102 protein-coding genes and 1 tRNA gene (2 of these 103 only partly in view) are annotated in these 115343 nt (G+C 60.5%); 55 read left to right on the forward strand and 48 right to left on the reverse strand.

Annotated elements, in window-relative coordinates:
• Window positions 1-1010: the end of a TonB-dependent receptor domain-containing protein gene (locus tag AC0Z42_RS10825; protein ID WP_485468228.1), read on the forward strand. The gene continues 1054 nt to the left of window position 1, outside the view; the window shows 1010 of its 2064 coding nt (coding positions 1055-2064); its start codon lies off the left edge, out of view; its stop codon occupies window positions 1008-1010.
• Window positions 1011-1038: 28 nt separating this feature from the next.
• Here AC0Z42_RS10825 and ugpQ read toward each other — a convergent pair whose 3' ends face one another.
• Window positions 1039-1845 carry a glycerophosphodiester phosphodiesterase gene (ugpQ, locus tag AC0Z42_RS10830; RefSeq protein WP_485468229.1) on the reverse strand — a complete coding sequence of 269 codons (807 nt, stop codon included), beginning with the start codon at window positions 1843-1845 and terminating at the stop codon, window positions 1039-1041.
• 169 nt (window positions 1846-2014) lie between these two features.
• On the opposite strand from ugpQ, the gene AC0Z42_RS10835 reads away from it, so the two are divergent.
• Together AC0Z42_RS10835 and AC0Z42_RS10840 are read left to right on the forward strand one after the other, a co-directional pair.
• A complete protein-coding gene (locus tag AC0Z42_RS10835) occupies window positions 2015-3136 on the forward strand; it encodes a sensor histidine kinase (protein WP_485468230.1) in 1122 nt (373 codons plus the stop codon).
• A complete protein-coding gene (locus tag AC0Z42_RS10840; RefSeq protein ID WP_485468231.1) occupies window positions 3133-3981 on the forward strand; it encodes a LytR/AlgR family response regulator transcription factor in 849 nt (282 codons plus the stop codon). The genes AC0Z42_RS10835 and AC0Z42_RS10840 overlap by 4 nt, the downstream gene beginning before the upstream one ends.
• Before the next feature lie 3 nt (window positions 3982-3984).
• On the opposite strand, the gene AC0Z42_RS10845 is transcribed toward AC0Z42_RS10840, so the two are convergent.
• Window positions 3985-4311 carry a hypothetical protein gene (locus AC0Z42_RS10845; protein WP_485468232.1) on the reverse strand — a complete coding sequence of 109 codons (327 nt, stop codon included), beginning with the start codon at window positions 4309-4311 and terminating at the stop codon, window positions 3985-3987.
• Between the two features lie 65 nt (window positions 4312-4376).
• Window positions 4377-5657, reverse strand: coding sequence for an MFS transporter (locus AC0Z42_RS10850; RefSeq protein WP_485468233.1), 1281 nt, complete (start codon window positions 5655-5657; stop codon window positions 4377-4379).
• A 106-nt stretch (window positions 5658-5763) separates the two neighbouring features.
• Here AC0Z42_RS10850 and AC0Z42_RS10855 point away from each other — a divergent pair, with 106 nt between their 5' ends.
• Window positions 5764-6666 (forward strand): LysR substrate-binding domain-containing protein, encoded by a 903-nt coding sequence (locus tag AC0Z42_RS10855; RefSeq protein WP_485468234.1) that lies wholly within the window; start codon window positions 5764-5766, stop codon window positions 6664-6666.
• On the opposite strand, the gene AC0Z42_RS10860 is transcribed toward AC0Z42_RS10855, so the two are convergent.
• On the reverse strand, window positions 6663-7562 hold the full coding sequence (locus tag AC0Z42_RS10860; RefSeq protein ID WP_485468235.1) for a LysR family transcriptional regulator: 900 nt from the start codon (window positions 7560-7562) through the stop codon (window positions 6663-6665). The two genes, AC0Z42_RS10855 and AC0Z42_RS10860, sit on opposite strands and share 4 nt — an antisense overlap.
• Before the next feature lie 121 nt (window positions 7563-7683).
• On the opposite strand from AC0Z42_RS10860, the gene AC0Z42_RS10865 reads away from it, so the two are divergent.
• The 3 genes from AC0Z42_RS10865 to AC0Z42_RS10875 are packed head-to-tail and all read left to right on the forward strand — an operon-like array spanning window position 7684 to window position 10663.
• Window positions 7684-8982 (forward strand): CitMHS family transporter, encoded by a 1299-nt coding sequence (locus AC0Z42_RS10865; RefSeq protein WP_485468236.1) that lies wholly within the window; start codon window positions 7684-7686, stop codon window positions 8980-8982.
• 25 nt (window positions 8983-9007) lie between these two features.
• On the forward strand, window positions 9008-10345 hold the full coding sequence (locus AC0Z42_RS10870; RefSeq protein ID WP_485468237.1) for an acyclic terpene utilization AtuA family protein: 1338 nt from the start codon (window positions 9008-9010) through the stop codon (window positions 10343-10345).
• 9 nt (window positions 10346-10354) lie between these two features.
• Window positions 10355-10663, forward strand: coding sequence for an AtuA-related protein (locus AC0Z42_RS10875; protein WP_485468465.1), 309 nt, complete (start codon window positions 10355-10357; stop codon window positions 10661-10663).
• A gap of 54 nt (window positions 10664-10717) precedes the next feature.
• On the opposite strand, the gene AC0Z42_RS10880 is transcribed toward AC0Z42_RS10875, so the two are convergent.
• From AC0Z42_RS10880 to AC0Z42_RS10895, 4 genes are read right to left on the reverse strand one after another with little or no spacing between them, the layout of a single operon-like run.
• Complete coding sequence (locus AC0Z42_RS10880) at window positions 10718-12127, reverse strand: ABC transporter ATP-binding protein (protein WP_485468238.1); 1410 nt, start codon at window positions 12125-12127, stop codon at window positions 10718-10720.
• Window positions 12120-12887 carry an ABC transporter permease gene (locus AC0Z42_RS10885; protein WP_485468239.1) on the reverse strand — a complete coding sequence of 256 codons (768 nt, stop codon included), beginning with the start codon at window positions 12885-12887 and terminating at the stop codon, window positions 12120-12122. Before AC0Z42_RS10885 ends, AC0Z42_RS10880 begins: the two co-directional genes overlap by 8 nt.
• On the reverse strand, window positions 12884-13816 hold the full coding sequence (locus tag AC0Z42_RS10890; protein ID WP_485468240.1) for an ABC transporter permease: 933 nt from the start codon (window positions 13814-13816) through the stop codon (window positions 12884-12886). The genes AC0Z42_RS10885 and AC0Z42_RS10890 overlap by 4 nt, the downstream gene beginning before the upstream one ends.
• Window positions 13813-15411 (reverse strand): ABC transporter substrate-binding protein, encoded by a 1599-nt coding sequence (locus AC0Z42_RS10895; RefSeq protein ID WP_485468241.1) that lies wholly within the window; start codon window positions 15409-15411, stop codon window positions 13813-13815. Before AC0Z42_RS10895 ends, AC0Z42_RS10890 begins: the two co-directional genes overlap by 4 nt.
• 42 nt (window positions 15412-15453) lie before the next feature.
• Here AC0Z42_RS10895 and AC0Z42_RS10900 point away from each other — a divergent pair, with 42 nt between their 5' ends.
• Entirely contained in the window at window positions 15454-15753 is a 300-nt protein-coding gene (locus AC0Z42_RS10900; RefSeq protein WP_485468242.1) for a YciI family protein, read from the forward strand.
• A gap of 116 nt (window positions 15754-15869) precedes the next feature.
• Here AC0Z42_RS10900 and AC0Z42_RS10905 read toward each other — a convergent pair whose 3' ends face one another.
• From AC0Z42_RS10905 to AC0Z42_RS10920, 4 genes are all read right to left on the reverse strand, one after another.
• Complete coding sequence (locus tag AC0Z42_RS10905; protein WP_485468243.1) at window positions 15870-16742, reverse strand: hypothetical protein; 873 nt, start codon at window positions 16740-16742, stop codon at window positions 15870-15872.
• 19 nt (window positions 16743-16761) lie between these two features.
• The gene (locus AC0Z42_RS10910) at window positions 16762-17538 is read right to left on the reverse strand and encodes a hypothetical protein (protein ID WP_485468466.1); all 777 of its coding nucleotides are present in this window, start codon (window positions 17536-17538) and stop codon (window positions 16762-16764) included.
• A 1-nt stretch (window position 17539) separates the two neighbouring features.
• A complete protein-coding gene (locus tag AC0Z42_RS10915) occupies window positions 17540-18052 on the reverse strand; it encodes a hypothetical protein (protein WP_436546851.1) in 513 nt (170 codons plus the stop codon).
• A gap of 89 nt (window positions 18053-18141) precedes the next feature.
• Window positions 18142-18435: a DnaJ domain-containing protein gene (locus AC0Z42_RS10920; RefSeq protein WP_094445626.1), complete on the reverse strand. Its 294-nt coding sequence runs from the start codon at window positions 18433-18435 to the stop codon at window positions 18142-18144.
• A gap of 161 nt (window positions 18436-18596) precedes the next feature.
• Here AC0Z42_RS10920 and AC0Z42_RS10925 point away from each other — a divergent pair, with 161 nt between their 5' ends.
• The 3 genes from AC0Z42_RS10925 (at window position 18597) to AC0Z42_RS10935 (ending at window position 23268) form a co-directional block, all read left to right on the forward strand.
• Window positions 18597-20363 carry a glutamine--tRNA ligase/YqeY domain fusion protein gene (locus AC0Z42_RS10925; RefSeq protein ID WP_485468244.1) on the forward strand — a complete coding sequence of 589 codons (1767 nt, stop codon included), beginning with the start codon at window positions 18597-18599 and terminating at the stop codon, window positions 20361-20363.
• Window positions 20364-20559: 196 nt separating this feature from the next.
• Window positions 20560-22389, forward strand: coding sequence for a sensor histidine kinase (locus AC0Z42_RS10930; RefSeq protein WP_485468245.1), 1830 nt, complete (start codon window positions 20560-20562; stop codon window positions 22387-22389).
• 189 nt (window positions 22390-22578) lie between these two features.
• Complete coding sequence (locus tag AC0Z42_RS10935; RefSeq protein ID WP_485468246.1) at window positions 22579-23268, forward strand: glycine-rich domain-containing protein; 690 nt, start codon at window positions 22579-22581, stop codon at window positions 23266-23268.
• Window positions 23269-23363: 95 nt separating this feature from the next.
• On the opposite strand, the gene AC0Z42_RS10940 is transcribed toward AC0Z42_RS10935, so the two are convergent.
• From AC0Z42_RS10940 to AC0Z42_RS10950, 3 genes are all read right to left on the reverse strand, one after another.
• Window positions 23364-23603 carry a hypothetical protein gene (locus AC0Z42_RS10940; RefSeq protein ID WP_029496207.1) on the reverse strand — a complete coding sequence of 80 codons (240 nt, stop codon included), beginning with the start codon at window positions 23601-23603 and terminating at the stop codon, window positions 23364-23366.
• 314 nt (window positions 23604-23917) lie between these two features.
• Window positions 23918-24178, reverse strand: a complete 261-nt coding sequence (locus AC0Z42_RS10945) for a hypothetical protein (RefSeq protein WP_485468247.1) — start codon at window positions 24176-24178, stop codon at window positions 23918-23920.
• An 84-nt stretch (window positions 24179-24262) separates the two neighbouring features.
• On the reverse strand, window positions 24263-25183 hold the full coding sequence (locus AC0Z42_RS10950; RefSeq protein ID WP_485468248.1) for an SDR family oxidoreductase: 921 nt from the start codon (window positions 25181-25183) through the stop codon (window positions 24263-24265).
• Between the two features lie 12 nt (window positions 25184-25195).
• Between AC0Z42_RS10950 and AC0Z42_RS10955 the strand changes: the two genes are divergently transcribed.
• The 5 genes from AC0Z42_RS10955 (at window position 25196) to AC0Z42_RS10975 (ending at window position 29970) form a co-directional block, all read left to right on the forward strand.
• Window positions 25196-26221, forward strand: a complete 1026-nt coding sequence (locus tag AC0Z42_RS10955) for a CDP-6-deoxy-delta-3,4-glucoseen reductase (protein ID WP_485468249.1) — start codon at window positions 25196-25198, stop codon at window positions 26219-26221.
• A 65-nt stretch (window positions 26222-26286) separates the two neighbouring features.
• Window positions 26287-27558 (forward strand): MFS transporter, encoded by a 1272-nt coding sequence (locus AC0Z42_RS10960; RefSeq protein WP_485468250.1) that lies wholly within the window; start codon window positions 26287-26289, stop codon window positions 27556-27558.
• Window positions 27559-27597: 39 nt separating this feature from the next.
• Window positions 27598-28263 carry a DUF1345 domain-containing protein gene (locus AC0Z42_RS10965; RefSeq protein ID WP_485468251.1) on the forward strand — a complete coding sequence of 222 codons (666 nt, stop codon included), beginning with the start codon at window positions 27598-27600 and terminating at the stop codon, window positions 28261-28263.
• Between the two features lie 176 nt (window positions 28264-28439).
• The gene (locus AC0Z42_RS10970; RefSeq protein WP_485468252.1) at window positions 28440-28817 is read left to right on the forward strand and encodes an HPF/RaiA family ribosome-associated protein; all 378 of its coding nucleotides are present in this window, start codon (window positions 28440-28442) and stop codon (window positions 28815-28817) included.
• A 187-nt stretch (window positions 28818-29004) separates the two neighbouring features.
• Window positions 29005-29970, forward strand: a complete 966-nt coding sequence (locus AC0Z42_RS10975) for a GGDEF domain-containing protein (protein WP_485468253.1) — start codon at window positions 29005-29007, stop codon at window positions 29968-29970.
• A 2-nt stretch (window positions 29971-29972) separates the two neighbouring features.
• Here the strand turns inward: AC0Z42_RS10975 and AC0Z42_RS10980 are convergent, their stop codons facing one another.
• Window positions 29973-30575, reverse strand: coding sequence for a DUF5610 domain-containing protein (locus AC0Z42_RS10980; protein WP_485468254.1), 603 nt, complete (start codon window positions 30573-30575; stop codon window positions 29973-29975).
• Between the two features lie 140 nt (window positions 30576-30715).
• Here AC0Z42_RS10980 and sbcB point away from each other — a divergent pair, with 140 nt between their 5' ends.
• Window positions 30716-32161 carry an exodeoxyribonuclease I gene (sbcB, locus tag AC0Z42_RS10985; RefSeq protein ID WP_485468255.1) on the forward strand — a complete coding sequence of 482 codons (1446 nt, stop codon included), beginning with the start codon at window positions 30716-30718 and terminating at the stop codon, window positions 32159-32161.
• Between the two features lie 42 nt (window positions 32162-32203).
• Here the strand turns inward: sbcB and pyrF are convergent, their stop codons facing one another.
• The gene (pyrF, locus tag AC0Z42_RS10990) at window positions 32204-33028 is read right to left on the reverse strand and encodes an orotidine-5'-phosphate decarboxylase (RefSeq protein ID WP_485468256.1); all 825 of its coding nucleotides are present in this window, start codon (window positions 33026-33028) and stop codon (window positions 32204-32206) included.
• A 168-nt stretch (window positions 33029-33196) separates the two neighbouring features.
• Here pyrF and AC0Z42_RS10995 point away from each other — a divergent pair, with 168 nt between their 5' ends.
• From AC0Z42_RS10995 to AC0Z42_RS11015, 5 genes are all read left to right on the forward strand, one after another.
• Window positions 33197-33811 carry a LemA family protein gene (locus AC0Z42_RS10995; RefSeq protein ID WP_485468257.1) on the forward strand — a complete coding sequence of 205 codons (615 nt, stop codon included), beginning with the start codon at window positions 33197-33199 and terminating at the stop codon, window positions 33809-33811.
• Window positions 33812-33813: 2 nt separating this feature from the next.
• Window positions 33814-34638 (forward strand): TPM domain-containing protein, encoded by an 825-nt coding sequence (locus tag AC0Z42_RS11000; RefSeq protein ID WP_485468258.1) that lies wholly within the window; start codon window positions 33814-33816, stop codon window positions 34636-34638.
• Window positions 34638-35159 (forward strand): TPM domain-containing protein, encoded by a 522-nt coding sequence (locus AC0Z42_RS11005; RefSeq protein WP_485468259.1) that lies wholly within the window; start codon window positions 34638-34640, stop codon window positions 35157-35159. The genes AC0Z42_RS11000 and AC0Z42_RS11005 overlap by 1 nt, the downstream gene beginning before the upstream one ends.
• Window positions 35160-35169: 10 nt before the next feature.
• A complete protein-coding gene (locus AC0Z42_RS11010; protein ID WP_485468260.1) occupies window positions 35170-35934 on the forward strand; it encodes an SDR family NAD(P)-dependent oxidoreductase in 765 nt (254 codons plus the stop codon).
• A 472-nt stretch (window positions 35935-36406) separates the two neighbouring features.
• On the forward strand, window positions 36407-36820 hold the full coding sequence (locus tag AC0Z42_RS11015) for a VanZ family protein (RefSeq protein ID WP_485468261.1): 414 nt from the start codon (window positions 36407-36409) through the stop codon (window positions 36818-36820).
• 6 nt (window positions 36821-36826) lie between these two features.
• Here the strand turns inward: AC0Z42_RS11015 and AC0Z42_RS11020 are convergent, their stop codons facing one another.
• Window positions 36827-37138, reverse strand: coding sequence for a hypothetical protein (locus AC0Z42_RS11020; protein WP_485468262.1), 312 nt, complete (start codon window positions 37136-37138; stop codon window positions 36827-36829).
• Between the two features lie 323 nt (window positions 37139-37461).
• On the opposite strand from AC0Z42_RS11020, the gene AC0Z42_RS11025 reads away from it, so the two are divergent.
• Complete coding sequence (locus AC0Z42_RS11025; protein WP_485468263.1) at window positions 37462-37965, forward strand: hypothetical protein; 504 nt, start codon at window positions 37462-37464, stop codon at window positions 37963-37965.
• Between the two features lie 165 nt (window positions 37966-38130).
• Here the strand turns inward: AC0Z42_RS11025 and AC0Z42_RS11030 are convergent, their stop codons facing one another.
• The gene (locus AC0Z42_RS11030; protein ID WP_485468264.1) at window positions 38131-40776 is read right to left on the reverse strand and encodes an NAD(P)-binding protein; all 2646 of its coding nucleotides are present in this window, start codon (window positions 40774-40776) and stop codon (window positions 38131-38133) included.
• Window positions 40777-41274: 498 nt separating this feature from the next.
• On the reverse strand, window positions 41275-43119 hold the full coding sequence (locus tag AC0Z42_RS11035; RefSeq protein WP_485468265.1) for a glycoside hydrolase family 2 protein: 1845 nt from the start codon (window positions 43117-43119) through the stop codon (window positions 41275-41277).
• 232 nt (window positions 43120-43351) lie between these two features.
• Between AC0Z42_RS11035 and AC0Z42_RS11040 the strand changes: the two genes are divergently transcribed.
• Complete coding sequence (locus tag AC0Z42_RS11040) at window positions 43352-44350, forward strand: LLM class flavin-dependent oxidoreductase (protein WP_485468266.1); 999 nt, start codon at window positions 43352-43354, stop codon at window positions 44348-44350.
• Between the two features lie 142 nt (window positions 44351-44492).
• A complete protein-coding gene (locus AC0Z42_RS11045) occupies window positions 44493-45704 on the forward strand; it encodes an MFS transporter (RefSeq protein ID WP_485468267.1) in 1212 nt (403 codons plus the stop codon).
• A 1-nt stretch (window position 45705) separates the two neighbouring features.
• Here the strand turns inward: AC0Z42_RS11045 and AC0Z42_RS11050 are convergent, their stop codons facing one another.
• From AC0Z42_RS11050 to AC0Z42_RS11075, 6 genes are all read right to left on the reverse strand, one after another.
• Window positions 45706-47340 (reverse strand): M28 family peptidase, encoded by a 1635-nt coding sequence (locus AC0Z42_RS11050; protein WP_485468268.1) that lies wholly within the window; start codon window positions 47338-47340, stop codon window positions 45706-45708.
• 96 nt (window positions 47341-47436) lie between these two features.
• Entirely contained in the window at window positions 47437-48273 is an 837-nt protein-coding gene (locus AC0Z42_RS11055) for an HDOD domain-containing protein (RefSeq protein ID WP_485468269.1), read from the reverse strand.
• Window positions 48274-48343: 70 nt separating this feature from the next.
• Window positions 48344-49432 (reverse strand): BMP family ABC transporter substrate-binding protein, encoded by a 1089-nt coding sequence (locus tag AC0Z42_RS11060; protein ID WP_485468467.1) that lies wholly within the window; start codon window positions 49430-49432, stop codon window positions 48344-48346.
• A 30-nt stretch (window positions 49433-49462) separates the two neighbouring features.
• A complete protein-coding gene (locus AC0Z42_RS11065) occupies window positions 49463-50392 on the reverse strand; it encodes an ABC transporter permease (RefSeq protein ID WP_485468270.1) in 930 nt (309 codons plus the stop codon).
• Complete coding sequence (locus AC0Z42_RS11070) at window positions 50392-51468, reverse strand: ABC transporter permease (protein ID WP_485468271.1); 1077 nt, start codon at window positions 51466-51468, stop codon at window positions 50392-50394. The genes AC0Z42_RS11065 and AC0Z42_RS11070 overlap by 1 nt, the downstream gene beginning before the upstream one ends.
• Window positions 51461-52981 carry an ABC transporter ATP-binding protein gene (locus AC0Z42_RS11075; RefSeq protein WP_485468272.1) on the reverse strand — a complete coding sequence of 507 codons (1521 nt, stop codon included), beginning with the start codon at window positions 52979-52981 and terminating at the stop codon, window positions 51461-51463. The genes AC0Z42_RS11070 and AC0Z42_RS11075 overlap by 8 nt, the downstream gene beginning before the upstream one ends.
• A gap of 418 nt (window positions 52982-53399) precedes the next feature.
• On the opposite strand from AC0Z42_RS11075, the gene AC0Z42_RS11080 reads away from it, so the two are divergent.
• From AC0Z42_RS11080 to gluQRS, 15 genes are all read left to right on the forward strand, one after another.
• On the forward strand, window positions 53400-54269 hold the full coding sequence (locus AC0Z42_RS11080) for an outer envelope protein (RefSeq protein WP_485468273.1): 870 nt from the start codon (window positions 53400-53402) through the stop codon (window positions 54267-54269).
• A 78-nt stretch (window positions 54270-54347) separates the two neighbouring features.
• On the forward strand, window positions 54348-56171 hold the full coding sequence (gene tssF, locus AC0Z42_RS11085) for a type VI secretion system baseplate subunit TssF (protein ID WP_485468274.1): 1824 nt from the start codon (window positions 54348-54350) through the stop codon (window positions 56169-56171).
• Window positions 56135-57169 (forward strand): type VI secretion system baseplate subunit TssG, encoded by a 1035-nt coding sequence (tssG, locus tag AC0Z42_RS11090; RefSeq protein ID WP_485468275.1) that lies wholly within the window; start codon window positions 56135-56137, stop codon window positions 57167-57169. Before tssF ends, tssG begins: the two co-directional genes overlap by 37 nt.
• 84 nt (window positions 57170-57253) lie before the next feature.
• Entirely contained in the window at window positions 57254-59404 is a 2151-nt protein-coding gene (locus AC0Z42_RS11095; protein ID WP_485468276.1) for a type VI secretion system Vgr family protein, read from the forward strand.
• Between the two features lie 13 nt (window positions 59405-59417).
• On the forward strand, window positions 59418-60785 hold the full coding sequence (locus AC0Z42_RS11100; RefSeq protein WP_485468277.1) for a DUF2169 family type VI secretion system accessory protein: 1368 nt from the start codon (window positions 59418-59420) through the stop codon (window positions 60783-60785).
• Between the two features lie 14 nt (window positions 60786-60799).
• Complete coding sequence (locus AC0Z42_RS11105; protein ID WP_485468278.1) at window positions 60800-61153, forward strand: DUF4150 domain-containing protein; 354 nt, start codon at window positions 60800-60802, stop codon at window positions 61151-61153.
• Window positions 61154-61259: 106 nt separating this feature from the next.
• Window positions 61260-62360, forward strand: coding sequence for a polymorphic toxin type 15 domain-containing protein (locus AC0Z42_RS11110; protein ID WP_485468279.1), 1101 nt, complete (start codon window positions 61260-61262; stop codon window positions 62358-62360).
• Complete coding sequence (locus tag AC0Z42_RS11115) at window positions 62357-63022, forward strand: GAD-like domain-containing protein (RefSeq protein WP_485468280.1); 666 nt, start codon at window positions 62357-62359, stop codon at window positions 63020-63022. Before AC0Z42_RS11110 ends, AC0Z42_RS11115 begins: the two co-directional genes overlap by 4 nt.
• Window positions 63023-63596: 574 nt before the next feature.
• Window positions 63597-64088, forward strand: a complete 492-nt coding sequence (locus tag AC0Z42_RS11120) for a hypothetical protein (RefSeq protein ID WP_485468281.1) — start codon at window positions 63597-63599, stop codon at window positions 64086-64088.
• 268 nt (window positions 64089-64356) lie between these two features.
• Window positions 64357-64788: a hypothetical protein gene (locus tag AC0Z42_RS11125; protein WP_485468282.1), complete on the forward strand. Its 432-nt coding sequence runs from the start codon at window positions 64357-64359 to the stop codon at window positions 64786-64788.
• Window positions 64789-65280: 492 nt separating this feature from the next.
• Window positions 65281-65703 carry a hypothetical protein gene (locus AC0Z42_RS11130; RefSeq protein WP_485468283.1) on the forward strand — a complete coding sequence of 141 codons (423 nt, stop codon included), beginning with the start codon at window positions 65281-65283 and terminating at the stop codon, window positions 65701-65703.
• 21 nt (window positions 65704-65724) lie between these two features.
• Window positions 65725-65988: a hypothetical protein gene (locus tag AC0Z42_RS11135; RefSeq protein ID WP_485468284.1), complete on the forward strand. Its 264-nt coding sequence runs from the start codon at window positions 65725-65727 to the stop codon at window positions 65986-65988.
• A gap of 63 nt (window positions 65989-66051) precedes the next feature.
• A complete protein-coding gene (locus tag AC0Z42_RS11140; RefSeq protein ID WP_485468285.1) occupies window positions 66052-66411 on the forward strand; it encodes a VOC family protein in 360 nt (119 codons plus the stop codon).
• 52 nt (window positions 66412-66463) lie between these two features.
• On the forward strand, window positions 66464-66952 hold the full coding sequence (locus tag AC0Z42_RS11145) for a hypothetical protein (protein ID WP_485468286.1): 489 nt from the start codon (window positions 66464-66466) through the stop codon (window positions 66950-66952).
• Between the two features lie 476 nt (window positions 66953-67428).
• Complete coding sequence (gene gluQRS / locus AC0Z42_RS11150) at window positions 67429-68346, forward strand: tRNA glutamyl-Q(34) synthetase GluQRS (protein ID WP_485468287.1); 918 nt, start codon at window positions 67429-67431, stop codon at window positions 68344-68346.
• 77 nt (window positions 68347-68423) lie between these two features.
• Here gluQRS and AC0Z42_RS11155 read toward each other — a convergent pair whose 3' ends face one another.
• Window positions 68424-70649, reverse strand: coding sequence for a TonB-dependent receptor (locus AC0Z42_RS11155; RefSeq protein ID WP_485468288.1), 2226 nt, complete (start codon window positions 70647-70649; stop codon window positions 68424-68426).
• 229 nt (window positions 70650-70878) lie between these two features.
• On the reverse strand, window positions 70879-71157 hold the full coding sequence (locus AC0Z42_RS11160; RefSeq protein WP_485468289.1) for a hypothetical protein: 279 nt from the start codon (window positions 71155-71157) through the stop codon (window positions 70879-70881).
• Between AC0Z42_RS11160 and AC0Z42_RS11165 the strand changes: the two genes are divergently transcribed.
• Both AC0Z42_RS11165 and bla read left to right on the forward strand, forming a co-directional pair.
• Window positions 71156-74170 carry a hybrid sensor histidine kinase/response regulator gene (locus tag AC0Z42_RS11165; RefSeq protein WP_485468290.1) on the forward strand — a complete coding sequence of 1005 codons (3015 nt, stop codon included), beginning with the start codon at window positions 71156-71158 and terminating at the stop codon, window positions 74168-74170. The two genes, AC0Z42_RS11160 and AC0Z42_RS11165, sit on opposite strands and share 2 nt — an antisense overlap.
• Complete coding sequence (bla, locus tag AC0Z42_RS11170) at window positions 74163-75065, forward strand: class A beta-lactamase (protein WP_485468291.1); 903 nt, start codon at window positions 74163-74165, stop codon at window positions 75063-75065. Before AC0Z42_RS11165 ends, bla begins: the two co-directional genes overlap by 8 nt.
• On the opposite strand, the gene AC0Z42_RS11175 is transcribed toward bla, so the two are convergent.
• From AC0Z42_RS11175 to AC0Z42_RS11205, 7 genes are all read right to left on the reverse strand, one after another.
• Window positions 75066-75503 (reverse strand): DUF695 domain-containing protein, encoded by a 438-nt coding sequence (locus AC0Z42_RS11175; protein WP_485468292.1) that lies wholly within the window; start codon window positions 75501-75503, stop codon window positions 75066-75068.
• A gap of 36 nt (window positions 75504-75539) precedes the next feature.
• A complete protein-coding gene (locus AC0Z42_RS11180) occupies window positions 75540-76199 on the reverse strand; it encodes a hypothetical protein (protein ID WP_485468293.1) in 660 nt (219 codons plus the stop codon).
• Window positions 76200-76260: 61 nt separating this feature from the next.
• Complete coding sequence (locus AC0Z42_RS11185; protein WP_485468294.1) at window positions 76261-76527, reverse strand: PAAR domain-containing protein; 267 nt, start codon at window positions 76525-76527, stop codon at window positions 76261-76263.
• An 11-nt stretch (window positions 76528-76538) separates the two neighbouring features.
• Window positions 76539-78182, reverse strand: a complete 1644-nt coding sequence (locus AC0Z42_RS11190) for a type VI lipase adapter Tla3 domain-containing protein (protein ID WP_485468295.1) — start codon at window positions 78180-78182, stop codon at window positions 76539-76541.
• A gap of 33 nt (window positions 78183-78215) precedes the next feature.
• Window positions 78216-80465 (reverse strand): T6SS effector phospholipase Tle3 domain-containing protein, encoded by a 2250-nt coding sequence (locus AC0Z42_RS11195; RefSeq protein ID WP_485468296.1) that lies wholly within the window; start codon window positions 80463-80465, stop codon window positions 78216-78218.
• Between the two features lie 17 nt (window positions 80466-80482).
• The gene (locus tag AC0Z42_RS11200; RefSeq protein ID WP_485468297.1) at window positions 80483-83308 is read right to left on the reverse strand and encodes a type VI secretion system Vgr family protein; all 2826 of its coding nucleotides are present in this window, start codon (window positions 83306-83308) and stop codon (window positions 80483-80485) included.
• 92 nt (window positions 83309-83400) lie between these two features.
• Window positions 83401-84600 (reverse strand): GAF domain-containing sensor histidine kinase, encoded by a 1200-nt coding sequence (locus AC0Z42_RS11205; protein ID WP_485468298.1) that lies wholly within the window; start codon window positions 84598-84600, stop codon window positions 83401-83403.
• Window positions 84601-84748: 148 nt separating this feature from the next.
• On the opposite strand from AC0Z42_RS11205, the gene AC0Z42_RS11210 reads away from it, so the two are divergent.
• Window positions 84749-85738, forward strand: a complete 990-nt coding sequence (locus tag AC0Z42_RS11210) for a nucleoside hydrolase (protein WP_485468299.1) — start codon at window positions 84749-84751, stop codon at window positions 85736-85738.
• Between the two features lie 10 nt (window positions 85739-85748).
• Here the strand turns inward: AC0Z42_RS11210 and AC0Z42_RS11215 are convergent, their stop codons facing one another.
• From AC0Z42_RS11215 to AC0Z42_RS11240, 6 genes are all read right to left on the reverse strand, one after another.
• The gene (locus AC0Z42_RS11215; protein ID WP_485468468.1) at window positions 85749-86702 is read right to left on the reverse strand and encodes an extracellular catalytic domain type 1 short-chain-length polyhydroxyalkanoate depolymerase; all 954 of its coding nucleotides are present in this window, start codon (window positions 86700-86702) and stop codon (window positions 85749-85751) included.
• Window positions 86703-86764: 62 nt separating this feature from the next.
• Window positions 86765-88960, reverse strand: coding sequence for a TonB-dependent receptor (locus AC0Z42_RS11220; protein ID WP_485468300.1), 2196 nt, complete (start codon window positions 88958-88960; stop codon window positions 86765-86767).
• Window positions 88961-89103: 143 nt separating this feature from the next.
• Window positions 89104-89910, reverse strand: a complete 807-nt coding sequence (locus AC0Z42_RS11225) for an alpha/beta fold hydrolase (RefSeq protein WP_485468301.1) — start codon at window positions 89908-89910, stop codon at window positions 89104-89106.
• A gap of 105 nt (window positions 89911-90015) precedes the next feature.
• Window positions 90016-90657, reverse strand: a complete 642-nt coding sequence (locus AC0Z42_RS11230) for a TetR/AcrR family transcriptional regulator (protein ID WP_485468302.1) — start codon at window positions 90655-90657, stop codon at window positions 90016-90018.
• A 52-nt stretch (window positions 90658-90709) separates the two neighbouring features.
• On the reverse strand, window positions 90710-91168 hold the full coding sequence (locus AC0Z42_RS11235) for a hypothetical protein (RefSeq protein WP_485468303.1): 459 nt from the start codon (window positions 91166-91168) through the stop codon (window positions 90710-90712).
• Window positions 91165-91602 (reverse strand): hypothetical protein, encoded by a 438-nt coding sequence (locus AC0Z42_RS11240; RefSeq protein WP_485468304.1) that lies wholly within the window; start codon window positions 91600-91602, stop codon window positions 91165-91167. Before AC0Z42_RS11240 ends, AC0Z42_RS11235 begins: the two co-directional genes overlap by 4 nt.
• An 86-nt stretch (window positions 91603-91688) precedes the next feature.
• On the opposite strand from AC0Z42_RS11240, the gene AC0Z42_RS11245 reads away from it, so the two are divergent.
• The 8 genes from AC0Z42_RS11245 (at window position 91689) to AC0Z42_RS11280 (ending at window position 99717) form a co-directional block, all read left to right on the forward strand.
• Entirely contained in the window at window positions 91689-92207 is a 519-nt protein-coding gene (locus AC0Z42_RS11245) for a hypothetical protein (protein ID WP_485468305.1), read from the forward strand.
• 102 nt (window positions 92208-92309) lie between these two features.
• The gene (locus tag AC0Z42_RS11250) at window positions 92310-93599 is read left to right on the forward strand and encodes an MFS transporter (RefSeq protein ID WP_485468306.1); all 1290 of its coding nucleotides are present in this window, start codon (window positions 92310-92312) and stop codon (window positions 93597-93599) included.
• Between the two features lie 152 nt (window positions 93600-93751).
• Window positions 93752-95230, forward strand: a complete 1479-nt coding sequence (locus AC0Z42_RS11255) for a sensor domain-containing diguanylate cyclase (protein ID WP_485468307.1) — start codon at window positions 93752-93754, stop codon at window positions 95228-95230.
• 311 nt (window positions 95231-95541) lie between these two features.
• Window positions 95542-97122: an isocitrate lyase gene (locus AC0Z42_RS11260; protein WP_485468308.1), complete on the forward strand. Its 1581-nt coding sequence runs from the start codon at window positions 95542-95544 to the stop codon at window positions 97120-97122.
• Between the two features lie 270 nt (window positions 97123-97392).
• Window positions 97393-98136, forward strand: coding sequence for an SDR family NAD(P)-dependent oxidoreductase (locus AC0Z42_RS11265; protein ID WP_485468309.1), 744 nt, complete (start codon window positions 97393-97395; stop codon window positions 98134-98136).
• A gap of 3 nt (window positions 98137-98139) precedes the next feature.
• Window positions 98140-98535 (forward strand): nuclear transport factor 2 family protein, encoded by a 396-nt coding sequence (locus tag AC0Z42_RS11270; RefSeq protein WP_485468310.1) that lies wholly within the window; start codon window positions 98140-98142, stop codon window positions 98533-98535.
• The gene (locus AC0Z42_RS11275) at window positions 98523-98744 is read left to right on the forward strand and encodes a tautomerase family protein (RefSeq protein WP_485468311.1); all 222 of its coding nucleotides are present in this window, start codon (window positions 98523-98525) and stop codon (window positions 98742-98744) included. Before AC0Z42_RS11270 ends, AC0Z42_RS11275 begins: the two co-directional genes overlap by 13 nt.
• A 58-nt stretch (window positions 98745-98802) precedes the next feature.
• Complete coding sequence (locus AC0Z42_RS11280; RefSeq protein ID WP_485468312.1) at window positions 98803-99717, forward strand: LysR family transcriptional regulator; 915 nt, start codon at window positions 98803-98805, stop codon at window positions 99715-99717.
• A 95-nt stretch (window positions 99718-99812) separates the two neighbouring features.
• Here the strand turns inward: AC0Z42_RS11280 and AC0Z42_RS11285 are convergent, their stop codons facing one another.
• The 5 genes from AC0Z42_RS11285 to AC0Z42_RS11305 all read right to left on the reverse strand — a co-directional run bounded on the left by AC0Z42_RS11285 (window position 99813) and on the right by AC0Z42_RS11305 (window position 108470).
• The gene (locus tag AC0Z42_RS11285; RefSeq protein WP_485468313.1) at window positions 99813-100616 is read right to left on the reverse strand and encodes a DUF4198 domain-containing protein; all 804 of its coding nucleotides are present in this window, start codon (window positions 100614-100616) and stop codon (window positions 99813-99815) included.
• On the reverse strand, window positions 100613-101161 hold the full coding sequence (locus tag AC0Z42_RS11290) for an EF-hand domain-containing protein (RefSeq protein ID WP_485468314.1): 549 nt from the start codon (window positions 101159-101161) through the stop codon (window positions 100613-100615). Before AC0Z42_RS11290 ends, AC0Z42_RS11285 begins: the two co-directional genes overlap by 4 nt.
• Before the next feature lie 46 nt (window positions 101162-101207).
• The gene (locus AC0Z42_RS11295) at window positions 101208-103499 is read right to left on the reverse strand and encodes a TonB-dependent hemoglobin/transferrin/lactoferrin family receptor (protein WP_485468315.1); all 2292 of its coding nucleotides are present in this window, start codon (window positions 103497-103499) and stop codon (window positions 101208-101210) included.
• 622 nt (window positions 103500-104121) lie between these two features.
• Window positions 104122-106029, reverse strand: a complete 1908-nt coding sequence (locus AC0Z42_RS11300; RefSeq protein ID WP_485468316.1) for a UvrD-helicase domain-containing protein — start codon at window positions 106027-106029, stop codon at window positions 104122-104124.
• On the reverse strand, window positions 106026-108470 hold the full coding sequence (locus tag AC0Z42_RS11305) for an AAA family ATPase (protein ID WP_485468317.1): 2445 nt from the start codon (window positions 108468-108470) through the stop codon (window positions 106026-106028). Before AC0Z42_RS11305 ends, AC0Z42_RS11300 begins: the two co-directional genes overlap by 4 nt.
• 865 nt (window positions 108471-109335) lie before the next feature.
• On the opposite strand from AC0Z42_RS11305, the gene AC0Z42_RS11310 reads away from it, so the two are divergent.
• Complete coding sequence (locus tag AC0Z42_RS11310; protein WP_485468318.1) at window positions 109336-109731, forward strand: helix-turn-helix transcriptional regulator; 396 nt, start codon at window positions 109336-109338, stop codon at window positions 109729-109731.
• A 366-nt stretch (window positions 109732-110097) separates the two neighbouring features.
• On the opposite strand, the gene AC0Z42_RS11315 is transcribed toward AC0Z42_RS11310, so the two are convergent.
• Window positions 110098-110188: transfer RNA gene (locus AC0Z42_RS11315), tRNA-Ser, on the reverse strand.
• A 201-nt stretch (window positions 110189-110389) separates the two neighbouring features.
• Window positions 110390-112390: an acetate--CoA ligase gene (acs, locus tag AC0Z42_RS11320; RefSeq protein ID WP_485468319.1), complete on the reverse strand. Its 2001-nt coding sequence runs from the start codon at window positions 112388-112390 to the stop codon at window positions 110390-110392.
• Window positions 112391-112686: 296 nt separating this feature from the next.
• On the opposite strand from acs, the gene AC0Z42_RS11325 reads away from it, so the two are divergent.
• The 3 genes from AC0Z42_RS11325 to murI all read left to right on the forward strand — a co-directional run.
• Window positions 112687-113307, forward strand: a complete 621-nt coding sequence (locus AC0Z42_RS11325) for a YqhA family protein (RefSeq protein ID WP_485468320.1) — start codon at window positions 112687-112689, stop codon at window positions 113305-113307.
• A gap of 42 nt (window positions 113308-113349) precedes the next feature.
• A complete protein-coding gene (locus tag AC0Z42_RS11330; protein ID WP_485468321.1) occupies window positions 113350-114894 on the forward strand; it encodes a fumarate hydratase in 1545 nt (514 codons plus the stop codon).
• A 66-nt stretch (window positions 114895-114960) separates the two neighbouring features.
• Window positions 114961-115343, forward strand: partial view of a glutamate racemase gene (gene murI / locus AC0Z42_RS11335; RefSeq protein WP_485468322.1) — the start only. 451 nt of this gene lie beyond the right edge of the window; 383 of the gene's 834 nt are visible here — the first part of the coding sequence; its start codon is at window positions 114961-114963; its stop codon lies beyond the right edge, outside the window.

Consider the following 115343-nt stretch of genomic DNA (forward strand, 5'->3'; position numbering starts at 1 on the left):
TCAAGAACAAGGGCCATGACGCACGGCTGGAAATGGAACATGTGCCGCTCGGTGGCTGGCGTGGCGTGGTCGGCCTTCAAACCACGAAACGCGATTTCTCGGCGCTGGGCGAAGAAGCCTATGTGGCGCCGACCGTCACCAAGAAACACGCCGCCTTCCTGGTCGAGGAATACAACCTGGCGCAATGGCGCTTCGAAGCGGGCCTGCGCCACGAATGGCAGGATATTTCGGTCGACAGCGCCACCCTGAAAGATCACAGCGCCAGCGGTACCTCGGTCTCGCTGGGCGCCGTATGGAAATTCGCGCCGCAGTATTCGCTCGGCTCGACCATCTCGCGCACGCACCGCCTGCCGAGCGCCGAAGAGCTGTACGCCAACGGCGTGCACATGGCCACCGCCACCTATGAACTGGGCAATGAAAACCTGGGCAAGGAAACCTCGAACAATATCGACCTGACCCTGCGCAAATACGCGGGCGCCACCACCTTTTCGCTGAGCGCCTACCGCAACCAGATCGACAACTATATCTTTGGCTCCACCCTGGACAGCCACGAAGGCTTCCAGCTGATCGAATACGCCCAGCGCGACGCCACCTTCACCGGTATCGAAGGCCAGATCCGCCAGCAACTGAACCCGGTCTTCGGCGCCAGCGTGTTCGGTGATTATGTGCGGGCCAAACTGGCCGATGGCGGCGGCAACCTGCCGCGCATCCCGGCCCAGCGTTTGGGCGTGAAATTCGACGCCAACTGGCAGGCCTGGAACGGCGTGGCGGAGTTCTACCGGGTCGGCAAGCAGGACAAGGTGGCCGCTTTTGAAACGCAAACGCCTGGCTACAATATGCTGAACCTGTCCGCCAGCTACAACACCCGCATCGGCGGCACGCCGGCCCAGTTCTACCTGAAGGCGAATAATCTGACGAACGAACTGGCCTACAGCCACACCTCGTTTATCAAGAACGCGGCGCCTTTGACGGGGCGTAATCTGACGGCAGGGGTAAGGGTGACGTTTTAATTTTTGACCCAACAGCAAAGAGCTGGGGTCAGACCCGACGGGGGAATACGTCCCAGTGGGAAGTATTCCGATCGCGAAGCGACTGACCCCGGATTTCTGCTGCGTCTTCTATATATTCAATGGCATCAATCCTGTCCGTACAAAACCCATCCACGCCCCACCCCAGCAACTCGTCAGCCCTATCCTGCGTATTGACGGTATAGCAGAACACCCCATACCCCTGCGCCTTGATGGCCGCTACCTGTTCGCGGGTCAGCGGCGCGTGATCGCAATGGATCGCCACGACCTCCAGCGCGCGGGCCTGCGCCAACCAGTCCGGCGGCAACGCATCGACCAGCCAGCCGCGCGCCAGCTCGGGCGCCGCCTCGCGTGCCGCTTGCAGCGCCTCGATGCTGAACGATGACAGCAAGGGCAACCGTCCGCCGCCGGCAAAATGCTGGCGCGTGCGCTGCGCCACCACCGTCCCGGTTTCGACCTCGAAGCCCGGCGCCGGCTTGATCTCGATATTCATCCAGATGCCGTGCGCCTGGCAATATGCGACCACGGCATCAAAAGTGGGCACGCCTTCGTCCGCAAACTGCGGACCGAACCAGCTGCCCGCATCCATTGCCGCCAGTTGAAAGGCCGTGTAATCGGGAATGGCGCCGCTGCCGGCGACGGTACGACCCAGTTCCACGTCGTGCACCACCACCGGCACGCCGTCGTTTGCCAGCATGACGTCGAATTCGACCGCGCGATAGCCATGGGCCAGGCCGCAGCGCAGGGCGGCAATCGTGTTTTCAGGGGCCAGCGTGCCGCCGCCGCGGTGCGCCACAGTACGTGGATAGGGCCACATGGTTTGTCCTTGCTTGATTGGAATGACTGCCATCATCGCGTGCGGGCACGTTCATGTAAAGGACACACGGCCACGATTGGCGCCGCGCCAGAGCCGTTTCGTCGCAGCGGCGTTGCGCTGGCCGCGCGCAGCAGACACAATGGCTTATCGACTACACTACAAAACGACCATGTCCAGCCCGACCATTGCCCCCGCCACCCGGCCGCGTTCACGCTACCACCGCATGCTGCACGATATCCGCTACGCGCTGGCGATCAATGTCATCTGCGCGCTGGTAGTTACCTACCTGCTCAATCCGGGCAGCCACCTGGGGCAGAACCTGATCGCCTCCATGTGTATCGGCAGCATTGCCTTCGTGCTCATCGACGGCACGCGCCTGACCCTGTGGAGCCCGGGCCAGCGTCCCGGTGCGCTGCCGTTCATCGCCATCATCGTGGTATCCGTACCGGTGGCGCAGTGGCTGGGCATGCATTTGTTTGTCTGGCTGACCAATGTGCGGGTCAAGGCCATGACCACGCTGGAGCCGGCCGAAGTGGCTGCCAACCTGGTGTTTACCCTGATCGTCACGGGCGTGGCTGTACTGTTTTTTTCCAGCCGCGAACGCATTTCGCGCCTGCAAACGGCGGCGGCCGAAGAAAAGGCGCGCGCCGAATCGGTGGCGCGCCAGGCCATGCAGGCGCAGCTGCAAATGCTGCAGGCGCAGATCGAACCGCATATGCTGTTCAACACGCTGGCCAACCTGCAGGGACTGATCAGCTTTGACCCGGACCGCGCCCAGCTGCTGCTCGACCAGCTGATCCAGTACCTGCGCGCCACCCTCAGTTCCTCGCGCGCCGAATCGACTACCCTGGAGCAGGAATTCAAGCTGATGCAGGCCTACCTGGGCCTGATGGCCATCCGCATGGGTGCGCGCCTCACTTACACGCTCGACTTGCCCGACGACTTGCGCAGCGCCAGCCTGCCGCCCATGCTGCTGCAGCCGCTGGTGGAAAACGCCATCCAGCACGGCCTGGAGCCGAAGATCGAAGGCGGCCATGTCACCGTGCAGGCCAGCGCCGATGCCGGCATGCTGATACTCACTGTCAGCGACGATGGCCTGGGTCTCGACCATGCAGGCCAGACCAAGGGCACGCACAAGGGTACCCAGCTGGGCGTGACGAATATCCGCGAGCGGCTACAGGTCATGCATGGCGCATCGGCCAGCCTGTCGCTGTGCGCCAACGACACCAGCGGCGTGACCGCCCGCCTGACTTTTCCACTTCAACCTTCCATCACCACTACCACGCCATGACAGACCCAGCCAACGCCCCCATCCGCGCCCTGATCGCCGAAGACGAACCGATACTGGCGGCCGCCCTCGCCCACGCCCTGCGCCGACTGTGGCCGGCGCTCGAGATCGTCGCCACCTGCGCCAATGGCGTGGAAGCCTTGCGGCAAGGCCTCGCCCTGCGTCCCGATATTTTGTTCCTGGACATCAAGATGCCCGGCAAGACGGGCCTGGAAGCGGCCGAAGAGCTGGCCGAGCAATGGCAGGACGGACCGGAAGGGCAGGAAATCACGCCGTTCCCGCAGATCGTCTTCGTTACCGCCTATGACGACTACGCGCTGGCCGCGTTCGAACAGGCAGCCGCCGATTACGTACTGAAACCCGTCAACGATGCTCGGCTGGGCAAGACGGTCGAACGCCTGCAGCAGCGTCTGCAAGCAACATCGGCACCGCTCCCGCCAGCCCAGCGAGCTGAGCCGGCGCCTCTTGACGACAACCTGACCCGCTTGCTGACCCAGCTGCAAGCGATGACGCCAGCCGCGCCGCGCCTGCAGATGATACGGGCGGCCGTCGGCAACAGCGTGCGCATGATCCCGATGGCCGACGTGGTCTACTTCGAGGCGCTGGACAAATACATCAATGTGGTGTGCCGCGACGGCGAAGCGCTGATACGCACCAGCCTGAAGGAATTGCTGCCACAGCTGGACCCGCAGCAATTCTGGCAAATCCACCGCGGCACCATCGTCAACGCCAGCGCGATCGCCAGCGCCGTGCGTGACGAGGCGGGCAAGCTGTCGCTGACCTTGCGCCAGCATGCGGCGCAACTGCGCGTCAGCCCGCTTTACGGGCATTTATTCCGCCAAATGTGACAATCAATGCAGCTGGTGCTTCAGGTCCGACAAGGTATCGTGAACCTGCAGCACCGCGCTCTTCAGTTCAGGCGTCAGGTTGGGCGCCGCGCCGCAGGCCTGCTTGGCGCGGTCGCCGAGCGACTCCATATTGTCGACCGCCTGGCGGATGCGCGCGTCGTCCTGCGAGTCGATCGCCTGGCGCACCGACGATTTCTGCTGGTCCAGCTGGTTGAGGCAATCCTTCAGGTCCATCGGCAGTTCCTGTTCCTGGCCGCACAGTTTCGCCGCCTGGCCGATGGCTTGCTCGATTGAATTAAAGCGCTGTGCCACTTCGTTTGCTTGCAACATGGTGTCTCCTCCTGTGTTGATGACAGTTGGATCACGTATCGGTCACGAAGTTCCATGGCATGCGATCAGCCGGCCGCTTCGCGTGCACCCAGCGGCTGCAAATGGCGCAGCCTCAAGGCGATCAGCACGCCACTGCCCAGGCACAGGCCCAGCATGCACACCACGCCGGTCCAGCCATCGAAACCCCACATCATGCCCGAGGCGGAACCGATCAGGCTGGAACCGAGGTAATAGAACAGCAGGTAAAAAGCCGAGGCCAGCGCCTGCGGCGCGCGGGCGCGGCGGCTGACCCAGCTGCTGGCAATCGAGTGCGAGGCAAAAAAACCGAAGGTGGCCATCGCCATGCCCGCCACGATGGCCGGCAGATAGTCGAACAGGGTCAGCCCGATGCCGGCCAGCATGATCGACAGCATGATCCACAGCACGCCGCGGCGTCCCAGGCGATCCACCAGGCGGCCGGCCCAGACCGAGCTGAAGATGCCGATCAAATACAGGAACGCCAGCAGGCCAACCGTGCTCTGGCGCAAGCCGAACGGCGCGGCCAGCAGGCGGTAGCCGATATAGTTATACAGGCTGACAAAACAGCCCATCAGCACGAACGCCAGGCAAAACAGCCAGGGCAGGCCCCGGTCGGAAAAATGCTGCTTGATGGCATGCGGCAGCGCCTGCCAGCCGCGGGTCGAAGGCACGAAGTTTTTCGAAGCTGGCAGGCTGCGCCAGAATTCGGCTGCCGCCAACACACCGGCCACGCCGAGCACGCCCAAGGCCCAGCGCCACGATAAAAAGTCGCTCAGCATGGAGGCGATCAAACGCCCCGACATGCCGCCAAAGGCGCTGCCGGCAATATACAAGCCCATCGACAGGCCCAGCGACGGCCCTTCGATTTCCTCGCCCAGGTAGGCCATGGCGACGGCCGGCATGCCGCCAAGCGCGATGCCGAGCGCGGCGCGGATCGCCAGCAGCTGCGCATAGTCCTGCGCAAACGCGGACAATATCGTCAATATGGCGGCGGAAAACATCGAAGCCACCATCAAGGGCTTGCGCCCCACGCGGTCCGATACGGCGCTGAGGAGCACCAGTGAAATGGCCAGCAGGCCGCTCGATACCGACAGCGACCAGCTGCTTTGGGCCGGCGTCAGGTGGAACTGGTGCGACAGCAGCGGAAACAGCGGCTGTATGCAGTACAGCAGGCTGAAAGTGGAAAAGCCGCCAAAAAACAGCGCGCGGTTGCTTCGTTTGAATTCGACGCTGCCCTTGGCAATCGCGGTGCGGGGAACCGGCGCAGCCGGCGCAATGGCGGCGGAAGAGGCGGAAGAATTGGAAAAGGCCAGCGATGAATCAGACATGACGTTGTGCGGAGAAAGGCGAGATTTCATCATAGGATTGCCAACTCATATCGTCCAATATATATTTAAGCATCAACTCATACTTTAAAACGATTACTGGAACCCTATGGAACTGCGCCACCTGCGTTATTTTGTCGCCGTCGCCGAGGAGCTGCACTTCACACGTGCGGCCGAGCGCCTGCATATTGGCCAGCCGCCGCTGAGCCAGCAGATCCAGGCGCTGGAAGCGGATGTGGGCGCGCAGCTATTCGAGCGCAACAAGCGCTCGGTGCGGCTGACGGAGGCGGGCCGCTTGTTTCTGGACGATGCGCGCCGCATCCTGGCGTTGTCGGAACAGGCGGCGGTGACAGCGCGCCGGGCCCAGCGCGGCGAAGCGGGCGAGCTGCGCATCGGCTTTACCTTTTCCACGCCATTTACGCCGTATTTCGCCACCGTGATCAACCGCTACCGGCAGTCGTTCCCGCACGTGACCTTGACCTTGCACGAGATGGCGACCCTGCATCAGCTGGAAGCGATTTCCGCGCGCAGCCTGGACCTCGGTTTCGTGCGCCCGCCCGAGACCGCGTATCCGTCCGATATCCGCTTGACGCAGCTGCGCCAGGACCCGCTGTTCCTGGTGCTGCCGGTGGCGCACCGGCTGGCGGCAAAATCCTCGATTGCGATTGCCGACATGGCCGGCGAAGGTTTTGTGATGTACCCGAAGGATGCCGGCACCGGCATCTATCCGCAGATTTTCCGGCTCTGCAAGGCGGCCGGTTTCGTGCCAACTGTAACGCAGGAAGCGGGCGAAGCGTCGACCATTATCGGCCTGGTGGCGGCCGGCTGCGGCATCTCGGTATTGCCTGCGTCGTTTGACCGCATCCGCATGGACGGCGTGTGCTACAGGCCGATCGCCGACCCGCAGGCCACCACCAGCCTGCTGCTGGCGCAGCGCGAGGAAGAGACCTCGCCGATGGTGGCGGCATTCGTCAAGCTGGCCGAAGCGGCGGCGCTGGAAGGCGGCGCCTAAGCACCCGATCCGCTCCCCAGGCGCAGCTCGATCAGTTCCAGCATGCCCCGCGCCGCCACCGACAAGGTGCGCGGCATGGCCAGCAGGATCGGCCGCCCGGGCTGGCCGGGCGCCAGCGGCACGGCCACCAGGTCGAGTTTTTTGAACTGGAACAGGGTCAAAGCCGGCACCAGCGCCACGCCCAGGCCTTGCTCGATCAGGCCGGCCACGGTGGCCAGGTGCTCCACTTCCAGGCCGCTGTCGCGCACCGCCACGCCCTGCGTCAGCAATTCCACATGCTGGCGCACGCTGGTCGATTTCGCCAGATGGATCAATTCGCAGCCGGCCAGGTCGGCCAGCTGCACGCGGCGCTTGCGGGCCAGCGCATGGTCGCGCCGGCACACCAGGTAAAACGGATCGCTGCACAGCACGCGCGTATCGAATTCGGCCAGCCGGGCGCTGGGCGCCGTGATCGCCAGGTCGACTTTCCCCTGGCGCAGCAGGTGCAGACACTGGTCGGACAAGGCGTCGTGCAGCTGCACTTTGACGCCGGGATAGCTGGCGCGGTATTCGGCGATCACGGCCGGCAAGCCGTTGGCCGCCAGCGACGGCAAGGCCGCAATCGCCACCCTGCCCTTGCGCCGCGCCACATAGTCGCCCATGTTGCCAAACGCCGCCTCCATGTCGGCCAGCAGGCCGCGCGCCACCTCGACGAACATCTCGCCTTCCACCGTCAGCATCACATTGCGCGTGTCGCGCTCGACCAGCCGGGCGCCGAGCGCCGTTTCCAGCTTCTGGATCACGGCGCTGAAGGCCGATTGCGACAGGTGGCAGCGCTCGGCGGCGCGCGTGAAATGGCGGCAGTCGGCCAGCGCGACAAATGCTTGCAGCAGCTTGCTGGAGATATTCGGCAGCATCTTGATTCATTCAAAAAACAGGATAATCATCCTGAAAAATCGATTTTACAATATAAACCGCGCGCCGCAGAATGCATCAAACCCCGCATAGACGGGCACCAAAACCTCAGGAGACAAACCCATGCTGGCCCTGCTCGGACTGTGCACCATCGCCATTTTATTGGCCGCCATCCTTACCAAGAAAATGTCGCCGCTGGTGGCATTGATTACCATCCCGATCATCGCCGCCCTGATCGGCGGCTTCGGCATGGAAACCTCAAAATTCATCGTTTCCGGCATCACCAATATTGCGCCGGTGGCCGGCATGTTCGTGTTTGCCATCCTGTTCTTCGGCATCGTCACCGACGCCGGCATGCTCGATCCGGTCATCAGCGCCATCCTGCGCGTGGTGGGCAGCCGCCCCAGCCGCATCGTGCCCGGCACGGCGCTGCTGGCGCTGCTGATCCACCTCGACGGCTCGGGCGCCGTCACCTTCCTCGTTACCATCCCGGCCATGCTGCCGCTGTACACGCGGCTCGGCATCGACCGCCGCATCCTGGCGTGTGTGGCCTCGCTGGCAGCCGGCGTGAACTTTTTGCCGTGGACCGGGCCGATGATACGCGCCTCGGCCGCGCTGCATATTCCGGTCAGCGAGATTTTCATGCCCTTGATTCCGGTCCAGCTGATCGGCCTGGCATTCGTGTTCGGCGTGGCCTACTACCTGGGCCGCAAGGAGGAAGTCCGCCTGGGCCTCACCACCGGCGCACCGGCCGGCTTCGTGCAGATGCATGAGCTGACGGACGACGAACGCGCGATCCGCCGGCCGAAAAACTTCTGGATCAATATCGTGCTGACGGTGATCGTGCTGGGCGTGATGATCAGCGGCAAAGTCGATCCGGTGGTGATGTTCATGATCGGCGTGGTGCTGGCGCTGATGATCAACTACCCGAACGCCGACATGCAGCGCGCCCGTATCGACGCACACGCCAAGGCGGCGCTCTTGATGGCCAGCATATTGTTTGCCGCCGGGGTATTTACCGGCATCATGAACAAGTCCGGCATGCTGTCGGCCATGGCCAAGACGGCGGTCGGCTTCGTGCCGCCCGAAATGGCCTCGCATATCCCGGCCGTGCTGGGCGTGCTGTCGATGCCGCTGTCGATGCTGTTCGACCCCGATTCCTTCTACTTCGGCGTGCTGCCGGTGGTGGCCGAAGTAAGCAAGATGCTGGGCGTGGAACCGGTACAGGTAGCGCAGGCGGCGCTGCTGGGGCAGATGACGACCGGCTTTCCCGTCAGCCCGCTGACACCGGCCACCTTCCTGGTCGCCGGCCTGGCCGGCATCGACCTGGCCGACCACCAGAAATACACCTTCAAATACCTGTTTGCCGCGTCGATCGTGATGACCATCAGCTGCATCGTGCTGGGCATCTTTCCGCTGTAAGCAGCGCCAACTCAAAGGAGCAAGCATGAAAACCATCCGCATCGGCGCCGGCGCCGGCTATTCCGGCGACCGCATCGAGCCGGCCGTGGAACTGGCCGAGCGCGGCGAACTCGATTATCTGATCTTCGAATGCCTGGCCGAGCGCACCATCGCGCTGGCCCAGCAGGCGAAGATGAAGGACCCGCAACAAGGCTACGACCCGCTGCTGGTCGATCGCATGCGCGCCGTGCTGCGCCCGTGCAGCGAGAACAGCGTGCGCATCCTGACCAATATGGGCGCGGCCAATCCACTGGCGGCCGCCGAGACCATCCGCGCCATCGCCCGCGAACTGGGCCTGCCGCACTTGAAAGTGGCGGCGATTACCGGCGACGATGTGCTGGACCTGCTAACCGGCGGCGACTACCTCGACGACACCGGTGTGCCCGTCACCCAGTTGCAGGAGCGGCTGCTGTCGGCCAATGCGTATCTGGGCGCGCAGCCGCTGGTCGACGCGCTTGCGCAAGGCGCCCACGTGATCGTCACGGGCCGGGTGGCCGATCCGGCGCTGGTGCTGGCGCCATTGATCCACGAATTCGGCTGGGCCATGGACGACTGGCACAAGCTGGGCCAGGGCACCCTGGCCGGCCATCTGCTCGAATGCGCGGGCCAGGTCAGCGGCGGCTATTTTGCCGATCCCGGCTACAAGGATGTGGCCAACCTCGCGCGCCTCGGCTTTCCCATTGGCGAAGTAGCCGAGGATGGCAGCGTCGTCATCACCAAGGTAGCCGGTTCCGGCGGCTGCGTGACGGTGGCCACCTGCACCGAACAGCTGCTGTATGAAATCCACGACCCGGCCGCGTACCTGACGCCGGACGTGGTGGCCGATTTTTCAAACGTGGCGATGCAGCAGATTGGCCCCGACCGCGTGGCCATCACGGGCGCCACTGGCCAGCCGAAAAGCGGCTTGCTGAAAGTGACCCTGGGCTACCTGGACAGCCATATCGGCGAGGGCCAGATATCGTATGCCGGCCCCGGCGCCGTGGCGCGCGCGCAGTTGGCGCAAGCCATCGTTGCCGAACGCCTGCAACTGTGCGGCGTGCAGACGCAGGAACTGCGTTTTGACCTGATCGGCATGAACGCCATCCATGGTGCGCAGCTCTCCGGCGAGCACGGCGAACCGTACGAAGTGCGGCTGCGCGTGACGGGCCGCACCGCCAGCTTGCAGGAAGCGGCGCGCATCGGCAATGAAGTTGAAACCTTGTATACCTGCGGGCCATCGGGCGGTGGCGGCGCGACCAAATCGGCACGCGCCGTGGTGGCCGTGCGCGCCACCCTGGTCGACGCCAGCGCGGTACACACCACCATCCATTTCGGGGAGCACTGAATGAGCACCATCACACTGCGCGAACTGGCCCATGCGCGCGCCGGCGACAAAGGCGATATTTCGAACCTGTCGTTGATCGCCTACGACCGCAACGATTACGCACTACTGCTGCGCGAGGTAACGCCCGAGCGCGTGCGCAAGCATTTCGAGGGCGTGGTTCACGGTAGCGTCACCCGCTACGAACTGCCGCAACTGGGCGCGCTGAACTTCGTGCTGCAGCAGGCGCTGGGCGGCGGCGTGACGCGCTCGCTGGCGCTGGACGCGCATGGAAAATGCCTGGGGGCGGCGCTGCTGGGGATGGAGATTAGCATGGTCTGATTTTGTACCATCAACCCCGGCCCTTTTCTGCCGTTGGGTTAAAGAGATTACATCTCACCTATTTTGCAACTCAATCCGTCTCTGCGCCACCGCCCGCGCAATCTCGGCGTCATGCGTCACCAGCAGCACGGCGCAGCCGCTGTCGCCGGCCACTTCCAGCAGCAGGGCCAGGGTCTCCTGCTGGCTGACGGGATCGAGCCGCGAGGTCGGTTCGTCGGCAAAGATCAAAACGGGTTTGAGCAGCAGCACGCGCGCCAGCGCAAAGCGCTGCAGTTCGCCGCCCGACACCTGCGACGGCAGGCGGTCGAGCAACTGGGCGCCGAGCCGCAGGCGCGCCAGCAGCGGCGCCACCGCATCCCAGCGCAAGCCGTGCAGCGCCAGCACATCGGACAGCGCCGTGCGCAAGGTCAGCGTGGGCGCAAACGCGGCGGCCGGGTCCTGGTACAGCTTCTGGAACGCAGTGCGCGGCAGGCCGGCTGCCCGCGTGACCTTACCCGCATCGGGCCGCAATAATCCCAGCAGCAGATTGCCGAACGTGGTCTTGCCGGCGCCGCTCTCGCCGGTAATGGCAAGCACCTCGCCGCGACGCAGATCAACGCTGACGCCGGTGAACAGACACCGCTTGCCGAACAACTTTGCGACCTTGTCGACGCGTGCGACGATCTCGCCTGGCGCGTGTTCGGCCGGGCGCACCGGCCAGCTTGCCGGATCGGCTGCCAGCAGTGCGCGCGTATAAGCATGCGCGGGCTGCGCCAGCAGTTTTTCAGCGCTGCCCTGCTCGATGACAAAGCCGTCCAGCATCACGGCGATCTCGCCACCGAGCGCGCGCGCCAGCCAAACGTCGTGCGTAATGCACAGTAACGCCATGCCCTCGGCTTGCGCGGCACGCAACATGGCAACGATCTCGCCGCGCTTGCCGCTGTCAAGGCCCTTGGTCGGTTCATCGGCGATCAACAGGCGTGCGCCGGCCGCATGGGTGGCCAAAAAGGCCACGCGCTGCGCCATGCCGCCCGAGATCTGGTGCGGATAAAGCCGCGCCGCATCGTTCATTCCCAGCTGCTGCAGATCGCGCAGCGCCGCCTCGCGCGACTGGCCGGCGCTCTTGCCCGCCACCAGTTCATGCGTTTCCGCCACCTGCTGCTGCACCCGCATGGTCGGGTCCAGCGCCAGCCACGGCTCCTGCGGCAGCAGCGCCACTGCGCGGCCCCACAGGCGCTGCCGCGCTGGCTGATCGGCCGCGTCAGACAACTGGCCATCGATGTTGATGGCGCCTTCGGCACGCAGGCCGTGGGCCAGCGTGCCCATGATGGCCTGCGCCAGCAGCGACTTGCCCGAACCGCTTTCGCCGAGCAAAGTCAAGACGCCGCCGGACGCCACGCGCAGGCTCACCCCAGCGACAATCGGCTTGCCGCTGGCGGCGTCAAACACGTGCAGATCCGCCACGTCGAGGAAAAACTCACTCATGGGTGTCGCCGATCAGCATCAGCCCCAGCATGGTTAAAAACAGCAGTGCCACCGGCGCGCCCACCAGCCACGGCGCTTCGCTGTAATACGGCAGCAGTTCAATCATCATCACGCCCAGTTCGGGCGTGGGCGGCTGCAGGCCGACGCCGATAAACCCCAGCGCCGCCATCGCCAGCACGGCGCCGCCAAAGCCGAAACGCATCAGGGTCGCCAGGCGCGGCAACAGCACCGGCGCCAGGTGGCGGCGCACGATATACAGCGGGCCAAAGCCCAGCAAGCGTGACGCTTCGACCTGCGGCCCACCAAGGAGCAGCGCGCTGGCGCTGCGCGTGACGCGAAAATATTCGACCCAAAAGGCCAGCGAAATGCCCACGTACAAAGGCCAGAACTGGCCCGGCGCAAACGCGGCCAGCAGCAGTACCAGCAACAGCCCCGGCAAGGCCAGCACGGCGTCGGCCAGTGCGCTCAGGATGCGATCCAGCCATCCCCCGCGCCAGGCCGCCAGCACGCCCAGCACCGTGCCCGGCACGGCCGCGCTCAAGACGCTCACCACCGCCATCGCCAGGGATAGTTGGGCACCATGGGCCAGGCGTGCCAGCATGCTGCGGCCCAGGTGATCGAGGCCCAGCGGGTGGGCCAGGCTCGGCGTTTCCAGGAAGCGCAAAAGACTTTGGCTGGCCGGGTCGATGCCGACCAGCGCCGGGCCGAAAACGGCAAAGCCGGTGATCGCCAGCAGCAGCACCAGCCCAAAGCGCTTCATGCGCGCCTCGCGCGCGGGTCGAGCGCCGCGCAGGCCAGGTCGACCACGCAGTTGAACAGCACGAACAGCAATCCCAGCACCAGCGCCGTGCCCTGTATCATCGTCACGTCGCGCGCGAAGATGGCGTGCACCAGCGCGTGGCCGATGCCGGGCCAGGCAAAGATGGTTTCCACCAGCACCACGCCTTCGACCAGGTACACCAGTTGCACGGCCGTGTAAGCCACCACCGGCGTGGCGACATTGCGCGCGCCATGGCGCAGCAAGGCGTCGCTGGCACGCAGGCCCTTGCTGAGCGCAAAAGCGTAATAGCCGGACGCGCGCACAGCCGTCATGGCGTCGCGCGCCACCCGCGACGACACCGCCGCCAGGCCCAGCGCCAAGGTCAATGCCGGCAGCAGCAAGCTGCCATGGTCGGCGTGGCCGGCGGCCGGCAGCGATCGCAGCTGCACCGCAAACGCCAGCACCAGCAGCAGCGCCAGCACGAACGGCGGCAAGGCGCGCAGCAACACCGACAGCGCCAGGTTGATGCGGTCAAACCAGCCGCCCGGACGCAAGCCGGCCAGCACGCCCGGCAAGGGCCCCAGCGGCAGCGACAGCAGCACCGCCATCAACGACAGGCGCAGGGTCTGGCCCAGTTGCATGCGGATTTCATCGATGACCGGCTGCGCGGTGACCAGCGACACGCCCAGGTCCAGCCGCAGCAGCCGGCTCCACCAGTCGGCCAGCGCGGCCAGCGGCGCCCGGTCCAGCCCCAGCTCGATGCGCACGGCCTGCGCGGCGGCCGCGTCGACCATCTCGTAGCCATAGCGGCCTGCCGCAATGCGGTAGGCGGTGTCGCCGGGCAGCATGCGCGTCATGAAGAAGCACAAGGTACCCACCAGCAGGGCCACCAATAGTGCTTGTATCAGCGCTTTGAATATCGTTTTCATGCGGCCTTCCAGGTCAATGCTGAAATACGGTAGCTGCGCTCGAACGGGTCAATGCTGGCACCCGCCACGCGGCGCGACACCGCCATGGTCTGGCGGTACCAGACGACGGGAATCACGGGCAGGCCCTGCTGCAGTTCGCGCGCAACGCTGGCGCGCAAGGCGGCCGCTTGCGCGCTGCCGGCCAGCACGCCGCCATTCGACAGCCGTGCCAGCGCGTCCGTCAACGGCGCGCTGTGCCAGCCCATGGCGCCCCAGTCTCCCCCGCCTGTCCCGTAATCGTCGGCCAGGGTGGCGACCGGGTCGGGCAAGCTGCCGAAGTTGCGCGCCACCAGGCCGATTTCCAATGCGCCGCTGCGATGGCCGGCCGGGATATCGCTGGAATTGCCCACCACGACCTTGACGGCGATGCCGACCTGGCGCAGTTCTTCCTGCACCGCGGTGGCGATCAGCGGCAGCTCGGGGCGGTCGACAAAGGTCATCAGGTTGACTTCGAAGCGCCGGCCATTGCGGCGGACGATGCCGTCGGCGCCGGGCAGAAAGCCCGCTTGGCGCAGTAGCGCGCGGGCGGCCGCCTGATCGCTGCGCAACGGAGCCAGTGCCGGTTGGTGCCACAAGGCCATCGCCGGTGGAAACAGCTGGCTCGCGCCCAGGTCATCGTCGCGCAGCAGCGCGCGCGCAATGCCGTTGCGGTCCAGCGCCAGGCTGATGGCGCGGCGCACGCGCACATCGTTCAATAGCGGATGGGCGGCATTCAGTTTCAAAAAAGTGGTGCGCGGCAGGGGCGCCGCCACCAGTTGCACGTTCTTGTCGTTGAGCAGGCGGCGGATGCTGGGCGGGTCGAGCGAAAAGGCCAGGTCGGCCTGGCCGCTTTGGACCATCAGAGTCCGCGTTTCGGCACGCGAGACGCTGATATAGCGCGCGCGGCGCACCGCAGGCGGCGCGCCGCGCCACTGTTCGAAAAACGCCACGTCGAATTGCTGCGGCAGCGAGATGGCGGTGATGGCATACGGGCCGCTGCCAACGATGCGCAGCACGCGGCCGTCCGCGCCATACGACGACGGCGCGAGTATCTGCGTGCCGGAGTGGGTAAATAAAAAGGGCAGCGGCGCATACGGCTGCGCCAGGGTCACCAGAATGGCGCCGCGCGACACCGCCATGGCGCGGATGCGGGCCAGGCGCAACACGCCTGGCGCGGCCAGCGCGCGTTTCAAGGAAGCGAGCACGGTGCCGGCCGTCAGTGGCGAGCCATCGTGAAACAGCCGGCCCTGTTCGATGAAGAAGCGCCATTCCAGGCCATCGTTCGATACTTCCCACTCGCTGGCGACAGCCGGCAGCAGCCGGCCCTGGTCATCGGCGTCAAGCAGGGTCTGCGTCACTTGCATGCGGGTAAACATATAGCCGCCGCGCGACGGTTCCAGCCCCGTCAGCTCCCATGGACCGACCACGGTCAAGGTATCGCGGCTGGCCGGGACGATGGCCGCATGTTCGCTGAGCGGGCCATCGTGCGCGCGTGCCTGCGGCAGCACCAGCGCGGCGCCAGCCGCCAGCAGTCCGGACAAGCGCAGCAGCGCCTTTCGCCTGTCCTGTTCTGTCATAGAATGAAGTCCCTGATAATTGATAAGCACTGGAGCGAACGTATGATCTTTGTTTTTCACCTGACCGACAAGCCCGATAGCGGCCATATTCGCACCAGGGTGCGGCCCGAACACAAGGCCTACCTGGGCCTGCAGGCCGAACGGATGGCCTTTGCGGGCCCCCTGACCAGCGACGACGGCGCGACCATGATCGGCAGCCTGCTGGCCATCGATTTCCCCGACCGCGCCGCCGCTGAAAGCTGGCTGGCCAACGAGCCGTTTACCAAGGCTGGATTGTATGGCGCAGTGAGCATCCACGCTTTTAATAATCTGTGGCCACAAAAAGTGGGGTTTCCGGCGTGATCTGATATACGCCGGTGTCGGCTTACGCTGCGCTAAGCCGACCTACGAGTGCAATATGGCACCTGCGTAGGTCGGATTAGCGGCGGCACGCCGCGTAATCCGACAACAGCGTTGGATTACGAATAATCCGCATCCAGTTCCGACCCCGCATAATTCTCCAGGTCCTCGAACAGGCTTTTCATGCTGGCGCGCGTGAGGATTTTATGCACCACGGTGCAACTGCGGCGGTACGATTCGATGCGCTCCAGCAGCACCGGATGATGCTGCACCGGCACCTTGGCCACCAGCGCCGCCCAGCCTTCTTCGAAGTCCGGCTTGTTCTTGCGCACCGAGCGCACGAAACGCTCGAACTCCTTCTGGCCGGTGCGCGCCATGATGCGCCCGCCGCCTTCGATGGCGAAGATGATGGCCAGCGCGATCACGCCCTCGGCATTCAAATCGCTGTCGCTGACGGGGCCATGATCATGGTGGCGGCGCAGCCAGTTGGCCAGGCGTACCACCGCCTGCACTTCCTTGCGCTGCTGCAGCTGCAGCGCGTATTTTTCGGCACCGGACCAGTTCTGGTTCGGGTCGGCCTGGCAGATGTCGATGAACAGCTCGCGCAGGCGGCGCTGCAGGTAGACCGGATCCTGGTCGTATTCGCCCACCAGTGCGTCTTCGGGCAGCTGCGATAATTCCTTGATCAGGCGAAAACCGACCTGGAACGCGTGTTCGGCGCCATGCTCGACCAGGAAGTCGAGCGCGGCCTGGTCGCTTTCCAGGTGCAGCGCGTTTTCCAGGCCCAGCGAGACGCAGCCCACGGTCAGGTACAAGGCCTTCTGGATGCCATCGGCCGTGCGCTCATTGGTGAACTTCTCGGCCACCATGGCCGTGATGCCCGTCAGTTCGTCGGCCAGGTTCAACGCCACATCCTCGCGTGGGTCGCCCGGCAGCAGCTTGATGGCGCGCACCAGGCGCGGCAGGTTTTCTACAACTATTGCTGGCAGCATCAATAATTCCTCGCTTCGATCAAGAGAAAATACCGGTGCCCAGGCTGCGGCGCGCACCGGCGCGTGGCGCGCTGCGCGTGCTCGGCACTTGCTTGCGCAGGCGGTACAGCAATTCCTTGGTACTGCGCTGCAAAATCGTCGGCTCTTCGTCCGGGTCGTCCGTGTATTCGGCGTCGGCCAGGTCGGCGCTGTGGCGGAAGTCGGGAAACAGTTCGAACAGCGAGCGGTCCCAGCCGTCTTCATTGGCCTGCGCCAGTTCGATCGCCAGCGGCACGACGTCGTTGTCCGACGAAGTCACGCCCGTCACGTATGGGCCCTTGATGACGATCTCGCCCGCCACTTCGAGGATCTCCTTCGGCGCCATCGAGAACAGGATGGCGAACGCGGTGGCGCCCCAGTCGGTGGCCGAGGCTTCCAGCAACAGTTCGCGGCGGCGCTCAAGGTCGTCGGTGGAAAACACCACGCCATGGATATGCGCGAACAGCGACTCGGCGATGCGTTCCGGGTCGTCCTCGATCTGGTCGTCGCTCCAGGTGGCGGCGATAAAGGCCAGGCTGTCGGCCCAGGCCTTTGGCGGCACCAGCAGGGTCGCCAGCGACATCTTGCCGCCGTCGAAACCGGCCAGGTGCAGCGCGGTCACCTGCGGTGGAATCGCGCTCAGCACTTCGACCACGGCCAGGTCGCCGTACTGGTCGGCGGCGTCGGCAAACGCCTGCTCGGCGTGGCCCAGCGAACCGGACAGCACCAGCTCGGTCACCTGTTTCGTCAGCGCGGGAAGATTGCTCTTTTGTTCAATATTATCGGCCATGGTCATCTCCATCCTGGTCAAACATCTGGGCGAAATCGTCGGTTGCCTGGTCGTCGTCATGATCGTCGTCGCCGTCGTCATTGGCGGCCAATTGATCGAGCGACTGGTCGTCGTCGTCCCACAGGCGCGGGTTCTTGTGCAAAAAGGCCGTGATGATGGCCTGGCGCGCCAGGTCCGGGAAGCTCTCTTCGATGGCGGCGTACATCTTGGCCGCTTCCGGTGCGGCGCAGGAAGCCATCGCAAACACGCTGGCGTTGTCGCCGAATTCGTAGTCTTCGCTTTCGGCCAGGAGGCCCTTCGGGTCGCTGAAGGTGATATGGTCGACCAGCGCGAAGGCCAGCATGTTGACGTCTTCGATGCCGCCGCCGCTGGCGTATTCGCCAACCAGCGCGTCGACCATGCTCTTGTAGTTCTTGCGGTTCGGCGGATCGCCCAGGATGCCTTCGATCTGGCCTTCCAGTTCACGCGACTGATAGGCAAATTCGGGGTGTACTCTTCTCATTATGTGCTTTCCAAATATCATGCGCGGCGCTGGTCGATGAAAGCGCCGTTGGTGTTGTTTTCAGGGTATGCGGCCGCGGCCGCGCGGTCTCAGTCGGCTGGCAGCACGGTGCCGTGCAGGCGGAACACGCCGCTCCACAAGGCATAGGCTTCCGCTTCCGGATCGATGATGATGCGGTGGTTGACGCTCTGGTCGTACTCGGCGCGCTTGGCCGGATCGGCCAGGATCTCATACGCCTTGGTCACGCTCTTGAAGCGCGCCTCGGCGCCGGGAGCCTGGTTGCGGTCGGGGTGAAAGCGCATCGCCAGCGAGCGGTAGACCTTCTTGATCTCGTCGTCGCTGGCATTGGGGGCGACACCGAGGACGTTGTATAAATTTTCCATGGCAGGCTCCGGAGGCACGTTTTTTGCAAATTAAAGTACGATTATCCTATAGAACGGCCTGCGCGTCGCTGCCACGCTGCTTTCCGGCTGAAAATTGCCCCGGAAAAAGAAGCGGCGGTACGGTAAAATGCTCTTTACTGTCACTCTTCCAGCATTGATCAATGAGCAACGATAATCCGAATACCGCCGCACCGGCGCTGGCGCCCAATTTTTTGCGTAACATCATCGAAGCCGACCTGTCCGCTGGCGCCCACGTGCGCCCTGGCCTGCCGCAGGTGATCACGCGTTTCCCGCCGGAGCCGAACGGCTACCTGCATGTGGGCCACGCCAAGTCGATCTGCGTCAACTTTGGCCTGGCGCGCGACTACGCCGGCCAGTGCAACCTGCGCTTCGACGACACCAACCCGGCCAAGGAAGAGCAGGAATACGTCGACACCATCATGGACAGCGTGAAATGGCTGGGCTTTGACTGGGAACCGAAAGAAGCCGATGGCCAGAGCCATCTGCACTATGCCAGCGACTATTTCGACCAGCTGTATGCGATGGCCGAATACCTGATCACGGCCGGCTTTGCCTATGTCGACAGCCAGAGCGCCGAAGAGATGGCCGCCAACCGCGGCAACTTTGGCCAGGCCGGCAAGAATTCGCCATTCCGCAACCGCCCTGCCGAGGAATCGCTGGCGCTGTTCCGCGCCATGAAGGCGGGCCAGTTCAAGGATGGCGAACATATCTTGCGCGCAAAAGTGAGCGAAGACGCGATGAGTTCGCCCAACATGAACCTGCGCGACCCGGCCATTTACCGCATCCGCCATGCGCACCACCACCGCACGGGCGACGCCTGGTGCATCTATCCGATGTACGACTACACGCACCCGATCTCGGACGCGCTGGAAAACATCACCCATTCGATCTGCACGCTGGAATTCCAGGATCACCGCCCGTTCTACGACTGGCTGCTGGCGACCCTGTCCGATGGCGGCTTCTTCGCCAGGCCGGTGCCGCACCAGTATGAATTCTCGCGCCTGAACCTGACCTATATCGTCACCAGCAAGCGCAAGCTGCGCCAGCTGGTGGAAGAAAAGATCGTCGACGGCTGGGACGACCCGCGCATGCCGACCCTGGTGGGCATGCGCCGCCGCGGCTACACGCCGGAAGCGATCCAGCTGATGTGCGAACGCACCGGCGTGACCAAGTCCGACGGCTGGATCGACTACAGCGTGCTTGAAGGCTGTTTGCGCGAAGACCTCGATCCGAAGGCGCCGCGCACGGTGGCCGTGCTGCGCCCGTTGAAACTGATCATCGACAACTTCCCTGAAGGCGAAAGCGTGGAATGCACGGCGCCCGTGCACCCGCACTTCCCCGAGCGCGGCCTGCGCACTTTCCCGATCACGCGCGAGCTGTGGATCGAGGAAGACGACTTCATGGAAGTGCCGAACAAGGGTTACTTCCGCCTGTATCCGCCGAGCGCCGACAAGCCGGGCAGCCGGGTGCGCCTGCGCTACGGTTACGTCATCGAGTGCACCGGCTACGACAAGGACGAAAACGGCAAGGTCATCGCGGTCCATTGCAATTACTTCGAGGACAGCAAATCGGGCACCGAAGGCAGCTCCACCTACAAGGTCAAGGGCAATATGCACTGGGTCAGCGCGCCGACGGCGATTGCCGCCGAAGTACGTTTGTACGACCGCCTGTTTACCGATCCGCAGCCGGACGCGGGTGGCAAGGACTTCAAGCTGGCGCTGAATCCGCTGGCCAAGGAAGTGGTGCAGGCGTGGCTGGAACCGGGCGCGGAACTGGCGCTGCCGGAACAGCGCTTCCAGTTCGAGCGCCATGGCTACTTCGCCGCCGACCGGGTCGACAGCCAGCCCGGCAAACCGGTGTTCAACCGCATCGTCACCCTGAAAGACAGCTGGCAGGCAACGAAGTAAGCTGCCGCTTGCACAACAAAAAACCGCTACGGCGGTTTTTTTTGTTTTGATCGCAGTTTATTTGATCAAAAATATTGCATTTGACTATCACGCGAGAATTTTTGTATATTATGGAGTGATTGAATAATTTACAATTTTATTGACGCTGGCGCATCGCAGGCCGCGCCGCCCGATACCACCTCCGATGCGGATTGCCATGCCTGCTGATGCCAATGGCGAGAGCCTGCGAACACCTGAAAAAAAGCCGCTCTGGCTGCTCAGTTGCCTGCTGTCGCTGTTCGTCGGCCTGTTGTTCCATATGGCGGCATCGATGTCGATCGACAACGATGCGCGCGTGCTGTTCGACAGCCTGGCACATTCCACCAAACAAAATATCAATATGCGCGTCAAGTCGTATACCGATTTGCTGCGCGGTGCGGCCAGCCTGTTCCGTGCCAGTGACCAGGTCAGCCGCGAACAATTCCGCGCTTATGTAAGCCACCTGGACTTGCGGAAAAACTTTCCCGGCGTGATGAATCTCAATTATTGTCAGTGGCTCGACGAAGCCAGGCGCCCCGCTTTCGAAGCGGCCATGCAACGCGACTATCCCGAAGGGCGCGACGGCTACCCCGCCTTTGCCATCGACCCGCCGGGGCCGCGCGACTGGTATTCCGTGCTGGTATATATCGAACCGATCTCCAGCGCACCGGAAAAATATGGCCATGACATCGCCGTGCGCCCGAGCGTCGCCGAGGTGCTGGCGCAGTCGCGCGACTCGGGCGAGATCAGCAATTCGGGCCTGCCCGTGCCGATGCCCGGCCGTCCACAACTGACCGGCATGGCCATGCGCCTGCCCGTCTACCGCAACGACATGCCGCTTGGCACGGTGCAGGAACGCCGCGCCGCCTACCAGGGCTCGGTGGGCCTCGGCTACGACCTGGCGCTGATGATACGCGGCGTGCTGGCCGCGATGCCGGTGCGAAATGTCCGCCTGACCCTGTTCGATATCGGCACGCAGGCCACCGAACCGCAGCCCCTGGCGCGCGAGACCCGTCCCCTCTTCGACAGCACGACGGCCAGCAGGCAGCCGCACTGGTGGCAGATGGCCGGCTCGCGCAAGTATCTGAGCAGCACCATGCTGATCGACTACAACGGCCGTGTCTGGCAAGCACAGTTCAGCGTGCGCAAGAGCGACCTGTACACGCCGTTCGAAACGTATCTGCCCTGGCTGGCCCTGCTGGTGGGCTTTACCGGCAGCATGCTGCTCTATACCGTGTTCCACACGCTCGCGTCGTCGCGCCTGCGCGCCATCCGCATGGCCACCGTGATGACCGACGAACTGCGCGCCAGCCAGTTGCGCCTGCAGCAATCGCACCAGAAGCTGCGCCGCCTGGCCGCCCACGCCGACCATATCAAGGAAGAAGAACGCAAGCGCATCGCGCGCGAAATCCACGATGACCTGGGGCAGAATTTGCTGGTATTGCGGATCGACGCCGACATGCTCGCTTCGCGCACGCAGCAGCGCCACCCGCGCCTGCATGCACGTGCCCGCTCGACCTTGCGCCAGATCGACGCCACCATCAAGAGCGTGCGCCAGATCATCAACGACTTGCGCCCCACCGTGCTGGACCTGGGTGTCAACGCCGCCGTGGAGTGGCAGGCGGCGCAGTTCCGGCTACGCACCGGCATCGCTTGCGAAATCAGCGAAAGCCATGGCGAGATCAACGTGAGCGACCAGTGCGCCACCGCCCTGTTCCGCATCCTGCAAGAATCATTGAGCAATATTTCGCAGCATGCCAACGCCAGCCGGGTACAGATCAAGCTGGAAAAATACCACGACAGCGTCGCGCTGACCGTCAGCGACAATGGCGTGGGGGCCGGCGCCGACGGGCGCAACAAGCAGGGCTCCTTCGGCCTGGTCGGCATCGAGGAGCGCATCAAGCTGCTCGGCGGTACTTTCCTGATCGACAGCAGTCCCGGCGCGGGCATGAGCGTGCAGGTGACTGTGCCGCTGGTCGCCGGCACGCAAGACTTTTCGTTTCGGTAAGCGCACTCTAGTCACTATCAAGATGCAAGCTACATGGCTTCGCCAGGCGGCTGCAGCAGCTTGCGCTGAGCCCGATTCAATGCAATATTAACGGTTTCCTAACTGAATTTTCCCAGGAGTCCCGCGACCAGCCCGCATCCCGCCACACCCTCTGCGCAGTTTTTCCAATGACACTTTTTAAGGATATTCATGGATACGAACATCGATTTCAAGGCAATTGCAGATCTGAATCTGGACGCAATCAAAGTCAAACTGATGCACCGCGAGTCGGGCGAAGGCTGGAGCCTGGAAAAGGCCAATGCGGTGGAGTTCGAATACCGGCGCTTCCTGATCCTGATGAAGCAGTTCCCGGAAGAGGAAACAGCGCCGTTGATGGATGTCGACACCTTCTGGCACTACCATATCCTCGACACCCTGAAATACGCGGCAGACTGCGAACAGGTGTTCGGCTACTTCCTGCACCACTTTCCATATATCGGCCTGCGCGGCGAAGACGACGAAGCGGCGCACCAGCGCGTGGGCGAGCGCATGAAGCAGTTGTATGAACAGACCTTCGGCGAAGACTATGTGCGCGCCGCAACAGCGTACTCAGGAAGAGCGGTGCAGGCGGCGTATTCTGGCCGTGCCGTGCAAACAGCCTATTCGGGCCGTGCCGTGCAGGCAGCCTATTCGGGACGTGCCGTACAGGCGGCAGCTTATTCGGGCCGCGCGGTGCAGGCGGCGTATTCGGGACGGGCAACGGGGGCGGTGACGGCGTTTTCCAGCGCGCCAGCTTCGCTCGGCGCGGCGCTGGTGGCGACGTCGACCGCAGCGTTGGCCGATGGGGACGTGAAGCGTTTCTATATCGACAGGCCGGTATTGCGCCAGGAAAATGCTTAAAGGCTGACGGCGGATTCACCGTGCTGGCTGCCGCACGCGGCAAACCTGTTTGAAACCCAGACGGCAGCTCTCAGTTTGCCGTCTGTCTGGCAGGCTCAGGCTGCCATCAGTTCGCGCAGTTCGCGAATGCTGAAGTCGCTGATTTCGTGCATGCGGATCAGGATGGTGGCGCCGATCGGCAGGGTGTTATGGCGAATCTTGCTGATCACCGGTGGCGCCACTTCCAGCGCACGCGACAGGGCAGCGTCGTTTTTCAGTTGCAGCTTGTCGATGATGGCATCGAGCACGCGGTTAGGGTTATAGGTAGGCAAAGAGGTAATTTGTTTGAGAGACATGGTGAGAAATCCGTACTTGTTGTATTAAGGCAAAAAAAGACTGGTCGTCGCTTTTGCGCTAATTCAGGGTCAACACACTAAAAAGCGCCATTGCTTGTGCGGCTTTTAGCCGACAGACAATATAATACACTTATTTGTTGATTTTTGCTTAACTAGAAGCAAAAATGTGACAATTGAAGAGAATTTGCGCGTTTGGAATGTGCTAAAGGATAACTCAAAACAACATACTTTGCTGCCGGCCCTCCATTTTCAGAAAAATGGAGGCGGCCATGCCTGCAAGCCAGTTGCAGCGCCACTGCCGCCCCTTGCCCGCCTTACTTGTTCTTCTGACGCACGCGCTGCTGTTGCTTTTCCTGCGTTTGCTGGCGGTTCTGCTTGCGCTCGAACAGGGTGACGGCGTCTTTCCTGGCCTGCTCCACCGTGCGCATGGCCTCGTGGTCGTCATGCGGCACGAAAAATTCGGCGTCCTGCGCCGCCATGACCAGCTTGATGGCAGCTTCGTCATCGAGGTCATACAGTTCCGTCAGGACGGTGGTCACTTCGTCGAGGAAGGCTTCGTAGGTCAGGGTAGTCATGGTGATCCTTAGGTAATCAGGCGCGCGGCAAACAGGCTGGGCAAGTTCCCCGGCCTGTGGAAAGTGCGAAAACAACCGCGTATTTTAACTGATGCCGGCCCTGCCGTCTGTCAGTAACTGCAATGCATCGACCACGCGCGGGTAGCGCAGGCGCACGCCCAGTTCGCGCTTCATGCGGCCATTGTCTAGGCGCCGCGATTCGGACATGAACGACAGCAGCATCGGCGTGACCATCTGCTGCAGTGCTTCACGCGGCAGGCGCGGCGGGCGCGGCAGGCTGAAGGCGTCGGCCACCGCATCGAAATACGCCGCCATCTTCATGTCGCTGTCATCGCTGGCGTGGTACACGCGCCCGCCCGCCTGCATGCGCCACAACGCGTGCAGCACAATGTTGGCCAGGTCATCGGCATGGATATGGTTGGTGTACACATCGTCGGCGTCAAGCAGCGCCGGCGTGCCTTCGCGCAAGCGTTTCAGCGGCAGGCGGTCGGCCGCATAAATGCCGGGCACGCGCAGAATCGCCAGGCGCGCGCCGCGCCGCGCACCCCAGGCGCGCAGCACGGTCTCGGCGTCCAGGCGGCGCCGCGCACGCGCATTCGACGGCGCCGGCGTGCGCGTTTCATCGATCCGCGCGCCGCCGCAATCGCCATACACGCCGCTGGTACTCACATACACCAGGCGCGCATGCTCAGGTAAAATGGCGGCCAGATTGCGCGTGCGCCGGTCCAGCAGGCCGCTCGACTGCGGCGGCGCCAGGTGCACGATCCAGGGCGCGATGCCGGCCAGCTTGCGCAGGCTGGCGCGGTCGTCGAGGTCGGCCACGATGGGGATGGCGCCGGCGGCCCGCAGTTCGGCACAGCGCTCAAGCTGGCTGGTGACGGCAAACACGCGAAAACGCGCGCCCAGCAGGGGCAGCAGCCGCATGCCGACATCGCCACAGCCCAGTATCAGCAGGCGCGGCAGGCCCAACGGTTTGCGCAAAGAATGCTTTAACATATTTTTCATCTCAAGGATTGTATGACTTTTCAAGTTACTGTTCAGCCCAGCGGCCACCAATTCAGCTGCGAAGCGGACGAAACCGTGCTGGCGGCGGCGATCCGCGCCGGCGTCGGCTTGCCTTACGGCTGCAAGAACGGCGCCTGCGGTTCCTGCAAGGGCAAGGTCGTGTCCGGCAGCGTACAGCACAAGGCGCACCAGCAGCGCGCCCTGACGCCGGAAGAAGAAGCGGCCGGCATGTCGCTGTTCTGCTGCGCCACCACCAGCGCCGATCTGGTCATCGAGGCGCGCGAAGTGGCCGGCAGCAGCGACTACCCGATCAAGAAAATGCCATCGCGCGTGACCACGCTGGAAAAAGTCGCACCCGACGTGATGGTATTGACCCTGCAATTGCCGGCTGCCGAGCGCCTTCAGTATCGCGCCGGACAGTATATCGAATTCATGCTGCGCGACGGCAAGCGCCGTTCCTACAGCATGGCCAGCGCGCCGCAGGACGGCGGCCCGGTCACCCTGCATATCCGCCACCTGCCCGGCGGCCTGTTCACCGACCAGGTGTTTGGCACCATGAAGGAGCGCGACATCCTGCGCTTCGAGGGTCCTTTGGGCACCTTCTTTTTGCGCGACGACTCCGACAAGCCTGTAGTGCTGCTGGCCTCGGGTACCGGCTTTGCACCCTTGAAAGCCATCGTCGAGCACATGATCCATGAGCACTCCACGCGCCCGATCAGCCTGTACTGGGGCGCGCGCCGTCCGCACGATCTGTACATGGATGGCCTGTGCCGCCAGTGGGCGGCCGACCTGCCGCAATTGACCTACGTGCCGGTGGTATCGAATGCGCTGCCGGAAGATGGCTGGCAAGGCCGCAGCGGCTTCGTGCACCAGGCGGTCATCGCTGACCTGCCCGACCTGTCCGGCCACCAGGTGTATGCCTGCGGCGCACCGGTAATGGTCGATTCGGCCAAACGCGATTTCGTGCAGCAATGTGGCCTGCCTGAAGAAGAGTTTTACGCCGACGCCTTTACCACCGAGGCCGACCTGGCCAAATAATGCCGTCCGGAGCGCAGGGCGGCGCGCCGCCCGGCCCTCCCCCTGCTTCACCCTGGAAAGCTTTCATGTCCACAGCAATATCCGGCAATGGCTTCAGTGTCCTGCGCCACCGCAATTTCGCATTTTATTTGTCCGCCCGCGTGCTGGGCACCCTGGCCGTGCAGATGCAAAGTGTGGCCATCGGCTGGCAGGTCTACCAGATGACGGGCAGCCTGTTCGACCTGGGCCTGATCGGCCTGGCACAGTTCGCGCCTTTCCTGCTGCTGATTTTGCCGGCCGGCCATATCGCCGACCGCTACAACCGCCGCAACATCATCGCCTGGTGCCTGACGGCGCAACTGGCCTGCGCGCTGGCGCTGCTGGGGTTCACCATGACCGGCCTGTCCGTGGTCTGGCCGGTGTTTGCCGTGCTGGTGCTGTTCGGCAGCGCGCGCGCCTTCATGATGCCGGCCACCCAGGCGGTGCTGGTCAACATGGTGCCGAAGGAGAGTTTCAGCCAGGCACTGGCGCTCAGTTCGTCGAGCTCGCATATCGCCATCATCCTTGGCCCCACCCTGGGTGGCCTGCTGTATATTTTCGGGCCGAAGGTGGTCTACCTGATCTCGTCGGCGCTGCTGGTGCTGTCGGTGCTGCTGATGCGCGCCACCACGCCAGCGCCGCAGATCGTCAAGCGCGAGCCGGTCAGCTGGTCGACCCTGCTCGAAGGCCTGCATTTTGTCTGGTCGCGCCCCATCATGCTGGGCGCCATTTCGCTCGACCTGTTCGCGGTGCTGTTCGGCGGCGCCACCGCCCTCTTGCCGGCGCTGGCGCACGACGTGCTGCATATCGGCCCGACCGGCCTGGGCCTGCTGCGCACGGCGCCCGGCATGGGCGCGGCGCTGTGCTCGGTGCTGCTGGCCTTTCACCCGATCACGCGCCGGGTCGGCGCCTGGATGTTCGGCGGCGTGGCCGTGTTCGGCCTGGGCACCATCGTGCTCGGTTCCACCGGCACCTTCCTGGTGGCGCTGGTGGCGCTGTTCCTGATGGGCGCCGGCGACATGGTCAGCGTCTATATCCGCCACCTGCTGGTGCAGTACGAAACCCCCGATGAAATCCGCGGCAGGGTCAGCGCCGTCAACTCCGTCTTTATTGGCGCCTCGAACGAACTGGGCGAATTCGAGTCCGGCGTCACGGCCGGCTGGTTCGGCCTGGTGCGCGCGGTGCTGTTCGGCGGCGCCGCCACCCTCGCCGTCACCGGCATCTGGGCAGTGCTGTTCCCGGTGCTGTCGCGCATGGACCGCTTCCCCCACCATGAAAAGGAAGAGGCCGCCAAAACGGCAAGCGGCAAGCCGGCTTAAGGACTACCATGCGCTATTGTCCACTCTGCTGAAGTTTCCATGAACATACCGCTGCCCTTCCACGGCTTTGTCCGCAGCCGCCCCCACCTGAGCCTGGCCATCGTGATCGGCGTGGCGGCCGGCGTGCTGCTGCCTTCAAGCTGGGCCGCGATGACACGCGTGCTGACGGCGTGGAATATCGCCGTCTGGCTGTATCTGTTCACCATGGGCGCGATGATGATGCGCGCCAACCATCACAAGGTGAAACAGATGGCCAAGCTCCAGGATGAACGGGCCGCCATGGTGCTGTGCGCGCTGTCGGTGGCCTCCGTGATGAGCCTGATCGCCATCTTTTCGCAGCTGTCGTCGATCAAGGGCATGGACGAGGAACAGCGCAGCCTGCACTACGCGCTGACGATACTGACCCTGGTCGGCTCCTGGTTTTTGGTCGGCACCCTGTTCTGCTTTCACTATGCCCACCTGTATTACCGCGCCGAAGCCGACCGCCGACCTTTGAAGTTTCCCGATGACGAGCAGGACCCCGACTACTGGGATTTCCTGTATTTCGCCTTCACCCTGGCGGTGGCCGTGCAGACCTCGGATGTGACGGTGCAGACGCGCACCATGCGCCAGATCGTGCTGGGCCAGTCGGTGCTGAGCTTTTTCTTCAACCTGGTGGTACTGGGACTGTCGATCAATATCGCAGCCGGCCTGATCAACAATTAGAAACTTGACCTGGCTGAACCGTTAAGCCCGGCTTAATTGTGCCGCGCCCTTGAATTCCGGCAAACAGGAGTAAGATAAGTCTCATGCAACGGGCATTGACTGGCAAAGCTGCCGCAATGACCGGGCACAGCATGACGCCCGTGTTGGGTTTTTTTCGAATTGACAGGAGATAGCATATGCAAATCAATATTCAAACCGACAGCACCATCGCCAACAACGCTGGACTGAACGAACATGTGCAATCCGTACTGGAAACAGCCCTGAGCCGTTTCCGCGACAACATCACCCGCATTGAAGTCCACCTTAGCGACTCCAATGGCCCGAAAGGCGGCGCCGACGACATTCGCTGCGTAATGGAAGCGCGCATCGCTGGCTACCAGCCGATCGCCGTCACCGAGCAGAATGCTTCGGTGCACCAGTCGGTCAGCGGCGCTACCGACAAACTGAAACGCGCGATCGACAGCGCCCTGGGCCGCCTGCAAGACAGCAAACGCCACGCCACCGGCAAGCACGCCGTGAATGACACGGCGGACGTCGAAGAAGCCGCCGAATAATCCCCCGTTTTTCATATGAGACCTGGGCAGCCGATCAAGGCTGCCTTTGCTTTTGTGCCACACACTTTCATGAAAGTGGTGGGTTGTGCTTTCAAATCAACCATAGTTATTACTCCCAAGAACGCTTTACGCTATGATGATGCGCACGTCCCGCCGCTTGCGCGGGGTCGTCTCTGGAAAGCATATCGTGGAAAAAATCGGCAATTTTGGCGCTTCGGGCTGCAATATCGGCGATCTTCAGCTGTTTTCCGCCGCCGCCGATGACACCACGGCGGCCATGCTGGCGCACTGCCCGGTGCTGCGGCTTGAAGCGGGCGAAGCACTGGGCGACAACAGCGGCGCCTGCCTGTATATCGTGCTGCGCGGCTCGCTGGCGGTGGCGGCAGATACCTATACCGGCATGGATGACGGCACCGTCAGCAAAGTCTTGCCCGGCGAAAGCGTGGGCGAACAATCGGTGCTCGATGAGGCCAGCAACCTGACCGCCATTTCCGCGCTGGAAGAAACCGATGTGCTGGTGATCGACGCCGTGCTGGTGTGGGAATTGATCGAACAGTCGAACGGCCTGGCGCGCAACCTGCTGCGATTGATGTCGTTTCGCATCCGCGCCGCCAATGCCTTGCTGCGCCGGCGCCAGAAACTGGGCGAGTTCTACCGCCAGTTGTCGATGGTCGACAGCCTGACCGGCCTGTACAACCGCGCCTGGCTCAATGATCTGTTGCCAAGCATGATCACCACCGCGCACGACAGCGACGCGCCGCTGTCGCTGCTGATGATAGACCTCGACCATTTCAAGCGCTTCAACGACCAGCACGGTCACCAGGCCGGCGACCAGGCGCTGCGCATCGCCGCCCAGGTGGTGGGTGCGGCCTTGCGCCCCACCGATTTTGCGGTGCGCTATGGCGGCGAGGAATTGATGGTTATTTTGCCCGACACCAATGAACACCTGGCGCTGCTGGTGGCCGAACGCCTGTGCGAGCGCATGCGGCAGGCGGTCATTTTCGAGGATCTGCGCTGTCCCTTGCCCCATATCACGGGCTCGTTCGGCGTGGCCAGCCTGGCGCAATGCCAGGACGAGCATGGCCTGATCGCCACGGCCGATGCGGCGCTGTACCGCGCCAAGGATGCCGGCCGCAACCGCGTTGCGGTGTAAGCTCAAGCCGCCGTGTCGGCCTTCTTGCTGGAATGCGCGGCGACGAAATCGGCATAGCCTTTCTGCACCAGCTCATAGGTCTTGTCGATATTGCCGGCGATATCGCCTTGCAGCACATTCAAGCCCTTCAGGATGTCGCGCGCCTCCGAAAAGCCTTTTTCCATGCCACCGGAAATGGTGCCCATGAATTTTTCCAGCGCGGCATCGTTGTCCATGCCGGGGTTCTGCTTCTTGAACGCCTCGAAAAAGCCGGTCGACAGCGATACAATCCGGTTCGCGGTCGCTTCGGCGCTATTGTCCTGCGATGCCGCGTTTTGCACGGCGTCGTCGCCAAAATCGGCCTGCAGCGCTTCGTTGATGCTGGTGATGGCCGATTTGTAGACCAGCGCCAGCGGATCATTCTGCGAACTGATCGATACATTCATGGACGCCTGCAAAATGGCGGCGTTCAGCTGCAGTTTCGAGCGGTCGTTGACGCTCATCTGGGCGGTGCTGCCTTCGGCCTGCTTGACTTTGTCGTCCTTGCCGGTGACACCGGTGGTGATATTGCCGGTATTGCTGACGGAACTGGCGGAATTGCCGCTTGCGGCGATGGGAAGTGACACGATAAGCCTCCTTGGACGGACAATGGTTGACTCCATGCGAGAATGCGCAGTACAGCTGATCCTCTCTTTGGTAATATCGGCAAGAATTCCGAAAACTGAAGCGGCGACTTTTTTCGCCGCACACCATGCAAGCACCACCAATGACAAACCAGACTTTTCTTTGGCACGACTACGAAACCTTTGGCGTGCAGCCGCGCCGTGACCGGCCGGCCCAGTTCGCGGCCATCCGCACCGACGCCGACCTGAACGAAATCGGCGAACCCATCATGCTGTATTGCCAGCCTGCCAATGATTTCCTGCCAGACCCGCAATCGTGCCTGATCACCGGCATCACGCCCCAGCAATGCCTGGCGCGAGGCGTGCCCGAACACCAGTTCGCCGCCACCATCGAAGCGGCCTTTTCGGAGCCGGGCACCATCGGCGTGGGCTACAACACCATCCGTTTCGACGATGAAGTAACGCGCTTCCTGTTCTGGCGCAACCTGATCGACCCATATGCGCGCGAATGGAAAAACCATTGCGGCCGCTGGGACCTGCTCGACGTGGTGCGCATGACGCATGCGCTGCGTCCCGAAGGGATTTCCTGGCCGAAGCGCGACGATGGCCAGACCAGTTTCAAGCTCGAGCATTTAAGCAAGGCTAACGGCTTGCTCCATGAAGCGGCGCACGATGCGCTGTCCGACGTGCGCGCCACCATCGCGCTGGCCCGCCTGATCAAGGAGAAACAACCAAAACTGTTCGATTTCTGCCTGGCGCTGCACAAGAAAGACAAGGTCGCCAGCGAAATGGGCATGCACCTGGCCGCCGCCCAGCGCCAGCCTTTCCTGCACGTGTCGGGCATGTTCCCGGCCGAGCGCGGCTGCATCGGCGTGGTCTGGCCGCTGGCCACGCACCCTTCCAACAAGAATGAAATCCTGGTATGGGATTGCCAGTACGACCCAAGCGAGCTGTTCACGCTGGATGCCGACACCATCCGCACGCGATTGTTCACGCGCACCGACGCCATGCTCGAAGGCATGACGCGCCTGCCCGTGAAAAGCGTGCATCTGAACAAGTCACCCATGCTGGTGGGCAACTTGAAAACCCTGTCACCGCCGATGGCTGCGCAATGGGGCATCGATATTGCTGCCGCGCTGGAAAACGGCCGCCTGGCGGCCGGCGCGCCGAACATGGACGCCATCTGGGCTGAAGTGTTCAAGCGCCCCGCCGAAGGCCGTGCCGACGTCGATGAAGACCTGTACAACGGCTTTGTCAGCAACGACGACCGCCGCGTGCTCGATTCCTTGCGCCGCGAGACGCCAGAAAAACTGGCCAGCGCCCGCCCTTCCTTCAGTGACGAGCGCTTGCAGGAGTTGCTGTTTCGCTACCGCGCGCGCAACTTCCCGCAGACCCTGAGCGAAGCGGAAAGCGCACGCTGGGAAGAGCACCGCGCCGCCCGATTGTTCGACGGCGAAGCCGGTGCCCGCACCATCGAGATGCTGTTTACGGAAATCGATACCTTGTCGGAATCGGTCGATGAGCGGGGGGAGGAGATTCTCGGGGAACTGTACGATTATGCCGAAATCGTCGCGCCACAGCGTGACTGAATGAAAAATGCCGGGCAAGCCCGGCATTTTTCATGGTACAGCTTACAATGAGCGATGCGCATTGATCGCATCGCGCGTTTCAATTGCCACGCGCCGCGCCGCGTCGGCCCAGTCTTCTCCGTCTTGCGGCTTGGCATAGATGATGGCCCGCGAGGAACTGATCATCATGCCCATGCCGTTTGCCGTCTGGCCCGCGCCGACGGTAGCGGCGATGTCGCCGCCCTGGGCGCCAATGCCTGGCACCAGCAGCGGCATGTCGCCGACAATCGCCCGCACCTGCGCCAGTTCTTCAGGGAAGGTGGCCCCCACCACCAGCGCGCACTGGCCATTCTTGTTCCATTTCTCGGCCACCAGGCGCGCCACGCGCTGGTACAGGGGCACGCCGTCGGTGTCGAGGAACTGCAGGTCCGAGCCGCCCGGGTTCGAGGTGCGGCACAGGATGATCACGCCGCGGTCCGGCCACGCCAGGTATGGATCGAGCGAATCTTCGCCCATGTAGGGGTTGACGGTAACGGCATCGGCGCCATAGCGCTCGAACGCTTCGCGCGCATATTGGGTCGCGGTGGCGCCGATGTCGCCGCGCTTGGCGTCGAGGATCAGCGGAATATGCGGATAGTGCTCGCGCAGGTAGCGGCAGATGTCTTCGAGCTGCTTTTCCGCGCCCAGCGCGCCAAAATAGGCGATCTGCGGCTTGAAGGCGCAGGCCAGGTCGGCCGTGGCGTCGATGATGCGCGTGCAAAAGGTGGTGATGCCATCGGGCGCGTCGCGCAGTTCGGCCGGCAGCCTGGCCAAGTCCGGGTCCAGTCCCACGCACAGCAGGGAATGATTGGCCGTCCACGCGGCTGATAATTTATCGATGAAATTCACGGCACACCTTTTCTGTATTCAGTTGCAAACCCCGTATTGTAACGCGGCCGGCGGCCGCTCCGGCGGCGCCAGGCCCGCCTGGCGTACTGATTAAACCAACATTTTGTGGTGTTTCAGGTATATTTGCCCCACCTGACTCTCCTCTTACCACTACGCACGGAAACCATCATGCAAATCACCCAACAATTCACCAAATGGCTGCGCCTGGCCCTCTCCATTACCGTGCTGGCCGGCGTACTGAGCGGCTGCGGCTACAACGATTTCCAGAGCAAGGACGAAGCAACCAAGGCCGCCTGGGGCGAAGTGGTCAACCAGTACCAGCGCCGCGCCGACCTGATCCCCAACCTGGTCAATACCGTCAAGGGCTATGCCAGCCACGAACGCGAAACGCTCGAAGCGGTCACAAAGGCGCGCTCGGCCGCCACCAGCTTCCAGATCACGCCTGAAGTACTGAATGACCCGGCCGCGTTCGAGAAATTCCAGCAGGTGCAAGGGCAGTTGTCGTCGGCACTGTCGCGCCTGATGGTGGTGTCCGAAAAATATCCGGACCTGAAAGCCAATACCAACTTCCGCGACCTGCAGTCGCAACTGGAAGGCACGGAAAACCGCATCGCCGTGGCACGCCAGCGCTATATCGTGGCGGTGCAGGACTACAACGTGCATGCGCGCAGCTTTCCGAACAACCTGACGGCGATGATGTTCGGCTACAAGGTCAAGCCGTCGTTTACGGTGGAAAATGAAAAAGCCATCTCGACCGCACCAACCGTCGACTTCGGCAAATAAGCATGGGCATCCGGGCCTATTTTGCGGCGTTGTGTACCGCGCTGCTGTGTGCGGTGGTGCTGCCGGCCAGCGCCCAGCTGACGGCGGTGCCGCCGCTGGCGGCGCGCGTGACCGACCAGGCCACCATGCTGGATGAGAAACAGAAGGCGTCGCTGGAAGCCGTGCTGGCCGATTATGAAGCCAGGACCGGCAGCCAGATCGCCGTGCTGCTGCTCAAGTCGACCGAGCCGGAAGCGATCGAGCAATACAGCATCCGCGTGACGGATGCCTGGAAGCTGGGCCGCAAGGGCGTCGACGACGGCGTGCTGCTGCTGGTGGCGAAAGACAATCCCTCCTCGCTGCGCCGCTTGCGCATCGAAGCGGGCCGTGGGGTGCAGGGCGTGCTGACCGATGCGCAATCGAAGCGCATCTTGCAGGACGTAATCGCGCCGCACTTCAAGCAGCAGGATTATTACGGCGGCCTGGTGGCCGGTGTGGGGGCGATTGCCACCTTGCTGAACCAGGAGCAATTTCCTGCGCCTGCCAAGCAAGCCGCACCTGCCAGCGTGGAAGCGGGCGGCCTGGGCTTCTGGCTGCCGCTGCTGTTCTTCGGCTTCCTGGTAGTGCTGACCATGTTCCGTTCGCGTGGCAATTCGAATCGCTTGCAGCGCGGCAGCAACTGGAGCAGCGGCGCCACCGGCGTGGTGCTCGGCAGCATCCTCGGCCAGGCCATGAACCATCGTGGCGGCGGGGGAGGCTTTGGCGGCGGGGGAAGTTTCGGCGGCGGTGGCGGCTTTGGCGGCGGTGGCGGCGGCTTTGACGGCGGCGGCGCCTCGGGAGACTGGTAATGACTCAAGAACTGACATTTGGCCAGCGCTGCGGACGCGCGCTGAAACACTGGCGCGGCACGCCGGCCACGGCGCGCCAGGCTTTCCCGCAAGCGACCCTGAAAGCAATCGAAACGGCGATTGCCGACGGTGAAACAGTCCATCGCGCGGAAGTACGCCTGATCGTCGAAGCCGCGCTCACGCCAGGCATGGCCTACCAGGGCGTGACAAACCGCGAACGGGCGCGCGAACTGTTTGCCCACTACGGCGTGTGGGATACGGAAGACAACTGCGGCGTGCTGATCTACATCAACCTGGCCGAACACCAAGTCGATATCGTGGCCGACCGCCATGTGGGGCGCCGCATCACGCCCGAGCAGTGGCAGGCCATATGCCGTACCATGACGACCGGTTTTGCCAGTGGCAACTACCACGACAGCAGCTTGCAGGCGCTGGGTGAACTGAACAGCTTGCTGCAGCACCATTTCCCGGCCACGGGCGAGCGCAGCAATCAATTACCGAACGAAGCCATTCTTCTCTGAACAAGACACTATGAAACTAAGCAATAAAACCGCCATCGTCACGGGCGCCACGCAAGGCATCGGCCTGGCCTGCGCCAGCCGCCTGATCGCCGAGGGCGCGCAGGTGATGCTGGTCGACATCAAGGAAGCCGGTGCCGAAGCGGCCGCCGCGCTGGGACCACAGGCGCACTTTTTCTGCGCCGACGTCAGCCAGAAAGCCGACGTTGACGCCATGATGGCCGACACCCTGGGCCGTTTCGGCCATGTCGATATTTTGATCAACAATGCCGGCGTGACCCACGCCGCCGATTTCCTCGACGTGGCCGAGGACGATTTCGACCGCGTCATGCGCATCAACCTGAAATCGATGTTCCTGTGCGGCCAGGCCGTGGCGCGCGAGATGGTCAAGCGCAACAGCGGCGTGATCATCAATATGTCGAGCGTGAATGCCGAACTGGCGATACCGAACCAGGTACCGTATGTGGTGTCGAAGGGCGCGATCAACCAGCTGACCCGTGTCATGGCGTTGAACCTGGCGCCGCATGGCGTGCGCGTCAACGGCATCGGCCCCGGCACCATCCTGACCGAACTGGCGAAACAGGCGGTGCTGTCGAGCCCCGAGGCACGTCACACCATCCTGTCGCGCACGCCCTTGGGGCGCTGCGGCGAACCGGAAGAAGTGGCCGGCATCGCCGCTTTCCTCGCCAGCGACGACGCCAGCTACATGACGGGCCAGACGATTTATGCCGATGGCGGCCGCATGGCGCTCAACTATACGGTGGCGGTGCAGGAATAGACAGACTCGGCAGTTATATCAAAAAACGATAATAGATATCTGAAAAGACCATTAGACATATATCGTGCGGCGCAGCATAATGCACCTGTCTCCACTATTCTCCTCCAAGAAAATAGTTTCAAGCCCGCTTTCACCAGCGGGCTTTTTTTTGTCCGCTTGCAGCCTGTCATTCTGGCAAAAACCTGGCAGTGTCATCATGCAGTCATTTTTGCTGGCTATACTAGCTTCATCTGCAGTACACGCAACCGATATGCGCGACGGCGGACAGGTGTGCCTTCACTGGCGCACCACTCCACATTTTTACCATGGCGCGCCGCAGCACCGCGACTTGGCCAGCACTGCTCACTCTTGACCCGTTTGGGTTTTCAGCCCGCTTCTTAGCGGGCTTTTTTTTGCCCGGGATTGTGCGGGAAGATGGCGTCGGCGCCGGCCCACATGCTATTGTTTCCATCTTTCCGCTACCCCACTGATCATGCAAGCCACACTGACCCAGCTTTGTTTCGCCGAACGCCACGAGCGCCTGCGCTTTCGCACCGCGCTGTTCCTGTACACGCTGGTGATCGTCATCGGCGACATACCGGGCGCGCGCGCCGATGTGGGCCAGTACGCTTCGGGCGTGGTGCTGCATTCGTTTGGCTATGGCGTGCTGGCCTTGCTGCTGTTCAGCGGGATTGCCGGCGGCATGGGCCGCCGGGCCGTGCTGTCGGTGCTGCTGGTGGCGGCGATGGGCGCGCTGGACGAATACATCCAGAGCTTCCTGCCCTACCGCCGTGGCGCCGTCTCCGACTGGCTGGTCGACATCACGGCCGCCACGCTGGTGGCGGTGCCGCTGTATTTTCTCTGGCCGCGCATGGCCGCCGCCGCGCTGAAAAGATCGCCTTTGTAAACAACATCACGGCGCACCTGTTACGCTGCCGTGCAATTCCAGCGCCAGCTGACGCTGGCCCATGGCGGTCTGGCTGGCGGTCTGGCTGGCGGCACGGCGCAACAGCGCGTGCATTTGCCGCCGGCCATTCTCTCCTGCCGCGCGCGCCGTATCGCGCCGCATCTCCATCAATTGTTCTGACCGGGCAAGCCTGGCCAGGCCATGCAAGGCCTGCCGCAGCGCATGCCGGGCACGCATGTCATCGACCGTACCGCTTGCGCCATAGACAGCGGCCAGCACTTCTTCAATCAACTTGCCACTTGTAAAACCTGAAGACATTTTTTCTCCTGACATGAACAAAGGGAAGTGCGAACGCTCTGCATTTTTGCGGCGAGCACCGCTTTTATACCAAGCTCGACAATCAGAACACTTGATGTACCTCAACGCCAAATGACATGCGTCGAACGTCTCGGCATCGTGGCGCTCTTACATGCAGCAGTCAGGGCCATGTCTGGCGTGCGCGACGCATGCGGGTATGCGCCAAACCTCCACCATATTGTCATTCCTCAAGGAGAATACAAATGAGAGCAAAAACAACTTCAGCGCTGGCAGGCCTGTTGTGTATGTTGTTGAGTGCCTGCAGTTCCACGGGTAGCGATGGCATGTCCATGAATCGCAGCGGCGAAAACTACGGCAGTACCGCAGGTTCTGGCCAAAGCGGTACCAGCGGCAGCGGCGGCAGCAGCGATACCAGCAGCATGGGCGCCAGTGGCACCAGCGGCACCAGTGGCAGCGGCAGCATCAACGCCGCCGGCCGCAGCGACATGGGCAGCACTGGCACCAGCACGGGCAGCAGCGACAGTCGCACATCCACCGCCAATAACGCCAGCAGCACGGATGGCAGCAAGCCGGGCGCCAGCATCGCCTCGGCCACGGTACAGTCGATTGAACCCGTGCCACGCGGCACGGACCAGGGCAGCGGCGAGATGCAATCGGGCAGCTCGGGTACCGCCGGCAGCACAGCGGGCAGCTCGGGTAACACGATGTACCGGGTCACGCTGCGGCTGGACGATGGCAGCACCCGCGCCATCATGCAAGGCTCACAACCCACCTACCAGATCGGCGATCGCGTCAAGATGAGCAACGGCCAGTTGCAAAGCTACTAAAGTACATGATGGCAGCAGCGACAGGCAGCACGATGACTGCCTGTCGCTCCGGTTCTTCATCCCTTCCCCAATGACGATATTGCAGGCCACTATTGCAGCGCTGCCGTCAGCGTGGCCTGCCGCACAGCCAGCTGCGCGGCAGGAATGGGTTGCGTTAGCGCAGGCCTAGACGGAGACCTGAACCACCGCTCCCGGTTTGCGCTGGCCATCGGCGCGTTGCGCGATCGCATAGGCCGCCTTCTTGCCGGCCAGGAAAGCATGGTCGGAATTGTAGTACTCCCACTCGCTGTAGCGTCCGGCCAGCACGATATCTTGCGCGGCAAGCCAGGCCTTGACCAGCGCCACATTGGCTGCCCGTGCGTGGTCGTAGACCACATAGGCATACGGCATGTCCACCTGGTTGGCGGCCAGCAGGCGGTCATCTTCGCGCAGCAGGCCAACCGTAATGCAGTCGGCGACGCAACGATCGATCAGTGCCTGCCCGTCAAGCGGCAGCGGTTTCCATGGCGAATACGTGATTTCGCAGGTCAGGCCAAAGCCGCCGGGCGCATTGCAATGGGGGCTGGCATTGCCTTGCAAAAAGATGCGGTGGAAAATCGTCTGCTCCGGATAATAAATCCAGTGTTTCTCGCTGATGTGTTCGCGGGCCACGCCCAGGTTGACGCAGCGCACCGAGATATGCCGCAGCGCGCGCGCCGCCGCCTGCACCTCGGGCGGGGCCTGCTCGCCGATCAGCCGCACCAGTTCCGGCAGCGGCATGGTGCTGAGCAACTGCTCGTAGCGGTAGCGGCGGCCATCGCCCAAAGCGATAATGTGCTGCTGTGGCAAGACCTGCACCACACTGGCACCGAGTTCCAGCTTGCCCTTCAGGTGCGGCAGAAAACCCGACATCAGCGCCTGGAATCCTCCCTTCAGGGGATAGCCGAAACGCGCGTTCGGCCCCATCGGCTTGGCCACCGGTTCCAGTGCCCCTTCGATGATTTCTTCCAGGTTCGGCAGCGGCACCCGCCCGCCCAGCCATGAAGTTTCCATCTCGTTCAAGGGCACGGTCCATAATTTTTTATTGTAAGGAATCGCGAAGTGGCGTGCGATGCCGCTGCCCCACACCTGATAGATGAATTGCTCGAAATTGGGCGGTGCGGGCGGTGCCGCCGCAGCCGTGACGGCGCCTTCGGCATGCGCCAGGTCGACCCCGCCATCGGCGCAGCAGTCCTTTACCACCGGGACCGGGGCCGCCTGGTCGCCATTGGCAGCGACAGGCTTGCCGTGCCGCGCCTCGATGGCACCGACAATGCACTCCTTGATGACGGCTGGCGGCAAGCCATACAGCGCGCCCTGGAAGGGATAGCGTGTATACACCTGTTTGCTGTACACCCAGGCCTCGCGGTTCTGCCAGTGCAGGTTGGCGCCCAGCAAAGTGCGGTACATCTCGAGCACATAGGCATCGTTGGAAAACATGATGTGGCCGGCATGGTCGAACGTGAAGCCGTGGTCTTCGATGGAGCGGCACCAGCCGCCTACGGTGGTGTTTTTATCGATCAGCAAGGTGTCGCTGCCCAAGTGATAGGCGGCGGAGAGGCCGGTCGGACCCGCGCCGATGATGGCGCAGGACACGGCCTGCGGCAAACCCGGTCCGCGCAAGGGATTGATGCTGGCGCCAGGCGTGGCGCCGGACAGGGCCGCCGCGCCAGCATCAGGCGGCGCCTGGCGCACGCCCTGCCCCGGCGGCGTGGTTTCCAGCAACTGGTGCATCTGCAGGACGGTGGCGTCCCAGGAAGTGGCCGCGACCACCGCGCGCATCCTGCTGGCCATCGCCGCGCGCGACTCGGGCGTGCTTGCCAGGGCGTCGGCGCAGGCTGCCACGAAGGCCTCGGGTGTATCGGCAATGGTCACGATATCGCCGTAAGGCACGGCTATGTCGGTAATCGAGGTGCTGACGATGGGCAGTTCGGCTGCCATGTATTCGAGCACCTTGGTCGGGCTGATGTAGCGCGTGGCCTCGTTGCGGGCAAACGGCAGCAAACAGACGTCCCAGCCGGCCAGGAAATGCGGCAGCGCTTGGTAAGACTGCTGGCCCAGGTAGTGGATGTTCTGGCGCTGCGGCAAGCTGGCTGGATCGATCTTCACGATCGGACCCACCAGCACGATCTGCCAGTGCGCATGGGCGTCAGCCAGCGCGGCCACCAGCGTGGCGTCGAAGCGCTCGTCGATCACGCCGTAGTAGCCCAGCCGTGGCCGTGGAATCTCGCTCTGTGCAGGATGGCTGTTGTGGCGCTGCAGCGCCTGCTCGAAGTGCACGGTGTCGACGCTGCTGGCAAAGCAATGGGCGTTGGGATGGCGGTTGCGCTTGGCTTCGAACAAGCTGGGACCGCCCGCAAAGACCAGGTCGGCGCGTGCCAGCAAGGCCGTTTCGCGCTGCAGCAACTGCTTCGGCGCACGCTTGAAAGCGGCCAGCTCATCCATGCAATCGTAGACCACCAGGCCAGCATGCAGGGCCGGCAGCAGCGGCAGCGCCATCGGCGTGTAGAACCAGACGATGGGATCGTCGGCCGGCGTAATTTGGCTCAGCAGTGGCTGCAGCGCGGCCAGCTGGTCGTCGTGGAAACCGGGTGCCTGCACCGCCGTGCGCGGTTGGCAGACGGTCACGTTGGGGGCCGGCGTGGACAGCTCCAGCCGGCTGGACCCCTCTTCCCACATGGGTTCTTCGATGAATACCACATGGTAGAACTGCGCCAGGCGCGACAACAGCTGCTGCGGCCGCTGATAGACAAAATTCCACCGCAGATGTGAAAAGACGATAATGGTGCGCATGCCAGTTCCTTTCCGCCCCCTTGGGGCAAACATTGAATAAAGGGTGATCCGTCAGGTGTTGCGCCTGGCTCGCGGCAGCCGCACAGCATGTCCCGGGCGTCGAACTGCGATTCGCGCCAGGCAGCAGCTTGCGCGATCGAGTCGGGGTGGCCGGCTGGCGCCGTAACATGGAGCAGGAGATCGCCTTGCCCGATGCACGCCTGTGGATCGACGCCCCAAAATCGCATCACAGCCGGCGATGGTGGCGCACACCGGTTGCCGCTTGCCTTCCTTGCCGCGCACCCGGTCAAGGTGGCCAGCGGCGCGGTTCATGTCCAGCGGCTGGACGTCACGCGCGACATGGTCTGCGCCCTCGTAGCCAGCCTGTCCATATGTCTGGAATGGCGCAGCTGCGCCATCGCTTGTTACCATGCTTGCCTCTTGATCATGACGGGAGATACAGCGAATGCCTGCCCGGCCGCAGCCTGCGCGTGGCCAGAACCAAGCAAGAGTGAAACCTCAGCTGAGGCGGATATTGCGGGTGGCCGCGCTGAGCAGTTCCAGCGCAGCCTTCGGCGTTCGGTCCGCCGTCAGCAAGCCGTTCGCCTCCTGGAAGGTGTCGGCGAACTGGGTATAGCAAAAGCCGCTGAACATCTGCGCCGTGTTGACCACCGTCATCAAGCGCTGGTACAGGTCAAGAAACGCCGCCTCGCTGCCCACGCGCGCATAGCCCCAGGTGTCGGGCTCGTCGACCTTGTTCTTGTCAAACGCGATGCCGCCAAATTCGGTCAGCACGATAGGCTGGCCACGGTGTGGAAAACCGTCAAGCGTGAGGATGCGCCCGCCAGGACGGCGCTGGTCGAACAGGGCCGTGCGGCCAGCCTCGGAAATCGCATAGCGCGCCCGCAGCCGTTCCGGATCGCAGTCGTAGTCATGGATGCCCAGAATGTCGGTGGCCGACGCTTCCCAGCCGTCGTTGCCGATCACCGGCCGCGTCGGGTCCAGCGTGCGCGTCAGGTGGTACAGCGCTTCGACCGCGTTGCGATGGGACTGGATCGCCGTCAGGTTGGGCACGCCCCACGATTCATTGAATGGCACCCACACCAGGATGCATGGATGGCTGTAGTCGCGCTCGATGGCATCGGTCCATTCGCTGACCATGCGCGTGATGCCCTTGGTGGAAAAACGGTAAGTGGACGGCATTTCTTCCCATACCAGCAAGCCAAGCCGGTCCGCCCAGTACAGGTAGCGCGGGTCTTCGATTTTCTGGTGCTTGCGCACGCCGTTGAAACCAAGCGCCTTGGCCAGTTCCACGTCTCGCCGCAGGGCGTCGTCGGACGGCGCCGTGAGCAGGGTGTCGGGCCAATAGCCCTGGTCGAGCACCAGGCGCAGCGGATACGGGCGGCCGTTGAGCATGAAGCGGTCGCGGTTGATCGCCACCGAGCGCAGCGCCGTGTACGACGTGATCGTGTCGAGCACCGTGTCGCCATGGCGCAGGGTCACCTCGGCGTCGAGCAGGATCGGGCGCTCGGGACTCCACAGCAATTCATTGCGCGAGTCGTCGATGCCGGGGTCGGACAAGGCGATCTTGCGGTTGGCCTCGTGTTCGATCAGCTTGTAGTGGTCGTCGGCCAGCAGGTTCTTGCCATTCCAGATGCGCACGCCCACCGTCAGGTCGGTACTGATGTCGCCGGCGGCAAAGATTTCGCAACCGATCTCGTAGCCCTCGAACACCGGTGTCCAGCGCAGCTTGCGGATATAGGTCGAGGCCACCCTCTCGATCCACACGCTTTGCCAGATGCCGGTGGTGCGTGGATACCAGATCGAATGCGGTTCGAGCTGCCAGTCCTGCTTGCCACGCGGCTTGGCCAGGTCGTGTGGATCGTCCTCGACCAGCAAGGTCAGCACCTGCGGCGCGTCGTCCAGCAGCACATCGCTGATATTGGCGATAAACGGTGTATGGCCGCCTTCATGCCTGGCTACCACATGGCCATTGAGCCAGACCGTGGCCTGGTAGTCGACGGCGCCGAAATGCAGCAGCACGCAAGGACCGCCCGGCTCGAGCATGAATTCGCGCTGGTACCAGCAGGCGCGGTGAAAGCCGCGGTCGCCCACGCCGCTGGCCTGCGATTCGGGTGGAAACGGCACGATGATGTCGTGCGTCCAGGCAATGGCGTCACTGGGCAGGCGGTAGCGCCTGTCATTATCGAACGCAAAGCGCCACGGACCGTTCAACGACTGCCATTGCGCTCGCACCAGTTGCGGGCGCGGATAGGCGAAATCCCAGGGAGCGGCGCCGTTGCCTGCTGTGCTGCTCTCGTCTGGCGACGGGGAACTTGTGTCATGGAGGTTTTCATTTTGCATGACAGTTGGAGGCGGCGAACGCGTCCTTGGTTCCCTGGCAACATCATTCGCCGACCAGGATTTGAGCGGCATCAAACCATGTGATTTTTCAGGGAACATTTTCCCGTGTCGTACGCCAAAAACGGAATCGCCTTATGATGGCCTTCTACTGTTGCCGCATACAACCCTGCTGCTGTCAGGGGATAGACAAATCATCCATTGTGATTTCCCAACCCGACCCGATATCTATTTCATGATCCCATTTTCCATACTCGACCTGGCGCCCATCGCCGAAGGCAGCACCGCCTCCATTTCTTTCCAGAACACCCTGGATCTCGCCCAGCACGGCGAGCGCTGGGGCTACAACCGTTACTGGCTGGCGGAACACCACGGCATGCCCGGCATCGCCAGCGCCGCCACGGCGGTGGTGATCGCCCATGTGGCGGCTGGCACGAAAACCATCCGCGTGGGCGCTGGCGGCGTGATGTTGCCCAATCACTCTCCGCTGGTGATCGCGGAGCAGTTCGGCACCCTCGAAGCGCTGCACCCGGGCCGTATCGACCTGGGCCTGGGCCGTGCGCCCGGCTCCGACCAGACCACCGCGCGTGCGCTGCGGCGCGACCTGCAGTCCGACGCCGACCAGTTCCCGCAGGATGTACTGGAACTGATCGACTACATGTGCGACGAGCCACGCCAGCGCGTGCTGGCCGTGCCCGGCAAGGGCGCCAATGTGCCCGTCTGGATCCTCGGCTCGAGCCTGTTCGGCGCGCAGCTGGCGGCCCACCTTGGCCTGCCGTATGCGTTTGCCTCGCATTTCGCGCCACAGATGATGATGCAGGCCGTCGCCTACTACCGCGAACATTTCAAGCCATCGAAGCAACTGGCCAAACCGTATGTGATGCTCGGCTATAACGTGTTTGCCGCCGATACCGATGCCGAAGCGCATCTGCGCGCCAGCTCGATGCAGCAGGCCTTTGTGAACCTGCGCACGGGCCGGCCATCGCGCTTGCAGCCGCCCGTGCCCGGCTACCTGGAACAGCTGGGGCCGCAGGAACGCGCCATGCTCGACTCGGTATTGTCGTGTACCGCCATCGGTTCGCCGCAAACAGTGAAAGCCAGAATGGCCGCCTTTATCGCCGAGACCGGCGCCGACGAACTGATGATCACCTCGCAGATTTTCGAGCACCAGCACCGCTTGCGCTCGTATGAAATCACGGCGCAAGTGCATGCGGAGCTGGCCGGCCAGCCGTAACTTTATCTCCGGTATATTCCCGACATATACCCTTTTCCCGGCCGTCCGCATGGACCGCCGGGATTTTTTTGCTGCCGGCAGCAGGAAAAGTGCATCGCCAGTATCATGCATGGCCCTGAGCAAGATTCGAAAGCCGCAACGCATGTCCTCCCCTTCCAGCATCAACGCCAGCGCCCTGCTCACATCCACCCGCATTTTGCTGTTCGCGCTGTCGGCCGGCGTGCTGGTCGCCAGCCTGTATTACGTCCAGCCGCTGACCTCGATGCTGGCCGCGTCGTTCGGCGTCGGCGTCACGCAAGCCGGTTATCTGGTGACGGCCACGCAGATCGGCTATGTGCTGGGCATCGTGTTCCTGGTGCCACTCAGTGACGTGCTGAACCGGCGCAAGCTCTTGACCTGGATGCTGCTGGCCAAGATCGCCGCGCTGCTGCTGGCCGCCGCCAGCCAGAATATCGCCGTGTTCGCGATTGCCAGCGTGCTGATGGGCATTACCGCCAGCGCACTGATGGTGGTCACGGCCATGGTCGCCTCATATGCGCCCGACCATAGCCGAGGCCGCATGGTGGGCACCGTGATGACGGGTTTGTTATTGGGAATCTTGCTGGCGCGCACGGTATCCGGCACGGTGGCGCAGATCAGCGGCGGCTGGCGCACCGTCTACGTGCTGGCGGCCGTGGTGGTTGCCGCCTTGCTGTTGATGCTGCGCCGCATCCTGCCCGACGAGGCGCCACGCGGCGCCTTGCAATACGGCAAGCTGATGGCCTCTCTGGCGGACATCATCCGCCAGGAACCTTTGCTGCGCCAGCGCGCCCTGTTTTCCGGCCTGGGCCTGGGCACCTTCAGCGTGTTCTGGACCGGCCTGACCTTTTTATTGAGCGGCGCGCCGTACCACTACTCGGAAATGCAGATCGGCCTGTTCGGCCTGGCCGGCGCCACCGGCGCGCTGGCCGCCAATACGGCCGGCCGCATGGCCGACCGCGGCTATGCGCGGCAAGCGACCTGGCTGCTGGCGGTGGCCTCGATCGCTGGCTGGGCATTGATCGGCTTCGGCGCACAATCGTTGACGCTCTTGTTGATCGGCATCGTGCTGCTGGACATGGGCGTAATGGGCCTGCAAGTGACGCACCAGTCCATCATCTACAAACTGGCGCCACAGGCACGCGCCAGGGTCACCACGGTCTTTATCGCGGCCGGCTTTATCGGCGCCTCGGCCGGCTCGGCACTGGCCAGCGCCAGCTTTGCCGCTGGCGGCTGGCTGGCGCTATGCGCGGTGGGCGGCGCCATGCCGCTGCTGATGCTGCTGGTGTGGAGCAAATACCGGTATCAGCAACGGCGTCTGGCGCGCGTCGCCTGAGTTACTTCGCGGCTTGCTCGCGCACCTTGCCGAACGCATCACCGGCCTTCCACGCCGGCATCTTCGGCGCATTCGCCACCGCCTGCCCCAGGTTCAGCGTGAATTGCGCCTGCTGCGTCATGCCCGAAAGATCCCAGCTGGCGTCGTACTCATCGGTCACCTGATGGTAGCGCGGGGCATAGGCGGCGGCCTTGGCTTTCGACGCTTCAGCGTCCTTCACGTAGTCGCGTCCGCCGTTGATCGAAAACGCCGGCACGCCGGCCTTGGCAAAGCTGAAGTGGTCGCTGCGGAAGTAACCACCGGCAAGGTCGGGCCGCGCTGGCGCGATCTGCAGCCCCATGGCTTTCGCCACGCTGGCGGCCGTCGCGCCCAGTTCCGTACGCTCGCTGCCCTGGGCGCCCATGTCGCGCGTGGCGCCGACGAAATTGAGGCTGTCCAGGTTCAGCGCGGCGGCCGTCTTGTTCAACGGCCACAGCGGGTCGGCGGCATACGCTGCGCTGCCCAGCAGGCCCTGCTCTTCGGCCGCCACCCACAGGAAAATCTGCGTGCGCCTGGCTGGTTTTTTCACCGCTGCCTGCGCCATCGCCAGCAGGCCCGCCGTGCCCGAGGCATTGTCGACGGCGCCGTTGTAGATGGTGTCGCCACTGGTTCCCTGCTTGCCCAGGTGATCCCAGTGGCCGCTGTAGATCACGGCTTCGTCCTTCAGTTTTGCGTCGGTGCCCGGCACCATGCCGGCGATATTGAACTGCTCGACCTTGCGCACGCTGGACTTCATTTCACCGGTCAATTTGACGTGCAAGTCGACGGCCTGGAAATCCTTGCTTTCGGCTTTTATACGCAAGGCATCGAGGTCCTGGCCGCCGGCGGCAAACAAGCGGCGCGCCGCGTCTTCCGTGATCCAGCCTTGCAGCGGCGTGCCTGCCGTGCGGTCTGCCAGCTGGAAACGCTCGCTGCCGCTCCAGCTGCTCTGCACCACGTTCCAGGCATACGATGCCGACGGTTTGGTGTGGATCAGCAAGACGCCGGCCGCGCCCTGGCGTTTGGCTTCTTCGAACTTGTAGGTCCAGCGGCCATAATAGGTCAGCGCCTTGCCGCCGAAGCGGTTCGGTTCGGCGTCGGTTGCATGTGGGTCATTGACCATCACGACGATGATCTTGCCTTTCACGTCGACGCCCTTGAAATCGTTCCAGCCCTCTTCCGGCGCCGTCACGCCATAGCCGGCGAACACCAGCGGCGCATCAAACGTGTGCGCGGCCACCGAATCGCCGGTAGCCCAGACCCAGTCCGGGCCAAACGCCAGCGGCACGGCCTTGCCGTCGCTGGCCACGGCCTGCAGCGAGCTGTCCTGCGGCTGCGACTTGACGCCGGCGATCTGTACGCTCTGGCGAAAACTGTTGCCGCGCAGGGGCTGCAAGCCGATCAGCCGTGCCTGGCTTTCCAGGTAGGCCACCGTCAGGTCGGCGCCGCGCTGGCCGGTACCCCGGCCTTCGAGCAAGTCATCGGACAGGAAGGCCAGGTGGGCGCGCAGCGGCGCTTCCTGCACCACGGGCAAATTGCTGGCGGCGTACACCGGAAACGCCAGCGCCAGGCTGGCGGCGAGGCTGGTAGCGGCCAGCGATGAAAACAGTTTCTGCATGAGATCCTTTGGATAAGAGGACGAAAAAAAACCGGGCGGCGGATAGCCGCGCCGGCAATTGCGTGTGATACGGGGAAAATACTACATCAGCAAAGACTAGACAAGCAAAGCAGCCGCCAGCGATTCGATCTCTTCAGCCGATTCCTCGAGGATGGTATGCAGGGTCGAGCCGCCGGTGCCGAAGTCGATCATGGCCGCGGCGCGGCGCCGCTCGGCCACTTCCGGCGGATGCAGGGGCGAAGCGACGGGCGCCAGGTCGTTGGCAAGCACCAGGGTCGCGCCCAAGGTACGCGGCGGGAACGGGCCGCCGCCATGCCACAAGCCTTCGACCGCCTGCAGCACCTGGTCCGGCACTTCGAGCTGGCGCAGCACGCCGCGGCCGATCAGCTTTTCGCCGTATTCGAGCCAGTCTTCGGTATTGCTGTCGAGCAGGCCCGGATATTCCTCGGCGCGCGACAGCAGGTAAAAACCACCGACTTCATGCACGATGGCGGCGAACATCGCCGTTTCCGGGTCCACATGGGTGACCTTTTTGGCGATCACCTGGCTAAAAGCGGCCACATGCGCTGTGTGCTCCCACAACTTGGCCGTCTTGACGCGCAGTTGCGGATCGGTAATCTGGCTGCCCAGCTGGCGCACGATGACCGAGGCCACCATCGACTTCAAGGTGGCAAAACCGAGCCGCGAGACGGCCGCGCGGACATTGGCGATTTCATTGCCGGATCGGTTGTAGGCGGCCGAATTGGCCAGCGCCACCACGCGCGCCGACAGCAGCGGCTCGGCCATCACCATATGGGCGGCCGTTTCGATATGGCAATCGGGGTCGTCCAGCGCTTCCTGCAGTTTCAGGGTGGCATTGACGTTGGCGGGAAAGGTCAGCTCGCCCTTGCTGGCCTGCTGCGCGATGGTCTTGAATACGTCGAGTCTGTCCATGTCTGTCTCCGGTACGGCCCGTGCGGGCTCTGCTGCGTGGATCGTACCGGAATACTACATCAAGTTTGTGTTACTTGCCGGAAACTTTCCCAGCCACGCCCTCGACAAAATAATCCATCTTCGACAGCGCCGCATCGTCCAGCACGCCCTTCTCCAGGCGCACCTTGCCGTCGTTATCCTTGATCGGACCGGTGAAGGCATTGAGCTTGCCGTCGACCAGTTCTTTTTCGCGGGCCGCGACGAATTGTTTCACATCGGCCGGCACGCTGCTGTTGATGCCTTCCAGTTTCACCATGCCGTCCTTGATGCCGCCCCAGGTGCTGCTGGTCTTCCAGGTGCCATCGATCACGGCCTGCGCCTGCCTGGTGTAGTACGCGCCCCAGTGGTGGGTGACGGCCGCCAGTTGTGCTTTCGGACCATATTTCTTCATGTCCGAATGGTAGGCGATCGCATACTTGCCCTTCTCTTCGGCCGCCTGCACCACGGCGGTCGAATCGGTGTGATGCGTGATCACGTCGGCGCCCTGGCCGATCAGGGTGATGGCCGCGTCGCGCTCCTTGCCCGGGTCGAACCAGCTGTTGACCCACACCACTTTCACTTCCGCTTTCGGATCGACGCTGCGCATGCCGCGCGTAAAGGCGTTCACGCCCTGCAGCACTTCCGGAATCGGGAACGCCGCCACGTAGCCGGCCACATGCGTCTTGCTCATCTTGGCCGCCAGCACGCCGGCCAGGTAGCGCCCTTCATAGAAGCGCGCATTGGTATTGGCCACGTTGACGGCCGTCTTGTAGCCGGTCAGGTGGATGAACTTCACATTAGGAAATTGCTTCGCCACTTTCAGGGTCGGGTTCATGTAGCCGAACGAGGTGGTGATGACCAGCTTGCTGCCGGTTTGCGCCAGGTCGCGGATGACCCGTTCCGCGTCCGCGCTTTCCGGCACGTTTTCCACATACTTGGTAGTGATCTTGCTGCCCAGCGCTTTTTCCATTTCCTTGCGCGCCTGGTCGTGCTGGGTGGTCCAGCCAGCGTCGCCGATCGGGCTGATATAGACGAAGCCGACATTCAATGGCGTCGTAGCAGCGGGCGCGGCAGCGGCCATGGCGACGGCCGGCATCAGTACGACACCGCACAGTGCGGCACGCAGCATTTTATGGGTCATGATGGACATGGTTTTCCTTGTGGTGAGTGATTAATTTCCGGGATTAAAATTTTTGCCCAGCGAGGCTGGCATATTGAGCTTGATATAGTTGGCGTTGCTCGATATCAGCACCAGCACCACGATCGCCGCCAGATAGGGCAGCATCGACAGCAACTGCGACGCCACCGGCACGCCGATCGCCTGCGCATGGAAAGTCAGGATCGTGATGCCGCCAAACAGATAGGCGCCGCCGACCACGCGCGCCGGGCGCCAGGTGGCAAAGGTGGTCAGCGCCAGCGCGATCCAGCCGCGCCCGGCGACCATGCCCTCGACCCACAGCGGCGTGTACACCAGCGACAAGAAGGCGCCGGCCAGGCCACAGCAGGCGCCGCCGAACAGCACGGCGGCCAGGCGAATGCGGCGCACCGGATAGCCCAGCGCATGGGCCGACGCCGGCGACTCGCCCACCGCGCGCAGCACCAGGCCGGCGCGCGTGCGATACAGGAACCAGGCGATGGCCGCGCACAGCAGCAGCGACATATACACCATCGGATGCTGGCGGAACAGGGCCGGCCCGACAAACGGAATATCTTCCAGCAAAGGAATGCCGAAGCGGCCGTTCTGCAGGCTGTGGGCCACATAGTTCAGGCCGATATAGGTCGAGGCGCCGGCGCCGAACAGCGACAGCGCCAGCCCCGTCGCATACTGGTTGGTGCCGAGCCAGACGGTCAGCCAGGCAAAAAAGCCGGACAGCACCATGCTGGCCAGCGCGCCGGCCAAAAAACCCAGGGTGGTGCTGCCGGTATTGACGGCAACCGCAAAACCGGCAATGGCGGACACCAGCATCATGCCTTCGGCGCCCAGGTTCACCACGCCCGCTTTTTCATTGACCAGTAAACCAAGTGCGGCCAGCATCAGCGGCGTGCCGGCGTTGATGCTGGCGGCAATCAAGGGCGCAAGCGTAAGAGCGAGGTTGTCCATTATTTTCTCCAGCGCAGTTTGTATTGAATCAGCACGTCACAAGCGAGCAAGGCAAACAGCAAGATGCCCTGGAATACGCCGGTAATCGCACTGGGCAGTCCCAGGCGCGACTGCGCCAGTTCGCCGCCGATATAGAACAGCGCCATGACGAAGCTGGAAAAGAGTACGCCGACCGGGTGCAGGCGGCCGACAAAGGCGACGATAATGGCCGCGAAGCCGTAGCCGGGAGAGACGGTGGGCGTCAACTGGCCCATCGGCCCCAGCACTTCGCACACGCCGGCCAGGCCCGACAACGCCCCGCAGATCAGCATCGACGACCACAGCGCCTTGCGCGAGGAAAAGCCCGCATAGCGCGCCGCCGCCGGCGCCATGCCGCCCACCCGCAGGCGAAAACCGGAGATGCTTTTCGACAAGAACAGCCAGCCACCGAGCGAGGCCAGCAAGGCAAACACGATACCGATATGCAGGCGCGTATCGGCCAGCACCATCGGCAACAGCAGGCCGTCGGACAATAATTTCGATTGCGGAAAATTGAAACCTTCCGGGTCGCGCAGCACGCCATACACCAGGTAGCTGAGCAGCAATTGCGCGATATACACCAGCATCAGCGAGACCAGGATTTCGCTGGCGTTAAAGCGGTCGCGCAGCCAGGCCGTCAGCCCGGCCCACGCCATGCCGCCGGCCATGCCGGCCAGCAGCGACACGGCGATAATGCCGGCGCCGTTGGCGCCGTCGCCCGTGTCCAGGTACAGCGCGGCCGCGCCGCCGCAGATCGCGCCCAGGGTCAGCTGTCCTTCGGCACCGATATTGTAGACATTGGCGCGAAAGCACATCGCCAGGCCAACCGCAATCAGCAGCAGCGGCGCGACCTTGATGCCCAGTTCCGACCAGCCATGCATATCGCGCATCGGTTCGACAAAGAACACCGCCAGGCCCGCCAGCGGATCCTTGCCGAGCGCCATGAACAGCAGCGCGCCGCAAATGACGGTGAGCAGCACCGCCAGCACCGGCGACAGCCACGACATCAGCCGCGATGGACTGGGCCGCGCCTCCAGGTAAAAGGCCAGCTTAACCATGCGCCGCCTCCTGCGCCTGCGGCCACAAGCCGCTCATCCATTCCCCCACCAGGGTCACGCTGGCGTCTTTCACGTCCAGCGACGGCGACAACTTTCCTTTTGCCATCACCAGCAAACGGTCACTGATTTCAAACAATTCGTCGAGTTCCTCGGAGACCACCAATAAAGCACAGCCGGCGTCGCGCAGCGCCAGCAATTCGGCGCGGATCTGGGCGGCGGCGCCCACATCCACGCCCCAGGTCGGCTGCGCCACCACCAGCACCGTGGGCTGGCGCAATACTTCGCGCCCGACGATATATTTCTGCAAATTGCCGCCCGACAGGCTGCGCGCCAGCGCCTGCGGCCCGCCCGCTTTTACCTGGAAGCGGGCGATGATGTCGCTTGCCCGCTGCACGATGGCGCTGCGGCGCAGGAAGCCATGGCGGATGGTGGCCGGCGTCTGCAAGCTCAGCAAAATATTGTCGGCCAGCGACATGTCGGGCACGGCGCCGCGCCCCAGCCGCTCTTCGGGCACGAAACCGAAACCGAGCGCGCGGCGCTTGCCCGGCGGCAAGCGGCCAGCCGCCACATCGCCCAGCACGATGGCGGCGGGCGCGGCGCGCGTGTCTTCGCCCGACAGCGCGGCCAGCAACTCCTGCTGGCCGTTGCCGGACACGCCGGCGATGCCGACGATCTCGCCGGCGCGCACCGCAAAACTGACGTCGCGCAGTTCGGTGGCAAACGGATGGCTTTTCGGCAAATTGAGGTTGTTTACGCTCAGCATGGCCGCGCCCGGCGTGCGCGCCTGGCGCGTGACGGCCGGCGGCTCGGCGCCGATCATCATGCGCGACAGGCTGGCCGAGGTCTCCTGCGACGGGTCGCACACGCCGACGTTCTTGCCGGCGCGCACCACGGTGCAGGTGTGGCACAGCGCGCGTATCTCGTCGAGCTTGTGGCTGATATACAAAATGCTGCAGCCCTGCGCGGCCAGCAGGCGCAAGGTATCGAACAGTTTTTCAACCGCGCCAGGGGTCAGCACGGAAGTCGGTTCGTCGAGGATCAGGAGCTGCGGCTTGGCCAGCAGCGCGCGCACGATTTCCACGCGCTGGCATTCGCCGACCGACAGGGTATGCACGTGGCGCTGCGGTTCCAGTTCCAGGCCATACTCGCGCGCCGTTTCCTCAATGCGCTGCGCCAGTTCGCCAAGGTCGGTGTCCGCCGGCAAACCGAGCGCGATGTTTTCCGTGACGGTCAGCGTATCGAACAGCGAAAAATGCTGGAACACCATGGCAATGCCCAGCGCGCGGGCGGCCGACGGGTTGGCGATCTCGACCTCGCGGCCATTCCAGGCCATCTGGCCGCCATCGGGTTTCACGGCGCCGTAAATGATTTTCATCAGGGTCGATTTGCCGGCACCGTTTTCGCCAAGCACGGCATGGATCTGGCCCGGTTCGACGGTGAGGTGGATGCCGTCGTTGGCTACCACGGACGGGTAGCGCTTGCTGATATTGATGAGTTCCAAACGTGCCGTCATCTGTGTTTTCTGCCTGCAGCAGGCGCTTGTAAAACGTTGATCGGATAGCCGGCGCATTGCATCGCAGCGCCGCCATTGCCATCTATCGTATCGGCATCCGCGCGCTTGATGTGGACAGGTTTGCGGGGGGAACTTGACGTTTCCACAAAAAAACAACACCCATGCGCGTTTTTGAAAAAATATTGTCCCCTGTGCCACAGCCCCGCGCCCCGGAGCGCCATGTTGATGCGATGATTATATGCAATAACCAATAGTCATTATCCAGATACCACATATGACCGGAGGTGGCGATTCTCGCATCATGGATTGAACAGAGCGCATGTTGTCGACATTGCGCCGCATCGCAAGCCGTACCTGCCATGGCAAGCCGCTTTACCAGATAACTACCATTTTTTAACATCGCTACCAGGAGTTCAAATTGCCTAAATTTACATCGTGTCTGTTGCCATGCCTGTGCCTCGCCGCCACTTTCGGACTGGGCGCCACCGCCCATGCCGCCGACTGGAGCGACACCGCACTGAGCTGGCGCGCCGGCAACGATTATCGCGAGCCCTTCAACCCCGATGACATCAAGAAAAACATCTTTGCCATCACCCATGCCAGCGGCTACAAATACGGCAGCAACTTCGTCAACCTCGACTTCCTGATGTCCGACAGCAAGGACCCTGGCGCACTGGGCAAGACCTCGGGCGCGCAGGAAGCCTATCTGGTCTACCGCAACACCATCGATATCGGCAAGGTGCGCGGCAGCGACATCAAATTCGGCCCCGTGCGCGGCGTCGGCGTCACCTTGGGCTTCGACGTCAACACGAAAAACGATGTCGGCTACAACTCGCGCAAGCGCATGCTGGTGGCCGGCCCGACCCTGATGTGGGACGTGCCCGGTTTCTTCAACACCAGCCTGCTGTTGCTGCGTGAAAGCAATGCCCCGAGCGGCGCCTTCCCGCCCATCTCGCAAGTCACCGGCCGCTACACCTACAAGACCCATGCCATGCTGACCGGCGCGTGGGGCATTCCGCTGTCCCCGCTGTTCTCGTTCGAAGGCTTTTTCAACCTGATCGATTCCAAGGGCAAGGATGAAGTGGGCCGCAACACGGCGGTGGAAACGAATATCGACATGCAAGTGATGTTCGACGTCGGCGCGGCGCTGGGCAACGCGAAAAACACCTTCCGCGTGGGCCTGGAATACCAGTACTGGAAAAACAAGTTCGGCAATTCGGCCGCCACCACCGGCAACCAGGGCCAGACGGCGAAGACGCCGATGGTGCGCGCCGAATACCATTTTTAAGCTGAGTTGCCTTAAGTCAATATCGACGATCGCCTCTGATGCCAGCATGGAACTTTCCAGCTGGCAAAGAAGGCGATCGTGGAACAGCTACTGCCCTATTACGAACGCGAACTGGGCTTGTTTCGCCAGTACACGCGTGAATTTTCCAGCCGTTTTCCACGTGCCGCCGGCCGCTTGCTGATCGCCGGCGACGCCTGCGAAGACCCGCATGTCGAACGCCTGATCCAGTCCTTCGCGCTGCTCACGGCACGCATAGCCAAGCGGCTCGACGACGACTACCCGAAGTTCACCGAGTCCCTGCTTGAAACGCTGTATCCGCATTATCTGCGGCCGTTTCCCTCGTGCTCGATCGCGCGCATCGGCACCGATGCAGCAGACGGCCAGCTCACAACCGTTGCACGCGGCACCGTGCTGCGCTCGCAACCGGTGCAGGGCGTGGCCTGCAAATTTACCACCAGCTTCGACGTCACCATCGCGCCGCTGGCCATCACGCAGCTGCGCTTTTCGCCGATCATCGACGCCCCGCCCGGGCTGCGCCTGCAGGATGGCGCCAGCGCCCTGCTCAGCATCGTGTTTGCCAGCACCAGCGATCATTTTGACTTGCGGCAAACGGGCCTGCAACAACTGCGCCTGTTTGCCGACGGCGAAGCATCCCTGCGTGCGGCCCTGCTCGACGCGCTGTTCCTGCGCGGCGCCGGCGCGTATGTGGCGCTGGACCGGCACTCTCCCTGGCTGGCGGTCGATGGCGCCGTGCTGCGGCCGGCCGGTTATGCCGAGCAGGAAGCGTTGATTCCGTGCTCGCCCCGTTCGCATCCGGCGCAGCGCCTGCTGACCGAGTATTTTGCGTTTCCCGACAAATTCCATTTTGTCGATATCGCCTGGCCCCTGCTGGCGGCATTGTTGCCCAAGGATACGCGCCAGTTCACCTTGCACCTGCCCCTGAAAAACCTGCGCAGCGACAGCCATGTGGCGCGCCTGCTGGCCGGCGCGAGCGCCAGCAATCTGCTGCCCGGCTGCACCCCGGTAGTCAATCTGTTTGCCAAGCCGGGCGTGCCGATACGGCTCACGCATACCGAAGCCGATTGCGCCTTGCTGGCCGACGCCACGCACGCCGGCAGCTACGATATCTACCGCATCGACCGCGTCACCATGCTGCGCAAGGACGCGGCCGGCGAGCGGCTGACCTCTTTCCTGCCGCTGTACGACGCGCGCGCAAGCGACATCGGCAACTACTGGCTGGCGCGCCGCGACGAAACCGTGGCGGCCGTCAGCCCCGGCCATGAAATGCGCCTGAGCCTGATCGATCCGCATTTTTCGGCCGAGTCAGCCGCGTTTGCTACCGTCTCGACCGAGCTGCTGTGCAGCAACCGCGACCTGCCCAGCCGCTTGCCGTATGGCTTGCCCGGCGGCGACCTGGAGGCCGAGGAAGTACCGGACGGCATGCAGATCCGCTTCCTGCGCAAGCCCACCGCCAGCCACCGTTTCGACACCGGCAACAGCGCACACTGGCGTCTGATCGCCCACCTTTCCTTGAATTACTCGGCCCTGACGCAGGCCGGCCTGGCCGAATTCCAGAAAATGCTCAGCCTGTACGACCTGCCGCGCACGCCCGCCACCCAGCGATTGATCGAAGGCATCACCAGCCTGGAGCATGGCAGCACGCGCGACTGGATCGACAGCGTGCCCTTTCCTACCCTGATGCCCGGCGTCGCGATACGCCTGGGGATCGATGAGCAGGCCTTTGTCGGCAGCAGCCTGCATGTGTTCGCCCAGGTACTCCAGCGCTATTTCGCCATGAACAGCCAGCTCAACTGCTTTAGCCGCCTGTCGCTGGTGTCGCAGCGCAGTGGCGAGGAAATCGTACGATGCCCAGCCCGCTACGCCGACAGCACGCCAGCCTGATCCAGCAATTGCTGGACGCGCCGCAGCGCTTCGAGTGCTGCCAGGCGCTGCGCCTGCTGCTGGGCTGGCTGCACGCGCACGGCGTGCCGCCCACCGAGGCCCTGGACAATCTTGTGCGTTTCGACAACAGCGTGTCGATGACGTTTCCGGCCGGCCAGATTGAATCGCTGACGGTGGCCGGCCTGCACGATGCGCAACAGTTGCTGGACGCGCTGCTCTCTAGCGACGCGCCGAAGATCCATCTGACGCCAACCTTCATGGGGTTCCTGGGCATCCACGGCAGCTTGCCCAGCCACTATTCGGAACGCATCGCCGGCCAGGCCGACGCCAGTGCGCGCGCCTTTCTCGACATCTTTTCCAGCCGTGCCGTGGCCCTGTTTTACCAGGCCTGGGAAAAATACCGGGTCGAACACGCGCCCGTGCGCGAAACCCTGCTGCCGCGCCTGCTGTCGCTGGCCGGCGCCTCGCCCGATACCGCCGGCGTGGCGGCCGACACCATCGGCCTGTACAGCGGCTTGCTACAGCAAAGCAATGTGTCGTCCCTGGTGATGGCGCGCATCCTGGAAGAGCACTTCGGCGTACCGTTTTGCATCGAGGAAAATACCGGCACGATGGAGCCGCTGGCGCCGCGCGAGCAGACGGCCCTGGGTGGCGCCAATGCGGTACTGGGCCAGCGCGCCATGCTGGGCGAACGCTGCCACCGGCCCGATCTGGCGCTGCGCCTGCGCATCGGTGCCCTGAGCGCAGCGCAGCACGCCAGCTTCCTGCCGCACGCCGCCGCCAGCGTGCAGCTGCAAGCCATGCTCAGGCTGTTCGGCCAGCCACTGCTGCACTACGACATCGTGCTGGTGCTGAGCGCCAGCGACGTGCATGGCGTGACTCTGGGCGGCGCGCAGGCGGGCCTGGGCTGCGACAGCTTTCTCGGCCATTGCCAGCCAGGCGTGCATCGCGACGACATGCACTACCGGCTGCACCTGATGGACGCGCTCGATGAATGACACTTGCGTCCGCTCAAAACGGCTGGGCTTGCCATTGCTACAGTCGGCGCTCCGGCCACCACACCCGCACATCAGGAGACAAGCATGAAGCTGTACCAGGACGCGGCTGAACGGCTGACATCGCTGCTTGGCGACATGCAGGGCGACCGCTTGCTGCGGCTGCATTTTCCGCAAGGCGACGCGCCCGCCGATACCCTGCTGCTGGCCAATGCGCTGGACGCCAGCGAAAGCCTGTCGCGCGATTTTTCCTATGTGGTGGAAGTACTGTCCGACAACGCATCGCTTCCACTGACCGAGCTGATAGGCAAGATGGTCAGCATCGAGCTGGTGCGCGAAGACGGCAGCCTGCGCTACTTCAATGGCCATGTGTTCGAATTCCGCTTCCTGCGCACCGACGGCGGCTTTGCCTTCTATGAAATGGTGCTGGAACCCTGGCTCAGCCACTTGCGCCTGCGCCACAACAACGTCGCCTTCCACGGCAAGACGGTTGCCGACCTGACGGAAAAGGTCTTCAACGACTACCTGATGCGCGACTACAAGCTGGGCGCCGGCGGCCCCGACCCGGTCATCACGTATATCTGCCAGTACCGCGAAAGCGACCATAACCTGCTGCACCGCCAATGGGAGCAATTGGGCTGGCACTACCGCTATGAACACCGGCGCGACGGCCATACCTTATGGCTGTCCGACGACACCACCAGCGGCCAGCCGATCGACGGCGACATCAGCAGCATGCCCTTCCAGCACCAGGCCGGCAGCCTGGAAGACGATGGCGTGCATGACTGGCGCACGGTGCGGCGCATGGCGCCGGGCAAGATGACGCTCGCCAGTTTCAACTTCAAGAATCCGCGCAGGGCGCGCGCCAGCGGCGACTCGCTGAACCGGCAAGGCGCCGTGCCGCAACTGGAAGTGTATGAAAACACGGGCAGCTACGGTTTCAAGAATATCGACGATGGCGAGCTGCTGGCCCGGCGCCGCATGGAAGAGATCGACGCGCAGGGCCAAATGTACCAGGCGCAAGGCAATGACCGCACGGCCCAGCCGGGGCGCTGGTTTACCCTCAGCGGCCATTTCGATGGCGGCGCCGGCAAAGCGGCCACCGAATACCTGATCGTCTCGGTGCGCCATCACGCCAGCAACAACTACCATCAGGGCCGCAACGCCACCTCGCATTACAGCAACAGTTTTACCTGTTTGCCACGCGACACGCCGTGGCGCCCGGGCCGCCATTTCCACAGCCATGAAGTGCGGATCGACGGCGTGCAGACGGCCACCGTGGTCGGCCCGCCCGGCGAGGAAATCCATACCGACGGCTATGGCAGGGTCAAGGTGCAATTCCACTGGGACCGCCTCGGTAACTTCGACGACAAGAGCTCGCCGTGGATACGGGTCGTCTCAAGCTGGGCCGGCGCCAACTTCGGCCACATCAGCCTGCCCCGGGTCGGCATGGAGGTGGTGGTGCAATTTTTGGACGGCAACGTCTCCATGCCCATCATCATCGGCTGCGTCTACAACGCCCGCAACATGCCGCCGTGGGACCTGCCGGCCAACAAGACCCAGAGCGGCATGCTGAGCCGTTCGTCAAAAAGCGGCACTTCCTCGCACGCCAACGCCCTGCGCTTCGAGGACCGCAAAGACAAGGAAGAGCTGTGGCTGCACGCCGAGAAAGACCAGCGCATCGAGGTCGAACACGATGAATCGCACTGGGTCGGCAACGACCGCCGCAAGACGGTTGACCGCGATGAGGTCGTGCAGGTCAAGCGCGACCGGACCGAGACGGTGGGGCGGGATGAAACGATTACCGTGCATAACAATCGCCAGGAAAAGGTCGACCAGCACGAGACGATCACCATCGGTGGCAACCGATCTAAAACGGTAGCAAGGAACGAGAAAGATCATATTCAGCGGAACTGGTCGGTGCGTGTCGACAAAGCGAAAACGGAAACCATCGGCATGGCCTATATGCAAAACGTCGGCATGGGCCGCATGGAAAATGTCGGACTCGGCTATAGCCTGAATATCGGGCTGGGCATGCAGACGGTTGTCGGCCTGAACCAGACCACCCGTGTCGGCAAGAAAGTGCACCTGATCGCGGGTGAAGAACTGGCCATCACGGTAGGCGATGCCACCTTACTGATGAAGTCGGACGGCACTATTTTCCTGAACGGAACTCAGATCAGCATCGAGGCGAGCGGGCCGTTGCAGATTGTTGGCCATGACGTGGATGTCAACTAGACCGGGGGCCGTCATGGAATTTCGCAACCTGACACCCTTCCCCGCGATTGCCTTCGATGCGCTGGACCAGCGCGATATCCGTTTCCACACGGTCGTGATGCGCCTGACCTTCACCTTGCTGCCGGACGGTACGCTGGCGTTCGCAGAAGAACAAACGCCGCTGCTGGCCAGCGACGTGTATTACGGCGATGCCAATCTTTCAAGCGTGCGCCAGGAGTCCGATTTTGCGCCCTACAAGCCTTGTACCGACGTGATCGTCAATGCGCATGCTTACGCGCCAGGAGGCCGGGCATTGGAACAGTTCCTGACCGGCATCGAAATTCAACGCGCCGCCATCGTCCCCGACCTGCCGCCACGGCCGCATGGCATGAACCAGTTCATGCCGCCATCCGCGGCACAACTGGCCGATTGGTCCAGGCAGTGCGAGGCAGCCCGGCGGCAAGCACAGACAGAAGCGGTGGTGCTGTCGAAAAACCTGCTGGTCAGCGGACCGCGCCTGTGGCGCTACCGGCCCCGCCTGCTGCGGCTAGTGAGCGGCTTCACGTTGCATGCATGGCTCCTAACGCGCGCGAGGCCGATTCATGCCCTGCCCTTGCGCTACGAATTCAGCTACGGCGGCGAAAACAAAGTTAACGCCGGCAGCAGCGATGCACAACGGGTACCGAAGCAACATTGCCTGCCTGCGGCTGTGACCCAGGCTGGTGCGCCGCTCGCGCATAGCGTGCACCTCGGCAATCCCGTCGGCCGCGGCTGGATGGAACGCTGGTATCTGAACGCCATCCGCGGCAAGCGGATTGTGGCGCCGCAGCTGACTTATCCGCACGACCGGCTGCGTCCGCATGCACCGTTTCATGATCACGTGCCGGCAGGCTTCGGCGTGATAGCCCGCGCCTGGCAACCACGGCTGCCGTTGGCCGGCACCTATGACCAGGCATGGCTGGATGAACGCCATCCTTGCCTGCCGTTTGATTTCGATTTTCGCTACTGGAATGGCGCCCCCGAAGATCAACAGGTACACCCCCACCTGGACGGTGACGAGAACGTCACCCTGTACAACATGTGCCCGCCGAAAACGCCAGGCGCGAGCCGCGACGGCAATGGCAACACCCGCCTAACCTTTTGCTTGCCCGGTCATGTGCCTTTCGTGCTGGTGCGGTTTGCCGATGGCCGGCTCGGTGAACTGGCGGCCAGGCTCGACACCTTGCTGATCGAAGCGGTCCCCGAATCACCGCATGCGGCGTTCACCGTCCAGGTCGTCTGCATCTGGCGCGCGACGCTGGCGGCTGCATCACCGGTGCGGGTGATGGAAGCGCGCATGATTTCCAGCCACGACGCATCGGCGATGCGCGCCATGGCGGACACGCCAGCGCCAGCTCACTGAATGGAGACCAGGCCATGCCTACCGGTGCCCGCAAGAACAGCATTTTCATGGTCGTCAGCCTGCTGCCGGACGTATGCAAAACCCCGATGGGTTCCAGCATGGTGCCGGTGCCCTACCCCATCGTCGGCGACCTGAATAACAGCGTTGCGGTAGCCAAGACGGTTTTCTTCAATCGCGATCCGGTATTCCTGCTCGACGACAGCGTGGTGACCACCGTCACCGGCAACGAAGCGGGCACGGGCGGCGGCATGAAGTCGGGGGTCAACAAGGGCAAAGTACGCGCCACGGAAAGCGCCACTTCCGTACGCGTGGAGAAAAAATTTGTGGTGCGGCACGGCGACGAGTGCGATATGAATCTGGCGAGCTAAGCATGGTACTCAATCACTACAGCGCCGCTGCGCAATCAAGCATCCGATTGAGAAGCGTCGACGATGTGACTCGCCGCCTCGCCTGCGCCATGCGGATTGCACTACCATGACCACCAAAGGGGTGATCCTGGAACAGGCGCCACCATCGACAACGCATATCGACGCAGATGGCGGCGGCGCAAATCCGCCGCTTGTGCCGGAAACCGAGCCAGAACAGTCCATGTGGCAGAAGTCCAGCCCTTGGGTCCATGGCGTGCTGGGCGTGGCGAGTTTTGTTCCCGGCTTGTCCGTCGTGACGGGGGCCCTGGACGCGGCCATCTACACAGCCGAGGGTGAATTTGTCGAAGCCGGCCTTGCCGTCGCCAGCATGATCCCGGGTGGCAAGGTAGTAACGACGGTGGGCAAGGTGGCCAAAGGCGCGGCAGGGATCGCCAAGGGTACGGGAACAGCCGCCAGGGTCGTCAAGGGGGCGCCTGAGGCGGAAGAAGTGCTCAAGGCGGCCAGGAAAGCGGAAGAGGCGGCCAGAATAGCAAAAGAGGCCAAGGCCGCCAAGGAAGCGAGGGAGGCAAAAGAGGCGGCAGATGAGGCGCGGGAAGCCGCCTCCAGTGCGAGAAAGCCGAAAAAAGAAGTGGCCGTCAAAGCACGACAACACAAAGTGCCGTGCTTCCATCCATTCGACAAGAAGAAATTCATGCGGATGAGCCAGTCCGATCAAAAGGCATATTTAAAGGAAATGGCCAAGCAGCTCAAGCGGCAGGAGGATGCAATCAATAACTTAACTACCACCCAATACAAAGATGCTAGGGATGCCTTCAAGGCCGTGAATCGTAATCCAGCTGCGGACATAGCACAAGCGGAGGTCAGAAACCAAGCTACCACGGATATCAGGATGAATATTATTAAGAGTTTACGCAAGAAAGGTATGAGTGCAGCCGATGCAAAGAAAGAAGGGATTATTCGTACTGAAGCAGTGATGAGTAAGCTTGCAGCACTACATGATCCTGACATGGTGGCAGGCGGCTGGATGCGCGCGAAAAATTTAGGAATAGGGCGCGCCGATGTAAATTCGTCAATTGGCGCTAGCTGGAATCAAAATAATAGAGTATCGGGAATGGACTCTGAAGCCAAAAGAGCAATCGAGGATGGTCGTGGAGATCAAAAAATGAACGTCAAACTGGAACCTTGCCGTGGAAGGATTATGCGATGAGAGATGAGGATTTTGAAGTATTCATAGATGCATTTGGAGAGGCAACACAACGCGTTGAGGTACCTACGACGAGCATTGAAAAGTGGCGCGGGAAATTGCCTGATCACCTACTAAGGTACTGGGAGGAAGAAGGATGGTGTGGATACGCAAACGGACTTTTTTGGACAGTCGATCCCGATGAGTATGAAGATCTGCTGGATGAATGGCTGGAAAATACCCAACTGGAACAGCTTGATGCATTCCATGTCATTGCAAGGTCTGCATTTGGCTATCTTTATGCGTGTGGCGAAAAAACAGGACAAAACGTTACGGTGGCATGTCCACTTAATAAAATATTTGTTCTCCCCAAGGAATTAAAACCGAAAGGAAAAGAAGATTTGAATTTTTCCATTCGTTGTTTTTTTTCCTCGATTGAGCCAAAAAGTTTTTACTTTTTGGACGAAGCAGGCCAACCTCTTTTCGAGCGTGCTATCGCCACTCTCGGCCCACTCGCAGCAGACGAAGTATTCGGTTTTGAGCCGGCGTTAGTGCTTGGTGGAAAAGTGCTGCTTGAAAATCTAGCCAAAATAAATCTGGATGTACATTTGACGATCCTCCGACAACTTGCAACGCCAACTTTACCGTTCGAACATATCGATATCGACAAACTGATGGATTTATAAAGTAGAAAAATTATGGGAAAAGTTAGAAAATTTAATGATGAAATTTCAGGAAAATACTTTAAATATATAATAATTGCTTACGTTGATTTTGAAAAGAAACAAAAAAATTGAGGATTTTAGAATATTTATTAGAGATAATGACCAAGAAATCGAAATCGTTTTTATGCCAAATCCGGCCACAGGAGAAAATAAAAAGTTAGGGGGAGAAACATCCTCAGGGCAGGCAGTAACATATTTGATTTCAAAAAAATATTACATGATTATCAGATTATACGGTCATCGATAATTAAATTTCAAGCATGGCACCACATGAAACATCACGCTATAAAATGGCATCTTCGGGGTGCATCTGGACAGCACACGGCAAGCAGCACTTCAGTATGTGTAAAGGTAGCGACATGGATGCCAAGGCCGACAGCGGGCATATTGAACTTGAGGGATAGCCAAGGTATTAGTAATAGTAAACATGAGGCAGTTGTCGTCGCGAAACGTCTTCACTACCGCATATTCTCGATTTATTAAATAAAATAGAATTCCAAATTCTTGGCATGTCGACATATTACAGGAGAAGGTCTTGCGCTCGGTTTTAGGTGGCCAAAAAATTATTACATTCCAAGAAAATAAAATTAGAATAAACAAACGCACTGGAGATTTAGAAATACTCGGGAACATTAAAATAAGCTGCAACACTGCAAAAAACGATATTGGAAATTTAAAAAATTTAGAAAAATATGAGAATATAAATGGATACGAAACATATAGCATAAAAGAAATATTTTTTCTTGATTTGAAAATGAGAATAAATTTTAGATTCAAAGACAATTCTTTATTCAAACTTCAACTTATATGGAAAGATGGCAAAGTTAATCTATTAGGTTATGACGCAATCAATTTAGACTTATCAAATGAAAAAGAATATTTGAGCACTAAAATATCACACACAATAAAAGAATTAGCTGAAGTCACCACAACCTACGAAGATTGCTTCTCGTTCTTGTGGGGATATATATTAGTTAAAGCTGACCAGAAATCGCAATCCTGCTCTATAGAAATAATTTACAAATAAAATTTGATAATTCTATTTATGCATAAATTATATATATTAAAAAATATATTCCAAATGAAATTAATGATGACACATGCAGAAGGTGGAAACTGGTGACATCCAATCAACCTATTCCAGAGATATATTGCCTCCTTACCTGACCAGAAGATGCGAAAAATAATTTTAAGAAATTGAGGAAAACCTGACTCGCAATGGAAAGAATTCTTAAAAAATGATAAGAACATCCTTTGATACAGAAAATGGGTATCTCCTACTGGATAGTATTGTGATGGCTCCAATTAACGAATTTCAGTTTCTTAAGAATGCAAAAGAAAATAAAATTGAAATCGAAATTAATCAAACAAACACTTATGTGCACACCTTATCAACATGTGGAGAATTGAATGATTTTGAATTTGGCATAAATTTTACATTTGAAAATTCTTCAATAAAAAATGTTTGGCTATCGTGGGATGGGGGAAATACAAAAAAATATGGATATAACACCACAGAGAATCAATTGATAGCTGACAAAAATAGTCTGGCGAAATTACTTACTAAAATATTCGATAGAGCCCCTGATGAGATAACAAAGACGTTTTCTGCATTTCACTTCCCATGGGGTGATATTTCAGCGTCAGCATCTCTTCAGTCAACCATCACAGCAATTGGAATATCTTGGAATTGTGAAAACCATGCTATCAAAGAGAAATTAATTTAAAATAGAAATTATTTCATTTAGCAATTTGCATCAATTTAGAAATGAAAAATCAAGGTGACGAAATGCAAATTCTTGCTTATCCACATAAAAAATTTTTATCAACTGCAAACTTGCAAATTGCAAAAAGAAATAACATCTACATTCATCTATCTGGCACATGGAACGCAAAATTAATAAGCCCAAAGATAATTCATTTACTGAACAATATGGAGTCACCGGAAACGAGTTGGAAGTTTATTTTTTGCTTTTTTCTAAATCCAAATTTTATCTGCGCTTGTTTTTACGCCATTTCTGAAACTACACAATAAACTATATTAATGCAAATAAAAAAATAATAAAATTTCAAAAAAGTAGCAAAAATAAAATAAAATAAAATAAAATAAAATAAAATAAATTATATTTCTTTATATCTACTAGAAAAATATCGAAAAATATCTTCGATAAATTTTAATTTGGCCGAAAATCGCAGAATCTAGCAGCATTTAAAAAATTATGGATACAAGTCGTGATTTTACATTTAAAGATGGACATTTTTCTGTGAAAGAATCAATCCTCCTGTTTAGAGGAATGAAAAGAAAAAATTTATACTCGACATCTCAGAATTGGGATGTATGGATTAGGCATGAGAATGATGAAATCGCCTATAGAGCCAGTTTTAAAATCAAAAAATCCACAATAATAATTATTTGTTTTTTTGAAGAAAATGACGGCCCCATAAAATGCTGGGACTTTGGCCCTGCAAAAGGCATGAATGGATTCCAGTCTGGACCTGAAGGAAAATATACAAGGAAATTGAGACGGTGGTTTCTAGATGAGTTAGGCATCATGCTGCCGCAAGCAGGGATTTGGGGAGGAATAGATGCTTTTCACGACCCACACAATCATACTACATCCGTTTTTTGCACCTATCAATAAAAATAATATTAATTCGAATTTATGAATATTTCAGATATTGCAAAACAAATTTCGATTTTAAAAATCCCGCCAGATGCGTTCTCTATTGGCGATCCAATTCAGGATGAGAGTCTATGCATCAGAGAAAAAAATAGATCTTGGGAGGTTTTCTACCATGAACGAGGAATAAGAACAGAACTTCGTGTTTTCAAAGAAGAAGATGATGCTTGTGAAAATCTTCTACTCAGAATAAAAACTTTGAATCTATATAAATTAAAAATAACTATTTACATCCATACTTGTTAACCAGAAATAAATTAGATCCATGAAAAAATCTAATATTTCAGATTCCATTAATATGGGAATACTTTGCTGAATTTTGACGAAGCGAAAAAATTCTATATTGATCATCTTGGATTTTTTGTCACGATGGACAGCATTATTCAGCTTAATTCAGGGACCAGTCGCCGACTAACAATGGCGCACGAGTACAACAAAAATTTCTCGATAGAGTTCATGCATCCTTCAAGCATTGAGCAGGCAAATCTCATAGGTGCGAAAGGTGGGACCATCAATCTATTCACCTTGCCAACAAGAAACATTGACACACTCAAGGAACGACTGGAAAAGACTGTTTTTTTCATCGATTATGTAGAGGTGCCCTACGCAAGTTTTTTAAACTTGGAAGATCCTATGGGGAACAATATTTGCCTCTACGAACCGTGCTGAACCAATGCAATAGTTACATGAAAATGCATCAATAAAATTACGCATAATAAAAATGAAAAAATTTAAAATCTCAAGTTATGCTTTTGATTTTATCAATGGATTGTTGCGCATCAATGGAGATATTGCAGTATCGAACAAAACCCCAGCAAACGATGTCACGAACAGAATTATCAACACATTCCTTATCAAACCCAGAACACCTGAGCCTGGAATTTTTATTTTCGATATCAACGGATGGGTAGACAAGCATGTCGTTGAGATGATTACTTTAAAAGAAAACTCCTTAAAAATATATTGCATAATAATGCATTATTTTGAAAATAATTCTGTCGGCAACGGCATCGGTGAATCATCGCTCGTCAAAAAAATTCAAAAAAAGAGTGGCATTCCCGGCAAAACAAAAGGACTATCAGAAATAGTATTCAAATTCCCATGGGGAAGCATAATCGTACAGCATGATATAAAATTATCTTCCTCATGCATAATCTTGCAGTACAAAAAAATACCCCGAGGATCAACTTATCATGTCGAGAAAAAATGATACTTCAAAACCATTAGTCAATATCGATAAATCCATCGATGTACAGAAAAGAATAATAGAATTCATAAAAAATAGTGATTGTTTCTTCCCAAAGTCGAGTGAGATAGGATGGCTTATTTTATTAAAGAAACTACCCGAAAAATTAAAAATATGTCTGCTACATGAAATTTCATTGGGAAATTCATTGGCAACATTGAATTGCTCAGACTGGCCAGAAAAGGGGAGTGTTGTAGCACTGCTGAGTAACAAGTTCAGCATAACCGAATTCGACAAGGACCTACATTTCAGAGAATTAAATGATCCGCATTATTGCAGAGAAGAAATTTCATACATTGAAGATAATGTTACGCATTTGATTATCAATTAGATCATATTAAAACGGGGCAGTATTTGACTTGCCCACCGCCCTGCCCGATACTTGCCGCTGTCGCCAAGCTCTCACCCTGAGCCACACAGCACCAGCACCTATCACCACCATGTCCTACTTCACCGCTCCCGCCCCCTACATCGGCCGCTTCGCCCCTTCCCCCTCCGGTCCCCTGCACATGGGCTCGCTGGTGGCCGCCATGGCCAGCTATCTTGATGCCAGGGTGCATCAGGGCACATGGCTGCTGCGCATCGAGGACCTGGACTATGACCGTAATGTGGATGGTGCCGATGCGGCCATCCTGGCCAGCTTGCAGCGCTGCGGCATGGTCTGGGATGGCGAGGCCACTTGGCAGAGCCGGCGCTTGCCGTTGTATGAAGCGGCCTTGAAGCGCTTGCAGGATGACGGCCTGGTGTATGCCTGCGGCTGTTCGCGCAAGGAGATACACGATTCACTGCTGCAAGCGGGTGCGGGCAGGCATGGCGCGGCGGTGTATCCGGGTACTTGCCGCCATGGCTTGGCGCCGGGCAAGGAGGCGCGCGGGCTACGGCTGCGGGTGCCTGAGGGCGCTGCGGTCGTGTATGGTTTTGTCGACCGCTGGCATGGCCCGGTGTGGCAGGACCTGGCCAGCGAGGTGGGCGACTTTATCGTGCTGCGCGGCGATGGCTATTGGGCGTATCAGCTGGCGGTGGTGGTCGACGATGGCGAGCAGGGCATCACGCAGGTGGTGCGCGGGGCCGACTTGCTCGATTCGACGCCGCGCCAGCTGTATCTGCAGGATGTGCTGGGCTTGCCGCATCCCGGCTATTTGCATGTGCCGGTGGTCAATAACGCGCTCGGTGAAAAACTGTCGAAGCAGACCGGGGCGCTGGCGTTCGATACGGGCACTGCTACAGCCGATTTGCTGGCCTCGGCCCTGCTGCCGGCGGCGCGCTTCCTGGGCCTTGACCTGCAGGCAAATAACATCGATGACTTCTGGCGACGGGCAATACCGGCCTGGGCAACGCGGCTTTCTGAACAGCCATAAAAAAACCCGCTGCGGCGCAAACCGTAGCGGGTTCAAGGCAGACACCAGCCGCAAGGGCTGGCGCCTGAAATCGGCAATTAGAAGTTGCCTTTGAACTGAACACCAAACTGGCGCGGCTCGTTGATGAAGCCGGTCAGGTTGTTGAAATCGATGGCGCCGGTCACGCGCTTGGTGTCAGTGATATTGCGGCCGAATGCGGCCACTTCATACTTGCCGTCTTGCCAGATGTAACCTGCGCGCAAGCCGCCTTCCACCAGCGCCTTGCCGGTGAACTCGGTCGACTCGTACAGGAAGAAGTTGATCTTGCTGCGGTAGGACCAGTCGGTGTAGACATAGAACTCGCCGTTTTCCATCGGGATCGAATAGCGGCCGGTGGCGGTAACGGTCCACTTCGGTGCTTGCGGCAGTGCATTGCCGTTGATGATGGCGTTGCCGGCGGCGTTTTTCGGATCGGTCACGATGCAGCTGCGGCAAGTGGCCACCGACAGGGTTGGATCGTCGATTTCCGTAAAGTTGTAGCTGCCGCCCAAGGACATTTTAAGGCTGGGCGTGACAAAACCTTCCAGTTCCAGCTCGGCGCCGCGGCCATTCGTCTTGGCGGCGTTGATCAGGCGCGTGACGTTCGAATTGCCACCCACCACCGTCAGCTGCTGGTTCTTGACCTGGTAGTCATACACGCTGAAAGCCACGCGGGCGCGGCGCTCGAACAGGTCGGCCTTGACGCCGGCTTCGTACGAGGTGATGGTTTCGGCATCGGCCACGGTGACTGGCACGCTGGTGCTGGCTGGGGCAATACTTGGCGCACGGAAACCGGTAGCGACACGGCCGTAGAAGCTCACGTCCTTGGTGTATTTATAGGTGCCACTCAGGTCCCAGTTGAACTTGGATTTGCTGACATCGGCGCTGGTCGGATTGACCTGCACCACGCGGTCGGCCACCACGGTGTCGAAGTCTTTCTTGTCTTTCGTGTAGCGCAGGCCGGCGCGCAGCATGAAGGCGTCGTTGACGGCGTAGTTGACCGAACCGAAGGTCGCCCAGGCGGTGTTTTTCTGGCGGCTGGCCAGGTGCGAAGCGAGCACGTGGGTGTCGGTGGTGTAGGTGTCCGAGAAACCGTTGGCGTCTTCATTGAAATAGTACACACCTGCCTGCCAGTTCAGCGGGCCGGCGTTTTTCGATTCGGCGCGGAATTCCTGCGAGTACTGTTTTACGCTGCTGATGCCGCCGGCGGTTTCCACGTTGAATGGAATCGCTGGCGTCATGCCTGGCGCGCCACCGTCGATATCGCCGTGCGACAGGTAATTGCCGACGTGCTCGAAACCGGTGATCGAATACAGTTTCACGCCGTCCAGATCCCAGCTCAGGCGGGCGCTGGCGCCATTGGTGCGCAGGTTCTGGAAGTTCGGTGCGTTGGTGAACGATTTGTTCGGATCGAAGCCGTCGACCAGGTCATTGCTGCCAGGACGGATGGCGTTGGCGTAGAACACGCGCGCGCTGCCGGTGGTGTTGCGCTGGTGTACGTTGAACAGGGCATTGAAGGTGGTGTTCGGCGCATACAGCACTTGCACGCGTTCGGCATGTTCGTTGTAGCCATCCAGCGAATCTTTCTGGCCGGTAAAGGTGTTGTCGACGTAGTCGTCGCGGTGCTGGCGCAGGGTCGAGAAGCGCATCGCCCATTCTTTGCTCAATGGCACGTTGACGGCGCCTTCGGCATTGATGGTGTTGTGGGTGGCGACCGAACCGCTGTAATAGCCTTCGATCTTGTCCAGGTTCGGCTTGGCCGACTCGAACTTGACCACGCCGGCGGGAGTGTTGCGGCCGAACAGGGTGCCTTGCGGGCCGCGCAGCACTTCGACGTTGGCCACGTCAAAGATAGGGTAACCCTTCAGGATCGGGTTTTCTTGCACGACATCGTCGTAGATCAGGGAAACAGGCTGCGATGCAAAGATGTTGAAGTCGGTATTGCCGTAGCCGCGGATGTAGAAGCGCGGGAAGGTACGGCCGTTCGACGATTCCACGTTCAGGCTCGGCACTTTGCCGGCCAGCATGCGGATATCCTGGCCACCCGAGACGATGACGTCCAGCTTTTGGGCGGTCAGCATCGATACGGAAACCGGCACGTCGCGGATGTTTTCCTTGCGGCGCTGGGCCGTGACGGTCACGGTTTCCAGCTGGCTGGCGGCAGGCGTTGCGTCAGCAGCGGCTTCGTCAGCGTAGGCCGTGCCGATAGGCAAGGCTGCGGAAAGGGCAAGCATGGCGGCGCTTTTGGCGCACAGCCGCTTGTGCATCTTGGACATTTTGATCATGAAGAGTTCCCCAGAAGTTAAAAAGTAATGCGAAGAATGTCCTGCGGTCTCCGGTATTCTTTATGCGGCGCTATGCAGTCACCTGCACCTTTCTGGTGCGGCAGCGCGAGCGGATGTCCCTCCGCTCCTGGCGTCGCTGGCTCCGTCCCTGCTGCCTATTGCCGGCAGCGGTCATGCCCGCATCGTCTCGATGTCTCGCAGACGCCAACTTTAAAAACAAGGCGCCAATTTAATTCAAGCGCGTCTTTGGCCGCAAGAATATTGTTGCCATGCACAACCATTCATCCAAAGAATGGCCTGGATAGTGGTTATTCAGCCACAAAGACCTCTTTTTCAGGTATTTCATGGTGGTTTTCATACTTTTCAAAAGAGCCACAAAAAAGTGTGGCATGGCTGCAAGCGAAAACGCCCGGGTCCGTAAAACCTGTAATATCGCAATAATTACATTCGCTGCGCTGCCCCATACCGGTGCAGCTGCAGTCCGCGTACCATAGCCGACCGTGTCCATGCCCGAACCCCGCCCGACCTCGCCTGCCACTGCCGCCAACCATGCGGTACCGTTCCTGTTCGATGTCACGCCGGACCTGGTCTTCAGCATCAGTGTCGACGGCACGCTGTCCGCTCTGAACCCCAGCGCGCGGCGCATGCTGCATGGCAGCAGTTGGGATAGATTATGGATTCCCAGCGACAATATCCGGACACACACGGCGCTGCAAGCAGCGCGCCGCGAAGGCCAGGCGCAATGCGACGCCACCTTGATCGGCGGCGCCACTGGCAACGGTTGGCAAGTGCTGCTGCATCGTTTGCCGCCCGATGAAATATCCGGACAACAAGTGCTGGCCATCTGCCGCGACATCAGCGCGCGCCTGGAAGGGGCACGCCAGCTGGCCGACAACGCCCTGCGTGCGCGGACCCTGCTGGGCGCTCATTGCGACATTGCCTGGAGTACCAGCACGGCCGGCAACTTTGACGCCGACCAGCCCGCCTGGCGCGCCTACACCGGCCAGAGCACGGCTGAACTGATGGGCAAGGGCTGGCTGAATGCCGTGCATCCCGACGACCGCGCCATCGCCGACGCCGCCTATCCCCATCCATCGGAAGTGCGCACCACCGAATACCGCTTGCGCCACGCCGACGGCAGCTACCGCAATGTTGTCGCCCGCATGCTGCCGGTGTACGGCGCCGACGGCGCCGTCAGCGTCTGGGTTGGTTCGCATACCGACGTGACCGCCACGCGGCAAGCCGAACAGCGCCTGCGGCTGGCGATGCAGGGCGGGCGCATGGGCACCTGGGATATCGACCTGGGCAGTGGCAGCATGGCGTGTTCGGCTACCTGCCTGGCCACTTTCGGCTTTGCCCAGGGCGGCACGGTGGACTATCAGCGCTTGAGCGCCGCCATGCTTGAACCGGACCGCCTGCGCTGGCAAGCAGTGCTGCACCAGGCGATCACCAGCGCCAGCGATGTCGAGGTGGAAGTGCGCGTGCGCTGGCCCGACGGCTCCTTGCATTGGGCACACATGCGCGGCGCCTGCACCTGCGACGCAGCCGGCAATGTCATTGGCCTGTCCGGCATTTCGCTCGACATCACCGCCAGCAAGCACAACGAAGAAACCTTGCGCATGACCCTGGCCGCCGGCGACGTGGCCACCTGGAACTGGGACATCGTGGCAGACAAAGTGACGGTCGACAGCAATATGGCGCGCCTGTTTCCAGTCGATACCAGCAGCTCCGGTCCGGCGCCGCTGGCGCGCTACGTGGAAGTGATCCATCCCGACGACCGCGAACGGGTCGGCAGGCAGATCGAGCAGGCGCTGCAATCGCATCAGCCGTTCGAATCGCGCTACCGCGTGCGCGCCGTCGACGGCCAGTACCATTCGGTGCTGGCGCGCGGCCGCGCCGAATATGGCGCCGACGGCACGCCCTTGCAGTTGCCGGGCGTAATCCTCGACATCACGCGCCAGAGCCAGGTGGAAGATGCGCTGTCAAGCAGCGAAGAGCGCTACAGCACCTTGATCGACCTGATGGACCAGGCTTTTTGCGTGATTGAAATGCTGTACGACGAGCAAGGACATCCGGTCGACTTCCGCTACCTGGAAGCGAACCCTGCCTTCGTCAAGCAGTCGGGCCTGACCGACGCAATCGGCAAGACCATCCGCAGCATCGTGCCCAACCACGACCAGCACTGGTTCGACATCTACGACCAGGTGTTGAAAAGCGGCCACCCGATGCGCTATGAAAACGAAGCGCATGCAATGGAGCGCTGGTTTGAGGTGTTTGCCGCCCGCCTGGGTGGGCCTGGCAGCGTCAAATTGACGGTACTGTTTACCGATATCAGCGAACGCAAGCGTGCCGAAAAGCAGCTGCGCCAATTTGCCGACGACCTGTCGGAAATGGACCGTCGCAAGACCGAATTCCTGGCCACGCTGGCGCACGAATTGCGTAACCCATTGGCACCGATCCGCAACGGCCTGCAGATCATGCGCCTGGCGGCCGACAAGCCGGCCACGGTGGCGCGCGTGCGCGACGTGATGGAGCGGCAGGTGAACCAGATGGTGCATCTGGTCAATGACTTGCTGGATGTGGCGCGCATCACGCGCGGCCAGATCGAACTGAAGCTCGAACGCACGGACCTGAAAACCATTATCGCCAGCGCGGTGGAAACGAGCATGCCGCTGATCGAAGCGAACCAGCATCAATTGCTGGTCAATGTCGATGAACAGGCCTTGCCGCTCGATGCCGACCCCACGCGCCTGGCGCAGGTGGTCGGCAATCTTCTCAACAACGCCGCCAAATACACGCCGGCCGGCGGCCAGATCGTGCTGACGGCACGCCGCACCGGCGACGCAGCGCAAATCGACGTGCGCGACAGCGGCGTGGGTATTCCAGCCGCATCCTTGCATACCGTGTTCGACATGTTCACGCAAGTGGGCCAGAACATGGGCCGTGCCCAAGGCGGGCTGGGCATCGGTTTGTCGCTGGTGCGGCGCCTGGCCGAGCTGCATGGCGGCAGCGCCAGCGCGGCCAGTGCCGGTACCGGCCTGGGCAGCACATTTACGGTACGCCTGCCGCTGGTGGTGCAAACCACGCCAGCCACGGACGACGGCATGGCGCAGTCATTGCCCACGGCGGCCGCGCCGTTTCGCGTGCTGGTGGTGGACGACAATGTCGACGCCGCCGACACCCTCTCCGCCGTGCTCGACATCATGGGCCATGCCACCCACGTGGTGCACGATGGGGCCCAGGCGCTGGCCGCGGCGCCGCAATTCCTGCCCGAGGTGGTGTTTCTCGATATCGGCCTGCCCGGCATGAACGGCTACGACGTCGCGCGCGCGCTGCGCCGGACCCCGGCCGGCGCGCATGCCGTGCTGATCGCGTTGACCGGCTGGGGCGGCGAAAACGACCGCAGCCAGTCCAGCGCAGCCGGCTTCGACCATCACCTGACCAAGCCGGCCAATCTGCACGCCATCGGCGAGTTGCTGGCGACCATATCCACCGAGAAAAAGAAAACCAACCATGAATGAAGAGTTCAACCCTGCCCGCCGCCACCTGCTGATCCTGGCCGGCGCCGCGCTGCTGTGCCCGACGGCGCTATTGCATGCCGCATCCAATACCGCCACGGCTCTCGATGCCCAAGCGCAACTGGCAGCGCTGGAGCAGGCTGCCGGCGGGCGCCTGGGCGTGTCCGCCCTGCACACCGGCAGCGGCGCGCGCCTCAAGCACCGCGCCGACGAGCGTTTTCCCATGTGCAGCACCTTCAAATCCATGCTGGCGGCAGCCGTGCTGGCACGCAGCACCAGCGACCCGCATCTGATGAACAAGCTGGTGCGCTATGAAGCAAAAGAACTGGTCAGCTATTCGCCGATCACGGAAAAACATGTGGCCACCGGCATGCGCGTGGCCGAACTGTGCGCCGCCACCTTGCAGTACAGCGACAACAGCGCGGCGAACTTCCTGATGAAAATATTGGGCGGCCCGCAGGCAGTAACCGCCTACGCGCGCAGCATCGGCAATGATGTGTTCCAGCTGGAACGCTGGGAAACCGAACTCAATAGCGCGATTCCGGGCGAGGTACGCGACACCACCAGCCCGGCCGCCACCGTGCAAAGCCTCGATGGTTTGCTGCTGGGTACCAGCTTACCCGCAGCGCAGCGCCAGCAACTCGATACCTGGATGCGCGGCAACACCACCGGCGACCAGCGCATCCGCGCCGGCGTACCGGCCGGCTGGAGCGTGGCCGACAAGACCGGTTCGGGCGCTTACGGCAGCGTCAACGATATCGGCGTGGCCTACCCGTCCGGCGACGCGACCGCGCCGCTGGTGATCGCCATCTACTACACGCGCGAACAAAAAAATGCGCCGACCAACCAGGACATCATTACCGCCGCCACGCGCATCGTCGTCGCAGCGTTGAGCTGATCAGCCTTGTGGGAGAGCGGCCATGAACCCTGCATAAGTGGACCATGCCGGGTCGGCTGCGCTGCGAATTTCAATCGGGAACTTCGGACGCGGCGCCAGCGCCGTATTGAGGCGATTGAAAAATTCCTCGCCCGACTGCGTGTAATAAATCCATTCGCGCAGGTTCTCGCCGGTCGACACCAGCGCCAGCGTGGCAAAACCGTCCGCTTCGACCACAGGTTCCAGCGCCGCTTCCAGCTCTTCCATATGCTCGCGCTCGTTCGGCGACGGCATGCCGGTCTCGTCTTCATAGCGCCAGGCAATGATGATGCGGTCCGGCTGCGACGACAAATCCCAGTCGTCATGGAAGGTATCGACATAGCGGTAGATGATGGCCATCTCGTCGCTATGGGTGACGACGGTGCCCCAGCTGCGGGCGGAAGTGGAGTTCTGGTTCATGGCGGGCACTCAAAGAGAAAAAACAAGGTCCGTAGTTTACAGCACCGGCGGACAAGTCACCGTCCAGGCATCATATTGCTGGCCGCTCTTGCGCAGCCAGATGCGGGCATAACTGTTGCGGTCGCTCCTGAACACCAGCGCATACTGCTCTTGCGCCTGTGGCCGCGACGCCCCCACGTCGACCGCCGCCAGGCTGAAGTTCAAGGCCCGCAACGGCGCGCATTCGGTGTTGCCCGCCATCAACAGACGCGCCCGCGCCAATAGCGGCTTCTGGTACAGCAGCACGCCTTCGAGTTCGGCATCGGGCACGCGCTGCAGCAAGCGCACCGGCTCGGCCACCGGCCGGCAGGCGCCACGGTCGAGCCAGGCGTAATAGTCGACGCCGGCCTCTTCCCAGCGCGCCTGCCTGCCGGCGCCCTTCAATACAAAGGTGGTGCGATGGGCGCGGCACAGCGCGCCCTGCCCCCGGTGCGGCGCCGCTTCCGTGCTGGCGCTGACAGTCCAGTCACGCTTGTCATCGTCGCGCCGTACCTCGAACAGCGTACGGGCCGGCTTGTCCTTCGGATGCGCCTGTGCATAAAAATCGTCGAATGACTTGCGCTCGCCGGCCGTGGCCGTGCGCTCGGCCGCGCTGGCGGACAAATTGCAGGCCAACAAGGCCAGCAGCGCCAGTGGACGCAGGGGAGTAACTTGCATGCAATTCCTTGAGAGGTCGGTCGAGGAATTATAGATGAGCGGCAGGTGGATCAGGGGGAACTCAGGTGTCACCATAAGTGGCGCCACCGGCAATCAGGGTCGCGCCGCAGCTGGTGCGGTCGCCTTCGAACGCCACCGCGATGCCATTGATGGTGTGACGTTCGCTACCACTGGAAATGGTGCAGCCGTTGTGGCCCTTGAGCGGGCAACTGCACAGGTCGCCGACACAGGCCAACGCGATGCCGCCCACCGTGAAGTGGCTGGCGGCGCAGGACACCACCTTGCCGCCGTGCGTGGTGGCGTCGCCGAGACGGATGACTTTGCGCATGGCATGCTCCTTTAATGTCCGGCCTGCTGATCCAGCAGGGCTTCCACCGACGGCGCCGCATAGTTGGCGGGGTCGACGGACGGCGTGACCCTGCTGCGGAAGATCTCGCGTGGCTCCTGTTCCTTGCGCACCGCGTCCGTCGGTGGCGTGATGAAAATGATGCTTGCTTCATCGCGGTCGCGCAGGTTGATGGCCGCGCTGGCGCCACCGTCGCGATAGCTGCCCATCACGCCGATCGCCATCTGCACGAAAAAGGTGGCCGCGCCCGTATTGCCCAAGCGATGGTCGGTATTGATGAACTGGGCCGACTTGCTGCTGTCGAGCTCCGGCCCGCCCTGCTCTGCATACTCGTGCAGCATGCTTTCCAACATCAAATGCTGCGCCGGCTGCTTGCCGGTGGCGGCAATAATGCGCGCCGCGCCCTTGCTGCGTTCGGTTTCCGGCAAGGTCTGCAGTGCTTCCTGCCAGCCCGCATTGAAGATCTTCTGCCGCTCGTCACGGCGCGTCACCGGCTTGCCGTTCTCGTCCTTGAATTTGACAAACACCGGACGGTGCACGAAGCCGAACGACGGCAGGCGGTCGAAGGTCTCCATCTGCGCGCGGTTCCACGGAATCGGAAACCACGGCGTCGGTTTCCAGGTTTGCGGCGGACGGTTGATCCACGGGTTGATGGCATTGAACTGGTACAAGCCAGCGCCACGGACATCGGGACGCTGGGCGAATTTGGCGGTGGCGGCGAGCCATTCGGGGACGGTGGGTTGGCGGGGCACAGGGATATTGGACCATCTGGAGTCCGGCGGTGAGGCCAAGGAATTCATTAATTCAAAATACATGGCCCTCAGCTGCTCATTGACGAATTTATTCTCAGGATCTTCCCATACATAGGGCAGCATGGATGCGACTCGCTCCCTGCGCGCCAGGATAAACACGGCGGTGGCGTCTGGCATATCCGGGATGTAATAGCCATCCTTCAATTTCCTATCTTCACCAGGCTTGCGATTTCCATCCCTGGTACCGACGCTGTCTTCGGAGTGCACCACAACATAAGGCACATCCGGATGCGCATCAAAAAACGCGAACACTTCGTTCAACAGATCATCGGGATGCACGTCGAGCTTCCAGGATGCGGTCGAGAAGAGATGCATGGGCAATCCACCGGTCACAGCCCCGGCTACCAGCCCTGCCATCGGATCAGCCGGACTCGGCTGTTTAGAAGGATCAAGTATCGGCGTACCGGCATAAAACGATGGCATTCCCCAGCAGATTGGCGTGAAATTGATCCCGTTTTCCAGCGCGTCATAGGCTCGGGTACCGCCTGTCCCATCCTTGTCTGATGCTGTCCACGGATATTTCTTCGGGTCCTGCTCGCGGATAGTTGTGAAAGGACTTCCCTGTTGCAAGGCATCCCAAAGCTTTCCTTGCCGGTACTTGTCCAGCGTGACACCCAGTCCTATCACTTCCAGTACATACTCGCGTCGCGCCTGCTCGCCAGCCCTGGCATTTGCCTCTGCCAACGGCTGCTGCGCTATCTGCTGCCGGCTACCGCTCTTTGCGGTGGCAGTTATCCACCACACTCCCGCAACCAGGACAAGCAAAACCGATACAACCCAGAATAAACGCACCATCATGATCATCACCTTTGAGTAATCGTTCATCGATCGACATTGATGTATATTTTTTGCCGGATTTCAAGTCACCATCTTCAGCGTTCTTGTGTGTGAGATGACAATCTTCCACAGGCCCCCTGACAGCAATGGCAGTCCTGCAGGCAAGACACCGCTGTTGTAATAGTCAATGGTTCCATTAATAATTGCAGCTCGCCATGGGGGCTCCACATTTAAATAAACAGAATACGAATCACGAAATAGTTCCTCCAAAAGAATCCCCTTTCTTGGTTTATCGTTAGTCTTTGGTTTTCTGATCCGCCAATCCGCCACCGCACACAAATACGCATAAAACTTCGGATCCGAACTGGCCTTGCCGCTGCCGATGGCCACGTCATACGCCGTTACCTGGCGATGGTTTTTCGCGCTGCCGATAATCGAGCTGTGAAACGATTTGGCGCTCACTTCATGCTGCCAACGCAGGCGCGCTTCATTCGGGCTTTCCTGTATATCGGCCACGACATTGCAATCGGGATAGCGTTTGGCGGAAACGACCGTGCGGCGGTCAGCCTCGGGTTTCTTGTCCAGCCCCTTTTCCTTGTTATAGCTGGCCGTCATCAAGGCCAGGTCTTGATCACCAAGGAATTCTTCTCTGTCAGGATACTTTTCACAGCCCCTTGGATCCGGACGAAATTCCTTGTGCACCAGCATGCCGCGTCCGCTGGTCGGGGCGATCGTCGCTTCGCAGGGATCGACCTCCTCGACCGGCCCCTGATCTTTGACTGAGCGATTCCTCATCCTTGATGTTGTTGGGATGCTGGCAGGATCGACTTGCGACGTGCCACGCAAATCTGCCGGCACGGGCTTGGGCAAGGCTTCGCCCGTGATGGTGCGGATGCCTTGACGCTGATCGGTTTTGCCGAGTTTGGTATCGATGGGCCAGGCGCCCTGCTTGTGTTGCGCACGATTGCCACGCTGCGACACTTCCACATGTGACTTCCCTGTTTCCGTCTGCAGGCGCAACGGAAAATCGAACGGCGGTGGCTTTCCCACCAGCGACACGCCAACTTTTCCCGTCGCAGGGTCCAGCCTTTCCTTGTTGCTGAATACGCGCTGGTAAAAATGCTGGCCCAGCTCCTCCAGCGGTTTGCGCACATGATCACGCAAAAAGGGAATGCTGGTAACACCTTTCTTGCCGTTCTCCAGATAGGCTCTTTCCTCTATCGCGATCTCGCTACCGGTGGCAATATCGGCTACCCCATCCCAGCCGATGCCCTGGATATTATCGAGCGCCACCGTCATATCTTCCGGGCAAAAATACAGAACCACCTTGCCGCGGTTGTCGCGGTCCGCTTCCGCCTTCCAGCCGCTGCCGACCATACCCCGATGCTTGTCATCTTTCAACTCGGCAAACGCCGGCGCAGCCGCTTTGCCTGCCCCATTCGCCACTCCAGCCACGATATTGACCAGTGTCTTCAACCGCGCCGACAGCGTCTGCATCCCGTCAAGCAGATGGTAATACGGTCCCATGGCAGCATCCTCGCCGCCGTCGAGCGTGCTGAGCACTTTTATCAGCGAGGGAATGTAATCGACCAGGCTATACGGAGGATGCATCAGGATCAGGTTGTCAGCGGGCGCCAGTCCCTTTTCCATCAGCATGGCCTGCGCCAGCAGCGACAACAAGCAACCCTGGCTGTGCGCGACGATACTCACCGTCTCTTGCGTATCATAGTCGCGTATCATGGAAATCAATGCCGCCAGCCGCTGTGCCGCCAGCACCATATACATGCGGCCCGGCGCGGTGCGCAACGGCCGCAGGGCATCGCCCATCGGATCGAGTGGCGCATAGATGCCGCGGCGCCACATATCCGGCAGGCTGCTGGTGGCGTTGCCGAAAGGGCCGCCTTCCTTGGACAGATCCTTGTCCAGCCGGTTGCCATGGCGATCGACAAACTGGCCATTCATGGTGCCGGTCTTGTCAGACACCTCACGGTAGCCCCAGTAAAACGGAATCACCGGGCTGTTCGTCTCTTCATTGAAACTGCGCTTGAAAAACACGGCGTCCGGGTCTTCTTCCAGCTTGTCCTTGTCGGCCGCCACCGGCATGCGGTAGGACGCCGGCGTAAAGCCGCGCCCCAGGCGCTCTTTCAAGCCCTCGCACAGGCCGTGTTCCACCGCCTTGTAACTGACGCCCAGATCATTGACGCCATGGATGACGATGATATTGCCCGGCAGATTGCGGCGTATTTTCACCTTCTTGCAGACAGTGCGTTCGCAATGCAGGACGGTCACGTCCTTGCCCACCACATACGGTACTTTCGGATAGATGCTCATCGCCGCTCCCGTTGTTGTCAATCCTTGTTGTTGAATACTTCGATGCCAGCCAGGTGCATGGCGTCGCGTTCCAGCAGCTCGCTCTTGGCGGCCTCGTCGCTGCGTCCATCCGCCGTCGAGCCATCGCCCAGTTGCACTTCAAACGGTGATTGCGGCGCCAGTTGCGGTTCCTGCTGGTCATCATCGTCTTCATATTCAAACTGGAATTGCTGGTCGGCCCTGGCATCGGCAAAGCCCGGCAATTGCGCTTCCATGCTTTGCGCGCCGCCAAAGGCAAAACTGGGCGCATTGAACTTCAGCGGCGAGTCGCTGCCAAAGGTAATGCCGTCGGCGATGCGGATAAAGGCGCCATGCTTGGAGATCAACACGATCTCGTCGGCCATGGCCGTGATCTTGCCCTCGCTGGCCGCCAGCTTGAGATTTTTCCCTGCATTGATATCGGTGTCGTCGTGCTGGCTTTGCAGCAGCAACTTGCCGTGATGGGCAATGGCGCGCAGGCCATCGGCATGGGCGAACAGCGAAATGCCCTTGCCGGCATTCACGCTGCAGCGTTGCCCCGCCACCCATTGCAGATGCTGCTGCGCCACCGTATCGACATTGCTGGCGGAATAACTGATGATGGCTTTGGAACTGGCAAAGCTGATGCCGGCCGGCGCCGTGACGGCGATCAGGGGCGCGCCACCTGGTTCCATGCGCGGTGCGGTATTGCTGGCGCCTTCCCAGCTTTTCAGCGCCTGCTGCAACTCCTGCTGGGCTTGCTCTTCAGGCTGGCCGCCTTCGTGACTGGCGGCATACTTGCCCAGCGAGCGGAACAGCTGCAGGCAGTTCTCCATCAGCGCCAGCATCTCGCCGCGCGCCATCTGGCCGCCTTCGTCACTGTGCAGCCGCCATGCCGACAGCAGCATGCCCTTGCTTGCCCGCAGCGACAGTTGTTCTTCGGTGCGCAGTTCGGCGCCTTCGCCGCGCGCCCCACCTTGGGCGTTGGAACGGTCGCGCGTCAGCCAGCCCAGGTTCAGCTGCGTATCGCCATGGTCGCTGGCAAGCTGGGCATTGATCTGCCCCGGCGCGTCATCGAAGCGCAACTGGTTGGCGCGGCCACCCTTGATTTCGCGGCTTTTCATGCCCGACAAATAGCGGTTGCCAGGCAGGTCTCCCGACTTGCTCAGGGCAATCGGCTGCGCGCCGTGGTTATACAATTGGCCGACGATCACCGGCAGGTCCGGATCGCCGCCGGGAAACGCCAGCAAGACTTCGCTGCCTACCCTTGGCAGCCCGAGAAAACCACACTGCCGACTACTGCCCGGTCCATTGCCGGCCCAGCTCGACGCCACCCGCACCCAGGCGGAATCGGCAGCGCTGTCGCTTGCGCCGGTGCCGTTCGCATGCTGATGGTCGGCCGGGCGGGTGGCGGGAAAGCGCACCTTTACCCTGCCATGCGCATCACAATGTACCTCTTCGTTTGCCGGCCCCACCACCACCGCGCTTTGCATCGCCAGCGGCGGCAAATCGGTACGCGGATCATAGGCCGGCACGATGGGTACGCCGCGCCGCACTGCCGTCAAGGCGACATGCAGGCGCAAGGGGCCGTGCGCCACCACTGTATTGAAATCGCGTTGCAGCAACGCATCACCCTGCTGCAGCCAGCGGTTGCGTTCGAACAAGCGCGCCACGCGCGCGGCCAGCGCCTGCGGCAGGTTATTCTGCGCCGCCACCTGCAGCGAGGTGACGACAAATTCGCGTTCAGCCGCAGGCAGGCGATCGATATCGGGATGATGCGTCAAGGTGAAATATTCGCCCGCGCACAGGTCGCGCACGCTGCCTTCGGCATGGAAACAATGGCTGGCGTAATCGTGACGCTGCATCGCCAGCATGCCGAGATGACACAGCGCTTCATGGTCCGAGGCACCCGTTTGTGCCGTACGTGGCGGCAACACCAGGTAATCGTCGAGGGTGGCGGCCAGCGCATTGCCGTGCATGCCACCCCTGCCCTGCGCCGCCATCTCGGCCGACATGAAAGCGCGACCGCGCGGATGCTCTTCATTCCAGCGATGGCGGGTGACCTTGCCTGCCTGCAAGGTGCGCACCTCGCTCCAGGCGCTCAGGGTATCGCGCTCTTCGGTGGCACGTTCCGCATGGTAGCGCACGCTGCCCACCATGCTCTGCCGCAAGCCATCGGCATGGTTGAACAGCACCAGGGTATGCGACGGTTCGGACGGCGCATGGGCCGGGCCAGGGCTGCCAGCACGGAAAAACCAGCCCACGCCGCTACGCGCCAGCAGCCTGCGCACGAAGGCCGCATCGGACTCGTTGTGCTGCATTACGAACTCGCGCCGCGGATAACTTTCCGCTTCAAAAAAATCCGCATAGGCATACTGGAAGGCATGCGCCAGGACGCTGTTGCTGCGTATCCATTCGTCAAGCAGCAGCTGGACGATATCGATATCGCTCTGGCGGCGAAACACGCGCGTATTGATGCGCTTTTCCATGATGGAAAATACATCGGTGAATACCAGCTGGTAGCTGGCCAGGCCGCCATCGCTGTCGCCGGCGCTCGCTTCAGTGATGATGCCGCACACGCTGGACAAATGACCCTGGTCGGTGACGATATCGAGCGCAGCTGGCAGCGCCACCAGGCTGGCCAGTGGCAAGCCTGCATGGCACGACACGCACAGCACGCGATACTCGACACCGCCGCAGATGGCTTGCCGGCCGAACACGCTCTGCGGTATCAAGGCTTTCGCAGGCAGCCCCGGCATGGGCGCCAGGCGCAAGCGCAGGGGGCGGTTTGCGCCCAGCAGGTGGTCTTGCTCGAAAAATTCTGGAAAATCATCGCCACCATCCATCGCCGCCTCCTGCGGTTGCCGTAGAAAAACGACAATGCCACGGGCAGGCAAGGCGATACTTGATTTTCAGCAACTGATGGTGGTGCGATCAACTATGCCGGCAGGGCCATGCGGAAGCTGAACACGGTACCTGCATCGGTCGAACTGACGCTCAACTCGCCCCGGTGCGAGCGGGCGATCTGCGAGGCGATATACAAACCCAGGCCCAGGCCGGCGGCGCCGGGGTTGGACTGGTTGCCACGCCAGAAGGGGTGGAACAGGCGTTCCAGGGTGGCCGGTGCGATTGGCTGGCCCTGGTTGGCGACGGTGATCAGCAGCTCGTTGTCGCGGCAATGCGCCGTCACGTGGATGGCCTGGCTGGCGTCGCCATGGATCAGCGCATTGACCAGCAGGTTCGACAGCAATTGCGTCAGGCGCCTGGGGTCGCAGACGAGTTCGCACTGCAGGTCGATCTGGCTGTGGATGCGCCGGCCCGGATGGCTGCTTTCCAGCTCGGCCACCGCATGCGCCAGTTGCGCACCCAGGGCGGCCGTGCTGACCATTGCCAGCGGGATGCCGCCACCGAGGCGGCCGCGAGTAAAATCCATCAGATCATCGACCAGGCCGCCGATGCGGTGGCCGCTGCGGGCGACGCGCTCGGCCACCTTGCTGGCTTTGTTGCCAGGTGACATCAGCTTGATCAGTTCTGCACCATTGACGATGGAGGCCAGCGGCGTGCGCAAATCGTGGCCCAGCACGGCGATGAACTGCTCGCGCAGCTCGGCCGTTTCGCGTTCGGCCAGCAAGGCGCCTTCGGTGGCGATCATGCGCTTGCCCGTTTCCAGCTGCAGCGAAATCAGTTCCGCATACAGCTGCAGCGAATCGCGCACCTTTTGCGACGCCAGGCTGTGGGGTTCCGGATCAAGGCCGCACAGCGTGCCAAAAAATTGCCCGTCCTGCCAGTACAAGGGGATCGAAAAATAGCTGTCAAAGCGGTATTGCTTCGGCGTCGGATGGTCGCGGTACAGGTCGCTGGCGGCCACGCTGTCGATGATGATGGCGGTTTGCCGCGTGCGCACGGCGTCGCACAAGGTGCTCGACAGCACCAGTTCATCGCCGGGCGCCAGGTTGTAACCCAGGCCGTCGAGCACGGCGCAGGTGGTCCAGGAATCCTCCGTCACGCGCGCCACGCACACGAAGCGCAAACCGGTACTTTCCGCAATCACGCGCATGATGGTGGGTACGGCTGCAATCGACTGCACCAGCGCCACATCGTTGGCTTTCAACTCGTCCATTTCCAAACACCCATCCATGATTATTCTGACATGATTGATATAACTTTCATACCATCTCCATGGGCGTCATTATGGGCCAGTGGCAAAACAAACGCGAGCAATCCAACGATTGCCGCACAGCACGCTGCTAAAATCGCGGCTGTTTGTTCACTTCTCCGGGTTTGCCATGTCCCTCTGTTCCTTGCTGCTGCGTCGCGCGGCCCTGCTGCCATTTTTCGTCACCAGCATGCTGCTGCCCGGCGCTGCCAGCGCAGCGCCAGCCGCGCCCGCTGTTCCCCATAAAGTCATCGTCGACATGGATATCGGCGACGATATCGACGACGCCTTTGCGCTGGCGCTGCTGCTGCAAAGTCCCGATATCGAGATTATCGGCATCACCACCGCCTGGGGCGACACGGCCTTGCGCACGCGCCTGCTGGAACGTTTTCTGCGCGACACCGGCCATGCCGGCATTCCCGTGGCGCAAGGCGCCGCCACCGCCAACCCCACGCCATTTACCCAGGCGCGCTATGCGCTGCGCGGGCAGGCGCCGGCGAAAACACCGGAAGACGCCGCCAGTTTCATTTTGCGCGAAGCGGCGCGCCAGCCAGGCCAGGTCACCTTGCTGGCGCTGGGGCCGCTGACGAATGTGGGCGCGGCGATCGCGCGCGACAAGGTTGGCTTTGCCAAGCTGAAACAGGTGGTGATGATGGGTGGCTCGGTACGGGCCGGCTACCGCAAGTCGCAGTATGTACCGGTGCGACCGGCCGACAAGGAATACAACATCGTGTCCGATATTGCCGGCGCGCAGGCGCTGTTTGCCTCTGGCGTGCCGCTCGTCATGATGCCGCTGGACTCGACCCAGATCCGCCTCGACGAAGTCGAGCGCAACGCCATCTTCGGCCACGGCTCACCGCTGACCGACGCCGTCACCTTGCTCTACCATCAATGGATCGACAGCTACCAGCCGTGGTCAAGCAATATGCCGTCGCTGTTCGACGTGGTGCCCGTCACCTGGCTGATCGATCCCGCCAGCTGCCCCACCACGCCGCTGCGCATCGCCGTCACCGACGACGGTTTTACGCGAGAGACCAAGGGCCAGCCCAACGCCCAGGTTTGCCTGGCATCAAGCCAGCCGCTTTTTTTCGACATCATGATGCAGCGGCTGCTGAAATGAAGCCGGGCCTTCAGCGCTGGTAATTCTTGAAGAAATTCCAGCTGATGGTGGTCGCGTCCGGGCCCAGCTCATCGCTGAAAGGCCAGCCCGGCGGGCCGCCGCTCCAGGCGTGGTTCATGCCTTCGACCGTGTATTTCTGCGCGATCACGGCGCCGTGGGCTACATACGTGTCGATGGTGTAACTGCGGCCATACGGCACGCTCTGGCGCACGATGCTGTCGGCACGGTAGCGCACGCTGTCATTGTCGAGGCCATCGTCGCCATAGTCATTCGTCTGCAGGAATTGCTCGACGGTCTGCTCGCCATTGACCGGGTTGACCACGATATCGGCCGTGCCGTGGAATACCATGGTCGGCATCAGGCGGCGCGGCGACCCCGAGCACTGCCAGGCGTCCCGGCCGCGCATTTTCGGATCGAAACTGCTGCCGTTGAACAGCGAATCGGCGGCCGTCACCAGTCCCGTGGCGCCCTTGTACATGCCGCCCGAATGCACCATCACGGCGGCAAACACATCGGAATAGCAGGCCGCCATGATGGAGGCCATGGCGCCGCCGGCCGAGATACCCGTCACATACACGCGGCGGCTGTCGACCGCGTATTGGTTCTTCACCTTGTTGAGGATGCCCATCAGCACGGCCGGCTCGCCCGTGCCCCGCTCCTGGTTCAGCGGCAGCATGAAGTTCCAGCAGCGCATGGGATTGGCGCTGGCGTTTTGGCGCGGATAGACAACGATAAAATGCTCGCTGTCGGCCAGCGCGTTGTAGCGGCTGACGGCCGCCATGCTGTTCGGTTCCGAGCCACAGCCATGCAGCATCAGCACCACCGGCAACGCTGTGCCGGGGTTGTAATTGCTGGGCAGCCAGACCTGGTATTCGCGCGAACCCCACAGGCTGGCATGCAGGCCGAAGTCCCATTGCCCGGCCGAGGCCGGCAGGGTCGCCAGCAGGCCACCGCAAACGATCAGTACCTAAAAAAAATGACGCAGTTGTTGGTAAAGCATGTCAGTCTCCTTGAGATTACTGCCGCTTAAAATTTATAACCCGCCTTGGCAATCACCTGGCGCGGCGGGCCATAGAAGCCGTCGAGAATATAGACAGCAGGAATGTTGTAGCCATCGGTGCGGTAGCGCTTGTTGCCCAGGTTGCTGCCGTGCAGGCTGAAGGTCCAGTTTTTCGCCCCCTCCCACACCACGCCGGCCGTCCACAAGCCGTAGCCACCCTGAGCCAGGGTCTCGCTCAGGTCGGTGGTGGGATAGACCTTGCTGCGGTAGCCATAGCCGAGCATGCTGCGCAAGGTGCCGCCCAGCACATCGCGGTCGGTGCGGCCGAGGTTCAGGCCCAACTGCTTGCGCGGCGTATTGCTGAATTTTTGCGTGGCGGCGATATCCTGGCCAGCGCTGATGAATTCCTTGTAACTGGCGTCCAGAAAAGCCAGGAAACCGTTGACTTCCCATTGCCGGTTGGGCCGCCATGAAAACTCGAATTCGGCGCCCTGCACGGTGGCCTTGCCCGCATTCGTGAAGTCTCCATAGAAACCGGGCAAGCCGCCTGGCTGCGTGTAGCTGCTAAACACCGATAACTGGATATCCTTGTAGCGGTTGTGGAACAGCGCCACGTTCACGTCGAAGGTGTCGTCGGGCGCGGCATACTTCATGCCCACTTCCAGCGCGTCGAGTGTTTCATCGCGGTAAGGCCGCGCCGAATCGGCCACCACCAGGTTGTTGGCGCGCACGTTGTAGCCGCCCGACTTGAAACCGCGCGAAACATTGCCGTACAAGTTCGTGGTGCTCGACGCCTGGTAGCGCAGCGACAGCTTGGGCGAGGTATTGCTCACTGACAGCGACTTGTCGAAGTCGGCCGCGTTCTGCAGCGGCCGCGTAAAGCCGGCGTCGGCGAACACCTGGTTGAGCACGATGGCGCGCTTGGTTTCGCGCGTGTGGCGCAAGCCCGCATTGACGCTCCACAAAGCACCCAGCGGCCAGGTCCAGTCGGTGTACAGCGCGGTACTGTCGGTCTCGACCGTGCTGACGGCCGAGGTAAACTGGCGGCCCAGGAAATTGTTGTAGATGCCGCCGCCGGCCGTGCCTTCGAAGCGGTACAGGCCGATCACGCCGGAGCCGTAGTCGCCGCCATAGGAAGCCTGCAGTTCCAGGCTTTTCTGCTCGTCGCGCGAGTCGCCGAACACATCGGCGATCGGCAGCGGCAGGCCGTCGAAGTCGATGGTCTGTTCGGAATTGCTGCGCCGCCTGGCGCCGATGAGTTTCAGCGCCCAGTCGTTCGACAGCGCATAGTTGGCCACCAGCGAGCCGCCGCGGTTGTGCGTGAAGTTGTTGCCCGGCATTCCGCTTTGAATATCGTAGGCGCTGCTGGACGGCGGACGGCGCAGCGGATCGAAGGCGCTGGTGCTCATGCGCTGGAAGCCACGCACGCCCGATTTGTCGTCGGTGGCGTCCAGGCTCAGCACGATGCTGAGGGGGACGTCTTGCGGAAAATAGCCTACCGAGACACGCGCCGCCGTGCTGTCCTGGTCGCTGACCTGTTCACCGTTATACGTGTTGCGGCCGAAGCCGTCGCGGTCGAGCTTGGCGCCAGCCAGGCGCGCGCGCCACACGCCGTTCTCGCTGGCCAGGTTGAAGGCCGCCTTGAAATTGCGCTGCTGGTAGTTGCCGATGCCGACTTCCGCCGATGCGCCGTTTTCCCTGGCCAATGGGCGTGAAATATACTTGATGGCGCCGCCGATGGTGTTCTTGCCGTACAAGGTGCCTTGCGGGCCGCGCAGCACTTCGATGCGCTGCACGTCGAACACATCGAGCAGGGCGCCTTGCGGGCGCGCCATGTACACGTCGTCAAAATAGATGCCCACGCCAGGGTCAACGCCCCATACCGGATCGGCCTGGCCCACGCCGCGGATAAATGCAGTGAGCGTGGTATTGGTGCCGCGCGAGGCGTACACGGTCAGGTTCGGCACCCTTTCCTGCAAGTCGGCCAGGCTCTGGATATTCGCACGCTCCAGGGCCTTGGCGGAAAACGCGGTGACCGCCAGCGGCACATCCTGCAGACGCTCTTCGCGCCGGCGCGCCGAAACCGTGACGGTTTCCATGCGCTCCCTGGCTTCCTGGTCGTCGACGGTGGCGGTGGCGTCCTGGGCCTGCGCAGGCAGGGCCAAGGTGAAAGCGCCGGCAAGAGCCAGCGCGGCGGGCAGCAATTTCAAAGCAGGTTTCATGAGGTCTCCTTGTTATCGAGCTCGCTGCGACATGCACAAGGGCACGCTTCCAGGATGACCAGGCGTCACGCTGCCCGCCGCACGCGAGGGCACGGTATGTCAGCACTGCAAGCGCGCCCCTGCCAATGCGGCAGGCGGCCGGTTTATTTTGAATGTGGCGGTAAGGACAGGAAGGACTGCAACAACGCGTTGACTCGCGGCGCCTGGTCCAGGGGCGTCGCATGGCGCGAATCGGCGATGATCCGGAATTCGCAATGCTGGAACTGTGCGGCAAACGCCTGCTTGCTGGCGACGGGCGTGTAGTCCTGGTCGGCCGCCACGATCAACAGCGGCGTGGCCAGGGCCGGCGCCTGCAGCACGATCTGCCAGTGAAAAATGGCGTCCAGCGCCGCCAGGTATGCGCGCCTGGACATGCCGGCCATCTGCGCGGCAAAGCGCTCGACCAGGCCCTGTTGCGCCGGCTCGGGAAACAGTTTCTTGCCGATGATCCTGCCCATCGCCTTCAAGCCGAAGGTGGCGATCACCGTGCGGCGCAGCCAGTAGGTAAACAACAGGGACGCGGGTTTGCCGCCCTGGAACGGTTGCGAGTTGATCAGGCAAAGCGAAGCGACCCGCTGCGGCGCGCGGTTGGCCACTTCCAGCGCCACCATGCCACCTAGCGAAAAGCCGACCAGGTGCACGCGCGGCAAGTCGAGCTGGTCCATCAGATTGAAAATATCGTTGGCGAAGTCACCGATCCGCCAGGCGCCTTCGGGAGCGGGGCTGATGCCATGGCCGCGCAGGTCGGGCACGATCAAACGATGCCTGGCAGCGAGCGCGTCGATCTGCGGGCGCCAGTCTTCGCCGCAGGAACCGAGGCCGTGCAGCAGGAACACGGGATCGCCCTGCCCCGGACCGGCGTGGAAATCGAGATAATGCAAACTGACATCGGATGTCGCATGGCGCCGCATTCTTGTCTCCTGTGAACATGCTGTGTGTTCATTGGCAGGTCGCTGGCGCCTGCCTTGGAAAACATAATACGGAATCCGAATTCCGATTTCAAGCTAAATTTGTTATTAACGTAAATAATTGAGGGCAACGCGCACCAGCTCATCTTCCAGCGCCGCGGCCGGCAAAAACGACAGCGAACCGGTCAGGGTATGCTGGTTGAGGATGCCGAGCAGCACCGGAGGCACCACCATCATGGCCTGGGTGGGATTCGGGTGGGTAATGCTGGCCGACTTGCTGGCCAGCACGGCCACCGTGCGCTGGGAAATCAAATGATTGATCTGGTGCACGCGGTCGCGGAACTGGGCGTCCTGCGACGAACGCGTGATCAGCGCGCGCAGCACACCGCGCCGGCCATGATTGACCGCCACGAACATCGCCACCATGGCGCGAATGAAATCTTCCAGGCTGCGCGTCTGCCACTGGTGCAGCTCGGTCAGCGCTTCCACCTGCGTCACCATGTCGGAAAAAAAGCGCTGCAGCAGCAAGCGGCTCAGGGTGTCTTTGTCTTTCAGCAAGCGGTAAAAGGTGCCGACCGAGGTCTCGGCCAGCCTGGCCAGGTCGGCCACGCCGATTTCATCGAAGCGGTTCTCCGCCAGCAACTGCTCGCCCACCTGCAGCAGGCGCTCGAACGCCTGCTTGCTGCGCGCCTGGGTCGGCTCGGGCGGAACGATCATCTGGGGAAACGCGATGGCGGCAAGTTCGGGCATTGATCAGTCCAGGAAGTGGAATAGCTATTCCGTTATTGTAACTGGCGTAGCTTCAGCTGTCGTCCTGCATCAACACCTGCCACTGCCTGGCAACTACCTCATCGACCAGCGCGTGCAATGTGGGCCACTGCTGCGCCATCCAGCGCCGGCCTTCGGGCGTGAAGGCAACATACGGCTGGGCAATGGCAGCGCAGGCCGTGCCGTACTCGATGATCGCCGCAGCACTGTCAAGCCCGCCCGCCATCATGGCGGCAATCGGTAGCGCGATCAGTTCGCGCGTCAGTTGCGGGCGCAATACGCAGCCGTGCGCGACGATGGCCAGCGATGCCTGGGCATAGCTCCAGCAATTGGTGGGCCAGTGCGCGCGGCTGACGGTATCGAAAAACACGGCGTCTGGAATGCTGGCAGGATGGGCCTGCGCATCGCGATAAAAGGCGGCCAGCGCCAGAAGCTGCGGAGGCGACGTCCAGCTCTCCCGCGCGCACACGGCATCGTTGATAGTGGCGCTCAAGCCGGCAGCTCGAAATAATGGACCAGAAAGTCGTTGACCGCCGGCCATTGCGGCGTCAGGCGCCCTTCCTTGAAATCCAGCAATTCATCACCCAGGGAAACAGCCAGCACCTGGCCCGTATGGCGGTTATAAAAGTAGCCGCTGCCGCCTTCGAAGCTGTCGAGCGGCAGATATTCCTGCGGCAGCCCCAGGGTCTCGTGGCAATTCTTCAGGGCCAGCGCATAGTTGGTATTCCTGGCAAACCAGCAGACCTGGTAGAGCTCCTTGCCGCGCTGGATGAAGGTGGGGCCGTCTTCCACATGCAGGCAGAACTGCCCGAACGCCGAGTCCGCCTCCACACCCAGGCGCTCCAGTTCGGCCGCATAGTCGGCGCTGGCGTCGTCATACCACCAGCCTTGCTGCTTGAAAAAGTCGATCAGTTTTGTCGATAACATAGTGCCTCACACTTGAGAAATGCCACGATTGCACAGCGATTGTATAGTGGATGTTTGCTCAGGCGAGCGCTGTACAAAGGAAACCCATGCTGCTGTCACTCGACGATCCCCTCTGGTCCACCCTCGAAGGCGGCTACCGCGCGCCGTATGATGCTTCCCTGCCGCTCATGGCCATCCGCGCGGGCGAAGACGTGTGGCAGGAGTTGTGGGAAGAACTGCATCACCAGGGCGACGTCGGTGCCGCCTCGTATGCGGTGATACCGCAACTGGTCGATATCTGCACCGAGCCAGCGCAGCGCGGCGACGATTTTTACGCCCTGATTGCGCTGGTCGAGATCGAGCGCCACCGCCGCGGCAACCCGCCGCTGCCGGAATGGCTGGAAGACAGCTATCGCGCCGCCTGGGCGCAGTTGCCGCAGATCGCCGCGCGCGACCTGCAGGGCAACCTCAGCGCCAGCATGCAGAACGCCATCTTCGCGGTACTGGCGCTGGCCAGGGGCAATATCAAAATGGGCGCCATGCTGATCCATATGGACAGCTCGGAAGTGAACGACTGGCTGGAAGAGCGGCTGGGCTGGTCCGAGCTCTACCAGCCAGGCTTGTGAACCACACCGCCGGTTGCCATCAGGACGTAACGTTTACTCAATGGTGGGAAATGCGTATGCTATGGATGGCAGTTCCTCCCATAAAACACATAAAAGAGACACATGGCTTCCTCTGATATTGCGTCCGCACGCCCCCTGACCCAACAAGACTACAAAACGCTGTCGCTGGCCGCCCTGGGCGGTGCGCTGGAGTTCTACGATTTCATTATCTTTGTCTTCTTCGCCAACGCGATAGGCCAGTTGTTCTTCCCGCCGGAAATGCCGGACTGGCTGCGCCTGCTGCAAACCTTCGGCATCTTTGCCGCCGGCTACGTGGTGCGTCCGCTGGGCGGCATCGTGATGGCCCACTTCGGTGACTTGCTGGGACGCAAGCGCATGTTCACCCTGTCGATCCTGTTGATGGCGGTACCAACCCTGCTGATCGGCCTGCTGCCGACCTACGCCGTGATCGGCCTGGCCGCGCCGCTGCTGCTGCTGTTGATGCGCATCCTGCAGGGCGCGGCCGTCGGCGGCGAAGTGCCGGGCGCCTGGGTGTTTGTATCGGAACACGTGCCGAGCCGCTACACCGGCCTGGCCTGCGGCATCCTGACGGCGGGCCTCACCGTCGGCATCCTGCTCGGCTCGCTGGTGGCCACCGGCCTGAACACGGTCTATACGCCAGCCGAAGTGCTGGACGGCGCCTGGCGCTATCCTTTCCTGCTCGGTGGCATCTTCGGCTTTGGCGCCATGTATCTGCGCCGCTGGCTGCATGAAACGCCGGTGTTTGCCGAAATGCAGCAGCGCAAGGCGCTGGCCACCGAAATGCCCTTGAAATCGGTGCTGCGCAGCCATCGCGGCGCCGTTGCGGTCTCGATCCTGCTGACCTGGATGCTATCGGCGGGCATCGTGGTGGTGATTTTGATGACACCGGCCCTGCTGCAGAAAATCCACCATATCGATGCGCGCACCACCCTGGTCGCCAATACTTGCGCCACGCTGTGCCTGGCGTTCGGCTGCGTGATCGCCGGCTGGCTGGCCGACCGCCTGGGCGCCAAACCCGTAATCCTGGTCGGCTCGCTGCTGCTGGCGATTGCCACCTATGTTTTCTACACCACCGTCGGCAGCCGCCCAGACCTGCTGCTGCCGCTGTATGCGATCACGGGCCTGTTCGTGGGCGTGGTCGGCGCCGTGCCTTGCGTGCTGGTGCAGGCCTTCCCGGCGCAGGTCAGGTTCTCGGGCTTGTCGTTTTCATACAACATCTCGTATGCGATTTTCGGCGGCCTGACACCGATCGTCGTGACGTTGATGCTGAAAAACAATGTGCTGGGACCGGCCTATTATGTAATCGGCGTGTGCATGGTCGGCATGCTGACGGCGCTGTTCGTGAAGAGCGGCAGCCAGGCGTCGCACTGATAGCACTCTATCGAAAATGGCGCCATCCCTGCCTGTGCTAAGGTAAGCGGACCGGGCGCCATTCGCAGCCCTCGTTCGCGGGTCCTCCCATGCAGGGAACACAGCACCTTTCCACGGCGCCACGCCACAAGAAACGGCCATTGCTCGCCCTGATGAGCTTGGCACTGTTGTGCATCTGCGCCGCCTTGCTGGCGGCCACCGCCTGGATCATCAGCGCGTCGCACAAGACCCGCCTGCACGAAGCCGAAGTCGCCACTGAAAACATGGCGCGCACGCTCGCCTCGCAGGCAGATACCGCCATCAAGATCGCCGACGTGATCCTCGACGATATCGTCGAACGCTCCGAGCACGACGGCAGCAACGGCGAGGCCGGCAAGCGCCTCGGCGCCTATCTGGTGCAGCTGACCAACAAGGTGACGAAAATCCATGGCCTGTTCATCTACGACGAAACCGGCGCCTGGAAGGCCACCTCGCTGGGCGTGCCTTTCAAGGGCGACAATTCGGACCGCGATTATTTTGTCTTTCACAAGGCCAACCCGCAAACTGCCACCCATATCAGCACACCGATACGCAGCCGCTCGACCGGCCACTGGATCATTCCCGTCTCGCGCCGCATCGCCCACGCCGACGGCAGCTTTGCCGGCGTGGCGCTGGCCACCTTGCGGCTCGATTCGTTCGAACGCGTGTTCGACAGCCTCAACCTGGGCACGTCCGGCACCGTGTTTTTCGCGCTGGAAAACGGCACCCTGATCTACCGCCGCCCGTTCCAGGAAAAACTGATCGGCACCGATCTGTCATCGGGCGCGGTGATGCGCAGCTACCGTGAAAAAAGCCATGCCGCCACCCTGATGCTGGTGGCAAAAGTGGACGGTATCGAGCGGCTGTACAGCTACCGGCGCCTGGACAGCTATCCGATCATCGTCTCGGCGGCGCTGTCGAAGGACGACATATTTTCGCAATGGAAAGTGACCAGCGCGCAGACCCTGGCCGCCGCCCTGTGCGCGATTGCCGCACTGGTCTGGTTCTTCCGCAAGCTGATGCGCCAGATCGCCCTGCGCGAGCAGATGGCGGCAGAGTTGCGCGTGGCCAGCCTGGAACTGGAAAAAGCCAATGCCGGCCTGAAAACCATGGCCTTGAAAGATGGCCTGACTGGCCTGGCCAACCGCCGCGCCTTTGATGAAGCGCTGGAACAGGAACACCGGCGCGCCCGGCGCGACGGCAAGCCGCTGTCGTTGATCATGCTTGACGTCGATTACTTCAAGAAATACAACGACGAATATGGCCATGTGGCCGGCGACGACTGCCTGCGCGCGGTGGCCAATGCCGTGGCTGGCAGCGCTGCCCGCTGCGAGGACCTGGCGGCGCGCTATGGCGGCGAGGAATTTGGCGTCATCCTGCCCGGCACCGACAGCGCCGGCGCCTGGCTGGTGGCCGAAGCGGTGCGCCAGACGGTACTGGCGCTGGGCATCGTGCACGCCGGCAGCCCGATCGGCCTGGTCACCGCCAGCCTCGGCGTGGCGACCACCGGCAATGGTGACTATCAAGATGCCAGCCCGACACAGCTGCTGCGGCAAGCCGACGCCCTGCTGTATCAATCCAAAAGCCAGGGACGCAACCGCGTCAGCATTTAATCAAGCGAAACAGTGCCATAGTTCGTCATAATCGCTGCAGTGCACCAAAATCTGAAACCCCATTTCACATTGCAAAATACGGCAGGCGCAGCACCTGACGCATGCGTCTCGCTTTTTGAAAAATCGTTTCGTATCATGGAATTGAATAACCAAGTCATTGAAAAAAAAGGAATAAATTTAAGTTATATGTCTTATATAAGACTTGATGAACTCTGTGGAAAGTCCTACTATTTAGTCATGCAGTTTGCTTCAACAAGACGCGGCGGCACACTCGACGATTTTCTTACTTCGCTTTTTTTCAGGAGATTCACATGTCCCAATATCAAGACGACATCAAGGCAGTTGCAGGTTTGAAAGAGCAACAAGGCAGCGCCTGGAACGCCATCAATCCCGAGTCCGCCGCCCGCATGCGCGCACAAAACAAATTCAAGACCGGCCTCGACATCGCCAAATATACGGCGAAAATCATGCGCAACGACATGGCCGCCTACGACGCCGACCCATCGAAATACACCCAGTCGCTGGGCTGCTGGCACGGTTTCATCGGCCAGCAGAAGATGATCTCGATCAAGAAGCATTTCAACAGCACCGACCGCCGCTACCTGTATCTGTCGGGCTGGATGGTGGCGGCGCTGCGCTCGGAATTCGGCCCGCTGCCGGACCAGTCGATGCATGAAAAAACTGCTGTCACCAGCTTGATCCGCGAGCTCTACACCTTCCTGCGCCAGGCCGATGCACGCGAGCTGGGCGGTCTGTTCCGCCAGCTCGACGCCGCCGAAGGCGACGCCAAGGCCGCCATCCAGGCCAAGATCGACGGCCATATCACCCACGTGGTGCCCATCATCGCCGACATCGACGCCGGTTTCGGCAATGCCGAAGCGACCTACCTGCTGGCCAAGCAGTTCATCGAAGCGGGCGCCTGCTGCATCCAGATCGAAAACCAGGTGTCGGACGAAAAACAATGTGGCCACCAGGACGGCAAAGTCACGGTGCCGCATGAAGACTTCCTGGCCAAGATCCGCGCCATCCGCTACGCCTTCCTGGAACTGGGTGTGGACGACGGCATCATCGTCGCCCGTACCGACTCGCTGGGCGCCGGCCTGACCAAGCAGATCGCCGTGACCACCACGCCGGGCGACCTGGGCGACCAGTACAACGCCTTCCTCGACTGCGAAGAAGTCTCGGCCGACGCGCTGGGCAATGGCGACGTGATCATCAAGCGCGAAGGCAAGCTGCTGCGCCCGAAACGCCTGCCAAGCAACCTGTTCCAGTTCCGCGCCGGCACCGGCGAAGAGCGCTGCGTATTGGATTGCATTACCTCGCTGCAAAACGGCGCCGACCTGCTGTGGATCGAAACCGAAAAACCGCATATCTCGCAAATCGGCGGCATGGTCAGCGAAATTCGCAAGGTCATCCCGAACGCCAAGCTGGTCTACAACAACAGCCCATCGTTCAACTGGACCCTGAATTTCCGTCAACAAGTCTATGACGCGCTGAAAGCCGAGGGCAAGGACGTGTCCGCCTACGAGCGCGGCCAGCTGATGAGCGTGGAATACGACAACACCGAACTGGCCGCCACGGCAGATGAAAAGATCCGCACCTTCCAGGCCGACGCCGCCCGCGAAGCCGGCATCTTCCACCACCTGATCACCCTGCCGACCTACCACACGGCAGCGCTGTCGACCGACAATCTGGCCAAGGACTACTTCGGCGACCAGGGCATGCTGGGCTACGTGGCCGGCGTGCAGCGCAAGGAGATCCGCCAGGGCATCGCCTGCGTCAAGCACCAGAACATGTCGGGCTCGGACATCGGCGACGATCACAAAGATTACTTCAGTGGCGAGGCAGCGTTGAAGGCTGCCGGGAAAGATAACACCATGAATCAGTTCTGATTTTTCCGGGTTGATTTGAGAGGGAAAGCTCGCTTCGGCGAGCTTTTTTTATGCACCCAAGGAACGCAAGCGCCATATCGGCCCACCTTCTACGCACCTTTATTCATTACATCATGTATCAAGTCTATCTCTCCAAAGCCGATTTATCGATACATACGGCATAGGTATAGTGGTCTGCATCGGCGCTGGCATCCCGCCCTCACCGCTGCGCCGTCAGGAGTCCATGCGACACCGGCGGCATTATCGACATACACACCGAAGAGGTCTTACATGAGCACCAACAACAAAACAGTCATCGTTACCGGCGCATCAAGCGGCATCGGCCTGGCCCTGGCCGCAGCGTATTTGCAGCGCGGCTATAACGTGGTCGGCAACGCCCGCAGCATGGAACGTTTGCAGGCGGCCAGCGACAATCTCGGCAATCCGCCCAACTTCCTGCTGGTGGCAGGCGACATCGCCCTGCCCGCCACGGCGAAAGCCCTGTTTGCACAGGCTGTTGCCACCTTCGGCAAAGTTGATGTGCTGGTCAACAACGCCGGCATCTTTATCGCCAAAGCCATCGCCGACTACACCGAAAGCGATCTGGACACGATCGTCGCCACCAACCTGAAAGGCTTCTTTTATCCCACTCAGGAAGCGGCCGTCCACATGGCAGCCAATGGCGCCGGCCACATCGTCACGATCACGGCCAGCATCGCCCTGCAGCCGAACGTCAAGGTGCCGGCCCTGTTGCCGATCATGATCAAGGGCGGCCTGAACCATGCAACGCGCGGGCTGGCGATCGAACTGGCGGCGTCGAACGTCAAGGTCTCGGCGGTCGCCCCCGGCATTATCGACACCCCCATGCACAGCAGCGACGAGGGCACGCAAAGTTTCCTCAGAACGCTGGCGCCCAATGGCAGCACCGGCGCGACCCAGGATGTGGTCGATGCCGTGCTGTACCTGACGGACGCGAAATTCACCAGCGGTGTGGTGCTGGCGGTTGACGGCGGCGCCACCGCCGGCACCTGGTAAGCCATGCATGCACATGCTCAAATCCTGGCGCTGATCGACAAGTATTTTGACGCCGTGTACACCGGCAACGCCGCATTGCTGGGCAGCTTGTTCGACCCTGGCGCCCAGGTGTATGGCGACATCGGCGGCCAGCTCTATCACCAGAGCGTTGCCGCCTATCTGCTGGCGGTGGCCGGGCGCGACAGCCCGGCCAAGCGCGGCGAGCCATTCCTGATGCGCCCGCTCAGCGTCGATGTGGCGGGCAGCATTGCCAGCGTCAAGCTGTATTCGCCGATGCTGGGCTTCCGGTATCGGCTGTACCTGACGCTGGTGCTGCGCGCCGGCAATTGGATCATCGTCAACAAGACATTCACGAATATCGCGCACGACCCACTTGAGGAAACACCATGCCCTACGTAAATATCCGCGTCACCCGTGAAGGTGTCACTGCCGCCCAGAAACTGGCGCTGATCGAAGGCACCACCGAATTGCTGCAACGCGTGCTGAACAAAAGTCCGCAATCGACCTTTGTCGTGATCGACGAAGTAGACACCGACAACTGGGGCTGGGGTGGCGAAGCCGTCACCACCTTGCGCCAGCGCGAGGCTGCCGGCAAGGAAGGCGCTTAATCAACGGAACTGCCATGCTTGATGCACAATGGCATCAGTCAACCATCATGGATTTCGCATGCAGCGGCACTTCGACGACGTTTTACTGGGCAGCATCGAGCTGTTTTGCCTGTCGGCGGAACTGGGCAGCTTCACGGCCGCCGCCAACACGGCCGGCGTGACGCCGGCGGCGGTCAGCCGTTCGGTGTCACGGCTGGAAGAGCGCCTGGGCGTGCGCCTGTTCGTGCGGACCACGCGGCAGATCCGCCTGACCGACAGTGGCCGCGTTTATTTTGAGCAGTGCCGCCAGGCGCTTTCGCAGCTGGTGGAAGCCGAACGCGAAGTGACTGGCGACCAGGCCGCGCCGGCCGGCCTGCTGCGCATCAGCATGCCTACGTCGTACGGCAACCACCGCATCCTGCCCTTGCTGCCGGCCTTTCGCGCGCGCTACCCCGAGGTAAAGTTCGACCTGCACATCAGCAACCGCAATATCGATTTCGCCGATGAAGGCTACGACCTGGCCATCCGCGGCCGCGTGCCGGCCGACTCCAACCTGATCGCCCGCAAGCTCGAAGATGCCGAACTGGTGCTGGTGGCCGCGCCGTCCTATCTGCGCCGGGCCGGCACGCCTTTGAACATCGAGGACCTGCAGCAGCACGACTGCGTCCAGTTCACCCTGCCGAGCACGGGGCGGCGCATCGCCTGGCCCTTCAATGTCAACGGCAGCCCGACCGAAGTGCTCACGCATGGCGGCTACGATTGCTCGGAAGGCTATCTGGGCATGGCCGTCCTGGCGCGCGCCGGCGCCGGCATCGTGCAAACTTACCGTTTTATCGTCGAACGCGATCTGGCCCAGGGTGACTTGGTCGAGTTGCTGCCGCAACACGGCGGCTGTTCGCGCCCGTTCATCTTGCTGTATCCGCATGCGCGGCATTTGTCGCTGAGGGTGAGGACGTTTGTGGAGTTTTTGGTACGCGAGCTGGCCTCTGATTGATAACGCCGAGCCATACCACGCAATAGCAAGGTGACAGGGGCAGCCAGCCATGGGCCGCCCCAGTACTGATTAACAGAGCGTCACCGGGCGTTGCGTCATTGATCCAGTACGCGGAAGGTCAAGGTGTAATTGTTGCCGTACATCGGCGCGGCCGCGCCGGTCGGCGCCGGTGCTTGAAAACGCACCAGGGCCAGATACAGTCCGGATTTCGTCAAGGGCAAGGCAACTTTCCCTTCAGCATCGGTGGACAGATGTTGCACCGTGCTCTGGCTGGCCAGGTCCATCGCCGAACGATAAACGCTGACCTTCTGATTCGGCAAGGGCTTGCCGTCATATTGCACCATGAAGTCGAATTTCTCATTCACGAACAGGTCGCTCGGATGCGTGATGGCGACGATTTCCAGCCCCTTGCCTAGCGGCGCCAGCGCCTTCGCCGATGGCTTGCCGGCAGTAACATACGCCTCGGCAATCGACAGCGACTGATAGTGGCTCAGCAACCTGGCGTCTGCCGGCATGACCTGCTTCGGATCACGCGCGGACTCGGTCTTGCCGTTGCGCTCCCAGGTGCGAAACACCGCGCCCAGCCGCGGGCCGGTGCTGAGCCGATACGTGCCTTTCTCATCGGGCAGTGTTTGTTCGGCAACGGTACGTTGCTTGAACTGATGGATGTCGCCGAACGCAATGCGCGCGCCTTCCGGCGTGACGATCGAAAATGCGGTCTCGCCAAACGCCACGGCGGGCACGAAGAATTTCTCGGTGAACCCCGCGTCAACGCCGATCACCTCCTTCGGCTGCACATCGAAGCTGCTCGGCAACAGGTACGGCGTATGGGCGTGTGCCGTGAGCATCACAAGCGACGATGCGGCAACCAGCGCGCGCAGCAGGAATGGCGGCATCATTTCTTGTCCCCATCGGCTTGATCGATCTTGCCGTCGCCATTGGTATCGGTGCGCTGGAAGGTTTTTTCGGCAATCGCGTTTTCTTCTGCCAGCGTCAGCTTGCCGTCATGGTCGGTATCGAGAATCTTGAAGCGCACATGGGCCTGCTTGATCGAGCCGGCGTAGCGCTCGTCCTGCGCACGGCCGGCGTACTGCTGCTGCAGGCGGCCTTCGAATTCGGCCACGTATTCATCTTCGCCGAGCACGCCATCGTGATTGGTGTCGGCTCCCGTGAAGCGCTGCGTGCGCACCGCGTCGTACTCTTGCCGCGTCACCACGCCGTCGCGGTTGGCGTCGAAACCGCCGATAAATGCCGACAGGCCATGGCCGCCGGCGGGCGCCGCTGGTCCTGCGGCTGCTGCCGGCTGCTGCGTTACTGACTGCGATGCTGGCTGCTGCGCCGCTGGCGGTGGCGCCGAGGTACAGGCGGCCATCATGGCCGCCACCATGGCCGCGATGGCGAGATGGCCGGTGCGCGCGCCGCGTTTGATTTTCTGGTGTTGCATGCTTGCTCCTTTGTGAATGAGACGTCGATATCGTCAATTTGAATACTTAGAACGCCAGGTTCAATGACAGCGCTGCGGTGCGGCCCGGCTCGGTCAGCAGTTCGATGTCGCGCCGGTCACGGGCGACCGACGGCTGCAGGCTGCGTGCGCTGGAATAATCCCAGTAACGTTTGTCGCCGAGGTTGTAAATGCCGGCGTCGAGGCGCACGTTCTGGTTGATCTGCCAGTAGCCGATCAGATCGAACGAAGCGTGGCCCGGCACGCGGAACAGTGCCGTGGTGGCATCGGCCAGCGCCGGCCCCGAGTTATTGTAGGCATCGCGGTTGGTCGCCACCGCCTGCTTGCTGCCAACAAAAGTGCCGGTCAAATTGACTCCCCACGCTTTCATCGGCGCATCGTAGCCGGCGCCGATAATGGCCTTGCGCGGCAACACCGACTCGAGCGGCACGTCCTTGTCGCCGGCGTAACTGGATTTGGCGGTGCCGCGGCTCAGGCCCATGGCCCAGGTGGTGTAGATGCCTTTGGCCTGCGGACTCCATTGCCCGTGGTCCAGCCGCGCGCTCAGTTCGAAGCCGTAAATCTTCGCATCGTCGCGGTTCTCGGCCTGATAGATGGTGCCGATATGCGCCGGCACCTTGGCAAACATGGCCGGGAACATCGCGCGGCCGTAGCGGGTGTAGGCGATGAAATCGTTGTACTGCGTGTAGAACAGCGACGTATTCAGGGTCACGCCCGGCGTCGGCTTGCCCTTCAGGCCGATCTCAAAAGCATCGCTGGTTTCCTCTTTCAGGTTTTGATTGCCGATCAGCGCGTACTGATTGTTGGCGACATAGTTGCTGGCCAGGTTCCATGAGCCGAAAATCTCGCCGGCCGATGGCGCACGTCCGCTGCGCTTGTACTGCGCATACGCCGCCATGGTCGGCGTCAGGTCGTAGCTCAGGCCCAGGCTGGGGCTCCAGATGGTGGTGCTGGGGGTGCCATACATCTTTTCCACGTCGTCAGGGGTTAACACGCCCGAGACAAAGTTGTCCAGGTCACGCGTCTTGATCCTGGCGTAGTCGCCGCGCAGTGCCGGGATCAGCACCAGGCGATGGCCGCCAAGGTCGAAGCCGATGTGATCCTGCACAAACAGTCCCGCGCGAACGGTCGTCGTGTCCGGTTGCGGTTTCATGTAGCCGGCCACGTTCCATGGCCGCTCCACATCCTGCGTCGACGCGTTCAGGCCATAGCTGAGATAGTGCAGGCCCAGCCGCTTGTTGACCACGCTCGACAGCCCCCAGGTGCGCGTCTTGTTCTCGGAAACATTGCGCACACTGGCATTGCTGGCCACCGTCTTCGTGTCGGTCGTGTCTTGCGTATCGGTGCTCTGGAAATACAGACGCGTATCGGCCTGGTCGACCAAGGCGTTGTTCGGTGTCCACTGGTGCATCAGCTGCAGCGTGTTGCGGCTGGTGTCGCTGTGTTGCTGCGAGTTTTCGGTGATGAAGGTGCTGGTGGTGTCCCAGCCAAAGAAAGATGTGTCGTTCTTGCGCCGGTACAAATCGGCAGAAAGTTCGAGCCGGTTGGCCGCATCGATGCGCAGTGCGCCCTTGAGCAGCAAGGCATCGGAATTCCACTCATTGGCCATGCTGTCGACGATATCGCTGTTGTTGCGCGTGGCATGGCCATCGCGCCGCGAATAACTGATCAGTCCGTCCAGGCCGCCGCTTTTACCGGCGGCGGTCACGCTCTCGTTCCACGAGCGGTCGGCCGAATCGTAGCCCACTTTGCCGCCGAAATACAACACCTTGTCGCCGCGCAGATAGTCGTCCGCCGACTTGGTCTTGAAGCTCACGGCGCCGCCGATACCCCCCGCCGAGCGCGTGGCCGAGGTGGTGCCGGAGAGGATATTGACCGAGGTGAACATCTCCGGATCGATGAAGTCGCGACCGACACCAAACGAATTGACGCCAGCCCGGCTCACGTAAGGACGGGTGGTGGCATCCGGCATTTCAATGCCGTCGACATCCATGCCGACTCGATTGCCTTCGATGCCGCGAATGTTATAGCCGGTCGTGCCGGAACGGTCAAAGCTGCTGCGGTTCCGAGTCGTACCCGCCGCCGTGCCCGGCGCCGACGCCAAAGGCTGGTTGCGCACCACATCCTTCATGTTGTTGGCGCGATCAAGTGCGTCGCCACTGACCGTCGTCGATGTACCTGGCTCGGCCAAAGCCTGCTCGGTCAGCTCGACTGGCGCCATCGTCTGCATGAATGGGAGCTGGCCGCTGCTGTTTTCCTGCGCCAATGCCGGTGCCAGGAACAGGGTGGAGATGGCGCAGGCCAGGGACGTGCGAACCAACAGGGGGGTGCGGCGATGGCGTGCAGCCAGGCGCCGCTGCGGGAGCGTATCCCGTAAAGCGTATCCGGTCATAAAGTCTCTTTGGGCTTGTTTTTGGCTGGATACCTCCTCTTTGGCGTTGCGGGGATTTCTGGCTGGCAAGCTAGGATACTTCAAATGGGAATGATTTTCATTAACTTTTTTAGGAGGGATTCGCGACTTGGATTGGACGCATGCGTCGCTTGAGCTGCGCCTCGTCAAAGTGGCAGTGAGGGCCAAGTCTGCCACGTGGAAACAGACTGATGCGCTGGGCGCCGTAAAAGTATGCTCAGTCGAAACCTAATCAGAACCACACAGGTGCACTGCAGGCGCGCGAGGCTGCCGCATACCCGCAAGCAGTGTGTGGATTCGAAGCGTGCAGACGAAAAAAAAGCTACCGAGGGTAGCTTTCTTTGTTTCGAGAGGGGGATTCCCATCAATGAGACTACCCTCATAAATCCACAGGTGTCTAATTTATCACGGCTCGAATGCCCCCAAAGCTGCCCAAGCATTTTAAATCTGTAAGATATTTTTTATCCCAAGCAAGAAGATTCACGTGATTGACGACGTGAGTTAAGAAGTCGTCACAGACATTGCTTCAGCGTCAGTCCTCCTGCAATTCCTTCACTGTGAACACTGAAAGCTCGGGGAAAATGCCGCTGGCAATAACGTTTGCCTTCACTGTTTCAGGAGCGTTGACAAAGAAAACCAGCACAAGCCCCCTCTTTGCGCGGGTGCAGCAGACATAAAGAAGGCGTAGGGTTCTACTCCAAGTATTTTCGCCTTCGGCTTCGAATGAAACACGGTCAGCTGTTCGTGATGGCTCGTCTGCAAAAACCCGTTCGTAGTCGTAGCTGTTATACGTGTTCTCTTCCTCGTCGAGTACCACAAGGACGCGGTCAAACTGAGCACCTTTCACCCCATGCTGGGTAGAGTATGGTGAACCCTCAGAGATATACCGCTGATAGGGCCAGAGTTCTAGCACAGGACAGGCAAGCATCTTCATCACTGCGAGATCTGCAGGTTTAAAAGCAGTGACTTCCGCAGCGTTCTCCGATGAGGTAGTGTAAAACTGAAGCGCTATCTCGAATCTTTGGTCGAATGTCCACAGGCCTGCATCCCGAAGATGGACTGCCACGGTGCCAATTGTAATTTCGCCGTCACTTAACATTTCGCCAAGCTTCAACACTGAGGCTCGCACCTCCTGCAGTACCTTTACAGCGTCACAACCAGCTAGAGCGTTCGGTACTAAGCGAGGACAGTGCTGCCGCAAAAGTGTCATCGCTGCGAACTCGTTGCCAGCACGCATGTTGATAACCATTGGCAGGGCGAAGGTGATAAATGGTCGGACAGGCCATCCGGTACCATCTTGCATACCCTCCTTTATCGCATCGGGAGCTCTATCATTCAATGCTGCGTAGATACCTTCAAAACCCAGTCTTTTAGCTGCAATCCTATGAACGATAACTAGCACCTTAGTTGCAAGTTCGGGCGTAGTCCACCCGTCGTCTCCGTCCGCAGTGGCGCTCCAGGTTCGCACTTTCGCCAACGCCTCGGCACGGTTCATAGTCTTCGGCAACACGAACATTCTTGCAGATCCTTGTACCAACTGAGTCTCGCCATCAACATCTTCATGAAGTCCACGAATCTGTTGCATGCCATCAGCTTGGGTACGGATGGCATTTGCCACGTCTAACACTTTCTTGGCACTGCGAAAGTTTTCTGGCTTAGTGATCTCTCTCCAATGCTCTTCTAAAGGAATGTCGCCAATCCCTCTCATGAAGATCTTTTGCATCGGATCGCCAAAGAACCCCAAACAAAACTGTCCTCGCATCTGCGTTTCGACATGCCGAAAAGACTTTACAACCCCCTCAAACGTATCCTGGCTCTCATCAATGAAAACGAAAGGAAATTTAAGTGCTACCAACTTACGAAACAGCGGACGCTCTTCGAACAGAAACTCGGCAAGCTGTAAGATATCCTCATGACCTAAGACGCCCTTCGAGTAGTCGCTACCGACACTGTAAGTGAACGTGGTCACCTTGCTTACCGCATTAAGATGGCTTGAATATCTATCACGTTCTTTTTGGTTGTTTTCCCGAGCAGCCGCTCGGACCCTTGAGCCAAAGTTATCCGCCGTCTCGATTAACTTATTAATCTTCAGTTGTATGAATCCCTGTAACCAAATTTTAATGTCGGACTGAAAGGTCCTGACGATTTTCCAGTAAAAACTATGAATAGTTGACACATGAACCAGTGGATTTTCTTCGACGTCAGTCAGGATTTCGTTAGCGGCTAGCTCCGTATAAGTAATACAAGCGACCTTCTGCTTGCGCACCCGCATGCTTGCACCATGCGCCGAAATTACCCACTCAATAGCTTTAAGAAGTGAGGTGGTCTTCCCAGAACCAGCGCCCGCACGAACCACAAACGATTGAGGGGGAGATGCAGTGATACAGGTTTTAATTTCGACGTCTGCCTTAGTGTCCGGACTGTTGAGCCTCCTGCTCATGCAACTCCTCCTTCCACATCGTTTACTACAATAGCACCACCGTCAGTTGGCGCAATAACAGCAGCACCAACAATGACAGCCTCTTCAGCTTCCATCTCGTGAGCAACAAGCGCCTCCAACCAGACAAGTCCCTCGTTGATGTATGAAGGAACTTTCCATCCTGAAACAGGGCCGCTGGCCAGTACTTCAAGCGCAAATCTAGTCTTGTCGAAATTTTTCCCGGTCACACGTTTATGAAGCGACTCCGCAAGTTCTTGGGGTGTCTTTGCAGCCGTCTTTAACCGAAGTCCAACTGACGCATTTATCTCATCTTGACACCAGATCGCATTTTCGAGCCCAAATGCTTCTTCAAGTGTACGTCCGCAACGGCTCAAAGTTTGCCCTTTGATGGTCACTGGAACAGGCGTCTGATAAGCAACACGAACGTAGGCGCCTGATCCCCCGGCGAGTGCCAAAATCTTTTCTTCCTCCTTGACATTCCATAGATCGGCAACGGTATGCTTCTTTGGAATCCAACTAATGAGCGTCTGGTTGGAAGTAACGGCGGCATCAATGTGTGCATGACATGTGCTTCCACGTTTCTTTAACTTCTTCTTGTTTTCCTTACCTTCTTCGACAAATCCATCGTCATTAACCTCAAATAATTTCAAATCTTCGTCATCTAGATCGGCAGCGTCGAATAGCCCTGCGACAACATCGCTATCATCAGCTTCAGTTGCACTCTTAGGTGCGGTGGCTGTTTCTGCCTTCACTAAAACGCTGTCAAGATCAGTAACGACAAGCGTTGTCAGTCCCAAAAACTCGATTAGTTCTTGAAAGCGATGTGCGAACGCACCACCTACTTCTAAAATTGTAAGTGCTGAAGAACGCAATCGCTTAGCTGACGACTCAATCATTGCAGGTATGAGCAAACGTTCGACGTTTCCTTCTACCAAAATTGCAGCATCTGAGAAAAATAGGTCACAATGAGTGAGTTTCAGATAGCGCTGAAGAAATTCGCGTGCGTCCTTTTCCCCCGCCTTTTCCTTAAAACGAGACAAGTTGCGAACGTCCGTGTGATGTTCCAATTTAGCTGAAACACGTCGAAAATATCGAATCGGTGAGAAGCCTCGTTCGTACAGAATATGTGGTGAGTGTGTAGTGATGACCATCTGAGTATGAAAGAAATTCGCGGATTCGTTTTTTTCCTCTAACAAGCGCATAATATTTCTGATAAAAACCTGCTGGATCTGTGCATGCAAGTGAGCTTCCGGCTCCTCAATAAAAACCAGGTGCAGCGGTGCACGGTCATCTTCATCCGCTTTCCACTGCTCATGCAAATCCAAGAGTTCAACAACCATGTAGACCAGGTTTTTAAATCCCAGCCCGTTGTAGCTGTCCGGCAAGTGCGCGGTGACTTCGCCAGGAACGACATAATGGACTTTAGCATCTTGGCCTAGCACAGTCATGGGATCTAGCGCTGCGCGAATAACAATCTCAGGATTATTGACACCAGGATATCCAAGCTTAGAAAGTCGCTTCAGCGTATCGCTAAAAACCTCCTCTAAATGGAAATTTAATCCCCTCTCAGAGGAGTCTAAAGCCTTTAATACAGCGTAGTCGTCACCTCGCTTCTCAAGGTTACGCTGATAGAACCTGCTCAGTCGACGTGAAAGATTTTCAGCTCGATCAGAACTGCCACTGCCTGGATCATCGAGATGTCGCTGAGCTCTCAGGAAATCCACTTTCAAGAGCGATTTTAGAATTGCTGCGCCACCTGGCTCGCTTATGATCGAAAGCGGCTTATAATCTTCTGATTTTTCTCTATAGTTTTCAAACTGCTGCTCATCTAATACATAGTAGCTAAAAGCATATTCCTTCGATAGTTCCTTGGCCAGATATTTTGTCAAGCTGCTTGGCCAGGGCTTGTAATCGTTCGCATCTTCTGTTGTGTCAACTAGACGAATCGTGGCCACTGAGGCGCTGGCACGACTTATCGGATCGATTTTTCCCGATGCAGCATCCGCCGCCGCTGTAGCCCTATCACGAAGTTCACGAAATCGTTGTACTAGTGCTTCCGAGTTTTTTGGTTCGAAGCACACGCGGATTCCCACACATTTCCCGGCCCACTCGCTACTTGGAAGCAACGCCATTGCAATCGCTAAGTCACTTGGATCGACTCTGAACCATAGGTCTAAAAGTATGTGAGGCAAATCCGATGAAGCACTAGCGTGACCAGCTTTACCGTTGCCAATTTCGTCGATCTTTGACCAGAGCGCTGCACTGAAGTCAAAAAGTTCAAACTTCTTCGCTTCAGCTTTAATCATTGAGTACAAGCCTTGAACTGCCGACGTTTTGCCGCTATTGTTTGCCCCAACAAAAATTGATATTTCATCGTCCAACTCAATAGCAACGTCCCTAAGCCGACGATAGTTCTTTAACCTATAAGCCTGTAGCCTCATTACGATCCCTTTTTTGTCGTTTCTAACCAATACCAATATATATAAATTAGGCCTACAATCGCTTTCCTGTAAATAGAATATCGAGAAAAATGTAAAGTCAAACTATTTTTTAATTCAATCAAAATTTCTACGATTTCATCGTGAAATATCAAAAATTTTTTTATTATCTTAGGGTACGTCTTTTACATATATTTTGTCCACAAATAATTATGCCACTAGTCGCAAACCTGATATTTACGCTTCCAATGGTGCAAAAATTCATACGGTCGGAGTCGATATCAAAAAAAAATTACTAAGATGAAATATTGTAATATTAACAGTAATTTGCACCACGTCTGAACTGCAACATGAGCTCGCAAAATAGACTTTGGCGGCTGCGCTATTCTGCTTTGGTAGCTCAATAGTTTGAAAAGCATGTCTAAAGTGAAATCTTGGATGTTGGAATACAGCTTTTCAGTGTCGCCGTCTGCAGTTCATGCAGGTTCCCGTTGAGCACAAAGTGCGAATAAGCAGGTGTGAAGTTAGCTGACCGAAGGTTAGCTAACTTCACCTATCCTGCCCTGTACTTTTCAGCGACTGAGCCCTTATATCGTCGGCAAGAACTTCGACTGAACCACTTTTTTGGCCGGTACGAGAGCAGATTTGGCAGGTCTGAAGCACTGCCAGATACGCCGATTTTTTAGCTGCTAAAGCTTCCACGGAACCGCTCCTGTGTACACCCTTGATCTCACACATAGTGCGCGGCACGCTTGATCCAGCTGGCATAGCAGGTTGATTCCCGTTGCGCCAGCGATTCCAGCATTCGATACTGGACTCGTGTTTTCGGAATAATGATTGCGAGCGTAATCGCACGAAGGGCGAATTGGTGGCAGTGCAAGGCATTCAGCCTGTGCCATTTGTCTCGGTGTTGCCGCTGGCATTTTTGATTCAGGAGGGTGACGCCATGAAACCAGCGATAGCTGACTACCTGAAAGAGCGCCGCGTTGAACCGCGCATGGGCGAAGAGCGCTTTATCCGCTTGGGCGAAGTGTTGGCGACTTGCGGCAAATCGCGCAGCAGCGTTTATGCGGGCATCAAGGAAGGCACCTTCCCCGCACCTGTCAAGCTGCAGGGACGTTCCTCTGCCTGGCTCAGGAGCGAGGTGCTACGTTGGATGCAAGCGTGTATCGAGGCCAGCAGACCAGCAAGCACGGCATCCTCAGCAATCGAGCATTCTTCGGGCAGCAGGCACATCGGAAACAAAGGAACCAGAGCCGAATGAAGCCGGGAAAATACCCGGATACCTGCGGCATAGATACGCTCACCTGCGTCGCTGCATCACCCTGGCGTCCGTCATGGCTTCGATTAAAGCATCTTAGGAGCCAGGGTCAGGTCTTCCATTTGGACACGGACTGATGCATTGTCCGCCGTAAAAATATGCTCAGCCGAAACCTGATTGAAACCACGAACGCGCGCCGCAGGCGCGCGGGGCTGCCGCGCAGCGGCAGCAATTGGTAGATTCGGAGAGGCTTGCGCCTGCAGGCGCAATGCCTTCGAATCCCCCGCGCAGGGCCCGCAGGGGCCCTGCTTCTCTCTGCCTGCAGACGAAAAAAAAGCTACCCGAGGGTAGCTTTCTTTTTTTCGTCTTTGGCGGAGAGAGGGGGATTCGAACCCCCGATAGAGTATTACCCTATACACGCTTTCCAGGCGTGCGCCTTCAGCCGCTCAGCCATCTCTCCTGCATGCAATGCTGGCGTACTACTTGCATTGCTACTGGCTCCGCTTGTCGCGAAGCCGCAGATTATAGCAAGGAATCCACGTTCTGCCAAAGATATTTACCCTAGAGTAAAAGTAACTCGGGACAGGCCAGGGTCGGACCCTGAGGGTCCGACCCTGGATCTTGGTTCAGGGTTCAGGCAGCGGCCAAACCACGCATCCGATTACGACGCCTCTTTCAGCTGATCCAGGATGGCCGGGTTTTCCAGGGTCGAGACGTCTTGCGTGATCGTCTCGCCCTTGGCCAGCACGCGCAGCAGGCGGCGCATGATTTTGCCGGAGCGGGTTTTCGGCAGGTTGTCGCCGAAACGGATCTCTTTCGGTTTCGCGATCGGGCCGATTTCCTTGCCGACCCAGTTGCGCAGCTCCAGCGCCAGCTTCTTCGCTTCCTCGCCGGTCGGGCGTGCCTGTTTCAGCACCACGAAGGCGCAGATCGATTCGCCCGTTGTGTCGTCCGGGCGGCCGACTACAGCCGCTTCGGCGACCAGCGGGTTGGCGACCAGGGCCGATTCGATTTCCATGGTGCCCATTCGGTGGCCGGAAACGTTCAGCACGTCATCGATGCGGCCGGTGATGGTGAAGTAGCCAGTGTCCTTGTTGCGGATCGCGCCGTCGCCGGCCAGGTACATCTTGCCGCCCAGCTCTTCCGGGAAGTAGCTCGACTTGAAGCGGTCGGGGTTGTTCCAGATGGTGCGGATCATCGATGGCCATGGGCGTTTCACCACCAAAATGCCGCCCTGCCCGTTCGGCACGTCCTGGCCCGCTTCGTCGACGATGGCGGCCATGATGCCTGGCAATGGCAAGGTGCAGGAACCCGGCACCATCGGTGTGGCGCCCGGCAGCGGCGTGATCATGTGGCCGCCGGTTTCGGTTTGCCAGAAGGTGTCGACGATCGGGCATTTCTCGCCGCCGATGTTTTTGTAGTACCACATCCACGCTTCAGGGTTGATCGGCTCGCCCACCGTGCCCAAGAGGCGCAGGCTGCTCAAATCGTAATGCTGCGGATGCACTTTCGGGTCGACGTCGGCCGCCTTGATCAGCGAACGGATCGCCGTTGGCGCCGTGTAGAAGATGCTGACGTTGTGTTTCTTGATGGTTTCCCAGAAGCGGCCCGCGTTCGGGTAGGTCGGGATGCCTTCGAACACCACTTGCGTGGCGCCCACGGCCATTGGACCATAGGCGATGTAGCTGTGGCCGGTGACCCAGCCGATGTCGGCGGTGCACCAGAACACGTCGTCGGGCTTGATGTCGAAGCTCCACTTCATGGTCAGCGCGGCCCACAGCAAATAGCCGCCGCTCGAATGCTGCACGCCTTTCGGGGTGCCGGTCGAGCCGGAGGTGTACAGAATAAACAGTGGATGCTCGGCATCGACCCATTCCGGCTCACACTCTGCGCTCTGGCCTTCGACCAGCTCGTGCAGCCAGGTGTCGCGCCCTGCCACCATCGGCAGGTCGCTGCCGGTACGCTGGTAGACGATGACGTTCTTGACGGACTCGCAGCCACCCAGCGCCAGCGCTTCGTCGACGATGGATTTCAATGGCAGCTTCTTGCCGCCGCGCAGTTGTTCGTCGCCGGTAATCACCGCCACGGCGCCGGCGTCGATAATGCGTTCCTGCAAGGATTTGGCCGAGAAGCCGCCGAACACCACCGAATGGGTGGCGCCGATGCGCGCGCACGCTTGCATGGCGGCCACGCCTTCGACCGACATCGACATGTAGATGATCACGCGGTCGCCCTTGGCGATGCCCTTGGCTTTCAGGCCGTTGGCGAACTTGCAGACTTTTTCATGCAGTTCTTTGTAGGTGGCTTTGGTCACCGTGCCGTCGTCCGCTTCGAAGATGATGGCGGTCTTGTCGCCCAGGCCATTTTCGATATTGCGGTCGAGGCAGTTGTACGAGACGTTCAGCTGCCCGTCTTCGAACCATTTGTAGAACGGCGCGTCGTCTTCGTTGAGGGTGCGGGTAAACGGTTTTTTCCAGCTCAGGTTTTCACGCGCCAGCTTGGCCCAGAAGCCTTCATAGTCGCGCTCTGCCTCGGCCACCATGACGTTATAGGCGTCCATGCCGGAAATGGTTGCCTGCGCAGCGAATTGCTGGGAAGGTTCAAAGATGCGGGACTCTTCTGGTCCCTGCTGCTGCGTGCCTTGGTTTTCTGTAGCGGCCATGCTGATCTCCAGTGTAGTAATTGTTTGCTAATACCATATTCCCAGCGTCTTACGGACGCCTTACAGCCTGGTTTTTTTCATGCTTCTGTCTTTACCATACTCGCCTGCATTGATGAGCGTCAAGCACGTGACGCCCCATATAGTGGCCCGAAACGACCTGACTGTCTGTTTATCTTGGGCCTGCTTGTGTTTCATCAAGACCAAGAACTCGACATGGGGGCATGCGCAGTGACTATCAGCAAGTGTAAAATGTCGGGCATGCCAAAAAATTGGCATTAATCCCCAGGACCCTCCACATGATCGACCACTCGAAGAAGCCCTCCCATTCCAAGCTGCACCCCTTGTCTGCTTTCATCTTCATGTCGCGCTGGCTGCAATTGCCGCTGTACCTGGGCCTGATTCTGGCGCAATGCGTGTATGTCTTCCATTTCTGGGTCGAGCTGTCGGACCTGATCGGCGCCGTGTTCGGCAACGACGCAGCCTTGCAGCACGTCATCAGTGCCGTTACCGTCCCGGGCGTCACGCCTCCGGTCAAGCTGAACGAGGCCACCATCATGCTGGTGGTGCTGGGCCTGATCGACGTGGTGATGATCTCGAACCTGCTGATCATGGTCATTATCGGTGGCTACGAAACGTTCGTTTCGCGCATGCACCTGGACGACCATCCGGACCAGCCGGAATGGCTGTCGCACGTGAATGCCTCGGTGCTGAAGACCAAGCTGGCCATGGCCATTATCGGCATTTCGTCGATCCACTTGCTGAAAACCTTCATCAACGCGAACGCGTATGCAAAGGAACCCAACGTGGTGATCGCCCAGACAGTGATCCATATGGTCTTCATTTTGTCGGCGATGGCGATTGCCTATACGGACCGCATCATGACCGTGACGCAGAACCAGGCGCGCCAACCACATTAAGCAATAACCAGTTTCATCCTTCTTATATCTCGCGAGAACACCATGACTGTCATAAAGCAAGAAGATCTGATCGAATCCGTCGCCGCAGCGTTGCAGTACATTAGCTACTACCACCCTGCTGATTACATCGAACACCTGGCACGCGCCTACGAGACCGAGCAAAGCCCGGCTGCAAAAGATGCGATCGCGCAAATTTTGACCAATTCGCGCATGTGCGCCGAAGGCAAGCGCCCTATCTGCCAGGACACGGGTATCGTCAACGTCTTCCTGAAAATCGGCATGGGCGTACGCTTTGAGGGCTTTTCCGGCACGGTTACCGACGCCGTCAACGAAGGCGTGCGCCGCGCGTACAACTTCGACGACAACAAGCTGCGCGCCTCGATCGTGGCCGACCCGCATTTCGACCGCAAGAACACCAAGGACAACACGCCAGCCGTGGTGCACATGGAACTGGTCGAAGGCAATACCGTCGACGTGAAAGTGGCGGCCAAAGGCGGCGGCTCGGAGAACAAGTCGAAGATGATCATGATGAACCCGTCCGATTCGCTGGTGGACTGGGTCATGAAGACGGTGCCGACCATGGGCGCTGGCTGGTGCCCGCCTGGCATGCTGGGCATCGGCATCGGCGGCACGGCCGAAAAAGCCATGCTGATGGCCAAGGAAGTGTTGATGGAAGACATCGACATGTACGAGCTGAAACAGCGCGGCCCGCAAAACAAGCTGGAAGAACTGCGCATCGAGCTGTGCGACAAGATCAACTCGCTGGGCATCGGCGCGCAGGGCCTGGGCGGCCTGACCACCGTGCTGGACGTGAAAATCATGATGCACCCGACGCACGCCGCCTCGAAGCCGGTCGCCATGATCCCGAACTGCGCTGCCACCCGCCACGGCCACTTCGTGCTGGACGGCTCGGGCCCGGCCTACATGACGCCGCCACCGCTGTCGACCTGGCCTGACGTATCGTGGGCGCCGGACACCGAAAAATCGAAACGCGTCGACCTGAATACCCTGACGAAGGAAGAAGTCGCTTCGTGGACCCCGGGCCAGACCCTACTGTTGAACGGCAAGATGCTGACCGGCCGCGACGCCGCGCACAAGCGCATCCAGGACATGCTGGCCAAGGGCGAAGAGTTGCCGGTGGACTTCAAGAACCGCGTCATCTACTACGTCGGCCCGGTCGATCCGGTGCGTGACGAAGTGGTTGGCCCGGCCGGCCCGACAACGGCCACCCGCATGGACAAGTTTACCGACATGATGCTGGAACAAACCGGCCTGATCGCCATGATCGGCAAGGCCGAGCGCGGCCCGGTCGCCATCGAGTCGATCCAGAAACACCAGTCGGCCTACCTGATGGCCGTTGGCGGTTCGGCCTACCTGGTGTCGAAAGCCATCAAGGGCGCGAAAGTGCTGGGCTTTGCCGACATGGGCATGGAAGCGATCTATGAATTCGACGTGGTCGACATGCCGGTGACGGTGGCGGTGGACTCGAAAGGCACGTCGGTGCACAACACCGGACCGAAGGAATGGCAGGCGAAGATCGAGCAACTCAATAGCAGCGTCAGCAAGATTCCTGTGACGGTTGCTTAAACAGGCACTACCATGAACGCCGCGCGGCAACTCCAGCGCGGCGTTTTTTATCCTTTCCGGCTCTCTATGACTTTGACTTTACGCGACGCCGCCATCGGCGTGTTCGACTCCGGCGTCGGCGGCCTGTCGGTGCTGCGCCATATCCGCGCGCAACTGCCGCACGAAGACCTGATCTACGTGGCCGATTCCGGCTACGCGCCGTATGGCGACAAGACGGAACAGCAGGTGATCGACCGTTCGCTGGCGGTCGCCGCCTGGCTGGTGCAGCAAGGCATCAAGGCGCTGGTGGTGGCCTGCAACACGGCAACGATTGCCGCCATCAAGGCGCTGCGCGCGCGCTACCCAGAGCTGCCCATCGTCGGCGTGGAACCGGGATTGAAACCGGCAGCGGCGGCCAGCCACAACGGCAAGATCGGCGTTCTGGCCACCGAGCGCACCTTGCGCGGCGA

Source organism: Janthinobacterium sp. 1L-D-8-B-C4 (assembly GCF_057291295.1).

Bases quoted from the DNA above. Each gene is read 5' to 3' on its own strand.
- AC0Z42_RS11110 (WP_485468279.1), top strand. From the start codon at position 61,260: ATGACCACCAAAGGGGTGATCCTGGAACAGGCGCCACCATCGACAACG.
- AC0Z42_RS10855 (WP_485468234.1), top strand. From the start codon at position 5,764: ATGGAACTGCGCCACCTGCGTTATTTTGTCGCCGTCGCCGAGGAGCTG.
- AC0Z42_RS10940 (WP_029496207.1), bottom strand. From the start codon at position 23,603: ATGTCTCTCAAACAAATTACCTCTTTGCCTACCTATAACCCTAACCGC.
- AC0Z42_RS10935 (WP_485468246.1), top strand. From the start codon at position 22,579: ATGGATACGAACATCGATTTCAAGGCAATTGCAGATCTGAATCTGGAC.
- AC0Z42_RS11100 (WP_485468277.1), top strand. From the start codon at position 59,418: ATGGAATTTCGCAACCTGACACCCTTCCCCGCGATTGCCTTCGATGCG.
- AC0Z42_RS10970 (WP_485468252.1), top strand. From the start codon at position 28,440: ATGCAAATCAATATTCAAACCGACAGCACCATCGCCAACAACGCTGGA.
- AC0Z42_RS10960 (WP_485468250.1), top strand. From the start codon at position 26,287: ATGTCCACAGCAATATCCGGCAATGGCTTCAGTGTCCTGCGCCACCGC.
- AC0Z42_RS11175 (WP_485468292.1), bottom strand. From the start codon at position 75,503: ATGAACCAGAACTCCACTTCCGCCCGCAGCTGGGGCACCGTCGTCACC.
- ugpQ (WP_485468229.1), bottom strand. From the start codon at position 1,845: ATGTGGCCCTATCCACGTACTGTGGCGCACCGCGGCGGCGGCACGCTG.
- gluQRS (WP_485468287.1), top strand. From the start codon at position 67,429: ATGTCCTACTTCACCGCTCCCGCCCCCTACATCGGCCGCTTCGCCCCT.
- AC0Z42_RS11305 (WP_485468317.1), bottom strand. From the start codon at position 108,470: ATGAGGCTACAGGCTTATAGGTTAAAGAACTATCGTCGGCTTAGGGAC.
- AC0Z42_RS11225 (WP_485468301.1), bottom strand. From the start codon at position 89,910: ATGCGGCGCCATGCGACATCCGATGTCAGTTTGCATTATCTCGATTTC.
- AC0Z42_RS10995 (WP_485468257.1), top strand. From the start codon at position 33,197: ATGCAAATCACCCAACAATTCACCAAATGGCTGCGCCTGGCCCTCTCC.
- AC0Z42_RS11105 (WP_485468278.1), top strand. From the start codon at position 60,800: ATGCCTACCGGTGCCCGCAAGAACAGCATTTTCATGGTCGTCAGCCTG.
- AC0Z42_RS11135 (WP_485468284.1), top strand. From the start codon at position 65,725: ATGAATATTTCAGATATTGCAAAACAAATTTCGATTTTAAAAATCCCG.
- AC0Z42_RS11290 (WP_485468314.1), bottom strand. From the start codon at position 101,161: ATGCAACACCAGAAAATCAAACGCGGCGCGCGCACCGGCCATCTCGCC.
- AC0Z42_RS11210 (WP_485468299.1), top strand. From the start codon at position 84,749: ATGTCCCTCTGTTCCTTGCTGCTGCGTCGCGCGGCCCTGCTGCCATTT.
- AC0Z42_RS11245 (WP_485468305.1), top strand. From the start codon at position 91,689: ATGCTGCTGTCACTCGACGATCCCCTCTGGTCCACCCTCGAAGGCGGC.
- AC0Z42_RS11230 (WP_485468302.1), bottom strand. From the start codon at position 90,657: ATGCCCGAACTTGCCGCCATCGCGTTTCCCCAGATGATCGTTCCGCCC.
- tssG (WP_485468275.1), top strand. From the start codon at position 56,135: ATGCCCAGCCCGCTACGCCGACAGCACGCCAGCCTGATCCAGCAATTG.
- AC0Z42_RS11050 (WP_485468268.1), bottom strand. From the start codon at position 47,340: ATGCAGAAACTGTTTTCATCGCTGGCCGCTACCAGCCTCGCCGCCAGC.
- AC0Z42_RS11145 (WP_485468286.1), top strand. From the start codon at position 66,464: ATGAAAAAATTTAAAATCTCAAGTTATGCTTTTGATTTTATCAATGGA.
- AC0Z42_RS11125 (WP_485468282.1), top strand. From the start codon at position 64,357: ATGGCTCCAATTAACGAATTTCAGTTTCTTAAGAATGCAAAAGAAAAT.
- AC0Z42_RS11190 (WP_485468295.1), bottom strand. From the start codon at position 78,182: ATGAACGATTACTCAAAGGTGATGATCATGATGGTGCGTTTATTCTGG.
- AC0Z42_RS10955 (WP_485468249.1), top strand. From the start codon at position 25,196: ATGACTTTTCAAGTTACTGTTCAGCCCAGCGGCCACCAATTCAGCTGC.
- AC0Z42_RS10950 (WP_485468248.1), bottom strand. From the start codon at position 25,183: ATGAAAAATATGTTAAAGCATTCTTTGCGCAAACCGTTGGGCCTGCCG.
- AC0Z42_RS11200 (WP_485468297.1), bottom strand. From the start codon at position 83,308: ATGGATGGTGGCGATGATTTTCCAGAATTTTTCGAGCAAGACCACCTG.
- AC0Z42_RS11060 (WP_485468467.1), bottom strand. From the start codon at position 49,432: ATGACCCATAAAATGCTGCGTGCCGCACTGTGCGGTGTCGTACTGATG.
- AC0Z42_RS11270 (WP_485468310.1), top strand. From the start codon at position 98,140: ATGCATGCACATGCTCAAATCCTGGCGCTGATCGACAAGTATTTTGAC.
- AC0Z42_RS10850 (WP_485468233.1), bottom strand. From the start codon at position 5,657: ATGTCTGATTCATCGCTGGCCTTTTCCAATTCTTCCGCCTCTTCCGCC.
- AC0Z42_RS11260 (WP_485468308.1), top strand. From the start codon at position 95,542: ATGTCCCAATATCAAGACGACATCAAGGCAGTTGCAGGTTTGAAAGAG.
- AC0Z42_RS10965 (WP_485468251.1), top strand. From the start codon at position 27,598: ATGAACATACCGCTGCCCTTCCACGGCTTTGTCCGCAGCCGCCCCCAC.
- AC0Z42_RS11065 (WP_485468270.1), bottom strand. From the start codon at position 50,392: ATGGACAACCTCGCTCTTACGCTTGCGCCCTTGATTGCCGCCAGCATC.
- AC0Z42_RS11160 (WP_485468289.1), bottom strand. From the start codon at position 71,157: ATGGACACGGTCGGCTATGGTACGCGGACTGCAGCTGCACCGGTATGG.
- AC0Z42_RS11025 (WP_485468263.1), top strand. From the start codon at position 37,462: ATGTCCATGAATCGCAGCGGCGAAAACTACGGCAGTACCGCAGGTTCT.
- AC0Z42_RS10845 (WP_485468232.1), bottom strand. From the start codon at position 4,311: ATGTTGCAAGCAAACGAAGTGGCACAGCGCTTTAATTCAATCGAGCAA.
- AC0Z42_RS11325 (WP_485468320.1), top strand. From the start codon at position 112,687: ATGATCGACCACTCGAAGAAGCCCTCCCATTCCAAGCTGCACCCCTTG.
- AC0Z42_RS11035 (WP_485468265.1), bottom strand. From the start codon at position 43,119: ATGCAAAATGAAAACCTCCATGACACAAGTTCCCCGTCGCCAGACGAG.
- acs (WP_485468319.1), bottom strand. From the start codon at position 112,390: ATGGCCGCTACAGAAAACCAAGGCACGCAGCAGCAGGGACCAGAAGAG.
- AC0Z42_RS11070 (WP_485468271.1), bottom strand. From the start codon at position 51,468: ATGGTTAAGCTGGCCTTTTACCTGGAGGCGCGGCCCAGTCCATCGCGG.
- AC0Z42_RS11255 (WP_485468307.1), top strand. From the start codon at position 93,752: ATGAGCTTGGCACTGTTGTGCATCTGCGCCGCCTTGCTGGCGGCCACC.
- AC0Z42_RS11220 (WP_485468300.1), bottom strand. From the start codon at position 88,960: ATGAAACCTGCTTTGAAATTGCTGCCCGCCGCGCTGGCTCTTGCCGGC.
- AC0Z42_RS11020 (WP_485468262.1), bottom strand. From the start codon at position 37,138: ATGTCTTCAGGTTTTACAAGTGGCAAGTTGATTGAAGAAGTGCTGGCC.
- AC0Z42_RS10905 (WP_485468243.1), bottom strand. From the start codon at position 16,742: ATGCTGCCAGCAATAGTTGTAGAAAACCTGCCGCGCCTGGTGCGCGCC.
- AC0Z42_RS11280 (WP_485468312.1), top strand. From the start codon at position 98,803: ATGCAGCGGCACTTCGACGACGTTTTACTGGGCAGCATCGAGCTGTTT.
- AC0Z42_RS10840 (WP_485468231.1), top strand. From the start codon at position 3,133: ATGACAGACCCAGCCAACGCCCCCATCCGCGCCCTGATCGCCGAAGAC.
- AC0Z42_RS10890 (WP_485468240.1), bottom strand. From the start codon at position 13,816: ATGAAAACGATATTCAAAGCGCTGATACAAGCACTATTGGTGGCCCTG.
- AC0Z42_RS10835 (WP_485468230.1), top strand. From the start codon at position 2,015: ATGTCCAGCCCGACCATTGCCCCCGCCACCCGGCCGCGTTCACGCTAC.
- AC0Z42_RS11095 (WP_485468276.1), top strand. From the start codon at position 57,254: ATGAAGCTGTACCAGGACGCGGCTGAACGGCTGACATCGCTGCTTGGC.
- sbcB (WP_485468255.1), top strand. From the start codon at position 30,716: ATGACAAACCAGACTTTTCTTTGGCACGACTACGAAACCTTTGGCGTG.
- AC0Z42_RS10925 (WP_485468244.1), top strand. From the start codon at position 18,597: ATGAGCAACGATAATCCGAATACCGCCGCACCGGCGCTGGCGCCCAAT.
- AC0Z42_RS11055 (WP_485468269.1), bottom strand. From the start codon at position 48,273: ATGGACAGACTCGACGTATTCAAGACCATCGCGCAGCAGGCCAGCAAG.
- bla (WP_485468291.1), top strand. From the start codon at position 74,163: ATGAATGAAGAGTTCAACCCTGCCCGCCGCCACCTGCTGATCCTGGCC.
- AC0Z42_RS10930 (WP_485468245.1), top strand. From the start codon at position 20,560: ATGCCTGCTGATGCCAATGGCGAGAGCCTGCGAACACCTGAAAAAAAG.
- AC0Z42_RS11030 (WP_485468264.1), bottom strand. From the start codon at position 40,776: ATGCGCACCATTATCGTCTTTTCACATCTGCGGTGGAATTTTGTCTAT.
- AC0Z42_RS10945 (WP_485468247.1), bottom strand. From the start codon at position 24,178: ATGACTACCCTGACCTACGAAGCCTTCCTCGACGAAGTGACCACCGTC.
- AC0Z42_RS11330 (WP_485468321.1), top strand. From the start codon at position 113,350: ATGACTGTCATAAAGCAAGAAGATCTGATCGAATCCGTCGCCGCAGCG.
- AC0Z42_RS10860 (WP_485468235.1), bottom strand. From the start codon at position 7,562: ATGCTGCCGAATATCTCCAGCAAGCTGCTGCAAGCATTTGTCGCGCTG.
- AC0Z42_RS11250 (WP_485468306.1), top strand. From the start codon at position 92,310: ATGGCTTCCTCTGATATTGCGTCCGCACGCCCCCTGACCCAACAAGAC.
- AC0Z42_RS11195 (WP_485468296.1), bottom strand. From the start codon at position 80,465: ATGAGCATCTATCCGAAAGTACCGTATGTGGTGGGCAAGGACGTGACC.
- AC0Z42_RS10880 (WP_485468238.1), bottom strand. From the start codon at position 12,127: ATGAGTGAGTTTTTCCTCGACGTGGCGGATCTGCACGTGTTTGACGCC.
- AC0Z42_RS11300 (WP_485468316.1), bottom strand. From the start codon at position 106,029: ATGAGCAGGAGGCTCAACAGTCCGGACACTAAGGCAGACGTCGAAATT.
- AC0Z42_RS11130 (WP_485468283.1), top strand. From the start codon at position 65,281: ATGGATACAAGTCGTGATTTTACATTTAAAGATGGACATTTTTCTGTG.
- AC0Z42_RS11115 (WP_485468280.1), top strand. From the start codon at position 62,357: ATGAGAGATGAGGATTTTGAAGTATTCATAGATGCATTTGGAGAGGCA.
- AC0Z42_RS10920 (WP_094445626.1), bottom strand. From the start codon at position 18,435: ATGGAAAATTTATACAACGTCCTCGGTGTCGCCCCCAATGCCAGCGAC.
- AC0Z42_RS11180 (WP_485468293.1), bottom strand. From the start codon at position 76,199: ATGCAAGTTACTCCCCTGCGTCCACTGGCGCTGCTGGCCTTGTTGGCC.
- AC0Z42_RS11165 (WP_485468290.1), top strand. From the start codon at position 71,156: ATGCCCGAACCCCGCCCGACCTCGCCTGCCACTGCCGCCAACCATGCG.
- AC0Z42_RS10915 (WP_436546851.1), bottom strand. From the start codon at position 18,052: ATGAGAAGAGTACACCCCGAATTTGCCTATCAGTCGCGTGAACTGGAA.
- AC0Z42_RS11185 (WP_485468294.1), bottom strand. From the start codon at position 76,527: ATGCGCAAAGTCATCCGTCTCGGCGACGCCACCACGCACGGCGGCAAG.
- AC0Z42_RS11015 (WP_485468261.1), top strand. From the start codon at position 36,407: ATGCAAGCCACACTGACCCAGCTTTGTTTCGCCGAACGCCACGAGCGC.
- AC0Z42_RS11155 (WP_485468288.1), bottom strand. From the start codon at position 70,649: ATGATCAAAATGTCCAAGATGCACAAGCGGCTGTGCGCCAAAAGCGCC.
- AC0Z42_RS11275 (WP_485468311.1), top strand. From the start codon at position 98,523: ATGCCCTACGTAAATATCCGCGTCACCCGTGAAGGTGTCACTGCCGCC.
- AC0Z42_RS11045 (WP_485468267.1), top strand. From the start codon at position 44,493: ATGTCCTCCCCTTCCAGCATCAACGCCAGCGCCCTGCTCACATCCACC.
- AC0Z42_RS11075 (WP_485468272.1), bottom strand. From the start codon at position 52,981: ATGACGGCACGTTTGGAACTCATCAATATCAGCAAGCGCTACCCGTCC.
- AC0Z42_RS11000 (WP_485468258.1), top strand. From the start codon at position 33,814: ATGGGCATCCGGGCCTATTTTGCGGCGTTGTGTACCGCGCTGCTGTGT.
- AC0Z42_RS11265 (WP_485468309.1), top strand. From the start codon at position 97,393: ATGAGCACCAACAACAAAACAGTCATCGTTACCGGCGCATCAAGCGGC.
- AC0Z42_RS11005 (WP_485468259.1), top strand. From the start codon at position 34,638: ATGACTCAAGAACTGACATTTGGCCAGCGCTGCGGACGCGCGCTGAAA.
- AC0Z42_RS10895 (WP_485468241.1), bottom strand. From the start codon at position 15,411: ATGACAGAACAGGACAGGCGAAAGGCGCTGCTGCGCTTGTCCGGACTG.
- AC0Z42_RS10870 (WP_485468237.1), top strand. From the start codon at position 9,008: ATGAAAACCATCCGCATCGGCGCCGGCGCCGGCTATTCCGGCGACCGC.
- AC0Z42_RS10865 (WP_485468236.1), top strand. From the start codon at position 7,684: ATGCTGGCCCTGCTCGGACTGTGCACCATCGCCATTTTATTGGCCGCC.
- AC0Z42_RS11285 (WP_485468313.1), bottom strand. From the start codon at position 100,616: ATGATGCCGCCATTCCTGCTGCGCGCGCTGGTTGCCGCATCGTCGCTT.
- AC0Z42_RS10900 (WP_485468242.1), top strand. From the start codon at position 15,454: ATGATCTTTGTTTTTCACCTGACCGACAAGCCCGATAGCGGCCATATT.
- AC0Z42_RS11010 (WP_485468260.1), top strand. From the start codon at position 35,170: ATGAAACTAAGCAATAAAACCGCCATCGTCACGGGCGCCACGCAAGGC.
- AC0Z42_RS11040 (WP_485468266.1), top strand. From the start codon at position 43,352: ATGATCCCATTTTCCATACTCGACCTGGCGCCCATCGCCGAAGGCAGC.
- AC0Z42_RS10885 (WP_485468239.1), bottom strand. From the start codon at position 12,887: ATGAAGCGCTTTGGGCTGGTGCTGCTGCTGGCGATCACCGGCTTTGCC.
- AC0Z42_RS11240 (WP_485468304.1), bottom strand. From the start codon at position 91,602: ATGTTATCGACAAAACTGATCGACTTTTTCAAGCAGCAAGGCTGGTGG.
- AC0Z42_RS11205 (WP_485468298.1), bottom strand. From the start codon at position 84,600: ATGGATGGGTGTTTGGAAATGGACGAGTTGAAAGCCAACGATGTGGCG.